Origin of the sequence: Mogibacterium timidum ATCC 33093 (assembly GCF_000525775.1) — a bacterium.
GTDB classification, from domain to species: domain Bacteria; phylum Bacillota; class Clostridia; order Peptostreptococcales; family Anaerovoracaceae; genus Mogibacterium; species Mogibacterium timidum.
Genome location: NZ_JALU01000016.1, coordinates 57,672 through 173,014, shown reverse-complemented (window position 1 = coordinate 173,014; position 115,343 = coordinate 57,672). Strand labels below are relative to the sequence as shown.

General features: G+C 46.4%; 97 protein-coding genes and 2 tRNA genes (2 of these 99 cut by a window edge). 23 read left to right on the top strand and 76 right to left on the bottom strand.

All coding sequences use genetic code 11. The features are described from left to right. The 11 genes from ftsH to HMPREF0581_RS04410 form a co-directional block, all read right to left on the bottom strand. A protein-coding gene (gene ftsH / locus HMPREF0581_RS04460) for an ATP-dependent zinc metalloprotease FtsH (protein ID WP_036380686.1) crosses the window boundary here: on the bottom strand, positions 1-553 show its beginning. It extends 1,574 nt beyond the left edge of the window; the window shows 553 of its 2,127 coding nt (coding positions 1-553); its start codon is at positions 551-553; the stop codon falls past the left edge of the window. A gap of 87 nt (positions 554-640) precedes the next feature. Next, the gene (tilS, locus tag HMPREF0581_RS04455; RefSeq protein WP_036380684.1) at positions 641-2,215 is read right to left on the bottom strand and encodes a tRNA lysidine(34) synthetase TilS; all 1,575 of its coding nucleotides are present in this window, start codon (positions 2,213-2,215) and stop codon (positions 641-643) included. A gap of 37 nt (positions 2,216-2,252) precedes the next feature. After that, positions 2,253-3,092 carry a TatD family hydrolase gene (locus HMPREF0581_RS04450; protein ID WP_009644227.1) on the bottom strand — a complete coding sequence of 280 codons (840 nt, stop codon included), beginning with the start codon at positions 3,090-3,092 and terminating at the stop codon, positions 2,253-2,255. Between the two features lie 63 nt (positions 3,093-3,155). Further along, positions 3,156-4,757 carry a methionine--tRNA ligase gene (gene metG / locus HMPREF0581_RS04445; RefSeq protein WP_009644248.1) on the bottom strand — a complete coding sequence of 534 codons (1,602 nt, stop codon included), beginning with the start codon at positions 4,755-4,757 and terminating at the stop codon, positions 3,156-3,158. A 43-nt stretch (positions 4,758-4,800) separates the two neighbouring features. Next, positions 4,801-5,034: a hypothetical protein gene (locus HMPREF0581_RS04440; RefSeq protein ID WP_009644339.1), complete on the bottom strand. Its 234-nt coding sequence runs from the start codon at positions 5,032-5,034 to the stop codon at positions 4,801-4,803. Between the two features lie 287 nt (positions 5,035-5,321). Then, positions 5,322-5,870 (bottom strand): 2-oxoacid:acceptor oxidoreductase family protein, encoded by a 549-nt coding sequence (locus HMPREF0581_RS04435; protein WP_009644374.1) that lies wholly within the window; start codon positions 5,868-5,870, stop codon positions 5,322-5,324. A gap of 11 nt (positions 5,871-5,881) precedes the next feature. Then, positions 5,882-6,634 carry a thiamine pyrophosphate-dependent enzyme gene (locus tag HMPREF0581_RS04430; RefSeq protein ID WP_009644222.1) on the bottom strand — a complete coding sequence of 251 codons (753 nt, stop codon included), beginning with the start codon at positions 6,632-6,634 and terminating at the stop codon, positions 5,882-5,884. Further along, a complete protein-coding gene (gene vorB, locus HMPREF0581_RS04425; protein WP_009644354.1) occupies positions 6,635-7,714 on the bottom strand; it encodes a 3-methyl-2-oxobutanoate dehydrogenase subunit VorB in 1,080 nt (359 codons plus the stop codon). Positions 7,715-7,729: 15 nt separating this feature from the next. Continuing rightward, positions 7,730-7,942, bottom strand: a complete 213-nt coding sequence (locus HMPREF0581_RS04420; RefSeq protein ID WP_009644294.1) for a 4Fe-4S dicluster domain-containing protein — start codon at positions 7,940-7,942, stop codon at positions 7,730-7,732. Positions 7,943-7,969: 27 nt separating this feature from the next. Continuing rightward, complete coding sequence (locus HMPREF0581_RS04415) at positions 7,970-8,677, bottom strand: nucleotide-binding protein (RefSeq protein WP_009644312.1); 708 nt, start codon at positions 8,675-8,677, stop codon at positions 7,970-7,972. A gap of 85 nt (positions 8,678-8,762) precedes the next feature. Continuing rightward, positions 8,763-9,503 carry an IclR family transcriptional regulator gene (locus HMPREF0581_RS04410; protein WP_009644376.1) on the bottom strand — a complete coding sequence of 247 codons (741 nt, stop codon included), beginning with the start codon at positions 9,501-9,503 and terminating at the stop codon, positions 8,763-8,765. 192 nt (positions 9,504-9,695) lie between these two features. Between HMPREF0581_RS04410 and HMPREF0581_RS04405 the strand changes: the two genes are divergently transcribed. Continuing rightward, on the top strand, positions 9,696-11,195 hold the full coding sequence (locus tag HMPREF0581_RS04405) for a glycosyltransferase family 4 protein (RefSeq protein ID WP_169731144.1): 1,500 nt from the start codon (positions 9,696-9,698) through the stop codon (positions 11,193-11,195). Between the two features lie 216 nt (positions 11,196-11,411). Next, positions 11,412-12,626: a class II aldolase/adducin family protein gene (locus HMPREF0581_RS04400; RefSeq protein WP_009644346.1), complete on the top strand. Its 1,215-nt coding sequence runs from the start codon at positions 11,412-11,414 to the stop codon at positions 12,624-12,626. Between the two features lie 223 nt (positions 12,627-12,849). Here the strand turns inward: HMPREF0581_RS04400 and HMPREF0581_RS04395 are convergent, their stop codons facing one another. After that, positions 12,850-14,523, bottom strand: coding sequence for an SHIRT domain-containing protein (locus HMPREF0581_RS04395; protein WP_169731143.1), 1,674 nt, complete (start codon positions 14,521-14,523; stop codon positions 12,850-12,852). A gap of 523 nt (positions 14,524-15,046) precedes the next feature. Here HMPREF0581_RS04395 and HMPREF0581_RS04390 point away from each other — a divergent pair. Next, on the top strand, positions 15,047-15,988 hold the full coding sequence (locus HMPREF0581_RS04390; protein WP_009644232.1) for an alpha/beta hydrolase: 942 nt from the start codon (positions 15,047-15,049) through the stop codon (positions 15,986-15,988). Here HMPREF0581_RS04390 and HMPREF0581_RS08530 read toward each other — a convergent pair. Then, positions 15,985-16,158, bottom strand: a complete 174-nt coding sequence (locus tag HMPREF0581_RS08530) for a malic enzyme-like NAD(P)-binding protein (RefSeq protein ID WP_330368115.1) — start codon at positions 16,156-16,158, stop codon at positions 15,985-15,987. The two genes, HMPREF0581_RS04390 and HMPREF0581_RS08530, sit on opposite strands and share 4 nt — an antisense overlap. Positions 16,159-16,324: 166 nt before the next feature. Between HMPREF0581_RS08530 and HMPREF0581_RS04385 the strand changes: the two genes are divergently transcribed. After that, the gene (locus tag HMPREF0581_RS04385; protein ID WP_009644379.1) at positions 16,325-18,019 is read left to right on the top strand and encodes an InlB B-repeat-containing protein; all 1,695 of its coding nucleotides are present in this window, start codon (positions 16,325-16,327) and stop codon (positions 18,017-18,019) included. Positions 18,020-18,463: 444 nt separating this feature from the next. Here the strand turns inward: HMPREF0581_RS04385 and HMPREF0581_RS04380 are convergent, their stop codons facing one another. The 13 genes from HMPREF0581_RS04380 to HMPREF0581_RS04320 form a co-directional block, all read right to left on the bottom strand. Continuing rightward, entirely contained in the window at positions 18,464-19,930 is a 1,467-nt protein-coding gene (locus HMPREF0581_RS04380) for a glutamate decarboxylase (RefSeq protein ID WP_009644308.1), read from the bottom strand. Between the two features lie 99 nt (positions 19,931-20,029). After that, a complete protein-coding gene (locus HMPREF0581_RS04375; RefSeq protein WP_009644359.1) occupies positions 20,030-21,529 on the bottom strand; it encodes an amino acid permease in 1,500 nt (499 codons plus the stop codon). A 110-nt stretch (positions 21,530-21,639) separates the two neighbouring features. Then, positions 21,640-22,518 carry a LysR family transcriptional regulator gene (locus HMPREF0581_RS04370; RefSeq protein WP_009644334.1) on the bottom strand — a complete coding sequence of 293 codons (879 nt, stop codon included), beginning with the start codon at positions 22,516-22,518 and terminating at the stop codon, positions 21,640-21,642. Between the two features lie 339 nt (positions 22,519-22,857). Beyond that, positions 22,858-27,204: an InlB B-repeat-containing protein gene (locus tag HMPREF0581_RS04365; RefSeq protein WP_051426931.1), complete on the bottom strand. Its 4,347-nt coding sequence runs from the start codon at positions 27,202-27,204 to the stop codon at positions 22,858-22,860. A gap of 569 nt (positions 27,205-27,773) precedes the next feature. Beyond that, a complete protein-coding gene (locus HMPREF0581_RS04360; protein ID WP_009644342.1) occupies positions 27,774-28,637 on the bottom strand; it encodes an aldo/keto reductase in 864 nt (287 codons plus the stop codon). An 8-nt stretch (positions 28,638-28,645) separates the two neighbouring features. Further along, complete coding sequence (locus HMPREF0581_RS04355; RefSeq protein WP_009644268.1) at positions 28,646-28,978, bottom strand: putative quinol monooxygenase; 333 nt, start codon at positions 28,976-28,978, stop codon at positions 28,646-28,648. A gap of 17 nt (positions 28,979-28,995) precedes the next feature. After that, the gene (locus HMPREF0581_RS08525) at positions 28,996-29,952 is read right to left on the bottom strand and encodes an amidohydrolase family protein (protein ID WP_009644229.1); all 957 of its coding nucleotides are present in this window, start codon (positions 29,950-29,952) and stop codon (positions 28,996-28,998) included. Further along, positions 29,939-30,889 carry a low temperature requirement protein A gene (locus HMPREF0581_RS04345; RefSeq protein WP_083844339.1) on the bottom strand — a complete coding sequence of 317 codons (951 nt, stop codon included), beginning with the start codon at positions 30,887-30,889 and terminating at the stop codon, positions 29,939-29,941. The genes HMPREF0581_RS08525 and HMPREF0581_RS04345 overlap by 14 nt, the downstream gene beginning before the upstream one ends. 12 nt (positions 30,890-30,901) lie before the next feature. Next, positions 30,902-31,066 (bottom strand): membrane protein, encoded by a 165-nt coding sequence (locus tag HMPREF0581_RS04340; protein ID WP_009644280.1) that lies wholly within the window; start codon positions 31,064-31,066, stop codon positions 30,902-30,904. Between the two features lie 86 nt (positions 31,067-31,152). Beyond that, positions 31,153-31,551 (bottom strand): flavodoxin, encoded by a 399-nt coding sequence (locus tag HMPREF0581_RS04335; RefSeq protein ID WP_009644317.1) that lies wholly within the window; start codon positions 31,549-31,551, stop codon positions 31,153-31,155. Positions 31,552-31,652: 101 nt separating this feature from the next. Continuing rightward, entirely contained in the window at positions 31,653-32,279 is a 627-nt protein-coding gene (locus HMPREF0581_RS04330) for a TetR family transcriptional regulator (protein WP_009644369.1), read from the bottom strand. A 333-nt stretch (positions 32,280-32,612) separates the two neighbouring features. After that, positions 32,613-34,310: an Ig-like domain-containing protein gene (locus tag HMPREF0581_RS04325; protein ID WP_009644288.1), complete on the bottom strand. Its 1,698-nt coding sequence runs from the start codon at positions 34,308-34,310 to the stop codon at positions 32,613-32,615. 394 nt (positions 34,311-34,704) lie between these two features. Next, the gene (locus HMPREF0581_RS04320; protein ID WP_009644349.1) at positions 34,705-35,304 is read right to left on the bottom strand and encodes a recombinase family protein; all 600 of its coding nucleotides are present in this window, start codon (positions 35,302-35,304) and stop codon (positions 34,705-34,707) included. A gap of 282 nt (positions 35,305-35,586) precedes the next feature. On the opposite strand from HMPREF0581_RS04320, the gene HMPREF0581_RS04315 reads away from it, so the two are divergent. Next, the gene (locus tag HMPREF0581_RS04315; RefSeq protein WP_009644364.1) at positions 35,587-36,363 is read left to right on the top strand and encodes an ECF transporter S component; all 777 of its coding nucleotides are present in this window, start codon (positions 35,587-35,589) and stop codon (positions 36,361-36,363) included. A gap of 179 nt (positions 36,364-36,542) precedes the next feature. Here the strand turns inward: HMPREF0581_RS04315 and HMPREF0581_RS04310 are convergent, their stop codons facing one another. The 8 genes from HMPREF0581_RS04310 to HMPREF0581_RS04275 all read right to left on the bottom strand — a co-directional run bounded on the left by HMPREF0581_RS04310 (position 36,543) and on the right by HMPREF0581_RS04275 (position 43,593). Beyond that, positions 36,543-37,538: an LPXTG cell wall anchor domain-containing protein gene (locus HMPREF0581_RS04310; protein WP_009644270.1), complete on the bottom strand. Its 996-nt coding sequence runs from the start codon at positions 37,536-37,538 to the stop codon at positions 36,543-36,545. 49 nt (positions 37,539-37,587) lie between these two features. Continuing rightward, positions 37,588-38,295: a queuosine precursor transporter gene (locus HMPREF0581_RS04305; protein WP_009644350.1), complete on the bottom strand. Its 708-nt coding sequence runs from the start codon at positions 38,293-38,295 to the stop codon at positions 37,588-37,590. Positions 38,296-38,596: 301 nt separating this feature from the next. After that, positions 38,597-38,845, bottom strand: coding sequence for a hypothetical protein (locus tag HMPREF0581_RS04300; protein ID WP_036380668.1), 249 nt, complete (start codon positions 38,843-38,845; stop codon positions 38,597-38,599). A gap of 41 nt (positions 38,846-38,886) precedes the next feature. Further along, a complete protein-coding gene (locus HMPREF0581_RS04295; RefSeq protein ID WP_009644292.1) occupies positions 38,887-40,245 on the bottom strand; it encodes an MATE family efflux transporter in 1,359 nt (452 codons plus the stop codon). A gap of 27 nt (positions 40,246-40,272) precedes the next feature. After that, positions 40,273-40,704, bottom strand: a complete 432-nt coding sequence (locus HMPREF0581_RS04290) for a Fur family transcriptional regulator (RefSeq protein WP_009644357.1) — start codon at positions 40,702-40,704, stop codon at positions 40,273-40,275. A gap of 113 nt (positions 40,705-40,817) precedes the next feature. Further along, positions 40,818-42,719: a heavy metal translocating P-type ATPase gene (locus HMPREF0581_RS04285; RefSeq protein ID WP_009644305.1), complete on the bottom strand. Its 1,902-nt coding sequence runs from the start codon at positions 42,717-42,719 to the stop codon at positions 40,818-40,820. 147 nt (positions 42,720-42,866) lie between these two features. Further along, positions 42,867-43,082: a cation transporter gene (locus tag HMPREF0581_RS04280; protein ID WP_009644258.1), complete on the bottom strand. Its 216-nt coding sequence runs from the start codon at positions 43,080-43,082 to the stop codon at positions 42,867-42,869. 148 nt (positions 43,083-43,230) lie between these two features. Further along, positions 43,231-43,593, bottom strand: a complete 363-nt coding sequence (locus HMPREF0581_RS04275) for an ArsR/SmtB family transcription factor (protein WP_009644259.1) — start codon at positions 43,591-43,593, stop codon at positions 43,231-43,233. Positions 43,594-43,795: 202 nt separating this feature from the next. Between HMPREF0581_RS04275 and mnmA the strand changes: the two genes are divergently transcribed. Then, complete coding sequence (mnmA, locus tag HMPREF0581_RS04270; protein ID WP_009644247.1) at positions 43,796-44,866, top strand: tRNA 2-thiouridine(34) synthase MnmA; 1,071 nt, start codon at positions 43,796-43,798, stop codon at positions 44,864-44,866. 123 nt (positions 44,867-44,989) lie between these two features. Here the strand turns inward: mnmA and HMPREF0581_RS04265 are convergent, their stop codons facing one another. Then, the gene (locus HMPREF0581_RS04265; protein WP_009644361.1) at positions 44,990-45,508 is read right to left on the bottom strand and encodes an HD domain-containing protein; all 519 of its coding nucleotides are present in this window, start codon (positions 45,506-45,508) and stop codon (positions 44,990-44,992) included. 258 nt (positions 45,509-45,766) lie between these two features. Here HMPREF0581_RS04265 and HMPREF0581_RS04260 point away from each other — a divergent pair, with 258 nt between their 5' ends. Further along, positions 45,767-47,077: a DUF1015 domain-containing protein gene (locus tag HMPREF0581_RS04260; RefSeq protein WP_009644251.1), complete on the top strand. Its 1,311-nt coding sequence runs from the start codon at positions 45,767-45,769 to the stop codon at positions 47,075-47,077. Positions 47,078-47,296: 219 nt separating this feature from the next. Further along, the gene (locus HMPREF0581_RS04255) at positions 47,297-48,070 is read left to right on the top strand and encodes a DUF975 family protein (RefSeq protein ID WP_051426930.1); all 774 of its coding nucleotides are present in this window, start codon (positions 47,297-47,299) and stop codon (positions 48,068-48,070) included. A 222-nt stretch (positions 48,071-48,292) separates the two neighbouring features. Here the strand turns inward: HMPREF0581_RS04255 and HMPREF0581_RS04250 are convergent, their stop codons facing one another. The 12 genes from HMPREF0581_RS04250 to galE all read right to left on the bottom strand — a co-directional run bounded on the left by HMPREF0581_RS04250 (position 48,293) and on the right by galE (position 64,732). Further along, positions 48,293-49,594 (bottom strand): hypothetical protein, encoded by a 1,302-nt coding sequence (locus HMPREF0581_RS04250; protein ID WP_036380663.1) that lies wholly within the window; start codon positions 49,592-49,594, stop codon positions 48,293-48,295. Positions 49,595-49,602: 8 nt separating this feature from the next. Then, complete coding sequence (locus HMPREF0581_RS04245; RefSeq protein WP_036380662.1) at positions 49,603-51,468, bottom strand: Na/Pi cotransporter family protein; 1,866 nt, start codon at positions 51,466-51,468, stop codon at positions 49,603-49,605. A 63-nt stretch (positions 51,469-51,531) separates the two neighbouring features. Further along, positions 51,532-52,155 (bottom strand): manganese efflux pump MntP, encoded by a 624-nt coding sequence (locus HMPREF0581_RS04240; RefSeq protein ID WP_036380661.1) that lies wholly within the window; start codon positions 52,153-52,155, stop codon positions 51,532-51,534. Positions 52,156-52,204: 49 nt separating this feature from the next. After that, complete coding sequence (locus tag HMPREF0581_RS04235; protein WP_009644287.1) at positions 52,205-53,089, bottom strand: phosphoribosylaminoimidazolesuccinocarboxamide synthase; 885 nt, start codon at positions 53,087-53,089, stop codon at positions 52,205-52,207. Positions 53,090-53,167: 78 nt separating this feature from the next. Further along, positions 53,168-53,932, bottom strand: coding sequence for an alpha/beta hydrolase (locus HMPREF0581_RS04230; protein ID WP_051426929.1), 765 nt, complete (start codon positions 53,930-53,932; stop codon positions 53,168-53,170). 952 nt (positions 53,933-54,884) lie between these two features. Then, positions 54,885-57,173: an ABC transporter permease gene (locus HMPREF0581_RS04225; protein WP_036380659.1), complete on the bottom strand. Its 2,289-nt coding sequence runs from the start codon at positions 57,171-57,173 to the stop codon at positions 54,885-54,887. An 8-nt stretch (positions 57,174-57,181) separates the two neighbouring features. Next, positions 57,182-57,880, bottom strand: coding sequence for an ABC transporter ATP-binding protein (locus HMPREF0581_RS04220; RefSeq protein ID WP_036380658.1), 699 nt, complete (start codon positions 57,878-57,880; stop codon positions 57,182-57,184). Between the two features lie 222 nt (positions 57,881-58,102). After that, positions 58,103-59,551 carry an aminoacyl-histidine dipeptidase gene (locus tag HMPREF0581_RS04215; RefSeq protein ID WP_009644289.1) on the bottom strand — a complete coding sequence of 483 codons (1,449 nt, stop codon included), beginning with the start codon at positions 59,549-59,551 and terminating at the stop codon, positions 58,103-58,105. A gap of 411 nt (positions 59,552-59,962) precedes the next feature. Next, positions 59,963-60,874 carry a translation elongation factor Ts gene (tsf, locus tag HMPREF0581_RS04210; protein ID WP_009644283.1) on the bottom strand — a complete coding sequence of 304 codons (912 nt, stop codon included), beginning with the start codon at positions 60,872-60,874 and terminating at the stop codon, positions 59,963-59,965. Between the two features lie 108 nt (positions 60,875-60,982). Next, positions 60,983-61,747, bottom strand: a complete 765-nt coding sequence (gene rpsB, locus HMPREF0581_RS04205) for a 30S ribosomal protein S2 (RefSeq protein ID WP_009644370.1) — start codon at positions 61,745-61,747, stop codon at positions 60,983-60,985. A gap of 267 nt (positions 61,748-62,014) precedes the next feature. Then, positions 62,015-63,559 carry a hypothetical protein gene (locus tag HMPREF0581_RS04200; protein ID WP_036380657.1) on the bottom strand — a complete coding sequence of 515 codons (1,545 nt, stop codon included), beginning with the start codon at positions 63,557-63,559 and terminating at the stop codon, positions 62,015-62,017. Between the two features lie 111 nt (positions 63,560-63,670). Next, positions 63,671-64,732: a UDP-glucose 4-epimerase GalE gene (gene galE, locus HMPREF0581_RS04195; protein ID WP_009644237.1), complete on the bottom strand. Its 1,062-nt coding sequence runs from the start codon at positions 64,730-64,732 to the stop codon at positions 63,671-63,673. A gap of 624 nt (positions 64,733-65,356) precedes the next feature. Here galE and HMPREF0581_RS04190 point away from each other — a divergent pair. The 7 genes from HMPREF0581_RS04190 to HMPREF0581_RS04160 all read left to right on the top strand — a co-directional run bounded on the left by HMPREF0581_RS04190 (position 65,357) and on the right by HMPREF0581_RS04160 (position 73,411). After that, on the top strand, positions 65,357-66,724 hold the full coding sequence (locus HMPREF0581_RS04190) for an NCS2 family permease (protein WP_009644299.1): 1,368 nt from the start codon (positions 65,357-65,359) through the stop codon (positions 66,722-66,724). Positions 66,725-66,880: 156 nt separating this feature from the next. Next, positions 66,881-68,191 carry a DNA polymerase IV gene (gene dinB / locus HMPREF0581_RS04185; protein ID WP_009644223.1) on the top strand — a complete coding sequence of 437 codons (1,311 nt, stop codon included), beginning with the start codon at positions 66,881-66,883 and terminating at the stop codon, positions 68,189-68,191. Then, on the top strand, positions 68,184-69,371 hold the full coding sequence (locus tag HMPREF0581_RS04180; RefSeq protein WP_036380655.1) for a GH25 family lysozyme: 1,188 nt from the start codon (positions 68,184-68,186) through the stop codon (positions 69,369-69,371). The genes dinB and HMPREF0581_RS04180 overlap by 8 nt, the downstream gene beginning before the upstream one ends. A 10-nt stretch (positions 69,372-69,381) precedes the next feature. Continuing rightward, on the top strand, positions 69,382-70,131 hold the full coding sequence (locus HMPREF0581_RS04175; RefSeq protein WP_009644325.1) for an exodeoxyribonuclease III: 750 nt from the start codon (positions 69,382-69,384) through the stop codon (positions 70,129-70,131). A gap of 11 nt (positions 70,132-70,142) precedes the next feature. Beyond that, a complete protein-coding gene (locus HMPREF0581_RS04170; RefSeq protein WP_009644375.1) occupies positions 70,143-70,424 on the top strand; it encodes a thioredoxin domain-containing protein in 282 nt (93 codons plus the stop codon). 352 nt (positions 70,425-70,776) lie between these two features. Next, the gene (locus HMPREF0581_RS04165; protein WP_036380653.1) at positions 70,777-71,997 is read left to right on the top strand and encodes an AsnC family transcriptional regulator; all 1,221 of its coding nucleotides are present in this window, start codon (positions 70,777-70,779) and stop codon (positions 71,995-71,997) included. Position 71,998: 1 nt separating this feature from the next. Then, positions 71,999-73,411 carry an acetate--CoA ligase family protein gene (locus HMPREF0581_RS04160; RefSeq protein ID WP_009644377.1) on the top strand — a complete coding sequence of 471 codons (1,413 nt, stop codon included), beginning with the start codon at positions 71,999-72,001 and terminating at the stop codon, positions 73,409-73,411. Positions 73,412-73,652: 241 nt separating this feature from the next. On the opposite strand, the gene dnaJ is transcribed toward HMPREF0581_RS04160, so the two are convergent. The 15 genes from dnaJ to HMPREF0581_RS04085 all read right to left on the bottom strand — a co-directional run bounded on the left by dnaJ (position 73,653) and on the right by HMPREF0581_RS04085 (position 91,146). After that, positions 73,653-74,786 (bottom strand): molecular chaperone DnaJ, encoded by a 1,134-nt coding sequence (gene dnaJ / locus HMPREF0581_RS04155; RefSeq protein ID WP_009644218.1) that lies wholly within the window; start codon positions 74,784-74,786, stop codon positions 73,653-73,655. Positions 74,787-74,871: 85 nt separating this feature from the next. After that, positions 74,872-76,734, bottom strand: coding sequence for a molecular chaperone DnaK (gene dnaK / locus HMPREF0581_RS04150; protein WP_009644226.1), 1,863 nt, complete (start codon positions 76,732-76,734; stop codon positions 74,872-74,874). Between the two features lie 83 nt (positions 76,735-76,817). Beyond that, complete coding sequence (gene grpE / locus HMPREF0581_RS04145) at positions 76,818-77,528, bottom strand: nucleotide exchange factor GrpE (protein ID WP_051426928.1); 711 nt, start codon at positions 77,526-77,528, stop codon at positions 76,818-76,820. Next, positions 77,521-78,570, bottom strand: coding sequence for a heat-inducible transcriptional repressor HrcA (hrcA, locus tag HMPREF0581_RS04140; protein WP_009644241.1), 1,050 nt, complete (start codon positions 78,568-78,570; stop codon positions 77,521-77,523). The genes grpE and hrcA overlap by 8 nt, the downstream gene beginning before the upstream one ends. 287 nt (positions 78,571-78,857) lie before the next feature. Then, positions 78,858-80,207 carry an LVIVD repeat-containing protein gene (locus HMPREF0581_RS04135; RefSeq protein WP_009644253.1) on the bottom strand — a complete coding sequence of 450 codons (1,350 nt, stop codon included), beginning with the start codon at positions 80,205-80,207 and terminating at the stop codon, positions 78,858-78,860. 153 nt (positions 80,208-80,360) lie between these two features. Beyond that, complete coding sequence (locus HMPREF0581_RS04130; protein WP_036380647.1) at positions 80,361-81,251, bottom strand: LysR family transcriptional regulator; 891 nt, start codon at positions 81,249-81,251, stop codon at positions 80,361-80,363. A 17-nt stretch (positions 81,252-81,268) separates the two neighbouring features. Beyond that, positions 81,269-82,324, bottom strand: a complete 1,056-nt coding sequence (locus tag HMPREF0581_RS08745) for an ABC transporter substrate-binding protein (protein WP_036380645.1) — start codon at positions 82,322-82,324, stop codon at positions 81,269-81,271. Further along, positions 82,321-83,097, bottom strand: a complete 777-nt coding sequence (locus HMPREF0581_RS08740) for an ABC transporter permease (protein ID WP_036380643.1) — start codon at positions 83,095-83,097, stop codon at positions 82,321-82,323. Before HMPREF0581_RS08740 ends, HMPREF0581_RS08745 begins: the two co-directional genes overlap by 4 nt. Further along, the gene (locus HMPREF0581_RS04115) at positions 83,094-83,909 is read right to left on the bottom strand and encodes an ABC transporter permease (protein WP_009644366.1); all 816 of its coding nucleotides are present in this window, start codon (positions 83,907-83,909) and stop codon (positions 83,094-83,096) included. Before HMPREF0581_RS04115 ends, HMPREF0581_RS08740 begins: the two co-directional genes overlap by 4 nt. After that, positions 83,899-84,984, bottom strand: coding sequence for an ABC transporter ATP-binding protein (locus HMPREF0581_RS04110; protein ID WP_009644224.1), 1,086 nt, complete (start codon positions 84,982-84,984; stop codon positions 83,899-83,901). The genes HMPREF0581_RS04115 and HMPREF0581_RS04110 overlap by 11 nt, the downstream gene beginning before the upstream one ends. Before the next feature lie 71 nt (positions 84,985-85,055). Next, positions 85,056-85,589 (bottom strand): cupin domain-containing protein, encoded by a 534-nt coding sequence (locus tag HMPREF0581_RS04105; RefSeq protein WP_009644310.1) that lies wholly within the window; start codon positions 85,587-85,589, stop codon positions 85,056-85,058. A gap of 549 nt (positions 85,590-86,138) precedes the next feature. Further along, positions 86,139-88,643 carry an FAD-dependent oxidoreductase gene (locus HMPREF0581_RS04100; RefSeq protein ID WP_036380641.1) on the bottom strand — a complete coding sequence of 835 codons (2,505 nt, stop codon included), beginning with the start codon at positions 88,641-88,643 and terminating at the stop codon, positions 86,139-86,141. Positions 88,644-88,701: 58 nt separating this feature from the next. Then, a complete protein-coding gene (locus HMPREF0581_RS04095; RefSeq protein ID WP_009644320.1) occupies positions 88,702-88,995 on the bottom strand; it encodes an ArsR/SmtB family transcription factor in 294 nt (97 codons plus the stop codon). A 278-nt stretch (positions 88,996-89,273) separates the two neighbouring features. Beyond that, complete coding sequence (locus HMPREF0581_RS04090; protein WP_084645338.1) at positions 89,274-90,128, bottom strand: Mrp/NBP35 family ATP-binding protein; 855 nt, start codon at positions 90,126-90,128, stop codon at positions 89,274-89,276. A gap of 73 nt (positions 90,129-90,201) precedes the next feature. Further along, positions 90,202-91,146: an NAD(P)/FAD-dependent oxidoreductase gene (locus HMPREF0581_RS04085; RefSeq protein WP_036380638.1), complete on the bottom strand. Its 945-nt coding sequence runs from the start codon at positions 91,144-91,146 to the stop codon at positions 90,202-90,204. 560 nt (positions 91,147-91,706) lie between these two features. On the opposite strand from HMPREF0581_RS04085, the gene htpG reads away from it, so the two are divergent. Beyond that, complete coding sequence (gene htpG / locus HMPREF0581_RS04080) at positions 91,707-93,641, top strand: molecular chaperone HtpG (protein ID WP_036380636.1); 1,935 nt, start codon at positions 91,707-91,709, stop codon at positions 93,639-93,641. Between the two features lie 100 nt (positions 93,642-93,741). Here the strand turns inward: htpG and HMPREF0581_RS04075 are convergent, their stop codons facing one another. The 4 genes from HMPREF0581_RS04075 to HMPREF0581_RS08735 form a co-directional block, all read right to left on the bottom strand. After that, the gene (locus HMPREF0581_RS04075; RefSeq protein WP_009644221.1) at positions 93,742-94,320 is read right to left on the bottom strand and encodes a hypothetical protein; all 579 of its coding nucleotides are present in this window, start codon (positions 94,318-94,320) and stop codon (positions 93,742-93,744) included. Positions 94,321-94,338: 18 nt separating this feature from the next. Then, positions 94,339-96,246: a selenocysteine-specific translation elongation factor gene (gene selB / locus HMPREF0581_RS04070; protein WP_036380634.1), complete on the bottom strand. Its 1,908-nt coding sequence runs from the start codon at positions 96,244-96,246 to the stop codon at positions 94,339-94,341. Next, positions 96,247-97,653 (bottom strand): L-seryl-tRNA(Sec) selenium transferase, encoded by a 1,407-nt coding sequence (gene selA / locus HMPREF0581_RS04065; RefSeq protein WP_036380632.1) that lies wholly within the window; start codon positions 97,651-97,653, stop codon positions 96,247-96,249. A 27-nt stretch (positions 97,654-97,680) separates the two neighbouring features. Further along, positions 97,681-97,777 (bottom strand) — tRNA-Sec (locus HMPREF0581_RS08735). Between the two features lie 237 nt (positions 97,778-98,014). Here HMPREF0581_RS08735 and HMPREF0581_RS04060 point away from each other — a divergent pair. Together HMPREF0581_RS04060 and selD are read left to right on the top strand one after the other, a co-directional pair. Next, the gene (locus HMPREF0581_RS04060) at positions 98,015-99,163 is read left to right on the top strand and encodes an aminotransferase class V-fold PLP-dependent enzyme (protein ID WP_036380630.1); all 1,149 of its coding nucleotides are present in this window, start codon (positions 98,015-98,017) and stop codon (positions 99,161-99,163) included. A gap of 194 nt (positions 99,164-99,357) precedes the next feature. Further along, the gene (gene selD, locus HMPREF0581_RS04055) at positions 99,358-100,374 is read left to right on the top strand and encodes a selenide, water dikinase SelD (protein ID WP_242835194.1); all 1,017 of its coding nucleotides are present in this window, start codon (positions 99,358-99,360) and stop codon (positions 100,372-100,374) included. Positions 100,375-100,511: 137 nt separating this feature from the next. On the opposite strand, the gene HMPREF0581_RS04050 is transcribed toward selD, so the two are convergent. From HMPREF0581_RS04050 to thrC, 4 genes are all read right to left on the bottom strand, one after another. After that, positions 100,512-101,264, bottom strand: coding sequence for an aldo/keto reductase (locus HMPREF0581_RS04050; RefSeq protein ID WP_051426927.1), 753 nt, complete (start codon positions 101,262-101,264; stop codon positions 100,512-100,514). Positions 101,265-101,749: 485 nt separating this feature from the next. Then, positions 101,750-102,646, bottom strand: coding sequence for a selenium metabolism-associated LysR family transcriptional regulator (locus HMPREF0581_RS04045; protein WP_009643171.1), 897 nt, complete (start codon positions 102,644-102,646; stop codon positions 101,750-101,752). 136 nt (positions 102,647-102,782) lie between these two features. After that, positions 102,783-103,220 (bottom strand): ACT domain-containing protein, encoded by a 438-nt coding sequence (locus HMPREF0581_RS04040; RefSeq protein WP_009643178.1) that lies wholly within the window; start codon positions 103,218-103,220, stop codon positions 102,783-102,785. 2 nt (positions 103,221-103,222) lie between these two features. Further along, positions 103,223-104,701, bottom strand: coding sequence for a threonine synthase (thrC, locus tag HMPREF0581_RS04035; RefSeq protein ID WP_036380626.1), 1,479 nt, complete (start codon positions 104,699-104,701; stop codon positions 103,223-103,225). Between the two features lie 158 nt (positions 104,702-104,859). On the opposite strand from thrC, the gene HMPREF0581_RS04030 reads away from it, so the two are divergent. Genes HMPREF0581_RS04030 through HMPREF0581_RS04020 form a run of 3 tightly spaced genes read left to right on the top strand, consistent with a single transcriptional unit; the run spans position 104,860 to position 108,353 of the window. Continuing rightward, positions 104,860-105,957, top strand: coding sequence for a homoserine dehydrogenase (locus tag HMPREF0581_RS04030; protein WP_051426926.1), 1,098 nt, complete (start codon positions 104,860-104,862; stop codon positions 105,955-105,957). A 5-nt stretch (positions 105,958-105,962) separates the two neighbouring features. Further along, positions 105,963-107,282, top strand: a complete 1,320-nt coding sequence (locus HMPREF0581_RS04025) for an aspartate kinase (protein WP_036380624.1) — start codon at positions 105,963-105,965, stop codon at positions 107,280-107,282. A 60-nt stretch (positions 107,283-107,342) separates the two neighbouring features. Beyond that, positions 107,343-108,353 (top strand): aspartate-semialdehyde dehydrogenase, encoded by a 1,011-nt coding sequence (locus tag HMPREF0581_RS04020; protein ID WP_036380622.1) that lies wholly within the window; start codon positions 107,343-107,345, stop codon positions 108,351-108,353. Between the two features lie 49 nt (positions 108,354-108,402). On the opposite strand, the gene HMPREF0581_RS04015 is transcribed toward HMPREF0581_RS04020, so the two are convergent. Continuing rightward, on the bottom strand, positions 108,403-110,103 hold the full coding sequence (locus HMPREF0581_RS04015) for an AMP-dependent synthetase/ligase (protein WP_051426925.1): 1,701 nt from the start codon (positions 110,101-110,103) through the stop codon (positions 108,403-108,405). Between the two features lie 260 nt (positions 110,104-110,363). On the opposite strand from HMPREF0581_RS04015, the gene HMPREF0581_RS04010 reads away from it, so the two are divergent. Further along, positions 110,364-110,954, top strand: coding sequence for a DUF1836 domain-containing protein (locus HMPREF0581_RS04010; protein ID WP_083844287.1), 591 nt, complete (start codon positions 110,364-110,366; stop codon positions 110,952-110,954). Then, positions 110,951-111,199 (top strand): TIGR03905 family TSCPD domain-containing protein, encoded by a 249-nt coding sequence (locus HMPREF0581_RS04005; RefSeq protein WP_009643182.1) that lies wholly within the window; start codon positions 110,951-110,953, stop codon positions 111,197-111,199. Before HMPREF0581_RS04010 ends, HMPREF0581_RS04005 begins: the two co-directional genes overlap by 4 nt. A gap of 207 nt (positions 111,200-111,406) precedes the next feature. On the opposite strand, the gene HMPREF0581_RS04000 is transcribed toward HMPREF0581_RS04005, so the two are convergent. The 5 genes from HMPREF0581_RS04000 to HMPREF0581_RS03980 all read right to left on the bottom strand — a co-directional run. Further along, positions 111,407-112,411, bottom strand: coding sequence for an alpha/beta hydrolase (locus HMPREF0581_RS04000; RefSeq protein ID WP_036380620.1), 1,005 nt, complete (start codon positions 112,409-112,411; stop codon positions 111,407-111,409). 75 nt (positions 112,412-112,486) lie between these two features. Continuing rightward, a tRNA-Ser gene (locus HMPREF0581_RS03995) sits at positions 112,487-112,578 on the bottom strand. 114 nt (positions 112,579-112,692) lie between these two features. Beyond that, positions 112,693-114,012, bottom strand: a complete 1,320-nt coding sequence (locus HMPREF0581_RS03990) for a D-alanyl-D-alanine carboxypeptidase family protein (protein ID WP_009643798.1) — start codon at positions 114,010-114,012, stop codon at positions 112,693-112,695. A 141-nt stretch (positions 114,013-114,153) separates the two neighbouring features. Further along, complete coding sequence (locus HMPREF0581_RS03985) at positions 114,154-115,110, bottom strand: diacylglycerol/lipid kinase family protein (protein ID WP_009643845.1); 957 nt, start codon at positions 115,108-115,110, stop codon at positions 114,154-114,156. Positions 115,111-115,217: 107 nt separating this feature from the next. Next, positions 115,218-115,343: the end of a metallophosphoesterase gene (locus tag HMPREF0581_RS03980; protein WP_009643842.1), read on the bottom strand. The gene runs 609 nt beyond the window's last position; the window shows 126 of its 735 coding nt (coding positions 610-735); its start codon lies beyond the right edge, outside the window; its stop codon occupies positions 115,218-115,220.

Genomic DNA, 115,343 nt, shown 5'->3' with positions numbered 1-115,343 from the left:
TGGAAGGGTTCTTGAGGAAGTCTACTATCTCCTCCAGTTCTTCCTTCTCTTCCTTGAGTCCGGCAACGTCTTCAAATTTTATATTTTTGCCGTTTTCCTTGTACAGCTTCGCCCTGTTCTTGCCAAACTGGAACGCCTTGTTGTTACCTCCCTGACTCATCATAAAGTAGAACAGGAATCCAAGTGCGACTACCATTATTATGGTTGGCAGAAGCGAGAAGAAGTTGACACTGCTCTCCGGAGGATCGCTGGCCAGCTTGAGCTTCCCCTCCTTAATCTGCGGGAATATGTAATTTGTCTCCAGCCAGTTAATCTCAATGGCGGAAGGAGCGTAAGCGTATTCCTTATCACCGTTCTTCAGCGTCGCAGTCATCTTGCGGTCTGTTATATTTAATTTCTCGTATTTACCCTTCTCTAGGTGGGTTGCAAAGGTTGAGAACTTTACTTCGGTGTTCTTGTGTGCCCCGTCATAGCCTTTATAAAAAGTGGCAACTCCGAGAACTACCACGAATATAATCAAATATATTCCGAAATTCTTAGTAAATCTCTTCAATTATCGTACCCCTCATCTTTTAAAATTATGTTTTTGAGCTAAAATTTGTTATTTTGCACAAACTGCGGTGTTATTTTATCATACGTATTAGAACAGTTCAAGAAACAAAACCCTCTTTGAGTTGTCGTCAATCTGATATTTCTGTGAATATTTTCCCCTCATCCGATAACGTTCGGATTTAAAATCATCACGCGGCAAAATCCACAGTATCTCGTCTCCGCATGCGATGAAATCGACCGTATCTCGAGCAGACTTTGGCACCTTCTCGTCGACCAGAAAATCCTGCAGTTTTTTGTTTCCCTTACCGACCGAGATGTAATCTGCAGGTCTTCGGGTTCTGAGTCTGATTGACAGCTTGGATAGAAGCTCCATTCCATCGCAGGGTTCATCAATTATGACTCCCCTAGACTCAGCGAGCTTGTCGAGATCAAACGATGCAAATCGCATCGGAATCACGGCTTCCTGTCCTATGTCCTCGCGCTTTACATTTGAAACCTTTTTCCTGTACTCCTCCGCGCTTAAAATGAAAGGCGTCGGGATCGGCACGTCTTTCCCTTTTGTAAGAACCTTTACGTCAGCCTGCGGCTGCCTATCCGTCAGTACGAGCTCACCATATCTTCGTTCTGCAATTACTCCACCCGGTAGACTGCAGCTCGCCGACGGGCTGTCAGATTCTACGATAGAAACAATTGCATTTACGAGATCGTAGGTAGGATGTATATCATTCTCTTCCAGAATAATGGCTGCGACGCGCCGTTTTACCGCAGCATGCATCCCAATCAAAGGTCCGATGCGGTAATGAACCTCGCACTTATCATCAGCTTCAAGCTCATGTTCATTATCATTGCACGTTCTACCTTTCCCTTCACATACATCATCGGCAATCGCAGTGTTAACCTTGACACGCGCAAAGGCGTCCTCGGCAGCTTGCATCATGTAGTCATCATCGCAAGCTGCAGTCTCACTCAGTCTGATTATCGACTTCCTTAACGACGGATTAAATTTCTTCTCCAGATCCGGTATTAGCTCAAGTCTAATTTTATTTCTGCTGTATATAGGCTTCTCATTGCTCTCGTCAATGTTGGGTTCGAGAGCTTTTTCCAATATATACTCCTCAATATCGCTTCGAGGAGTAGCAAGCAGCGGTCTCACCACCTTGTAACCATGCTCATCTAACCGCACCTTGGCAATACCGGCAAGTCCATGCACTGTTGTACCGCGAAGAATATGAAATAATACTGTCTCAACCTGATCGTCGGCGTTCTGTGCCACCGCAATCTTGATCCTATCTCTGTCCACTCCACCCGCCTCTACCGCCTTAGCAGCCTCAGCAAAAGACTCATAACGAACGTGACGGCCTGCCTCCTCCTCCGAAATTCTCTCCCTTAACGCTATTGCTCTACAATCATACACACGAAGTTCAAAGGGGACTCTCAGTTTATCGCAAATATCCTTAGCATGCTTTGCCTCTGCCTCGCAGTCTCCCGGTCTAATCCGGTGATTAACGTGTACCGCATAAAGGCTAAGGCTGTATGCGGACTTCATGGAATTCAACGCATAAAGAAGCGTCAGCGAATCGGGTCCACCCGAAAAACCGATAATTACCGAATCTCCTTTCGCTATAGTATTGCTAGCTATGATATTTCTTAGAATCTTATCCATCGTCTATGTTATCCGTACAAATTTATTATAATTTCACCTATCTGTCGCTGTCTATGTTGAAGAAACGCCTTGCGTTTGTAGACGTAATGCGCGCCGCTTCCTCATAGTCCAGGCTCTTGAGCAGCGCCATTCTCCTGACCGTGTATTCAATATATGGCGATCTATTAGCTCTTCCGCGCTTAGGCTCCGGTGCCAGAAACGGTGCATCCGTCTCACTCATTATATACTCTAGCGGTATTCCCTTCAGCACCTCTACCGTTTTTCTCGCATTTTTGAAAGTCAGCGGTCCTCCAATTGAAAATGTCGCACCGAGCTTTACATACTCACGCGCAAGCTCGAGCGATCCCGAGTAACAGTGAAGCTGCACTCTTGCATCGGAAATCATTTCACCGTTTTCATCCGGGCGCAATGGGAACCAGCTCTTGCGCTCCTCGCTGAACGCGCCTTCTTCGAGAAGAATATCCTTTGTCAGTCCATCTGCATCCCGCGTATGAATCATCATAGGCATTCTGAGCTCATTGGCAAGCCGTATCTGTTTTCTGAACAGCTCCACCTGTTCATCCCTTGAATCCTTCCCGTAGTAAAAATCAAGTCCTATTTCACCGACAGCCTGAACCTTGGGTGCACCTGCAAGCTCTCTGATCGCTTCTACGTCGGCATCCGTGACAATCATTGCCTGATCCGGATGCAGTCCTACAGTCGCATAACACCATGGATAATCAGCCGCATCCTTTATAGCCTGCTTGGAGGATGCAACGGAATCTCCGACATCTATGATAAAGTCGACGTCGGATTCTGCGATTTCCTGCGCTCGTTCAGCCCTCTCAGCCTCGCTGAACTCTGCATAATTCAAATGAGTATGTGCATCAAACAGCATATAACTAATCCTTTTCTCTATTATCAAAAAGCCTCAAGTATGAACTTGAGACTTCATTCGTTTTTATTTCTTGCGGTTATTTGATTTTATTGCAACCTTTTCCTGCTGTGTGTTTGAAAGGATTTCGATTTCTTGCGCCACATCCAGTCTAGGGAAGAGAGGATTACCTTTGTGGACTCTTGCTCCAACCATCATGCGGAATACCTCAAGGTTAGACCACTCAGGCTCTACGTCGGAGAGTCCAAGCTGATCTCTCATCCTCTCGGAGGCAGTATGCATGTAAGGGATAATCAGAATTGAAATCATTCTAAGTGTCTCCGCGAGGTTGCTCATAACTGTATCGAGCTCTGCCTTCTTGCTCTCATCCTTGGCGAGCACCCAAGGCATCTTCTCGTCGATGTACTTGTTGGCTCTGGCGATTACAGCCCAGATTTCTTCCAGTGCGTTGTTGAAGTGAAAATCATCCATATGAGCTTCAACCTTTGCCGCACATCCCATAGCTGTATCAATTAATGCCTGATCAATCTCATCCTCTGTAGTGGCCTCCGGAACAATTCCATCGCAGTATTTCTCAATCATGGAGACTGTTCTGGATAAAAGGTTACCCAGGTCATTGGCGAGGTCGAAATTGATGCGGTTAAGCATGATCTCGTTGGTATACACACCGTCCTGTCCGAAAGTATACTCTCTGAGAAGGAAGTACTTGAGCGCATCAATTCCATATCTGTCGATGAGAATCTCAGGATCAACGATGTTGCCCTTTGACTTGGACATCTTGCCTCCGTCGATCAGAATCCAGCCGTGCCCCAGAACCTTCTGCGGAACCGGCTCATTCATGGACATAAGCATTGCCGGCCAGATAATGGAGTGGAATCTAACGATTTCCTTTCCTACGAGGTTAATACCCGGCCAGTACTTCTTGTACATCTCTTCGTCTTCGCCAGGGAACCCGAGAGCGGTAATATAGTTTGACAGCGCATCCAGCCACACGTAGATAACGTGCTTCTCATCAATTGGCACCTTAATGCCCCAGTCCAATGACTCTCTGGAAATGCATAAATCCTCAAGCCCATGCTCGACGAACGCAATCATCTCCTTCGCACGAGACTCCGGCTGCAGGAACTCTCCATTGCCGAGCAGCTCGGTAAGCTTGTCAGAATACTTGGATAGCTTGAAGAAATAAGCATCCTCACTCATCTTCTTGACCGGTCTGCCGCAGTCCGGACATTTACCGTCAACCAGCTGGCTCTCAGTCCAAAAGGATTCGCAAGGTGTACAATACCATCCCTCATATTTTCCCTTATAGATATCTCCGCTGTTGTACATCTTCATAAAGATATCCTGCACGCGCTTCTTGTGACGTTCCTCAGTAGTCCTGATGAAGTCATCGTAGCTGATTTCCATCGTCGCCCACAGCCTCTTGATGGTATCGACTATCGGATCGATATATTCGATAGGTGTAACACCTGCCTCCTGTGCGCACTTAGCAATCTTCTGTCCGTGCTCATCAGTACCAGTCAGAAATCTGACGTCATAGCCGGTCAGTCTCTTGAATCTGGCCATCGCATCAGCCATAACCGTGCAGTAGGTATGCCCTATGTGCAGCTTAGCGCTTGGGTAATATATAGGTGTAGTAATAAAAAATGTTTCCTTTTTTTCAGCCATCATTATCCCTTTCAAGCTATATATCTATGCCAAATATCAGAGCTTAGTATACGCCGTAATCCTCGTCGTCCTCGCCCCAGTCTACATCTGACCAGTCATCCTCAACGAAAATCTCGTCAAAAATCTTTTTTGTTGCAACAACAAGTGTAGCTCCGACAATAAGTCCAAATCCCGCAATCTTCATGCTTGTCTTGAGCATCTTATGTCTTCTCGCTACCTTCCCCTCTTCAATCAGTAAAGTCTTCTCTGCATCTGTCATATGTTTTCTTCTAGCCATTATATCCTCCTTGCCTTCAAGGCAACAAAACACGAATATATTACTCTCGATTATATCCAAATAGCGTGATATTATCAACCTCTAGCCATTATCTTTCCCTCCACCTCCACATTGTACTCATTGTGAACAAGCAGGGGGCATGAGATTACCGGAGCAACTCCAGGTATGAGAAAAGCCTCGCCCATTGCTTGGCGAGACTTTGTCTACAGTCTGAGGCGGCTGATTTCAGCTGCCTTTTCTCATACATGTTGGATTATTAATAGTTGCTGCTGACAAGCGATCGCCGATTACTTCCTGTGATCGGCACCTATATCCAGACCCGTCTGGAATGCCTTGTCGTTTAGAGGGATCACCTTAGGCTTGTGCTCAAACTTGTGGTGAATTCCGTCGTAAATAACCTGCTCCGGTACTGCGTTTGAATAGCCAATGTAAGCTCCAAGCATTATGATATTGAGAACTCTTGGGTTACCCATCTCGAGAGCCATCTCTGTAACAGGAACCGATACAACTGTGATGTCATCTCTTTCGATTGGATCCTTAACGATCGAGCTGTTGATAAACAGCGTGCCGCCCTTCTTAAGAGTTGGAAGGAACTTGTGTAGTGAAGGTCCGTTCATTACCACAAGGTCATCAACACTGTTAGATACCGGTGCACCAATATCTTCATCAGAAATTACAACGTAGCAGTTAGCTGTACCACCTCTCATAGCTGCGCCATAAGAAGGGAAGAAGGTTACGTTGAGATCTGTTGACTGGCAAGTAGCTTCTGATAAAAGCTTGCCCATGGTCATTACACCCTGTCCGCCGAATCCGGCAATCATCAAATTTCTTTCCATTCTAAACCTCCCTACTTAGCTTCTGCGCCCTTGTCTCTTACGAGACCTAGAGGGTACTCATTGAACATGTCATTCTCGAGGAACTTGAGCGAATCAAGTGTGCTCATTCCCCAGTTAGTTGGGCAAGATGTTACGATCTCTACGAGAGAGAAGCCTTTACCTTCTATCTGATACTGGAACGCCTTCTTGATCGCCTTGCGAGCCTTGACTACATTCTGAGGAGTGTTGCAAGATACTCTCTCAAGATAGTAAGGAGCTGTCAGCTGGTTGAGGATCTCAACGATGTGCATTGGATACCCGTGAAGCTCAGGCTTTCTACCCTCCGGAGCTGTTGTAGCATTCATTCCGATAAGTGTAGTAGGTGCCATCTGACCACCTGTCATACCGTAAATTCCGTTGTTGACGAAGATTACGGTGAAGTTCTCACCCCTGTTAGCAGCGGACATTGTCTCTGCCAGACCGATAGAAGCGAGGTCTCCATCTCCCTGGTATGTGTAAACGAGTGAATCAGGGGATGATCTCTTGATTCCCGTTGCAACTGCGCAAGCTCTGCCGTGAGCGGAAATTGTAGCATCGTGAGCAACGTAGAACTGGCCGAGTCCACAGCAGCCTACACCCTCAACTCTTACCAGCTTGTCCAGCTTACCGAGCTCCTCCGCAGCCTCACCGATTAGCTTGTGCACTGTACCGTGCATACATCCCGGACAAAATCCGGATACTGTATCAGGAAGAATTCCTTTAGTTCTTGAATAAACCTTTGCCATCTATAGTACCTCCTTAATCAGTTCACGAGCAGCTTCCATTACCTGATCATTAGTCAGAAGCTGACCACCGGATCTTAGGCACTCCTTGATAACTGTTCTGCCCTTAACTGCGTGATCCACATCCCATCTCATCTGAGCAGGAATGGACATCTCAACATCGAGAATTCCCTTAACTCTGTTGAAGTCCAGGTTCTCGAACACCTCATATGGGAATGGAGAAATCTTAATTGGTCTAATCATCCCAATCTTAACTCCTTCTTTTCTGAGTTCTCTTACGATAACCTTGCCGATACGAGCGGAGATTCCGTATGCTGCGATAATAATCTCAGCATCCTCTGTCTCAAGCTCTTCATATTCAACGTCCTTATCCCAAGTTCTGTAGAGCTTATCAGCCTCGATGTTAACAGCCTCTTGTCCTGTTCCTACTGAGCCGGGTCTGCAGAATGCGTTCTCACCAACGGGGTGACCTACGATAGCTCTGTAGTCGAATGCGTCTCTGAGCTCAGCGATTTCCTCTTCAGACTTCATTGGAGGAAGAACTACCGGCTCCATGATTGTTCCCATAACTCCGTCTGTGAGTACGAGAACCGGGTTCTGATCTCTTTCAGCATAGTCAAATGCCTTATATACCATATCTACGCACTCCTGAACTGTGGAAGGCGCAAGAACAATCATCCTAAATCCACCGTTTCCGGAAGCCTTGGTTGCCTGTAGATAATCCTGCTGTGCCGGCTGGATAGCTCCGATTCCGGGGCCGCCTCTCTGTACGTTTACATAAACTGCCGGCAATCTGGCAGATGCGCAAAAGGAAATTCCCTCCGAATACAAGCTGATACCGCAGCTGGATGAAGAGCTCATAGCTCTGATACCTGTCGAAACAGCACCGTAAAGCATGTTTACGGAAGCTACTTCGGACTCACCCTGTACAAATGTTCCGCCTACCTCAGGCAATCTTCTTGCCATATACTCAGGAATTTCGTTCTGTGGTGTAATCGGATAACCAGCAAAGAAACGACATCCTGCCCTAACAGCTGCTTCCGCAATAGCTTCACAGCCCTTCATAAATACACGTTCTGCCATATCGTTCCTCCTTTACTAATCTCTCCAAACCTCAATACAAGCCTCCGGGCATATCTGCGCGCACATAGCGCAGCCGATGCAATTTTCCGGTGTAGCTGCAACTGAATAAGGATATCCCTTAGAGTTAACATTTTCACCGATAACGAGGACTTTCTTCGGACATGAAATCACACAGTACTGGCACGACTTGCACGCCTCGGCATTGATTTCGACTCTACCTTTAGCCATCAACATTACCTCCTTAAATAAAATGTTTTAGCGATCAACCCATGAATAAGTCAGGAACAACTCGATCGGGAACAAATATCTGTCGGTCCTGGCACTAGCCTCCTCAAAGATATCCTCCCTAACTACGAGACTGCCAACGGTTACAAACTCTCCCAGCATCTCATCGAGCTTCTCAAGCCCTTCCATGAAGTCTTCAACACTCGTCCGGTAACCCAGATTAGGATTACCTAAAATGTAGATGCGATTCAACCTGGCCGCAGTGACAATTTCGCTCATGGTCTCATTAATCGACTGCAGACTCTTGGTCCACGGTCTAAACGGATTAATGATGTACACAGGAACCGTATTGTCATCCTTTAACAGATGTGAGTACACGCCGACAACTCTCGACGCATTGTGTCCGCCGCCGATATCAAGAATCGTATACACGTCCTTGTCCATAAGCGATTCGGCAACACCTCCAACAACCGTTGGCGCATCAAGAAATTGCAGCTGATAATTTATCTCTACACCCTTATGGGCGAATGCATCCTTCATATCTCTGGAGCGGTATAGGGGCTTGCTCTGATCCATGTCGAACACCTGAACCCTGCTGCCGGTCTTCTCTGCCAGCTTGGCAGCTACGTTCAAGACTATCTCGCTCTTGCCACTTCCGGCTTCCCCTATAAATAAGAAATTTTTCTTCTCATCGAGAAGATCCCCGAAATTCTTGTCCATCTCGTAGAAAATACTCATCCAACTACCTCATCTACAAAATATTTCATATAATTGGCCCCATGTCCGCATTTTCCGGCAGATCGGAGGGCATACAATACGCTACCTATCTCAACAGATTTTCACATTCAGAAGCTGTGTCCTGCAGTCTTGGGATTACAGAGTAAAGACTTCTGACCATCCTCTCCTTGTATCCGCTGACGCTGATCGCACATATAGCAGTTCCGTCTGTCGATAAAACCGGTGCGGCTACACATACGAGACCTTCTGTAACCTCTTCCATATCGTAAGCCAGCTTCTCCTCCTTGACCTCTTCAAGAAGCATCTTGTACTCTTCCTTATCAACAATGCTCTTGTCTGTCAGACGAACATAATCTATCTCGTCTACCAGCTTGTCAGACTCCCCTGAAAAAGCTGTGAGCACCTTGCCAGCTGCGGTCAGGTTGAGGCTCATCATCTCCTCCGAGCTGACCACTACGGCAATCCCCTGATATGGATTCTTACGAATAGCTATGTATGACTTTAGCCCTTGACGCACGGAAACAGTTACCGCCAGACCGCACTTTCTACACAGCCTCGCTACCGGCTCGTCAAGCATGTTCACGATCTGCTTCTGTATATTAGTATTGCGGCTCAAGGTGAACACTCTATCGGTCAGATAATAACCACCATCAATTTTATCCTTATAGATGTACTTCATCTCCTCAAGCGAATTGAGAATTCTGCTTATTGCAGCGTTGGAAAGTCCCGTCTGCTGCGCTATAGAAGTTAACGTCAGGCGACTCTGAGATTGATATAAATCCAGCACTTTCAACGCCTTCTCAAGTGAACTGTTGCGCTCTGCCATAGGATCTTCCTTTCACTACCTTTTCACAATTCAAAATATACTATCTGGGTTCGAGTTAGTCAACATAAATCGGCAAAATTTTTCCGTATTTCGAGCATTTAATTCGTTATGCGGAAAATATCGGTTGATAGAATTTTTAGTTCCGAGATTGATATTGACAGTGCAAATTTCTTATTAGACAATAGAACCACTATGAAAATCTTGAGTATAAGCACACAGAAGCCGCACTCGACCGGTAGCGGCGTATATCTGACCGAGCTCGTCAAATCTTTTGATCACTCCGGACACGAACAGGCCGTAGTTGCCGGGGTGTATCACGAGGATGTTTTGGAATTTCCCGAATCCGTCCGCGCATATCCCGTATATTACTCGCACGACGAATCGCATGGCGATATTCCATATAAGATACTTGGTATGTCCGATGTCATGCCATACCCTTCCACCCTGTACAGCTCGGTCTCGGAGGATATGGCAGAAGAGCTCTACGCAGCTTTTGGAAATGCGATCGGAAAGGCTATCCGCGATCTCGATCCGGATATCATCCTCTGCCATCATCTATTTCTGCTCACCGCTATGATGCCGGATATAATAACAGATTTTGCCGACGAAAGCTTTCATGGAAAAATCTATGGAATCTCGCACGGTTCCGACATAAGGCAGTTTCAGAGCTGCGATTTTCTACAGGACTGCGTTAAGTTCGGAATCAAGCGGATTGACGGAATTTTTGCTCTGCATGACGAGCAAAAGGCGCAGATTACAAACCTGTATGGAATTGATACTAACAAGATCAAGGTCATCGGCAGCGGATACAATGATGAAATATTCAACAGAAGTTCGGACAGCCTTGCTGCTGATGGGATTAAGGCTGACACTCTTAATTCGCACAATGATGCTGCAGATAAGCCTGCAACGGATAAATCCGAAATCGATAAGCTGTGTTCGGATATTCCTGAATCATACGGCTTTGAATCAGATAAGCCGTATAGAATTATCTATGCCGGCAAGCTCAGTACGGCTAAGGGAATTCTTCCTCTTATAGATGCCTTGTCTGAGCTGTATTACGATCAGGAAATTCCCGCTTTTGAGCTTCTGCTTGCCGGCGGTTGTCAAGAGGAAGGAATCTCCCGGAGGCTATCGGGGAAGCCGGTTCTGAAAGCGGGCAAGCTCGGGCCGCGCCCGTGGAATGCTGAAACCGCACCGAATCCGGGCGTGACCGCCGGTGCCGGTCAGGTCTTCAACCCCGGCACCGAAGCGCTGCCGTTTCCGGCGCGCTATCTCGGAATGCTGTCCCAGCAAGAGCTCGCCACAGCATTCCGAGATAGCGACATATTTGTCCTGCCTTCATATTACGAAGGACTTCCTCTTGTTCTCATAGAAGCTATGGCGTCCGGGGCGATCCCTGTCTGCACAAGCCTTCCCGGCATCAAAAGCTGGCTGTCCGACAAGGTTCTATATGATAATACCATCCTCATAGAGCCGCCTATGATGAAAAAACCCGGAATACCTTATGATACTGAAATTCCGAATTTTAAGCGAAGACTCAAGTTCGGGATCAAGGAAGCGTTAAAGCTTGCAGCAAACAGAAGAAGCAATCCTCATTACGTATACCCCGATACACACATGGCATCTTGGGATGGTGTGACTGATGCTATAATCAGCTACTGCTCATTAAACACCGATCGGGACAGATGAGCAGCGCTCACATATATCACATATACATTAAGTTAATATGTGTAAGTTTCCTTTTGCTCTCCACATAAGATATATGGGCGATGGTATAATTTAGCTGTCTTTAATCAGCCGGATGATCGAATACAAACATTTAGAAAGGCACGTATCCTCGTGACCTGATTTTTTGAAACGAACTGGCATCCTTACAGGTGCTTTTAGAATAAAAGAGGTATAGAAATGAACGAAATACAGGCAAGGGAGCTTATAGTAAAATACTCCTCCGACTTTACAGATAGATACACTAAGGGCTATGGATCAATTATTATACGTGTTGATAACGACACCTATTTAATGTCAAAGCCGGGACTGGTTCTTGATACAATCAAAAATTCCGATATTCGGCTATATGATATAAAGACCGGTGATGCAGGCAAGCTCTTGAGTTCAAGAAGGGATATAAACGTCATGATATTTGCCTGCACGGAGCCTTCTGCGCTCTACTCCTCAACTGCAAAGCTCATGAAGCCTGCGCTATATGATTTGGCAGGGCTTGTCGGTCAGGATGTCAGAGTCGCCGAGGATACAACATCAAAGCAACTGCTGGCTGCACTCAAAAACAGATCCGGTTGCTTAGTTCGAGGAAAAGGTATTTTCAGTGTCAGTGACAACATGAAGGATGCTGTTTCAATAGTGAAGATCATAGAGAAGAGCATAGAAGCCGAAATGTATGGAAGCAAAATCGGAGGCATCAAGCATTTGACTGATGAAGAGGCTATCAGGACGAACAGATTACATAACAGTATGTATTCAAACGTCAACTCAGGCGGTCAGGTTGATTTTGTAAATATTTCCCAAGACGAATTCAAGATAAGAAATGACATGATTGATTGCAGTCACAAGCTCAAGTATCTTGGTCTATTCCACGGTTCATGGGGCAATATGTCCGTTCGACTCAATAGTCAGGAGATGCTTGTAACTCCATCTGCCATGGAATACGCCAACATTCGTACCGAGGACATAGTCAAGGTGGATATAAATACGCTTGAATACGAACATATTCAAAGAGTTCCTTCCAGTGAATTTGATTTGCATGCTGCCATTTACAGAGCCCATCCTGAATGGAACGCGATTATCCGGACTCACTCGCACGGTTTAAGCGTGTTCGCCGCAGCACAAGCCGGTTTCAGAATTTCCGATCCCGGTCTTCATGCGATTCTGGGTGATGTAAGCGCAAGCAAGCACGTTGAGCCGCATACACCTGAATTTATTAACAGCGTTCTCACAGCACTTGAAAACAACAGCATCTGCGTCATCGCAAACAGGGGTCCTATTTTCTGTGCTGAAAATCTCGATGACGCTTCCGTAATGGCTGACGCAATTGAGGAGACAGCATGTAATATGCTCGGCTATGGCGAATCGTTGATCAAATCGGATCTCCCTGAAGACAATTAATGATTTGTGAATAAATTTTGGCTATTCGTAATAAAATATAGGTGCTGCTCTTACACATAAAATCGAGGAAACCGACATTCGATCGGTTTCCTCAATTTTTTAAGCTCAGTTCATTTTACGTCTTTTGACCAGCCCGAGAATTACAGAAGCACTGCATAGGAGGAACAAATATCCTCCGCCGACATTACCGTCTCCTGTTTTTGGTGATGTTTTGTTCGTTGATTTATTGTGCGGTAACCCCCCCATTTTGATTGACGATTTCTCTATTTGTAATCTCGAACTCCCCGCCCTTATAGAGCTTATAGCTTACAGCATATTTAGTACCATTAAGGGTAATCTCTTTATCCTTGACTTTAACGCCCTTATTGTCAGTTTCGATAATCCTATAGCTTGCACCGTTTTCATTCTCAACCTCGACTACCTTAGGACTGCCGGTAACTATCTTGTAAGGTATGTAGCTGCCGGTAACTATCTTGTAAGGTATGTAGCTGCCGTTGCCATCCTTCTGATTAATTACTTCAGTCTTACCGTTCAGTATTTTTTCAACAAGGAAATAAGCCTCCCGTTGTTTCTTTCCTTCCCACTTCTTAGTTACGTGAAGCTTTTTCATAGGAGTAAATTTCCACTTACCATACACAATCTCATCTTTTGTCACTTTGACAGATTCGACTATGCTTGTGTCGAGATTATCCTTGTCTGTAGACCAGCCGGTAAACTCCCATACGCCGTTCTCCCCGTTTTTGGGTGCAACGATTCTTTTTGGTGCCTTGTTCAGGTTAACGACCTCTTCATGTCCCAACCCTGTTACTTTATTCGGAACAGTGAATCCTGCAGGCGAATCACCTATCACTCTGTACTCCAAGCTATATGTGTTGACATTTATAAGCATCGGTACAGTTATATCCAACTTTGAAAGGTCTTCCTGGAAACGAACACTGAACCTTTGATCAGTTCCTTCCTTTGAAGGTGTCCCTTTTATATCTACGACCGTCCGCTTCGCAGTTTCATCATGCTTTGCAGCTTCCGCAGAAAGCCCATCGGGAAGTGTTCCTATAACACCAATCCTGTCGTAATGCAGCTGCACTGTGGTTTTTTGCCCGAAAGAACCTGGATAGTATGTGTATGGAAAATCCGGAAAAATCAGCGATTCACTATAGGGCTTGCCCTTTACAGCGTCCGAAAGACGGTTGCTCTTCAGCTTGACTCCTACCACAGAGGATGTGCTCCCATACATATTTGAGGAGCTTGCAACATGTCCGAAGGATGTATCGGATATGTATGTCACACCGTTACCTTTGTTCACAGCAGTACAATCTGTAAATTCGCTGTTCGAAACGTTTGACGTACCAAATGTAGTCAATCCCGAATTGCTCGAATCAAACTTGCAGTTCACAAAATTGATATTTGCACCTGCTTCAACCTCTACCGGTCCGTCAAAGGTCTTGCCGTTGACTGTTTCTTTTCCGCTATAGATAGTTTTAGTCAGTTTGGCATCATACAGCTTGGCAATCATAGCTGCGTCCATCTTACCGTTTTGACCTTCGTACAGAACCTCTCCGTTAGCCTTAAACGTGTAGACATATCCGATGCCGGATTTATATTCTTTACTCGTTTCAACCAAGTAATAATGAACACCGTCGGCAGAATACCATATCGATATCTTCTTCGTTCCGGCTTCTCCCGTAATCTTCTCATATACCGCACCCCACTTATCGCCGTCGGTAAATCCGTACGCTGCGCTTCCGGACTGTACGGAAACATCGTAAGGCTTATATACATCCTGCGTCCTGCTTTCGGCAGAGACAGGATGTATTCCGCAAAATACAATGCTGAAAACCAGCAATAATACAAATACGGCTCCTTTTCTCCTTATATAGCTCATTATTTTCCCTTTCATATAGAGAGCCTGCTGTGCTTTCAGATAATCTATCACTGATTTATCTGAAATCGGCACATACTATCTCAATAGAATACGACTTACATATTCACCAGATCAGTTAGTTCGTATTAACTAACTCATCTGGTAGTCTAACATATGAATTTTAAGAATTCAATATTGTAATAACACAAATAGCACAATTTTTTACTATTACTCGCTAACTATCGGTAGTCACTATTAAAGCTTACTAATCTCCGCTACGGTAGTCAGAAAGATGCCGTCAGGTTTTCTATCACTATTCGGTATGTGGTGTTTGAACTCGTTGACCCGTACATTTACGTGTTGATGCAATATAAGACGCATTGAACATTAAAAACTCCTGACACTCCTTCAAATTCAGTCTGCTATGCTTATTAGAAGTTGTCCGTCCACATGTACAGAGCGGATATCAAATAAAATCCTCATAATTGCAATAGATAAAAAGACGAGGTTAAGGTATACTAACTATATAAATATAATTTTTTGGTGGAGATAAGGAACTATGATTAGTATAAGATACAGGTTAACTGAATTTATGTTCAGACATTTTGTAAAGCCGATGATGAAAAACGCTGCAACGGAACCGGAAAAGTTTTTTGAAAAGCAGTTGAAAAGACAGCAGTCTGTGCTACCGCTTAAAAAGCTTCATAGGAAATATAATTTTGAAGAGAGAGAAGCAAACGGTACTGTATACTACGCAATCAGTCCGGAGGGTAGTCTCGCAAACGGCGTTGTTCTGTACTTTTTTGGCGGCGGATATTTTATGCCGGGAAATGCAGGTGATTTTGAGTTCGCTCAGGAGATGGCAAATGAAACGAATGCTGATGTATGGCTGGTGTGGTATCCTTTATTTCCAAAAGCTTCGGCCTTGGAAATTGTAGAAGCGGGAGTTAACGTATACATAGAGGCTTTAAGAGCCTTTAAGCCGACAGATATCACCTTTTTCGGTCTCTCGAGCGGAGCTTCCCTGGCTCAGAATATATGTATTCATATCGTCGATAAAAACCTCAATCTCCCTATGCCGGATAAGCTTATACTGCATTCTCCCGCCTTTCGAATTCCCCCCACAGAGAAGCAGAAGGAAAGGATGGCACAGCTCGACAAACTGGATTGTGTAGTACCTGTCGATTACATCTCTGAAAATAAGGCTATGGATATTGTAAATTTTACAGGAGCGGAATATATGAAATCCAATGTAGATTTCTCTTGGAAAGGGCTCCCTGATATATATGTAATCTTCGGCTCACATGAGGTGCTGCTGGCAGAGCTTGACGAAGCAAAGCAAAAGGCTGCGTCTGAAAATGTTGTGATGAGAGCTTATATCGGCGAGGGAATGATGCACACATGGGCAGCAGCAGGCTTTCTGCCTGAATCAAGGCATGTCAGAAGCAAAATTTACAGCATTATAAGACAGGATTCAGAGCTGAAATGGGAAAACGCCTAACACGGTGCAAAAGCTTCAACGAGAGGCCGGTATGCCGATATCATTTCATCCGTTACAAGCTTGGAATTGACAGCAATACTGCCTAATCCAAGTCCCGGGTAAATCAACGCATTGTTAGCCTGTCCTATCTCATATGTCACTCCTCCATAATGAACAGGATCTGCGGGAATTCCTCTAATTCAAGTTTTCTTTGAATACGTTGATCTGTTTGAAATGTACTTATTTGTAACGTTATTGACATACTGCTGAATGATGGATATAATTCAAACAAACAGTTAGATAAGACTAACTAACTGTTATCCTCTTTTTACTATATCAGCAAGGAGTATTTGTCAAATGAAAATAAATGTGCGTGATCACTTGTTGTTTCACAGGAAAGCAAAAAAACTCTCTCTTTTTTCTATACTAATTCTTTGTGCCGTCATCATACTGCCACTGACAGGAGTTTCAGCGGTGACAGGCAGTGAAATTGCCGCCGACGGAACCTATAGCAGCAACGCGGCAAAGGTAAAGCGTTTTAATTACAATCCTTTAATCACCATCACCGTTAAGGACGGAAAAATTGCAGCTTTCAATGTCAATGCCGACATGACAAATAAACGAAATCAGAGATATATGAAGCGAGCCGGAGATCACTTCGAAAAAGCCCTGCTCGGCAAACCTGCTTCTCAGGATTCGGTTGCGGCTGTCGATTCAGTCAGTCACGCTACTCTGTCCTCCAATGCAGCCCGGGATTCCGGCAAGGCTGCGCTCGCTGCCGCTCCGAAAGCACAAGGCGGAGGCAGTGATCCTAATCCTCCGGCACAAAATGATAACTTTGTCATCACTTCCGGAAATCATCTGCAAAGTATATATATGAACAATAAAGCGGCGATGGAATCGGCTTCAAGCTGGGAATTTAAAATCGAAACCATCTTCATCGGTTCTTCAAACGCCGGTGACCCGAATTTCTCCATACCTAAGGCTTTGCAAAGAATGAGCGGGGACGCATCTCGTCCGGGCGGCACCGAAATTACACCATATCGGTATAAATCCGGCAATCATGGCCTCATTTTCCGGAGCGGGACGAAAACCACCGTTGAAAACTTCACTTTCGGCAAGGACAATACATTCGGTTCTGTGGATCTTCATGTGAAGAACGGAGCAAAGGTTCACTTTAAAAACTGCATTTTAAAAAATCAACTGAGTGTGGAGGACGGAGCAGAGGTTGTTCTCGAAAATTGCACTGTAATGGGCTCAATTGACTATAAAACCGCTAACATTGTATTCAAAAACGTTACCTTAACCGATCCATCCGGCGGAATTGGCCTGAACATACCATCAAATATTCTGCGGCAGGCGACAGCCGGCAGGTACTATAATCACAACTTCAGTCTTCCTGTTACGCTGAATAAGGGCAGTCAGACTGCAGCACTGGATACCTTCAGAGTTGAAACAAGCATTGAAGGCTTGAATATCGGTAAAAATAAAACCGAAAACAATCATGCCACCATCACGGTGACCGGAACTCCGTCAAAGGCGGAATATAATGCACGTATACTCGTAACATTTAAGTACAATAATGCACAGGATACAGGGTTTGGATTTGCAATCCCTTACTATCTGTCTGTCAGGCAGGCTCCGATCCGTACAATCACTTATGATCTGAACGGCGGAAAGCTTGAGGGCAATATGGGGATTATAAGGCTCAGAGCGGCCGAGGGTTCGATAATCAGATTGCCTAAGGCACCTGTTCGTGATGGCTACACATTCGATTATTGGAAGGGATCAAGGTATAATCCAGGGGATTCTTATCGAGTCACGGGAGATCATACCTTCACTGCACAATGGAAGGAGAAACATACGACGAGGAATCAGGAGAACGATCAAACAAAAACAAAACCCGATAATTCTCAGAAAACGGCAAAGAAAATCCATGCACCGGGAACCGGCGATACAACACTCACCATGTTCTGGAGCGCTCTTCTATCAGTAGCGATTGCGACTGCTCTCTCGGTGATCCGGAGAAAAATAAAGAATGCTATAAAATAAAATCGCTGATTGTAAAACCAAACATCGGATCAATATAGGACAATATTTATCCGGTGAGAATGAGGAGGTCGTCACAATCAGACAGCTGCTATACATCAATATAGGACAATATTTATCCGATGAGAGCCTCTTCAAGCTCCGCCTATCGAGTCTCAGTCAGACGGATATCCGCGGCTCGGTTAAGTAATGATTGTCTAATATGTGCGCTTGAAATCGGTGAGTGAATAAATGCTTCACTCACCGATTTCTTTCTAAAGTCGCACGTATATTCTATTTCTATAGCCGGTTTATCATCGGCATTAACAGCAGCTCATTACAGGGTATTTCAAAGTTCATGTACACATTGATGGCGTATCGTATACTTTAACATATCAGTAGTCAAACAGTGTGCAGCAACGACTGCGTCGACCTCATCCCGGCCGAAAAATTCTTATTATATTACAATCACCTTCCGCTGTGATCAAACCCTTTCCCCGGCTTATCACTCTCTTCCCTGTCTTGAAGGACAACACGTGCACCATTTAATATTTCAATCTGTTTTTTCATCTCGTTGATGCAAAGAATCGCCAGCGGCATTCCGAAATCCTGGCGAAGGACAAGACGCTGTACATCGATATCCTGCATATTTTCGGGCATCGGATACGCGGGAATCATCCATCCATGCATACGCATACGATCCTCCAGATCATATAGCGTCCACTGAACATTTGCATTATCTTTCAGCCTCCAGCAGACAATTGGTATTTGCTTTGCCTCCTCAAGCATATCAAACATTCCAAGCTTTCTGATCTCTGCAGCCATATATCGAGCCACATCAATCGTACGCTGATGAATCTCCTTATATCCATAAAACCCGTTACGCATAAGCATGTAATACTGTCCGACAATCTGGGATGCACTGCGCGAAAAATTAATAGCCATCGTCGCCTCTTCTCCGCCAAGATAGCTCACCCAGAAGATCAGTTCTTCGGGCAATGCTTTTTTACCACGCCATATCACCCATCCTACCCCCGGGTAAACCAAGCCGTATTTATGTCCGGATGTGCTTATGGACCATACATTTTTTAATCTGAAGTCCCATTCCAATTCCGGTTCGACGAATGGTGCAACCATACCTCCGGACGCTCCGTCTACATGAATTCGAATAGGTAGAGCAGCATGATCAGCATTGTACAATTCCACCAGTCTATCCAATGTATGAACGTCATCGTACTTTCCGGTATATGTTATGCCCAGTATTGCCACTATTCCTATCGTATAATCATCGACATACTCCATAACAGTATCCATGTTAAGTGATAAATGCTCCATATCAAGCGGTACCGTTCTCATTTCGATATCCCAGTATCGGCAAAATTTCTCCCAGCATACCTGGTATCCCGACGAGATCACGAGATTCGGTCTCCTCCCATATCGGTCAAGTCCTGACTGATCAGCCAGCTTTTTCCACCTGAACAGCATTGCCAGTCCGCCGAGCATGCAGGCCTCAGATGAACCTACGGTAGATGTGCCCATAGGTTCTTCTTTCGAATCAGCATGCCATAAATCTCCGATTATATCCACACAGCGATTTTCAAGGTCTGCTGTCATCGGGTATTCATCTTTATCAATTGCATTTTTCTCAAAATTCTCTGCCATTAACTGTGCTGCGGCCGGCTCCATATATGTCTGACAGAAGGTTGCGAGGTTTTGCGTGGCATTCCCCTCGACCTTTAAGTATTCCCGTATCATTTCCAGTGCCACTTGAGGTTCAACCGGATCTTTGTTTATCCTTTTATTCGGCATTGAAGCACCGCTGGCTGCGGTTCCGAAAATCGGTGTAAGATACTGTGTTTCGGCATTAAGTGCGGCTAATGCGTCGTTTACTCTGACCGCGCTCTTCCTGTTTGTTGTTGATGATTTCCTGTCCATACTCAGCTCCTTTACGTAATAAAATTTTAACTATTACAGCCGGGAGCAAGCTTTGCTCCCAGTTCATTAAGTCCGTCTGGCACTTAAAACTATCACTATTTAACTTTTCTTCGTATTTGCTTTCACATCTTTGTCGGATTTTGAATCCCATCTGTGCCGGTTCGCATAAACAACCAGAGGAATCGTTACGGAAACAGCAAAGCATATCACAAGGATGATCTGATAGATTCTGTTATCTGCAGACGTCAGTTTGGATGACGGAAAAAACGAAATTATAAGAGTGGCGATTGTCATCAACATACCGACTGCCGCAACGGTAAGCTTGAACGCCTGTCCTCCCGGCACATGAAATTCACGCTTCAAGTTTTGCTTCTTTAATACCAGAACAAAATAACCTAAGAAAAACAGTATATATCCTACTAAATAAATCACCACAGTAAGGCCGATTGCCGTCAGATATCCGACCGAAGAATCCGATCCGCCGGCAAGCGCTATGGATCCGCATAGAACAGCATCCCATATCGTTACGATGATTGCCTGGATAACAACGATTTTTACAGAAACCCCTCGTCTATTCGTTTTTGCAAGTGACGGCGGTATAATTCCATCATCAGCCGCTTCCAGAAGTGCTCTTGACGGCCCGACGATCCATGAAGAAATTTCAGCTAATACCCCCAGTGCCAACAATACTGCCACTACCCAAACAAGCCAGCTGAACCGGGAACCGAGATGTGTAATAAAGATGGCTTTAAAAGCCTCTATAACACCGTAAGACAAGTTCCCCTCCAAGATCCTTGAAGGAAGTGTTGTTGCTATAGCCAGCCCACCCAGCGCGTCAAGTACGATGGTCATTACCGTCAGTGCAATCATGACACTCGGATATGTTTTTGTCGGATTTTTCAATTCATTAACATGAGATGCGGAAGCCTCCACCCCCATATAAGCGAGAATGAACGATGCGAAGATCACAAGCGTATCAACATTCGAAAAATCCGGTATCAATGTTTTTGAGTTCATTGTAATCTCGGGAACTCCACCGGTTCTGAAATATACGATCAACCCGATAAGCAGGATGATCACCGGAATTACGATTCCTCCGATAAAACCGATCTTTGAAATGCGCTCAGTATATTTTGTTCCTCCAAGCTGTGTAAACGTAAGTCCCCAAACTATGATTGCCACACCGAAGAACATTACAAGCGGATTATTATACAAAGCGTCAACCTTAAATACATATGCAAGCGCCGCCAGTATAAAAAATGCCATGGTTACGAATCCGACTGTTACCTGAAACCACTGAAAGAACAAGGCCGAAAATCCCCAGCGTGAGCCAAGTGTATTTCCCACCCATGAATAAATACCGCCGGATTCCCAGCCTTCCACCGTTGCCATTTCTGCGGAGCATAGAGCTACCGGTAAAAACCAGAGAACGCCTCCAACAATTAGAAAAAACACCAGTTGAAACCCTGATGTTGCAAATGACGGGTATTCGTATACCGTCATTACCATCGATGCCGTGATCGCAAAGAAGCCAAAAAAGCCAATCTTATGCGTGGATTTATTTTCTCCCTTTGGAGAATTTGTCGCTTTAGTCGTCATAAATGCAGCTCCCTTCGTTATTTGTATAGTAATCAATAAGTATATCAATTCGTACCCTTCAGATATAGAAACTCCGGTTCAACGGTTAATTATTGTATCCTCCCGATCTTCTAAAATTCTCTGAAAGACATTTTCTCCATCATCAGGATAAAATCCTGCATTGTCTGAAACATAAAATCATCATCCCGCCAGATCATGCAAATATCCAAACTCATCGCCGGTTCCAGAGGAACGGTCTTTACAGGCATCCAGTTTTCTACGATTTCACGAACCACGAAGCCTGTACCTTCTCCGGCCTGAACCAGACGAAGAATTGTCGACAGCTGTGATGTCTGCATTAGAATATCAGGCTTTCTTCGCGCCTTTTCAAACCGTTCAAGTAACAGCTCTTTATGCAAAAAATCATCCTTAAACAATACCAGCTTCTGTTTCGACAGATGTTCAACATCAAAGGCTTTTATCTCAGAAATAGAATCCTCGGCTACTATTGCACATATCTCTACGGAACCGATTCTTTTCCGGTGATACACAGATTCCAGCTCTCCATTTACAGGCAGAATCGCAACATCCAGATCCCCATCAGAAAGCTTCCTGAAGACCTCTTCTCTTCCGTTCGTATCCACCTGCAAATGAACGTCCGGATGTTCTTTACCAAACTGCGACAAGATGTTCGGGAGGATAATAATACTGACCATAGGGGGGATCCCTATCCTCAGGCATCTGCTTCCACCACTTTCATCTTTCATTATCATGTCGATGCGGTCAATGCTCTTCATCAGTCCCTTTGACAGCTCGCACAGTCTTCGTCCTGCATTCGTTTGCTCCATACCGCCTCTGGTCCTCCGAAACAGTATCAACCCATACTCTTCCTCCAACAGCTTGATTGTCGCCGATATGGTTGAAGGCGAAATATGGATCCTTTTTGAGGCTTCTGCAATAGTTCCATATTCACAGACTGCCTGAAAATATTTTATCTGTGTCAAATTCATTTTTTACACCTTTTTTATCTGTACGATACGCATTTGTCAAGCTTCTGACGTTGGTTCTGCAAGCTAATATACTGATTTATACTAATGCGCTGCTTCTAATCTTAAATATAAATATATGTAAGATTAGTCTACTTGATAGCGTAAATTTTGTCGATTAGCTTTTTCCTTATCTGCATTCGCAAAATGCGAATACATCGGCATTGCGTAATTCCGAAATAGTCACTATTTGTAATATGTCTAAAAAATTTCACATTTTATGACAGCTATCCAACCATAAAACTCACCACAGAAAAAAAGCCGACAGCATATGCCGCCGACTTCATACTTTAATTCTATTCGTTATTTGTGTTTGCGTCTGTACACCACAATCACAGCAATTGCAACCACTGCTGCCAAGAGTAATGCGACCATCACTTTAACATTACTCTCATCACCTGTCTTAGGCCTTTTAACCTTAGTTATAGGCTTCGGCTTATTGCCGCCGGGATTATCGCCCGGCTCAACAGTCGGTTTCTTCTCCACCTCTACGGTATAGCGAATCGCATCCGGCTCCGAAGCAGGCTGCGTGAAATCCCTGCCGGCATCGGTCTGCACAGCCGTCCACTTAAAATCGTAAATCTGTGAATTTCCGGCTTCGGTAGTTGCTTTTCCAGAGAAGACTCCTTTAACAACACCTTCAACAGTATACCTCGCACCCGCAACAGCATCCTTCTTTACAGAGACGCCTGTGAGATCAAGATCCAGCCTGTCAGGAACCGCTGTCACATCATTATACAGATCGATGAATCGATTATAATCCTTCTTCAAGGTCATAGTAACTATAACCTTATTCCCCACCTTCTCGACTTTCTTTACTGTAAACAGTCCGTTATCGGAAAGTGTTGCCGCCGGATTGTCTGCAAGATTAAGATCGTTAGGTACGGTCAATTCTGCAGTAAACGTGCTCTTGATATCTTTAGTAATGATGGTGTTTGCATTACCGCCATAGCTATCCTTGAGATCACTAATCTGCTTCTTGATCGGACTGATATTTAGTCTTCCTGTGTATGTCAAAGCTTCGCCGGCCTTAACACCATGTATTGCCGTATGCTCTGTATCCTCACCTATGAGAAGATCTCCGTCAAGCTTATCATCCTTCTGAATAAGTATAGGATTCATCAGCTGAGAGGTGTGCTGAATAGTCTTATTTGCAGGCTCGTTCTTGAGAAGGAAGTCTCTGCCCGCTTCACTCTGCTCAGCATTCCAAGCAAAATTATAAGGCTTCACTGTCCCGCTTGCACTGACAGCTGTTCCTGTAAATGAACCTTCAGCCGTTCCCTTGACTGTCATAAGGGTACCGTTTGGCATGCCGTCCTTAACCACAATTCCCGGTATATCCACATCCAGCTCAGCCGGCACAGATTTGACATCGTTATAAAGATCGATAAATTTATCATAGCTCTTCTTGAGCTTCATAGTTACAACGATCTTGCGTCCATTCTTCTTAACCTCAGTGATTTTGAATAGATCATTATCCGTAAGTTTAGCCACAGGATTGTTCGGTATATCAAGTCCCTCCGGCATAGTCAGAGTGGCAGTAAAGGTACTCTTCACATCTTCGGTTGCAATCGTATTTGCATCTCCCTGATATCCGTTTTTCAATTCTTCTATGTGATGCTTGATAGGCTCCACATTAAGTCTGCCGGTATACGTTACGGAATCTCCCGACTCTACTCTATACAGCTTGTCATTCTCAGTATCCTTGGCGCTTCCGTTTTTACTGGTCAGTATATCCCCTGTCAGTGTCATCAGCTTAGGCTTGGATGCAATAAATGTATATTGAATTGTCTTGTCTGCAGCGGTAAGCTGATCATCCTTACCGAAAGGCGCCTGTACACCCTTCCATGTGAAGTTGAACAGCTTGCTTGTGCCTGCCGCGGATGTCGCAACTGCGGAGAAATCCCCGTTTACTACACCCTTGACAGCGAGCTTTTGTCCGTCTGCCGCCTTGTTCCCATCCAGGCTCAGTCCCTTGACTGTCAGCGATATGGTATTACCGTTCGCCAATGGTGAGTCAACTCCGACGGAATCGATTGCCGCCTGAAGCCTCTTATAATCGGTTATACCTGCTTTGAGACGGAATTGCACTTTGATCGTGTTACCGTTTACCGAAGTATCACCCAGTTCAAATGCATCTCCGAGCCCCTTAGCCTCAATCTCAGGATTGTCGGGAAGCTTTATACCCTCAGGCACTGTCAAGGTAGCCGTGAATGTCGACTGCGGATCAGTCAGCTTGAGAGATTCAGGATGAGCGGCTGCATCAGGGAACATGCCCTCTATAGCCTTCATCTTGCCGCGAATCGAAGAAATATCCACCGCACCTGTAAGATTAAGCTTGTCACCCTCGTGAACGACTTCGGGCTTTGCACTTCTATCGGCAGAATTTCCCCAAATATCCGCAGGAAGCTCCTCATCTGCTTTAATCTCCTGCACGGACGGATCCTTCTTCCACTTGAGGTAATACGTGGTATCATCCGTAATCTCCGGATTATCGCCGCTCACAGGGAAAATCCATACTGAATGATCATCAAAACGCAGATCCTTTCCCTTGCCGCTGCGCTCCGCATTCCAGTTTGTATTATCCGCAATCAGATATCCCGGTTTCTTAGCGTTGGTATCCGGCTTGAGCTTATTATAGTCAAATCCGTTGAGCAGCTCACGAAGCTTCTGACCATACTCCGCCTTCTTCTTCAGCACCGCGACCTCTCCGCCATTGGCATCCTTCACAATATCAAAGACATCCGGATTAGTCTTATATACGGAATTATCTGCAAAGCTGCCGCCGTTTGCTGAAAACGATACTTTGTACTGATCATTGTCATATTGCGCATACAAATCGATATTTTTGGTATTGGCATCAAAGCTTAATTTGTCGCCTTTCTGATACTTTTGACCCTGACCGTTTGCACTCTTCGTCCAGTACTTAAATGACTTGCCGTTAACCTTAAAGTTCGGCTCCGCCTTAACAACATCTTCATATCCCAATGCTGCAGCTTCGTTGACCGCGTTATCAACACTCACAAGATACTTAACGGACTTTCCGTTGTGATATACGATGCTCTTTGCATCCCACTTGGCATATACGTCACGGTTCTCAGAAACCTTGTCGTTCCAATCAAATGAATGCTCCTTACCGGCAGCATCCTTGTAGAACCAACCGAGGAATTTAATACCCTTAGAGTCCTTAGGTGTTCCTGGATCGGTGTTTCCTGTAACATCGTCCGGCTTGTATCCGCGAATTGTCTCTACGGTCTTTGGAGCCGTAGTGTTATCATCAAATTTTGCATTACTGTTATTAAGCGAGAATGTAACCTTGGCAGCCGGTGTCCACACGTGCTTCTTGCCGTCGCGCGAAGCCTTCGCCACCTTATACTCATATGTCTTACCATCCTTATTGATAGGATTCAGTACATTTACCGAGGTATCGGCAAGAGTAAAGAGCGAGAGCCACTCATTCCCGTTAGCAGTACCGTTAGTAGGTGTTGTAACATCATAGTTATAGGTCTTGTCATAAGCCACCAGGAACGATCCGCCGGTAACCACATATGTACTGCCGGTGCCGCGATTGGCACCGCCGTTATCTGCAGTCTTATCTTTAGCGTCAGTATTTACTACAGAGCTGCCTGTAAATGTCAGATAGCACGGACCGTTAGACTGACCTGTTCCATATGAAGGTGTATATCTCATATTTGTCGTCTCAAGAGTCGAATCGTTAAACACAACCTCACCCGGCTTGTAATTGATATTCAATCCGCCATCAGAGCTGTTCTTGATTACAACCTTTGAGTCATTAACGGTAAGCTTTGCCGATACGGTAATTCGCGAACCGTCACCGGTCATCGTCGATCCGTTCTTCAGCTCGGATTCACCTCCGAGTAATGAAAAGCACTGCCTATAGTTGCTGGATCCCTTTGCCTTATATACGTAGAAATCCGAATGATCCAGATGAACTCCGCCATTACCTCCGGCCGGGTCAAAATAGTACCACACACCTCTGGTCGTCAAAGAAGAGTCCGTCATATAAAGACCTGCGTACTGCTCGCTCAATTCATTCTTAGCCTGAACAGTAACATTGCACCTGATAAACCTTGAGTCTGTCGTATAAGAAAAACCCTTGCCGGTGCTTTCCATAGCGGATACTTTGAGCTTGTCTCTTGCAGTCCCCTCGAGCTTTGCGTATTTATCAAGCGAAAACCCTATTTCGTTTCCATCAAGATTATATATGCCGTCATTTACAGATGAACCGGCCTGAACTGTCAGTGCAGTCTTAAACTTGCTCATCCTAAGGATGTTGCCGCCCGCCTGAAGCTTTGCTTTGTTTGAAAGTGTTATTCCGTTAGCACTGCCGTCTCCCGTTATCGTAGTATTCCCTGCAATATCAAGTGTAACAGGCTTATTGACTGTGGAATTCTTAACAGCGGCGGCACCGTTGTCAAAGGTTCCGCTTATGTGAATAACGTCACCTTCAGAAGCGGCATTCACAGCGGCGTTAATTGTCGGATATGTTGTAGTCTCGTTTGTTCCTATCCAAATCTTTCCGACGGAATCTGCATTTACAGTCGACAACGACTGAGGCAGCAACGTGCCTGTGACGATAATCATCGCTAAGAAGATTGTCAGCAGCTGCCTCCCGTACTTCTTTGTCATATGTTCATTCCTCCTTATAAAGTTATACTGCTATAAGTCGTTGAGCTGACACGAAATTTCTCGCACCACGTCAAGTCCCGATGCTATAATCGATAAAAAATCAGTAACCGGAGCTCGGAGAATGACAACACTCATTAAACAACTCATAATGCACAATTATACTTTTATAGAATAACATAAATGAAAGCTTTTTCAAGTCAATTCATATCGACACACGATAATTCATCACAAAAGTACGAAATATTCGTCATTCTGCATATAAATCTTAATACATACAATTGATGATATTATACCTATCGGCGGAATTACAGGTCAGGATGTAGAAATGACAATCATCATGTCAATGTATTATAGGACTATTTTATAGTGTGAATTACCGGTTATAAAAAATAAAAGCCTATCAAGTGTATCGGGTGCACAAAATAGGCTCTTTTTGTTTGCAAACAACAGCTCCACCTTGGCATAACAGATATCAGAGCTGTTTCAGGATAGTATATTGTTATGTGATTGTTATGTGCCGGAATTCATTTAATGCAGCTTTGCAGAACTGCCGTTGTTTTACGTATCTATTATAGTCTTCCTCCGAATACAGGGGAAAATCCGTGTTCGCCATAACTTTCAATCTTCTCTACATTCTTGAGGAGTTCCATATCCTCATCGGAAATAACAAAATCCACATCCGCATTTGTTTTCATATGCTCAGGATTTGCAGTTTTAGGAAGCACAACCATGCCCAGCTGAATATCGTAACGAATGCACAGCTGTGGAATGCTTACACCGTATTTATCAGCCATCTCTGCAATCTTTTCATTCTTCATAGCTTCTCCATGGGCTACCGGAGAATAGGCCTCCATTATGATACCCTTCGACTGGCAATATTCAATAAGGTCCAGGGGAGTGTTGGAGATATGGCAAAGCACCTGATTTACCATGGGTTTGATCTCACAGCCTTCCCAAAGATTGTCAATGTCTTCTCTTATGAAGTTTGAGACTCCGATAGCTCTAATCCTGCCGGCCTTATAGGCATCCTCCAGGGCTCTCCATGCTTCTCTGTTTCCTTCGATATAGCGATTATCAGACTGGTTGACCTCAGTCCACGGCTGAGGAGAATGGATAATCATCATATCGATATAGTCAAGCCCCATCGTTGCGAGAGTTTTGTTTATTCCGGCGGCAGCCTCTTCATATGTCTTGTGTTCAGCAGCTACCTTGGAGTTGATAAAAATTTCTTTTCTATCTACCCCACTCGCACGCACTCCTTCGCCAACACCTTTTTCATTTCCATATGCCTGCGCTGTATCAATGTGGCGGTAACCAAGCTTTATAGCTGCCCTGACAGCATCTGCCGCCTTGTCATCATCAATCAACCATGTTCCGAGCGCCAATCTTGGCACCTCAACTTCATTCACTAATTTTACTGTTTCGTTATACATATTCCCTCCTATTTTCTAATAAAGCTGTTATCCTTATCGGGCATACCGCTTTCGTCATTTACATATCGTTCCGCGCGCATATGAAGGTCATATTTTTCGCGCAGAGCTGATATCTGTTCCATCATCTCAGATCCGTGATGAGCATCCAAGGTCGTCTGATCTCTCCAGCTATCGATGAGCAGGACGGTTTCAGGATCGTCCAACGATAGAAAATACTCATATCTCAGGTTCCCGTCCTCATTTCTGATTGCATCTGCAACCCCGGAGCTTTCCATTTCTTCCACGAACATTCGTGCCCTTCCACCCACTCCACTATAGTACAAATTCATAGTGATTTCCATCTTTACACCTCCGTTTACTATAATAACGTTGCCGCATTTGTCTTATATATCTGCTCTCGGATTCTGTCATAATCGTGATTTTTATCCAAGTGAGCTTTCTTTGTAATTATTACACCTGCGGGAGAATGAGGATAGTCAGTACCGTACACGATATGACTGTCATCTGCTGCCATTCTGAGCATCGCCAGCTGCTCCGGTTCCGGATCACCGGCAATATCAAAATACAATTTTTCAAATTCCGACTTAACATCAACTGTTTCCATCATCCCCATTGAAGAAAGGATACCGGAAACACCGATAAACCGTGATAGCATATAAGGCAAGAATGCACCACAGTGCGGTACAAGCCACCTGATGTTCGGAAACCGCGTCATGGTACGGTTTGCAATCATATTTAACACAGCTCTTGTGGTGTCTGCCGGATATTCATAGATTGCCGCTACTTTTCCCGTAATAACGTTTTCCGGTCTCAATCTCGCTCTGCACGGATGTATGATTACAAGCGAGCCTCGCCGGTTCCATTCATCCATCAGCGGATCAAACAGCTTGTCTCCGAGATAAACACCGCCCATATTCGTAGCCGTCTTCATACCGACAGCACCAAGCTCATCCATCGCGTAGGAGGTTTCCTCTATTGCCCCGCTTACATCAGGCAGCGGTGCAATGCCGACAAAGCAAAATTTATCTGCATTGTTTCTGACTAAATCAGCAATATCTTCATTGATCTTTCTTGCCGCCATCCTGGCCTTATCATTATCACCGTTATAAATATGCGGCACAGGCGCAGAGAGAACGGCATAATCGATACCCGCTTTCTCCATAAAATCAATATGTTCTTCCACACTCCACGCCGGAAGCGGGAAACCGTCCTCCTCGACAGGGTCAATACCCAGCTCCGAAATTGCCGTCCGAAAAACATCTGTCACTGGATGCGTGTGAAAATCAGTGCATCGGATATCATCAAAATTCTTCATTATGTACCGCACCATCCTTATACTTATAAATCAACATTCCGAAATTACCGGACACTGCAACCAGTATTCCGATCAAAAATCCGTAGATGCTGTTCCTGAACATATACGCAGCTGCCGCACCTGTCACCAGAGATCCGACAGACAGGGCGACATCCACAACGGTAAGCGAAAAACGGTCGTGGTAATAGACACTATTCGCAAAGACTGAAGCAAAAAACAGTATCAATGCCGCTGTCATGAGCACCATCGTAAACATTCTACCCGCCTCTCGGTTATCCAAAAATTTGAACCCGACCGTAATAAGATTGACAGAGATTACAATAAAGTAATGACTAAACATCAGCCGTAATGCTCTGTCCGTCCTATGATGATTGCAAAGATAATGGATCTGCGTCACATAACAGCCAAACAGCACAAGAATCACGGCAAAAACGAGAATCGGGCGCAGAGAAAAAATTTTTGCATCAAAGAAATCCGTCATCCCTACTACTCCCTCGCCAAAGGTGATTATGGTAATAAGTTCAAAGCGTTCCACCAGGTGAGGAAAGCTGATGATACTGATATTGAATTTACCACGGATGAAAAAAGGCAGGAAAGCACCAACAAGTACTGCAATCGTGTCCAACCAAATGACCGCCCGATCCGCACTAAAGCAAGATGCCAGGAACGCAGCAAAATATAGCAGACAATCTAAAGCGAGAATGATCAGCGAGTTTTTCGCCGCTCCAATATCCTGTCGCTTCAACCTTGTTTGGATATAATACAGCGCCGCCACACACAGCAGCATCACCAGCATAGCTAAGTTAAAGGTAAGTGACATTTCGTTCCACTGTGCCGAAATTGTATTGGTCATATAGACTGTGGCAGTCATATTGACCGCTGTCAAGGCATATTCATACCACTTCCATCTACCGTAACGGTTTACATAGTTCGTCAGGTAAAGCCACGCCTACAGAATTACAAAGCAGATAATAATATACCGAAGGAATCCGGCCATCGGAATGATACCTCTCACCGGCTCTTCGATTAAAAGTGTCAATCTTGAAATAGCATAGACATAGATTAGATCGTAAAACAGTTCAATCAGTTCAACTCTCTTTTCCTTTACATTCATACAGGCGTTCTCCTCATAATCACTTACAGTATATCCTCAAGCCAGCCTTTGATTTCTGTTTCGTTCGGATGATTCAACAGCTTTCCTTACAACCACTTCACCTCGCCACCGACATTTTTATGAAGCTCCGTGTCGCTTCTTCCCACACCGCTGCCGCCTGATGTGCAGAACGGAGCGATGACCTTTCCGCCAAAGTCATAGCTTTCAAGAAAAGTCTCAATAATACGTGGAGCCACACCCCACCATATCGGAAAGCCTATGATTACAGCATCGTAGGAAGTCATATCCGCAACTTTAGCTGCAATTCTCGGCCTTGAGTTCGGATCCTTTATTTCCAGTGAACTGCGGCTCTGTCTGTTGGTCCAATTCAGATCGTCCGCTGTGTATATCTCCTCGGGTACAATCTCAAAGAAATCCGCTCCTGTAATGCCGGCAAGCTCCTCACCGATACGCTTTGTCACACCGCTCGCTGAAAAGCATGCCACTAAAATTTTCTTTTCTATTTATTGACCTCCTTCTACATAAATATCAAATTCGTTAAATCTGTCATGGATTTGAGGATTTAACGAACAATCACTTGTTACAATTAATCCTCTCCCAGAAGTCTGATCAGGCAAGCATAAGTAATCTCATAAATTGTATTATCTACATAATCGACACCCGCTTTCCTCATCGCCACTTTCTGCTTCTCCGTAGCCGATGTATACGGGTAGATGCCGAACATGAACGGGAAAAACACATAGATAAAATCCTGTATGTCATCAGAACTCATATCGGGGCAGAACTTGTGCAGGATACATCTCACAGTCCGCAGCGATTCTCCATATGCCTTTTTAAAAGATGTGAGCAATTCGGGGCGGCTGTTCGCTTCCATGTCATAGTTATTCATAGACAATAATTTCAACAGCTGAACTCTATCACTTAACGAATCCGCTATCTTTGCGGAAAGCTCGTTTCCGGTCAGACTGTCATTCTCGTTCAAAATTCGGATAAGCACTTCATTCCAACGAAGGTACTCCCGTGCAAACAGAGCGAGAAAAATCTCTTCCTTAGTCTCGAAATAATTGTAAATAGTAGGTCTCGAGAAGGATGTTACATTCCCGATCTCCTTCAACGTGATTTCCCGAAAACTTATCGTCTGATATAAGCGCTCACAGGCATTAATGATTTCTTCTCTTCGTGCCGCTATCAGCGTCTGCGTTTCTCTTGCCATATCCTCTCCTTGTACTCAGCTGCGCATATATTTACTGACGTCATGTCAGTTGTCATTATACGCAATGATTGACATCATGTCAACACATTGATCACCATACCGGTAAAGGGATAAACGCCAATAGCAAACCTCAGCAATGTGTATCTGCCGTGCTGTAAATGAATCCGCCCCAATCATTCACAGCATGCAGAGACAGAGGATAAGCGTCGCATTTTATGATACGGCACATAAAAAACAACCGGTAGCACAGCTGCCGGTTGTCGATCTTTTTAAATTTCTATCGTCCGCAAGGAGTACATTTGTTCAACAACAACCTTCATCGGCGGCTCAAACTCAAGACTGTTTTCTTCTCCACAGACTGAATGCAATGACTGCGATTGAACCCAGTAATGCCGCTCCGTAAAGCAAAATATTACTGCTGTCTCCTGTCTTCGGCACATGCGTTGCCGTTATTTTTACAGTATTTGAATTATTCGGTTTCGGTGTCTTTGGCGTCTCCCATGCATCTTCAGTATTGGTAACAATAAATCCGGCCTCTGCATCACCTGTTATAGATGTTGTATATCCCGGAAGCCTTTCCTCCTTAACGGTATACACGATCTCTCTGCCATCATTATATTTTTTAAGATTGACAAAGGTATGCTGCCAGCTGTTGCTCTTATTAAGGGTAACTGCACCTGCTTTTTCACCATCCGCATATAAATAAATCTTCGCGGAATCACCTTCCTTACCGATCCATTTCTTTGTGACTGCAACACTCGTATTTTCCGGTGTATTAGGAATGGTCTTTAAAGCCGTCTTGGTAGCTGAATCGAAATCCTCTGCATCAACGACAATATCAGCAGACTTGATGAAACCGTGCGGAGCTTTTACCTCGCGAATAATATATTTGTCTTTGAGCATATCTTTCAAGCTGCACTGCCCTTTTTCATCACTTGTAATCCTACCGACTACCTGTCCCGAGCGCACACGTATAACATCAAAGATCGCCCCTTTCAAAGGGTTTCCCTGTGTATCTGTTTTCTTGATTACCAACGAAAAAACATAACCTTCCCCTGAGCCGCCCGCTTCATAAATCTGATAGCTTGAGCTGTGATTATATGTCTTTCCGTCATTAGTAAATGTAGCCCTGTTAACGAATTTTTCACCGGCAATCGGCTGATATGCCAATTTTACACGATAACGGAACCACAACCCCGTCCCCGCAGGTAAATTACCGATATTTATAGTGAAACCGGAACCGTTATACGTGATTTTATCAGCATACTGGCTTGTCACCGTTACAGGGTCGGTCATCTTCACATCATCACCGGAAGGCGTCATCTCCCACTTTCCTTGAAACACCTCCACGGTACCCGGGATATAGGTTACACCGGGATTTAAAAGCGTATCTGTTATCTTAGCATTGATCAGCTCTTTATTTTCCTGATTAATCTTTATCTGATAGATGCCGACTGTGCTGTCCTGACTCCACATCCAGCCCGATTTGATAACAGGCTGTAACGATGCTTCACCCAGCTTGTAGTTAACAGCTCCGGCAGGAACCGTTTCACCGTTTACGGTCAGATTAACGGGGATTTGTTGTGCAGACGTGTAAACAGAGTTGTCAATCTGAACATTGAAAAAGAACTTGCCTCTGATATCGGATTTCCCTTCCACGTAGCTTGTGTAGGTTAAAATGACTTTGCCCGGCTTACCGTCTACCACTCTGCCGGTTGCAATAACGTTGCTTCCATCCTTGATCTCAAATGCGTTCGGCGATGCCGGTACTACGCCTACAGGAAGTGTAATCGTAGTTGTATCGCCTTCATGCACTGAATTATTCGGTAAGATATAATCAGCATTTATCCGAAATGCATGCCAAGCAGCTATGGTGCCGGTTATCGGATTCCCACTCGTATCAGTAATAGAAGCACCGGTAATCACATTGCTTAATTCATCTGCATAAATCAATGAAGCTCCACATTGAAACAGGCTCCCGAAGCCTATTAACAATGACATCAGTATCCCAAACCATCTCTTTTTCTTCATAACTTGAGTTTCCTTTCCGGATTATTATCGGTTTAAGATAGGAATTGTCACAAAAATCAGACTATTTGTGACAGTAATGTTAGACTACACAAGTGTAAGTGTAGGAGTATTCATGAAAGAAATATCGCGTTTTCTAAGAATTTTTAAGAAAATGGCACGTATCAGAATACGGAACAGTAAGTCTACCTTTTTTAACAAATTACCGTGCTGTTCTGCAATTTTTTCTTAATGATAACAGAAAACAACGTACTGCTAACTCGTCGACTTGAAACAATGTAGATTTTTCACAGCTTTCCTTCTTCTGCTGCTTGACAAAGCTACCGACATTAATGTCCACAAGCACTGACTGAATGCTGTAGGATGCTAAATGTAATATACATGAAAGCCACGGCAGTTACTCCTTATAACCGGTCTGTTTCAACCATCGCCCAAAGGATGTATGGTTTGTTCTTAAAAGTCTCGCACCTTCTCGCAGGCTGATTTTTCCCTCTCTCCATTCTTCTGCCACAAAAGTAAAATCTTCCGGGATTTCTTTTTTCGGTCTGCCAAAGGTAACACCCCGTTTTTTCGCTTCTCGAATACCTTCCTTCTGTCTTTGATGAATATTTTCCCGTTCCACTTCAGCCACATATGAAAGTATCTGCAGTACCAAATCCGATATAAACCGCCCGGTAAGTCCATTTGACTTGCGTCTGGTATCCAGCAAAGGGAAATCTATCACAATAATATGTGCTTCCTTCACCTTCGTAATAATCTGCCACTGCCTAATGATTTCATCATAATTCCGACCCAACCGATCTATGGATTTGACATATACCTCATCCTCCGCCTTAAGTTTCTTCAGCATTCTGCGATAATTTTTTCGTTCAAAGTCCTTTCCTGACTCCCTGTCGATGAAAATGTATTTCTTTTCTATACCGTAATCAGAGATAGCAGACATCTGACGTGCAATGTTCTGATCTCTGCTGGAAACTCGCACATATCCATAGCGCATCGCATAAAAACCTCCTCACAATATTCTTTCACAATTATTACCATAATCATCTTTTACATACATGTCTGATGCTTTCTAAAATTAATACTTGATTTGATTATTATGCAAAGGGTTCACTCGCGCCCGTAGCTTTCTTCTCTCGCAATAAATGTTCTCTCGGCAGTTGCTCTTAATATCTACCTCCGTTTTACATTTCAGGGAATATATCTTATCTGCATAATCGTAAGCATGATTATATATTGTCAACGTGCATGTAAATTGCTATAATCCCATGTGGCGACAATGAACTACAGCAATAATCTCGTCGCAGCCTTGATGCGCGATAGAGTATTTGTAAGACCTGAAGTTTCATCTGGCGCCGGTTGTCATTTCTTCGGGATAAACCCGAGCTCATCGCTGTATCCGCTCGTGGAACGGCAGAAGGAGGTTATTATGAGAGAGAAGTTATCTAACTCTAAGTTTCTTGCGCAGCTTGCGCTTCTGGTGGCTATTGAAATAGTCATGAAGCTGACAGGATTAGGGAGCGTACCTGTAGGACCGCTGTACATGTCATTCCTGACGCTTCCCGTTGCAATTGGTGCCGTTCTTATGGGTCCGATTGCAGGAGCCGTCCTTGGCGGAGTATTTGGAATAGTCAGCTTTATGGATGCAATCTCGGGAGCGTCCGTTATGACCGGAGCATTCTTTCAGTTTGCACCTGTCAAGACGTTTATACTCTGTGTTGTGATGAGGATATTGATGGGTCTGTGCGTTGGTCTTATTTTCATGGCAGTTAATAAGGCTGTTAAAGGCAAAACAATAGCATATTCAATCGGATCGATCAGCGCACCTCTACTCAACACACTATTCTTCATGGGATTTATTGTTCTTGCGTTCTACAACACAAGCTACATTCAGAATCTGGTTCATACTCTGGGGGTAAGTAATCCCTTGAACTTTGTAGTTGCACTTGTAGGATTCCAAGGGCTGGTCGAGGCTGTCGTGTGTTGTGCACTAGGCACAATAATCACCAAGGCATTGACACGATATATGGGAGTAAATCCATCAAATAAAGCATAGATTTCGTCGCGATACTTATAGAATAGTATATTTAGAACGCTATATATTCAACCAAATACAGTAGAATCGACCACTTATAGCTTGTACACGTGGTTTATCTTATACACGCAAAACCGACCTCCAAGGTTAGCTTTAATCCTTGAGAGGTCGGTTTTCGCATTTACTACAGATTAATAATATTAGTTCTCTTTTCTTCTTCTCCGATATCCTATGCCGCCAAGTACTGCTCCTGATACGCCAAGAAACACAGCATATAATAACCAGTCTGCATTATCTCCTGTCCTCGGCAATCTGTTTTGCTTTGTCGGCTTTACAGGTTTTGCCGGTTTATTCGGAACTGGATTATCAGCAGCCTTATTTACCTTAAATGTGTATGAGATTAAATTAGGCTTATCCTTTGGTGCCGCTGCATCTCTTCCTGCATTAGACTGTTTAGCAGCAAAGAAATAAGCTGCTCTTACATCATCTGAACCTGCACCAGCCTTATTCTTTGCAACTTCCATAGAATCTGTTACAAGTTCATCCTGTACTCCCACAACACTTCCAGTGATAGTTACATTTTCATTTACAGCAGCCTTGCTATTGACCGAAAGCCCTTCAACACTCACTTTTACAGTACTAATTGTTTTTAGGTAAGCATAATAGTCTCTAGCAGATAAATATCCGTTCTCATTTAACGAAGGATGTATCCGAATTATGAGTTTATCGCCCACTCTTTCTGCTTTCTTAAATTTCAGAGAATTTAAACCTTCAACTCTAAACTTCAAATCATTAACATTAGGAACTGTAATACCTCTAGGTATATTGAGGACAAATACTAATTCTGAATCAGTAGCTATATAGCCTTCTGTTCCATGAGTTTTCCATGCCATTCCCTTTGAGTGTCCATTAATATCCCACCACAACCTGCTATTTTGCCATTTGCTAAGATTGTCTAATTTCACGGAAAAATCAAGATTAAGTTTATCGCCAATAGCATGTGATCCTACAGATGCATTCTCAGTATTATTGTTAACAGAAATGTCACCATATACGTTCAATTGATCCCTGTCTCTAATAAAATCAGATTTAAAACTGAAATTAAATGGATTGTGGTATTTATCATCTTGATAGTTCGGATCACCATTAGCACCCTCATTATCCTGTAATTCCGGTTTTGATATATAATCAAACATATCCATTCCTGCAACATATGTTAAGGAAGGAATACTCTGAGCTATAGTTTTAAGCAGCTACATCACCCTTCTTACGCGCTATCAATCTACATATATATACAAACGGGGTATCACAGAGACTGGTCACGATATAGATGACGTAAGTCGAGAAGATAAGTGCTATTACTGTCCCGGTGTCATATACTCCCGCAAATGCAAATACTGTATATAATGCAGAATTCACTAGCTGAGACAATAACGTTGAACCGTTATTTCTGAGCCACAGGAATTTCTCCTTATCTCCGAATCTCTTGTTCGTGAAATCCCACCACTTATGATACAGCCATACGTCGAAATACTGCACAATTACATATACTGCCAGACTTGCAAACATCAGCCTTGGTGTATGTGAGAATATTTCTCTGATTGCAGGTGATGCAAAGTCACTTGCACCGGGTGAATACAGAAGCCACGACGAACTTATAACCACAAAGGCAACGGATGTCGCAACACCGAGGTGCACAGCTTTATGTGCGTCTTTTTTGCCATATATCTCACTCGCAATATCAGTGACCAGGAAGGTTGTCGCAAATAAGACGTTCCCCAGCGTCATCTCCATACCGAACGCCTTTACGAGGATAAGAACTTCAATGTTTGCAGTTATAGTCGCAAGCACTGTCCACAGGTAGAGTCCGTCCCTGCCCAGATATTTGTACATCAGCACGACAGCGCTGTATTCTACAATCAAAGTGATGACCAACAGTAATTCATTACTCATAGTGTGTTTTGTCCGGATTCAGAGTGTATGAGTCCGAACGCTCCTTTCTTAATCTACAATTTCCGGAAATCATCTTACTCGGTTTCAGTTCTAATCGCATTCCGCGTATCACGCTCAGCTCTGAAGCTACGTCGCTCTAAATGTTATATCAAATACCGATTCCACTGTATTTTGCATTAACAGACAAATAAAATACCGGCGTAAAACAAAACGCCGGCTTACTTTCGTATTCCCAGTACCCGTAGTTTTGATAAAGCAGGATGGTTTCGAACTGCTGTATGAAATTGTTTCCGTGCACAGCCTATACGCGAAGGAATAAAAACGACCCCTCCTCACTTGCGAAGGTGATAACAGTGAGCAGCACGAGGACTATCGCCCATATGATTACAGCCGCAGGCAGTATTCCCTTGAGCGGCTTATTTGCACGAGCCCTATAGCATATATAGCCAAACAGCACGAAAATCACAAGCATCGCTGCCCAGGATATCGCGCCGGCATGCGGCACCAGATATGTATCTGCAAATGTATCAATAGCTGCAGGAAGTCTCATCACAATCCCCTTTCGCAAATTTTGTTATATCCGTATATATTCTAGACTAATGCCTCCGTATTAGGCAATACCTTCTTGAGTGTTCTTAAATATACAAAGGTCATCATCACCGCAGTCAAGCCCCAGCTAACCGGATAGACCAGCATCAGATTGAACCATGTAGAATCAATTTCAAAGAACGTGTATACCCACACTATTCTGAAGCCGCACACCCCGATTAGAGTCACTATCGCAGGGCCCAGTGAGTGTCCATAGCCTCTCATACCACCTGACAACGTCTCAATCGTGGCGTTGAGAACCTCCGCAAGCATCAGTATCGTAAGTCTTACATATCCGTATTGAATAACAGATGCATCGTTGTTGAATATGGCTAGTACGCCTTTTCCGGATATTATCATGAATGCGCCAAATATTATCATCGACAGCCAGTTCAATATTAAAGTCTGTTTTATGATGTCCTTGCAGCGCTTGTAGTTTCCCGCTCCATGGTTCTGACCGATAAATGTAACAGCTGCCTGTCCGAATGCGTTTGAAATATAATACGCCATAATTTCGATATTGAACGAAGCCGTAGCACCGGCCATTGCATCAGAACCTAACCCATTGATAGCCGACTGGATGAGCAGATTGGATATAGAAAATACCATACCTTGTACACCGGAAGGAATACCTATTTTAAGGATTGTAGAGGTGATGCGACGATCCAGCTTGAGCTTGCTGAGATGAATGCGCACTGCACCGTCATGGTTTCTGAGGAAGCACAGGAGCAGCCCTGAGCTAATTACGTTAGCGATTACCGTTGCAATTGCAACTCCCTCGACATCCATGCCCACTACCAGCACGAAGAAAAGGTTGAGAGCCACGTTAACTACTCCCGAGGTAGCCAGACATATGAGTGGCGTCTTGGTGTCACCTTGACTTCTAAAAATCGCCGATTCAAAATTGTACAGCATGATAAACGGCATACCGCCGAAATAGATCCTCAAATATCTGATCGAAAGCGGCGCAATGTTGCTTGGCACCTCCAGCATCTTGACTATTGGCCCCGCGATAAGATTACCGACTACAGCAATAATCAGCCCGCTTATAACAGCAAGTATAATTGCCGTATGCGCAGCCCTGCTGACACCGGCCTTATCGTTTGAGCCGGTAAATCTGGACAGCATTACGTTGGCTCCGACCGAAATTCCTACAAACAAATTGATAATCAGTCCGACGACCGGTGCATTGCTGCCGACAGCCGCCATGGAGTTTTTGCCGACAAACGTACCGAGTACCGCTACGTCAGCCGCACTGAATAGCTGCTGTAGCACGCTGGTCAATGCCAGAGGCAAAGCAAAAATTAAAACCTTCTTCCATATACTACCATGGAGAAGGTCGCTCATATCATTAGATTTCATTCCCTTAACACCCTGCATTACACACTGTTACTTGTCAGACGCTTCGGACATGCAGTCTCCGCACAGCCCGTAGAAAACCGTGCGGAACGGATCCACCTTAAAACCATGCTCCTCCTCGAGGTGCTTCTCTATATCCATTATCTTGTCGCAGTATACGTGAATAAGCTTGCCGCAGCCCTCGCACTTGCAATGATATGCGTTAGCTGTCTCACCGGACTCGTTACCTCCTACATATTCGAAACAGGCCGCCCCGGTTGTACCGACTGCGTATTTGCTGACGATACCCTCGCCAATCATGCGCTGCAGATGTCTGTAAAGCGTAGTGACACCAATCGCCTGATCCTTTCCGGCAAAATGCATATACAGATCGTTAACCGTAAAATGCTGTCCCGGAATCGAAGAGATGTACTCCACCAGTTCATCGTACTGCTTAGTTCTATATCTTTTCTTAGCTTCCACAATCTCACCCCTATAGATTCCCAGAAAAATCGGTTTTCAACTCCCATGAATTGAAAACCGATTTAATTTTATTCCTTTTCATTTGCTAAGTCAAACGGTGCATGAAAATATCGTTATTGCTTGTACCGAAGTACCCGCATCGAGTTGAGGATACAGATTATGCTGACACCTACATCTCCAAATACCGCCATCCACATCGAGGCAAGTCCAATCGCTGATAAAATCAGTATGATGATCTTGACACCGATTGCAAATGCGATGTTGGATTTTACGATTTTCATAGTCCTGCGTGCAATTCTCAGAATTAATGAAAGCTTGCGGAGATCATCATCCATAAGCACGATATCCGCTGCTTCGATTGCTGCATCAGATCCGAGCGAGCCCATGGCAATCCCCACATCGGCTCTCATGAGAACCGGTGCGTCGTTGATACCGTCACCCACATATCCGAGCTTGCCGTCGCCCTCACACCTATTGCCGATCAGTTTCTCTAACTCAGAGATTTTATCTGCAGGGAGCAGCTCGTACTTAACCTCATCCAACCCGAGCTCCTTCGCCACAGTCTCTGCAGCAGCTTGCCTGTCTCCGCTCAGCATAACAGTCTTGCGGATGCCCTCGCGCTTGACAGCAGCTATACTTTCTTTCGCGTTCTCCTTGACAGTATCCGAAATTACTATGTATCCCTTATATACTCCGTCATATGATACGAATGTCAGCGTCCCGGCTTCAGCAGTATATCCATCGCTGATATTCGAAATGCTATTTTCCGCCATAAGCTTGTGACTTCCGACCAACAGACGCTTCCCATCCAGATCAGCTGTCGTTCCTTTGCCTGAGATATTCTGCAAATCGTTCAATCTGCTCGTATCCAGACTATCGCTTTCCACGGCTTCAAGTATGGACTTGCCAATTGGATGAGTTGCATACAGCTCACCATATGCCGCCAGCTCCAGCAGCTCTGCTTTGCTGACGCCCTCTGCAGGCACGACCTTTGATACCTTGAATTCTCCCTCGGTGAGCGTTCCCGTCTTATCAAACACCATAGTATCAAGGCTTGCGGCTGCCTCGAGGAAATTACTTCCCTTGACGAGCACTCCCAGCTTAGATGCAGCTCCTATGCCTCCAAAGAAACCCAACGGAACAGATATGACAAGTGCACATGGGCAAGATACTATCAGGAAGTTGCAGGCTCTTTCGATACCGTCTGCCCAGGATAAGTTGAATGCCGGCGGCAGTATGAGGGCCAGCAGTGCGGCGCCGATGGTTACAATCGGTGTGTATACTCTCGCAAACCTCGTAACGAAGTTCTCGAGCACCGCCTTCCTCGTGCTTGCATTTTCAACAAGCTCAAGAATCTTGGCAACTGTGGAATCATCATACTCCCTGGTAACCTTAACCTTGAGCGTTCCTTCACCGTTCACACAGCCGGATATGATATCATCGCCTTCTGACACCCTTCTGGGAACTGACTCTCCTGTGAGTGCAGACGTATCAAGGAAGGAGCTTCCATCTATAACCACTCCATCAAGCGGCACCTTATCTCCGGGTCTGATAACGATTATGCTGCCAATCTCAACATCATCGGGAGAAACCTCTTCAGCACTGTCTCCATTCAATATAAACGCGGATTCCGGCGCTATCTCCATCATCTCTGTTATAGACGCCCTGGATTGTCCGACTGCGTAATCCTGAAAAGCTTCACCTATCTGATAGAACAACATCACGGCGAGAGCTTCGGAATACTGAGCGTCGCCGAAAGCACCCAGTCCAAATGCGGCGAAGGTCGCAATCATCATCAGAAAATTTTCATCAAAGACCTGACCATTGCTAATGTTCTTTGCGGCTCTGACTATTACATCGCAGCCGACAATCAGATATGGAATGAAATAGATTATGAACAGCACGTAACCGTTCAGTCCCCTGAGCTTGCCGGTAATGTTCAGCGCCATAAGCACAGCAAAGCATATTAGAGCGACCACTATTCGTTTGTTTCTATTACGCTGTTTTTTGTTCATCTCCGGTCTACCTCGTTACAAGTGTTCCGCTCCAGTATATTTCGTTACAAGCGTCCCAATATAAGTTCGCGCATAATATTCTAAGCAAATCGCTGCACATATATCCAAGAAAATAGATTATTCCCAAGAGCTTGATCAGTTTATTGCTTACAGCTCAACCTCAAACTCCGACTCAATTTTCTTGCCTGTCTTGATAGCTGTAGTCAGAATTTCGTCAAATTTATCATCAGCTGCAACAAGAGTGAACTTCTGAGCCAGAAAGTTAACCTTGGCATCCTCAACCCCATCCAGCTTCTTGATTGCATCTTCAACCTTTGCTGCACAGTTCGCACAATCAATCTCGCACTTGAATTTTTTCTTCATGATTTACTCCTTTTTATACTGATACCTTGCATTGGTTTATAAATTTCGTCGGTGTAATCTACACCGCTGCCTGACAGATCCACATCAAAGTACGCTATTCGCCATGATATAAGACCCATGCCGTTATATATAAGCCGTCTATTTAGAGCTATAGCTCTTCGATATGCTCTCTGCCGACAGCGATTATAGTCCTGACATGCTCATCGGCCAGCTCATAGATCACCATCTTGCCGGCTCTCGAGAACTTGACCAGCTTGGCCTGCTTCAGAAGCTTGAGCTGATGGGATATAGCAGACTGTGTCATGCCCAAAGCCTCGGCAAGGTCACACACGCACAGCTTTTCTTCGAAAAGTGCGAACAGAATCTTCATTCTGGTGGAATCGCCAAATACCTTGAATAATTCAGATAAATCAAAGATTTCGTCTTCGTCGGGCATTGCTCCCACTACCCGCTCTACTGTGCTGCCGTGTACTTCGCTAATCTCGCAGTGAGGTGTATCATTAATAGCCATGCGCTCTCCTTTTCAACACGAAAATGAATTTCACATTCGTTCATATGAGCAATTATTCATATGTCTATTTAGAATATACTCCTAATATGTATTCGCGTCAATATGCTTTTATTAAAATATAATGTGATTTTTCTCGTGCTCAGACCGGCACATGTTTTATATGATATAATTTGTAAGTTAAATACAGATCAGGAGACTAGACATGTGCAAGAAAGTTCTCGTCGCTATGAGCGGCGGTGTAGACAGCAGTGTAGCTGCCCTTCTCGTACGAAATGCCGGTTACGAAACGACCGGCGTAACAATGCGGCTATATGATAACCATACGATTGGTATCAGTTCCGGAACGTGCTGCAGCCTTGACAGCATAAACGATGCATGCAGCGTGGCAAATAAATTAGATATTCTCTTTACGGTATATGACTTCAGGGCTGAGTTTGAAAGAGAGGTCATCGATAAATTTATCGATGCCTATGAGCACGGTCTGACACCTAACCCATGCATCGAATGCAACAGAACATTAAAATTCGACGAGCTGTACAGAGCCGGTCAAGAATTGAATCAAGATTATATCGCCACCGGCCACTACGCGATAATTGAACATGGGGATGACGGCAGATACAAGCTCAAGAAAGCTGCGGATCTGTCCAAGGATCAAAGCTACGTGCTGTACACGCTAACACAGGAACAGCTTGCACACACGATGTTCCCTCTCGGGCTTCTACACAAGGCGGAAACCCGCAAAATCGCTGAAGATCATGGCTTCATAAACGCAAAACGCAGGGAGAGTCAGGACATCTGCTTCATTCCTGACGGAAACTATGCCGCGTTTATCGAAAGGTATACCGGCAAAAGACACGAGCCTGGCAACTTCGTAGATATGGATGGCAATGTGCTCGGCGTACACAAGGGCATCATCCACTATACGGTTGGGCAGAGAAAAGGTCTCGGTCTCGCCCTCAAGCAACCAATGTATGTGCAGTATATTGATGTAGAAAACAATGAGGTAGTGCTCGGATCAAACGAGGATCTATTTACAAGAGAGCTGGTCGCCAGGGATTTCAACTGGGTATCAATCGCATGCCCGGACGCGAAGTTTAGAGCCAAGGCCAGAATTCGCTACAAGCACAAGGAGGCTCCTGCAACAATCATCCCTATTAACGAAACCGAAGTCAGAATCATATTCGATGAACCGCAGCGTGCTATCACCGGAGGTCAATCAGTCGTCATCTACGACGGAGATTACGTGCTCGGCGGCGGAATAATCTGTCTATAGTCTATAATCGTAAGGCACATTATCCGACATCCGCAAACAGCTTCTGCATCAATCTATGCAGAAATTTAACCGAAAAACACCCCGGGTCACAGCACCCCCGGGTCATAGGATGGGCAAGCAGAATTACTTTTCACACAGAGCATCCAGGCTTATGCCCATAACAGCTTCAAGTTCATCGATAATGCCCTGAGTATGCATCTTGGCTTTGAGTATCCTCGCTGTCCGCTCAGGATTCTTGCCCGGCTTATCTATCAGGTACTGCATGCGTTCATCTAACCCCACATAGCGGTCTTCCTTTACCACCCTGTCTGCCAGACACAGGATGTCTATTTCCTCAAAGTCTCCGGCATGATTGAACGGCTCGTACGTCATGTGACGTCTGACCAGCTCCGCCTCACGGGGCAGATTAAGTCCGAGCAGGATTTCCGCACCGCGCTTGTCATGCTCCTTCTCAGCTCTCAGCACATCGTGCACCAGCGCCGCTCCATAGAGTTCATCAATATTAATGTCATAGCCCTTGGAGTTGAGTCTCTCCGCGATTATGCGAGCAACCCTCGCAACCTCGTTGCAATGACGTCTCACGCGCTCCGGCGTATTGTATTTATCAAATAATTCTAACTGTTTCTCTCTGTCTATGTACATGTTTATCCTACTTATATATAAACTCTTTATTCTTACGGATATATTCTAATTTATAATAAACGATCTTTTTCTTTTTTGTAAAACAAGTCTCACGTCATTGACTAATATACAGCAACCTGTATTAACTTTACCAGACTTGAAAACATTTTTTGTTTTAATCTATAAACAGAATTGAATTATTGCATTTTGCGCTTCGATAATAAATAATAGAAATGTCGGGAATATATAAATTGAATGACCACAGGAGGTATTAAAGCAATGGCAATGTATAATTGGAACAAGTTTGGTTTCCATATCCCTGAAATAATGGTACCTAAGGACGGTACAGACTACGAAAAGTGGGCTGTGGTAGCCTGTGACCAGTATACTTCTGAACCTGAGTATTGGAAGCAGGTAGAAGAAATTGTTGGAGATGCACCATCGGCACTTCGCCTCATGCTGCCTGAAATCTATCTGGATAAGGAAGGTGAAGCAGATAGAATCAAAGCTATCCGCGAGAATATGGACAAATACATGTCCGACGGCACGCTCGAGACCCTCGCATCCGGCTGCATGCTAGTCAAGAGAACCGCCGAAGGACGTACTCGTCTCGGTCTCGTAATAGCTACAGACCTCGAAGCTTATGACTTTAACAAGGGTTCCACATCGCTCACCAGAGCCACCGAGGGAACTGTTGTTGAAAGAATTCCACCTAGACTTAGAATCAGAGAAGGTGCTCCTATTGAGCTCCCACACATTCTGATTCTTATCGACGACCCGGACAAGAGTGTAATAGAGCCACTTGTCAACGCACCTATGAAGCAGATCTACGATACAGACCTAATGCTCGATGGCGGACATATCACCGGTTGCTTCATCGAGGAAAAAGAGCTTGCCGGTGCACAGGCAGCGCTTTCCGCTCTATACGACAAGGCAGAGGCGAAGTATGGTGCCGGTAATGTAATCTTCCAGGCTATGGGGGACGGCAACCACTCGCTCGCTACAGCTAAGACTAACTGGGAAAATATCAAGAAAACTCTATCCCCGGAGGAAATTGAAACTCACCCTGCGAGATATGCACTATGCGAAATTGAGAACATCCACGACGAGGGTATCGTATTTGAGCCAATTCACCGTGTCATCTTTGCCAAGAACGGACAGTCCGGTGAGGAGCTTGTACAGGAGGCAGTTGAGCTGCTCAACGAGCAGAACGAGAAGGCCTACCTCGCCCCGGAGGGAACAGCTGCTCCGGCTGGCGGATTTGCAATTCCATGCCTGGCGGGTGGAGTAAGAGGAACCATCATCGTAGAAGGACCTTCCGCTCAGCTGGAGGTAGGTGTTCTTCAGAATGCTCTGGACGTGTTGGTTAAAGAGAGAAAATCCGTGGACATCGACTACATCCACGGCACCAAGGCGCTTGAGTCGCTTTCTGCCGAGACCGGCAATGCCGGCTTCGCACTTCCGGCTATGGACAAGTTCATGCTCTTCCCTGCAGTCGCAGCAGATGGCGCACTGCCTAGAAAGACGTTCTCGATGGGCGAAGCTAACGAGAAGCGCTACTACATCGAGAGCAGATATATCGGCAAGTAGCAAGGGAGACCGCATACCAAGCCGGCCACAGGTTACTGCAGCGCAGGCTTCAAGTTCAAATAATCATACGGGTAACGATACCGGTCCGGTAAGTCGGGACAGTTCGCTGCCCGTATTTAATTTTTTCTTAAAGTGCACGGTATCAAATTGACATGACATAATCGGTAATTTATCCTATTGTAGACGTACATTAAATTTAAGGAGATAAAGGAGATAAATATGTTGATAAACAGACCGGAGCTTAGAGCTAAGGGCAGAAAACGATTCATGGCAAACTACTGGAATTCGGTGCTCGTGAGCCTGATATATGTATTATTTGTAGCCGGTGGCTTAACCGTAATACGCAAATTCGGACATACCTCTGATTCACATAACACCATTCATTCCTCATCGTCATATAGCATGGCAGACAGCTATACGCTGTATCAATTAAGCATCATTATTCTGGGCGTATTTCTGATAACTTTCACGATCGGACTTGCTGTCAGAATATTTGTCTTAAACCCGCTCAATGTGAGCATATACTCGTTTTTCCTTCACAACTCTACGGGTGAAGCTAAGGGAACGCATCTCGGTGACGGATTCAAAAGCAATTACCTCAATGTTACTAAAACCATGTTCTTCAGTAACCTTTGGATATTCCTATGGACACTCGTTCTGATTGTTCCGGGAATAATCAAATCCTATGCGTACCGAATGGTTCCATACATCTTGGCAGAGAATCCGGATATCAATACCAACGAAGCGCTTGCACGTTCCGAAGAAATGATGATGGGCAATAAATGGAAGTCTTTTGTATTTGATCTCTCGTTTATAGGTTGGCATCTGCTCAGCGTAATCACCGGAGGAATCGTAGGAATATTTTGGACCTTCCCGTACGTGCTGGCCAGCAACGCGGAACTATACAGGCTGCTCGCAGGCAAGTCCGGAGATGACTATAGGGTTGGAGCTGATAGCGTTGGAGGATATGACAGTACCGAAAGTGCTCGCTGATGTTCCGAGTATGCCTGCCCGAACTGTTTCACACTAAAAGCTGATTTTAATATAACAACGGTACTGAAAACGCTGCACTCTTTGCGGGGAGTGCAGCGTTTTGTATTCGCTATATATTATACTTATCAACAGCGTGTCCGGGCACGAACTCCATCGTGATGTTTGTTCCCGGCTCATCAGCAAGCCTGCCAGACAATTTGCCGGAAGGCTTCCTCGTGCCGTTCACACTAATCTGAACAGTCCGCAGCTACTGAAGCAACACACATCCGAAATCTCATCCTCAGATCCGCTGCCAAATATCAGCTGCATGGATTTGACATAATCATCGACTCTCCCGGATCCGGCAATTGCAATGGATATCCCCTTCGTTCCGTCTCCCATAATTGCCGAAGCGCCGCCATCATATAGGAGCTCGTCGCTTACTGCAAGCGCGATTGCAAGGTCCTCAAAGGTCGGAGCATTTGCTACACCATACGACTGCAGATACTTAAAACGCGAGTTTCCTGCCAGCTTGAAAGTATTCAAGAATTTATCGACATCATCGGTGATAATGTAGCTGCCGGCCTCAAGGGTTCGCACAACTTCCCCCATATAGCAAAATGATCTCAACAGGGCTCTGTCACCCAGCTTGTCACGTATGGCTGCCGAATGCTCTATAACCACATCATTTGGCACATCTCTCAGGACCCCGGTTCCAATCACGCCGGCTGCCTGTCTCAGCTCCCTAGCTACATCTCCCAACGCATCTATATCTGTACGTTCGTTAAGAATAGCCTTCGGATAAAGCTGTGTAAGCACAATCCTGTAATCGCGCGGCAACGCTTCGCCCGCAACCTTGCTCGAAATCGGGATACCCGGCCTCTTGAAATCCGCAAAGCTTATTCCTCCCATCTCTGCAGCCAGCTGACGAGCGATCCCGCTCGGAATATCATAATGAGAGTTTGATGCACCCTGCCCTATCTCTGCGAGCTCATACTTGCTCAGCTCCCCTGAGTTGAAGAGTTCATATATCGCTCTCGTCAGGAGCACCTCGAGGGTAGGTACATATATCTCGTCTATATCAAATGGCGCTCTACCGAGTATGTACGCATTGAATCCCCCAATCTCATATCCGCGCTGTTTCAGTTCTGACAGGATTCCGCGAACCAGACCTTTCTCGCTGCGCACTTCGTTCTCATTGCGTTTAAGACCCCAAGGATCCAGCTCTATAAGACCCTTTGCTTCTGAATAAAGGTGAACCATCTTGTCTTCCGACTCGCATATCACCAAGATGAGTTCGCTATCTATCGCTGCGCTGAGAACAGCACCATTCTGAGGTTCGGTAAATTCTCCCAGCAGCGGCACTGCAAACGGAGCGCCGTATACAGATACTTCCATCTGCCCGAAGTCTCCCTCGAAGCCGTGCAGTGCAGCCTCAAGACTCTCCCTCATGCGAGAGTCGCTGCCAGGGCCGGTCACAGCCTCGATGCACGAATCATATACTCCGTCCTGTAATTCAAAAAGCAATTTGTTGGTTGTCTTCATAATGCCTGTTAAATCTCAATATCCAGCTTAAGCTGCTTCTCGACTTCTTCCTCATTCCCGTTTACCGAATCGACTGCAATAGAATCGAGAACACCCATGTATTTAGCCTTATATTTTGCAAACAGCCTGTTGTACAGCGGATCATCCGAATGATGAATATCCCTCAGATACTGGTGCTCGTTGCCGTTAATCGACTCGTCCTCGAGACCAAGTATGTTGACTCCAAGGTCAGAGCACTGGTCCGATATACGCTCGAGATTCTGAATAATATTCTGGAAGCTGATACCGCGGACAACTTCACACAGATTATGCTTCATCCTCCACATGTGTCTGCGTCTAACCTTATCTACCAGCTCGTCGATAACCTCTTCAAGAGGTTCTATTCTCTGAGCCATGCTGTGGCTCTTTTCCTTATATGCGTCTGCTGTCATCTCCAGGATATCATTGACAGCAGTCATGAGCACTCTGAGCTCAGCCATAGCGACGTTGGAAAACTGCACGTCCTCACTCTTCATGTTGATGATTGACTGCATGATATTGATTGCCAGGTCGCCGATCCTTTCGATGCTTACCAGCCCCTTCATCAGGAAGCTCTGGTACCTGTCATCATAGTCGAGCGTAATATGCGGCGAAATTTCTACCACGTACTTGTCCGCCACGTCAGTCATCATGTCAATCATGTCCTCGCGCTGATTCATACGCTCGTTACGCTTAGGATCATACTCGTACATCTGCTGAATACAAGCCGTATAGTTGTGCAGAGATACCTCAAACATATTGCTCGTCATCGAGTGAGTCTCACCGAGGGCAATTCTGGGGTTGGTGATAAGCCTGAGGTCAAGCTGCTTGATACTCTCCTTGATCATCGTATCCTCAGGATCCTCCGGCTGATCCGGTACCAGACGCTCTGCGACTTTTGCAAACAGGCCTGCGCATGGGAGCAGTATCAGCGCCGGGATCAGTTTGAATAATCCGTGCACATTAGCAACTCCTCCGGCTCTAAGCGTCATGAACCACAGATTGTCATCGATGATACCGGTTCCTCTGAAAACGCCAACCGCGATGAACAGCAGAATTGACGCTGTCACGTTGTACAGGATATGCACGAGTGCGGTTCTAATCTGCTCCGGCTTTGCGCCGATGCGACACACCAGATATGTTGTGAGGCAGTCACCTATATCGACACCGATTATTACTGCAAATACTCCACAGAATTTGATGCCGATGGTACTCGCGATGGACTGCAGTATTCCGACTACCGCCGATGAACTCTGGATTATGCCTGTAACAAATACTCCTGATAGGAACCCTAGCAGCGGGTTGCCTTCAAACGATACAAGCAGCCTGCTCAGCATATCCCCCATATGCGAAACAGCTGCACTCATGTTCATAAGCCCTACAAACAGCGTACCGAAGCCCATGAGTATGGTTCCGGCCGTGGTCGCTGATCTGGATCCGATAAACATAATCAGGATAATGCCTGCGATCAGTGCCATCGGAGCGAGGTTGTCGGACTTGAAGAAGTACAGGATGCTTGATGACCCTGCCTTGACGTCCATCAGTCTGATAATCTGTGCCGTAATAGTTGTTCCTACGTTGGCTCCCAGCACGATTCCGATCGACTGTCTGAATGTCAGAAAGCCCGCACCTACCAGGCCTACTGTAAGCACAATTGCGGCGGTAGAGCTCTGGATCATACATGTCACGACCAATCCGAGAAGAAAGCCCTTAAACGGCTTATCGGTAACTCTCGCAAGTGCCGCCTTCATAGCACCACCGGAAGTCGACTTTAGACCGTCTCCCATGATGCGCATTCCATAAAGGAACATTGCAAGTCCGCCGAGCAGACTCACGATTTTAAAAAAAATCTCCAATCAAATGTCTCCTTACAATTAAAAATTTCGTATCATTAGAATATCAATATCAGTGTAATTCTATTATAGCAGTGCGCCTTTTGCAAACACTTCTATGCCAATCAGTACAAGAATTATGCCTCCCACAATAGTAGCGTGCGCTGAAAACAGTTTTCCAACCCTTTTACCGATAAATATGCCCGTCACACACATTCCCCATGTCACCGCGGCGATGATAGTCGAACAGACAAACGCCATTTTGACGTCATATGCGGTTATTGCAAATCCGATTGACAATGCATCGATAGATGTCGCAATGCCCTGCAATAGAAACGCCCAAAGCGCGAGTCCGGTTGGAGATGTCAGGGTCGCCTCCAAGCCGTCCGGCTCACCTTCAACTCTGTTCGCTTCACTCCTGCCGTGCAAGCCCTCGAATATCATACGTCCGCCCAGATGCACCAGTAGAATGAGTGCGATCCATGGGACGAACCTGTTGAATAAACTTAATGCATTTACCGCTTCATGCACCAGGAACCAGCCCAGCATCGGCATTGTGAATTGAAAGAATGCGTATACCGCTGTGATGCGCAAGGCTGTACCGAACCCGGTATTCTGATTGCTCATACCGTTTGCAATTGAAACCGTAAAAGCGTCCATAGCCAGCCCGACACCGAGCAATACGCTGCTCAGATAAAACATAAAATTCATAAAACAACCTACATAGTTTGAGAGCCGCGTTAGCAGCTCTCAATTTTAATCATATTCCGGTATCCCGGAAAGCCTCTCCGGTAAGCAGCTTATATGCATCCTTGTACTTCTCGATAGTCCCGGCTATGACATCGTCCGGAAGCTTATAATCACTGTCAGGATTAGCCTTGAGCCAATCTCTTACAAACTGCTTGTCATATGAAGGTTGTGACCTTCCAACCTCATAGCCGGCAACCGGCCAGAATCGCGAGCTGTCAGGTGTCAGCACTTCATCCGCAAGCACCACGTTGCCATCCTCGTCCAGACCGAACTCAAGCTTGGTATCAGCGATGATAATACCTCTCTCCAGTGCGTAATCTGCACACTTCTTATATACAGAAAGTGTGAGCTCCTTAGCCTTCTTGGCCAGCTCCTCACCTCTACCCGGATAAGCCTTTTCCAGCACCTCAACGCTCTTCTCATAGGAGATATTCTCATCGTGTTCTCCCAGCTCAGCCTTGGTACTCGGTGTGTAAATTGGCTCGGGCAGCTTCTCAGACTCTTTAAGTCCTTCGGGCAGCTTGATGCCGCATATCTCGCCTGTATTCTTATAACTTGCCCAGCCGCTGCCGGTAATATATCCTCTGACAATGCACTCCAGAGGAAGCATATCCAGCTTACGGCACATGGTACTGCGGCGAGCAAACTTCTCATTTCTAAAGAATTCCGGCATATCGTTCGTGTCTACCGAAATCAAGTGATTAGGAACAATATCCTCTGTCAGGTCGAACCAGAATTTCGACAGCTGAGTCAGAATCGCTCCCTTGTCAACAATGTCGTTCTTCAAAATATGGTCAAACGCTGAAATCCTATCGGTGGCAACCATAATCAAACTGTCTCCGTTGTCGTAGATCTCACGCACCTTGCCTTCTTTAAAAGGTTTAAACTCCTGCATTTCGCTCCTCCTAGTATCCCAAGCGCAGCTCTTAATAAAATATACCTTCTAGATTGTATCACCAATCCACGCCGACTGCTACTCCCAAAGAAATCTAATCGCCGCCTCTACAGCAATTTTTCTCTCTTTAAGTGTCGGGAACAGGTGCTTGCCACCCTCAATTTCGACGAGCGTAGCATTAGGAAAAATCTTTGCCGCCTTACGCGCGTAGTCGATATCCACAAGTTCATCCTCTGTCCCATGCACGATTAACACCGGGTTCTTGTACCTCATCATCTCACGCCATTCACTGAGCTTTATCGCGTCGGCGACGTAGCGCTTTCCCACTCTGAATTTGTCGTTAAGCACCTTGAAGCTCTCGGGTATCTCATCTCCGTTAAATACAGCTCCGAGCATTGAGCCCTTACGAGCATCGTCCGGTATAGACAGAGCCGGGTAGTAGAGGACGAGTTTCCTGACCTCGTCCTTGCGTTTCTCAGCCGCCAAAGATGCAACCAGTCCGCCCTGCGAACAGCCCATGAGGAAAACAGCATCGGTATTGACAAACGGTCTCGACTCGACATAGTCGAGCACCACCAGCAAATCTACCACTTCCGTCGTAACGCTCATCTCTGTCGACTTGCGCCCCTGACTTGTACCGCTTTCTGAACCGCAGAAATCAAAGCAGAACACCGCATACCCCTGCCTGCACAGCATCTGTGCATATCTGCCGGTGAACCGCATGTTGGTTCCGAATTCGTGACATATAATAACAGTCGGGAGTTTCTCATCGCGGCCGTCCATGTACCACTTGCCGTGTATCGCCAGCTCTCCCTCTCTAATCGTAACGCCTCGTATAATCACTCTATATACTCCATATATTAATCGTCACGTATATTCTACCAAATTCCGGCTTTACGTTAAAACACGTTAAAACTTGTATCTATATTAGTGCGTAATTAGTGTAGGTTGATGTACAATTGCAATGCAGAATCCATCCGCCCTCTCGTACCAAGCGAATGACACAAAATATCTTTATAAATCTATGATTGCTTCATTAAGCAAAAAATCCTCCACTCCAATATATAAAATGCCACCATTTACAAGAGAAATATTCATTGGTACATATTTTGTGAATTGAAAAATAAAAACTATAAAGGATGTCAATTACACATTTTGAAGGCGAACTACCCGAATATCGAAGCATTCTGTACAATGCAGGGTGCTTTTTGATACAATGTTGGAAGATACGGTACTTATCATCGATCTTAATTTTGAAGAAATGGAATATCACTATTGAAAGCTTGAAGAAATGGTACTATGATTTATATATTCTCACACAATGCATACAAAATAAAGGATTATCAATAATGAAAATTTATAAGGATAAATACAAATTAATAGTTAAACTTGTGATAACAGTAGTCGGTATAGTTTTCTGCGCGCAAACACATCTTATATTCTCTGAACCTTGGTTTGGAGCGAATTCCGGAGTAATTGGATGGTTTAGCTGCTGCTGAGGTTATATCAAAAACTGCAATATTATTATTCGTATTTCACACTATCATTACCCTTTTTGATAATGATTGATTGGCTGCTGCATCTGTTAGTTGTAAAGAGTAAGACGTGTAGTACCCGTTTGGCACAGACCGCAGATAAAGCCTCGCCCTTATTTGGGCGAGGCTTTATCTATAGCCTGTGAAGGAGAGGACATCTCCTCCACTTTTGCGGAATTGTGTTTCAACTCTTCAACTCACATGTTCAAATATAATTTTCTCGCCTCGGATTGATATATCCCGGTGATATACGCTTTCAACTACTCGGCCTGCTTCAAGGCTATAGCCATTGGAATTCTCTTGATATGCCTGAGGAGAATCCTGGATATTACGAGATACCCCACTATTCCTGTAGCCAGCAGCTTAACGTACACTGCCGGAACTATATAATACGTCAGATACCCGCTGTAATTGAGCATCATGTAATAGAACACCTCGTTGATAACGAGCTTTGCTACCACCGCTGAGATGGCAAGCGAAGTAATCGCAACTATTCCTGTCGCTCTGCTGTACAGCATCGCAATCTCACGATCTGAATAACCGAGTATCTTGACCAGCGAGATGGAACCTGCACTTTTTTCAATTGCCGATTTGGCGAGCAGGTACAGGAACAGCAGGTACAGTGCGGTCGCAAATATCTCAAACATGACGAAAATTTTGCCCATTGACGATTCCAGTTGATTAGCCGTGAGTTCCAAATCCCTCTTGGTAATTGTTGTTGCAACTAAATTCTTGTCTATCTCGGTCAGCTTCTTGTCTGAGAAATATCCTATATAGTTATCCTCAGGCTTATCGAACACCCTGTTGTATGTCTTCAGCGGCATAAAAACGGTTAACGCTGCAGGATATTTGCATGATCTCTTGAGCACAAACGTATACTTTTTATTCCCAAACTTCTCGTGTAGCTTGACCTTCGCGCCATCCTTGAGCCTATACTTTTCCATATAGGCGCTCGACGCAAGGACTTCAATTTCATTATCGTCAATTTCATCTGACGACTTCACCAGCTTACCATTGAAATATGCCGAGTCTTCCGTGATACCGTACACGCCGATTTCTTCATCTCTCTCATTTTGGAGTGTCGAATAAGCGTACTTTTCCGCACCTCCGTATTTCACCTCATATGGGGCTTTCAGCACGTATTGATATTTTGCGATCTGGCTGTCTTGGATATCTCCCCTGAAATGCTCCAGCATAGGATGGAGCATGAGCCCGAACATCATAAGCACCGCCGCCAGAAGAATTCCTACCGCAAGTGTTATGTAGGCACCGATATTATGAAAAATAATACGGGTTCTGAATCTGGCGACAAAGCTGTAATTGGGAAGTCTAACAGGGGTCCCGGAAGACTTCTTGTTCCTGATATCACCTCGCAGAAACTGTATTGTATCAGTCCTGAGTGCAATGGAAACAACCAGGACATTTACAACCGAGATAATGATAAGCGGTATGACGGTCGTCTTTATAAAAGCCTCTCCGTTCCAGTGCGTCGTGTATGGCGGCAAGGAGTAGCTATGATAGTAGGCCTTGGCAATTAGCTCTTTCAGACGAGTATATCCTAAAATATTGCCTACTACAGCAGCGGCCAAAGCCAGAAGTATAGGCAGCCTTAAATAGTACCCCAGCAATTCACGTCTCGTATATCCTGTTGCACGCAGTGTTCCTATAGTGCGAGCTTCCTTTTCTATACCGTTTCGTGCAGTGATGGCGAATATAAACGCGATTACGACCATGATTATGTACAGCATCCACTGCATCATGACCATGTCATGTCCAAAATCGTCTCCGGTGAACTTTATCGCGCTGTTGTCCGGCCTTGCCACGATGTCGCTCAGCATCACCCTCTGTAGCAGCTCATCCTTGATATCCTCGGCCTTATCCTTTTGTTTCTTATCAGACAGGCTCTGGTTGTTGTTGCGCCAAGCATAAGAATATACAATGCCGTCATCCCCGATTTCATTCCAAGCCTCGTCACTCACAATCACCACCGAGAAATTCTGAGCATCAAACACTGTATCAGAGTTGTTACGAAACATCGCACTGTAGTCGGAAAATGAACTAAGTCCCGACACCTTGAACTCTTTGCCGTTTACCTCAAGCTTATCACCAATGCTAATTTTATTGTTCTCAGCGTAAAGTCTGTCGATTGCAATCTCGTCATCGCTTTCAGGCAGCCGCCCTTCGTGCAGCGATATCTTGTTTAACTTATCTCTGTTCTTGAAAATACGGAAGGTATCACCTTTGTACTTTCCCGCTGTCACACGCTGATCCTTGTAGTATTGCTTCTGTATCTCAATACTTTGATTTTTCTCGAGGTTGCTTATTACATCAACAAAGTGCGCGTCCGGCTTGGAAGCGAGTGCAAAATGACCATTCTCGATCCTATACCTGTCAAAGCTCTCGTTATATGTGCGCAGCATGCTTCCATCAGCAACAAAGTACCCGCTCGCAAAGCCGATTGAAATTACGAGGAAAAGAAACAAGACAAGGTATTTGCCTCTGTCTATCCACAGTTCTCGAAGCACTCGCTTGTGTATTGGATTTCTCATAATTCCACCTACCAATCGATTTCATCGGCGGATAGTCTGTCCGTGTTGCGCTCGCAGCTCCTAATTTTTCCATCGTGGAGCTTAATTATCTGATGTGCCATCTGACTGATAGCCACGTTATGCGTGACAATTACAATTGTGCTTTCGTACCTATTATTAATATCTTCAATCAAACGCAGTATCTCTTTGGATGTACCGTAATCCAGCGCACCTGTCGGTTCATCACATAGAAGTAAATCCGGGTTTTTGACAATCGCCCTTCCTATGGATGTTCTTTGCTGCTGACCTCCGGACAGCTGATTAGGACGCTTGTCCTTGTGTTCCTCCAATCCAAGCAGGTCAATCAGTTCATCGACAGGCAAGGGTTTATCGCTGAGATAAGCTCCGACCTCAATGTTTTCTTTGACCGTCAGGTTAGGAATGAGGTTGTATGACTGAAATACGAAGCCTAGGTGCTTTCGCCTGTATTGAGTCAGCTGGTTGGCGTTAAATTCCTCAAGACAGTCTCTCCCGATAGTTACCGAGCCGCTGTCAGGCGTATCTATACCGCCCACAATATTTAAAAGTGTTGATTTGCCGGATCCCGACGGTCCAAGCAGCACACAAATATCGCCCTTCTCTATTCCGCAGGAAATCCCCTTTAGAACGACAACTCGGCTGTCGCCGGTTCCGTAGCTCTTGGATATATTATCTATTTCTAAATACATATGACACCACCTACCCATATAAATATTGCTGTATCTCTGCTAAATGCATGGAATAACAGGATGATTGTGATAATTATCTACCTAGTTAGATAAATCTAACTATAAGCCCTGAAAAAGCAGGAATAATATGTCCACCATCCCTGCTAATATCAGTATAGCACTTTCTACGTATTATCTCTATACATTTGTATTATTGTGTTATATCCGACTTTTATTTAACTTTTATTTACAGTGAGCGAGCACAAGCTTTACATACTCCCATGTTCTCTCAGTGGAGGATATTGAGAGCTTCTCAAGCACCGAGTGAACACCCGACATGTCCGGGCCGATAGATACAGCATCTATCTTGCCTACCTTCTCCGCCCACTTTCCGCACTCAACGCCTGCGTGGATGGCACTTACAACAGGCTTCTCACCATACTGCTCTTCATACGCCTTGATGCACACGTCCAGGAGATCCGACTTGTTGTCGAATTCCCATGCGCCATAAGCGCCGCTAAACTCAACTGTAGCGCCCAGAGCCTCTGCAATAATGGTAATCTTTCTAGTCAGCAAATCTTTGCGTGAGTTGACACTCGATCTGGCCATCGACCTAGTGATAAGCTCATCGCCTTCCAGCTGAACTACTCCGATTGAATGTGAAGTTTCAACAAGATTCTCGAGCTCCACGCTGTAGTGCTGGGCACCGGCAGGACACGCGAGCACGAATTTGAGGAAGTTGTCCTGGCAAGCTGTATCAATCGCTTCTTCCTCTGTCTCGCCAACCGCCTCTACTGCCACTCTGATGCCGGGATCAGATGTGCGGTACTCTTCCTTAACTGCTGCCGTAGTAGCTGCAATGCTCTCTTCAAAAGCCTTTGCGTCCGAAGCTGCAACGATTACCTCACCGGCAACCTTTCCGAGTATTACGTTAGTCGCACGTCCGCCTGCAATAGACAGGATATTGAGCTGCACTGCCTCTCTAGCTTCGAGTAACATTCTAGCTGCGATGCTTCCTGCATTTGCGCGCTCCAGATGAATGTCGCTGCCGGAGTGACCACCGAGAAGGCCCTCTACTACGTACTTGTATTTGATGCCCTTGGCTAACTGCCTGCGTGCGGGAAAATGCGTGGTTACGTCTACTGCCCCTGCGCAGCCAACTGTGATGATCCCCTCTTCCTCCGAATCGAGATTGATAATCTTGCGGGATCTGATCTTGGAACCGTCGAGAGCATTTGCCCCCAGCATGCCGATTTCCTCATCTACTGTCACTATAAGCTCAATTGGCGGATGCGGAATATCTGTCGAATCGAGAATCGCAAGACCCATAGCGATTGCAATACCGTCGTCCGCACCGAGCGTGGTGTCCTTTGCAGTGATATAATCGCCATCAATCATAAGCTCCAACGGATCATTCTCAAAATCGTGAGCGCTGTCCTCAGTCTTCTCAGCAACGATATCCATGTGTCCCTGTATCATGACCATATCGGAGTCCTCATATCCGTGAGTGCCGTCCTTCCAGATAATGACATTTAACGCTTCATCCTGATAGTATTCAAGACCGTGCTCCCGGGCAAACTTAACGAGATATGCGCTTATCTTCTCGTTGTGGCGGGAAGCACGCGGCACGTCGCTTATCTCTTTGAAATATCTAAACACCTCCTGTGGTGCTAGCATACTTACGTCGCTCATTGACAAACCTCCATAGTGTTTATAAGCATTTGGGTTGAAAATTCAGCATCAGTAATTTGTACTGACACATGAGTAATTATAATTGCATATGTGATACAGTTCAATATTATTTACTTGCAAATAAATATTTTTTGAGATTATTGTATTCATACATAAATTCCGATACTCTGCGTCCGCGCATCGCAGAGCTTGCGACTACGACGCATGAAGCTCAGTACCTTCGGCCTAAACGCCATGTACACCTATTTGCATGTTTAATCAAAGTACATAAAAGGCGCAGCCTCACGGCTACGCCTAAATTCCATAAATGCGTGAACATGCGCAGGAATAATATTCAAGCTGTCACACCTATGCCCCTTGAGCGACATAGTGCCACAGCACATCAAAGTACTACGGGAAAACGATAGAAGCCTATCCCTGAACTGCTGCAGCAACCTCTGCTGCAAAGTCATCTTCCTTCTTCTCGATACCCTCGCCAACTTCAAATCTAACCATAGATACAACCTGCATATCCTTGCCGATTTCCTTAGCGCACTTATCTACGTACTGAGCGATATTGAGCTCGCTATCCTTTACAAACGGCTGATCAACCAAGCAAACCTCCTTGAGCTCCTTCTTGATCTTCCCGGCAACGATCCTTTCAACCATCTCCGGCTTCTTACCCTCGTTGAGAACCTGTTCCGTGAGGATTTTCTTCTCGCTCTCGAGGTATGCCGGATCAACTCCTGCCTCGTCAACAAATTTAGGATTCATGGAAGCAACCTGCATAGCTACATCCTTACCACAGGTCTCAATTTCAGCAGCAGTTGCAGCTGTCTTGATACCAACGATAACGCCGATTCTGCCGCCACCGTGGATGTATCCTGTATATACAACTCCCTCTTCCGCAACTCTAGCGTATCTTCTGATGTTAAGGTTCTCTCCGATCTTGGCAACCTTTGCTGTCAGAACATCCTTAACAGTCGATCCCTGGAATGGCTCTGCCATGAAAGCATCCATATCCAGGTCACCCTTGACTAGAGCCTGAGCGGCAACTGCTTCAACAAACTCTACGAACTCCTCGTTCTTGGATACGAAGTCTGTCTCGGAGTTAACCTCAGCGATTGCAGCAACCTTATTGCCTTCTCCGAAAGCCAGTCTTACGAGTCCCTCAGCAGCAATTCTGCCCGACTTCTTCTGAGCCTTCATAATTCCCTTCTCGCGCAGCCAGTCTACCGCCTTATCGATGTCTCCATCTGCCTCGACTAACGCCTTCTTGCAATCCATCATTCCGGAACCTGTAAGTTCACGAAGTTCCTTGACTAGTGCAGCTGTTACAGCCATTGTGTCCTCCTTACCAAATAACCGTCCGAGCCGGGTTCTAAGCTCGGTCCGGACGGCATTTACTTGTTATATTATTCGTTTAATAAAGTCTCTGTGAAATGCTGACGATTAAGCCTCTGCCTCAGTTTCAGTTTCAGCTTCAGTTTCAGCTTCTGCAGCCTCAGCCGCAGCTTCGTTGTCGTCAAAGCTCTCGCCCTGCTTAGCCTCGATTACAGCATCAGCCATTGCCGATGTGATAAGCTTAACAGCTCTGATAGCATCATCGTTAGCAGGGATAATGTAATCAACATCGTCAGGATCGCAGTTTGTATCTACAATACCTACTACAGGGATTCCAAGAGTTCTTGCTTCCTTAACAGCGATTTTTTCCTTTTTAGGATCCACTACGAACATTGCTCCGGGCATACCCTTCATATCCTTGATTCCACCGAGGAACTTTTCCAGCTTGTCTGCTTCCTGTCTGATCTTGAGAGCTTCCTTCTTGGCATACTTCTCGATTGTGCCGTCAGCTTCCATCTCACGAATCTCAGCTAATCTATCAATTCTCTTGCTGATAGTCTTGTAGTTAGTGAGCATACCGCCGAGCCATCTCTCGTTTACGAAGAACATTCCTGAACGAAGAGCCTCGTCCTTGATAGCAACCTGAGCCTGCTTCTTGGTACCTACAAATAGGATTGGCTCTCCATCTGCTGCTACCTTTCTGATGAAATCGTATGCATCATCAATTCTCTGAATCGTCTGCTGAAGATCGATGATATAGATTCCGTTTCTCTCTGTGAAGATATATGGAGCCATCTTAGGGTTCCATCTTCTAGTCTGGTGTCCGAAATGAACACCTGCTTCTAAAAGCTGTTTCATTGATACTACTGACATAATTAACCTCCGGTTGTTACTTCCACCGTGAACACTAGCCTTCAACCCTAAGGGCACCGCGGCAACTTCACGATGTGACTATTACTTATTGCAGCTATGTGTTTGCACACAAAGATACCCACATATTATAAAGTACGCAATATGCCATTGCAAGTGCATATAACTAAAAACACCGAAAAAACGCCGAAAATATCGGCGTTTTTAGCGGTGTGAGAGGGTCTACATGTTAGCCCCTACTCGATTATTACAGTCTGATTAAAGGTATAACTATCTACTTTCTCTTCTCCTATAGCTAGCTGCCCCTGCAATACCGGCGATTGAACCGCCTGCCATCAACAGATAGAAAAGGAGGTTAGTCGTATCACCTGTCTTTACCGTCTTAACAACCTTAGTTGTCTTGCCCGGTGTTGTCGGATTAGTCGGATTTGTTGGGTTCACAGGTGTATTTGGCTTATTGTACTTAAGTGTAAAGGTGATCTTGCTCAAATCGTTTGGTGCGATCGCATCCGCTCCGTCAGCTGTCTGCTTACCGTTCCACTTGAAATTGAAGTTGATCTCCTTGCCGCTGTCTACCTGTGTAGCCTTAGCCTTGAAGCTGCCGCCCACTGTTCCGTTTACGGTATAGTTGGTGTCAGGCGTTGCCGCTGCAGTAAACTTAGCTCCAGGCACCGTTACCTTGAGTGTATCGTCTACCGAGTTTATTGCATCTGCAAGCTCCTTGTAGGTCTTGAAATTTGCTGCATCCTTGAGCTTCAGGGTCACTGTTACCTTGCGGCCTTCAAGCTTTGTCTCGGTAATCTCAAACTTTCCATTTGCTCCTTCGAGCTTTGCTTTAGGTGCAGTCGTACCGAAGGTCATGCCATCCGGCAGCTCCAGACTTGCAGTGAAGCTCGTATCCATTCCCGACAGCTTGATCTTCTCACCGTTAGGATCGTTGTACATCTGCTCGATCTTTTTCATCTGCTCCTTGATCGGCTTTACCTTCAGTGCGCCGGTAAAGTCATGAACAGCGTCCTTCTTGCTCTCGAACACCTTGTCGTGCTCCGTCTCGTTTCCGATCAGAATATCGCCCTCAAGATCGCCGATAACCGTCATATCCTGTGAGAAACATCCCTGAAGGTTCTCTGCAAATTTAAGCTGAGCGACATCTGAGTTGTACGTTCGAAGCCCAAACCCAAAAGTTGCAGCGGTTCCACTCGGATAGAACGCAAAATCACCTTTGCCTGTGATGTTCTCACCTTCAAACTTTGCGGCATCAGCCTTGCTGCTCGCTGTGAAGGAATACGGAATCTCAATGTTCACGGTGTAAGCGTCAGGATTAGCCTTGTCACTGTTGTACGCATTGTAAATTCCCTGCCAGTTAACATCATTCAGATATAATTTAAAATTAACCGTTTTGCCATTAACCGTCTTTAAAATCTTATTGCCGTTTATAAAGGAAGATGTATTGGCCACCTTTATGCTGCCGATATTTACAGCCTCAGGAAAGGTAACGTTATACTCAATATACGCAATCTTGTTCTTCCCCTCATGCCCATGTGGATACCAACCATTTGCTGCGGCGTTAGCCATATCGGCTTCATGTGACTTCATTACCTCAGTCATCGGCACGTTCATCTTGACACTGCCGGTGTAGATAGCGCTGTTCCCGTCCGCTCCGCACTTGACGCTGCCGGTCTTAGTAACGTACTGAGCTATCGGCAATAACGCATCTGCAGCCATAGACGGAACTACCGCCACAAGCTGGCTTATTACCATAGCAAGGGTGATTACTAGCGCATGAAATTTTCGGGTAAATCTCCTCGTTTTCATTATCTCTTCATCTACTCATCTAATTCTATACTTTAAATCGTCATCTTGCGTTATATCAACTGTCACTTCGATTGTCGATGATGTAGCAACAAAAAAATGATTATAACAGGATTATCTCGATAAATTCTGTTGATTAGTCATTATGAGCTGCCAATTCCAAGCTGACTCACATATGGCCTGCAGATTATACTCGGTTTGCCACCCCAGCTCCTTTGCAGCCTTATCGCAGCAGGCATACATCTTCGCTACATCACCCGCTCTGGCTTTCTCTATCTTATAGGGTATAGAACGTCCACAAACAGACTCAAAGGCTCTTATCACCTCTAGCACGCTATATCCGGTACCGGTACCGAGATTATATATTGAGATGTCAGGCGATCCGCTTGTACGCTTGAGCGAAGCCACATGGCCTTTTGCCAAATCCGTTATATGGATATAGTCCCTGATGCAGGTGCCGTCCGGCGTATCGTAGCAGTCTCCCAGCACCTTAAAATAACGGATCTTGCCGTCCGCTGCCAGTGCAAGTGAGGGCATCAGATTGCTTGGATTAACTCCATATATCTCTCCGATCAAACCGCTCGGATGTGCTCCCGCCGGGTTGAAATAGCGCAGGATCACGACATGCCAGCGAGGATCGGAAGTGTATACATCCTTTAGCAGCTCCTCCTGGATCCATTTGGTGCGCCCGTAAGGATTGGTACATTTACCCGTATCACAGCCTTCATTTACAGGAACTGTGTCTGAATCACCGTAGACATTTGCCGATGAGCTCAAAATAATCTTGTGAACTTCGAATTTATCCATAGTCTCTATAAGTGAAACAGTAGCTGTGATATTGTTTCTGTAATATTTTAACGGGGACCTAATAGCTTCATTGACAGCCTTGTATCCCGCAAGATGTATGACGATATCGATATTCTCTCTCTCAAACACCGTGTCCAGCAGCTCTCTTCTCGATATATCTATATTGTAAAAAGGGAAATCCTTTCCGGTTATTTCCCGAATTCCCTGCAGAACGGTTTCACTTGAATTGCTGAGATCATCAGCAATCACTATTTCATGCCCGACGTTAAGCAGTTCAACAGCGACGTGACTTCCTATGTATCCGGCTCCGCCGGTAAGCAGGACCTTCATCTCATTACAAATTGCGTTATTTGCGTTATTATTGTTCATAGCCGGAATCTCCACCTGTTAAATTAGTTCGCAGCAATGTCTATAAACAGGAATAAGTTAATCACAGTTTATAGTTATACCTGTATGTGATTATATATGTGTATATATGTGTTCATACAGCCCCACCATATGGCTGACAGCTTCAATATGCGGCTGAAGCTGTCAACTTGTTATCGTCCGACGTACAGACACCATGCGAACGACATGCGCCGATATGCCGATATGCCGATATGCCGATATGCCGATATGCCGATACCATTGTATGTCACGCTGTATTATACTGTACTTTATTATTATATTCTCTTTTTGTCCGTTTATAAATCATAGTATCATGACAACAATCTTGAGGGCATCACTCCGGCGAAATTAGGGTATTTAGGTTTGCAAATAATGGTATTATGGCACAATCCGCAAGTTGACTTGAACATTTGGATGGCAACTACGGTATATAGTTCGGGAATTTTGCACTTTAATAACCTTGAACTTATTTTGAACACTATTTTACGTGAAGATTTGTTGAAGTCAGTCTTTATGGCTCTTATAATTATTTCATCACGAACTGAAAATACGTAACTCCGTTCGGGCAACTACAAGAATTAACAATTTTTGAGAAGGAGCTATCTTATGGAAAAGTTTTTTAAACTTAAAGAACACGGTACCACCACAAGTACCGAGGTCATTGCCGGAATTACCACGTTCCTATCGATGGTATACATACTGGCGGTAAACCCTAACATTCTGTCAGCTGCAGGAATGGATGGCGGCGCAGTATTCACCGCTACCGCAATTTCAGCTACTGTAGCTACACTGTTCATGGCTTTCTTTGCTAACTACCCTGTTGCTCTGGCTTCCGGAATGGGACTCAACGCATATTTCGCATATTCCGTATGTATACCTATGGCTAAGGCAGGCATCAACGACCCTTGGAAGATTGCTCTTGTTGCAGTTCTGGTAGAAGGTATCGTATTCGTACTTCTCTCACTCACAAGCTTCCGCGAGAAGCTCGTCAATGAGGTTCCTTCCAATCTGAAATACGGTATCACTGCCGGTATCGGTCTGTTCATCGTTCTCGTTGGACTAAAGGGTGCCGGTATCGTAATTGCAAGTGAATCGACTCTTGTCGACCTGGGAATGGTTGGTTCCCCGCAGTTTGTACTCGCCATTGTAGGCTTTCTCTGCATCTGCGCAATGGTTCGCAAGAACGTTCCCGGTGCGGTGCTCTGGGGAATCATCATAACATGGATCCTCGGAATCATCGCTGAGAAGACAGGATGGTATCATGTGGATCCGGCTGCCGGCGCATTCTCGCTGATTCCCGGCAAGATTTTCAGCCTTCCGTCAGCACCGCATTTCGCACAGTTTGATTTCGGTTGGATTTCCAAAAATCTGATTAACTTCCTTGTTATCACATTCTCGTTCCTCTTCGTCGACCTGTTCGATACTGTAGGAACTCTTATCGGAGTAGCTTCTAAGGGTAATCTCCTCGATGAGCACGGAAACCTTCCTCGCGCCAGGGGTGCGCTGCTCGCTGACGCATTCGGAACAATATTCGGTGCATTCGTGGGAACTTCGACTGTAACCTCTTACGTTGAGTCGAGTGCCGGTGTAGCTGCCGGTGGCAGAACAGGTCTCACAGCTGTAACATCCGCCGTAATGTTTATAGTCGCACTGTTCTTCTCTCCGGTATTCCTGGCAATCCCCGGCTTTGCGACAACTCCGGCACTCATGTACGTGGGACTGCTGATGGTATCTTCAATCAAGAATATCAACTTCGACGCAGATATCGCGGATATCGCTTCTGCGTTCTGTGCTATCACGTTCATGCCTTTCACATATTCCATTGCGAACGGAATCATGTTCGGAATGATTTCATGGGTAATTCTCAAGGTCATAGGCGGCAAGATCAGGGAGATCTCACCTGTTATGTGGATTTCATTTGCCCTGTTTGCACTCAGAATCGGAACACTTATCGCCGGAATCGGATTCCACTAAGCTCTCACCTTGAATACATAGAAGCCATAAATTTACAAATCTTTGCGAGCTCCCATGAGCTCGTATTTTTCTTGCATGAATGTTATATTTGAAACATCCGTTCGCATCGGCGGTGCTAATCGTCTATAATAGATGTATCTATACAAGGAGGTCAGCATGAGCCGGGATAGAAGAATACTACATTGTGACATGAACAGCTTCTATGCGTCTGTCGAGCTGCTCTCCAGACCGGCTCTAAAGGACAAGCCGGTCGCTGTTGCAGGAGATCCCGGCAGCAGGCACGGAATCATCCTCGCCAAGAACGAAGCTGCCAAGAGGTTCGGTATTGTCACAGCCGAGACTGTACAATCCGCAAGGCGCAAATGCCCTGACCTTATCACTCTCCCGCCTCATCATGAGAAATATCGTGAATACAGCCGCATACTCAACTCAATTTATCTGGAGTATACGGATCTGGTCGAGCCATTTAGCGTTGATGAGTCGTGGCTCGACGTCACTGCGAGCGAAATGATTATGGGAGACGCCAAGCTGATTGCGGACAGCATCAGGGAGCGCGTCAAGCGCGAGCTGGGGCTGACGCTATCAGCCGGTGTCTCCTTCAACAAGATATTTGCCAAGATGGGCAGCGACTATAAGAAGCCGGATGCCACTACGGTTATTTCGCGTCAGAATTTCAAGAGGCTGCTGTGGCCGATGTCGGTCTCGGAGATGTTCATGGTTGGGCGGGCCACTGCAGCCAAGCTGGATGGTCTGGGCATACGCACCGTTGGAGATCTGGCTCATGCGGACAGGCTGCTGCTGGCTAATATCTTTGGCGTTCATGGCGACAACCTGTACAGATATGCCAACGGCCTGGACGATGAGCCTGTTCGCGCCTACGACAGACGAGAGGATATCAAATCCGTAGGTCACGGTATGACTTTTCGCCGCAATCTGCAGGGGCCGGATGATATAGGCATCGCACTCACCGAGCTTACCGACATGGTCAGCGCAAGGCTCAGACGCCATTCCAAGTGGGCTCGCGGGGTCAGGGTAGAAGTCACAACCCCCGAATTTAAGCGATTATCGAGACAGAAACGACTACCTAAACCCGTCAGCAGTCCGGCTGCATTTAGAAGAGCCGCACTGGATCTAATCAAGGAGCTCAGGTACATCGACAGACCTATCAGGCTGTTAACCGTAACTGCTATCGATCTAACAGATTCGCCGGATGCCGGACAGCTGACAATATTTACAATTGGCGCATCAACCGAGGAAAACCATCAGAATGAAAAGGACGAGAGCATCGCCAAGGCGCTGGATCAGATCCGCGACAAATTCGGTCAATCATCAATCAAATTTGCTCACGTACTGGGTAACGACATCGGGGTAGATGGCGAAATCAGCATCAAGGAACGTGTTAAAACGGAGACGTCCGAGAGCTCCGATAATCTTGAGGAATCAAATGAGGAATCATATAATGAATAGAAACGGAACTCGAAGCAGAACAAACAGAACGCATCGAAAATCAAACAATCGCTCGAAGTCTTCATCTGCAAATATAAAAAACAGACTCAAGAAACGGTGGAATCGCAAGCTCCGAAAGTTCAAACGCAAGGCCGCACAAAAGCTCAAACAAAACAAACTCAAGGCAGTCTTATCTGTAATTGGACTATTAACCATATTGACGCTCGTCCGGCTGCATGCGCTGCACACTGCACCAATTGAATACGGCAATTTTAAGCACGATGCCAGATTTAACGGATACGTTATATCCACAGGAATAGATGTTTCGTATGCTCAGGGCGACAACATCGATTGGCGCAAGGTCAAGAAATCCGGTGTCGACTATGTGTACATACGAGCCGGATTCAGGGATGCATCCAAGGGCAATCTGCACAAGGATGCCAAGTTTGAAAAGAATATCAAAGGTGCCGATGATGCAGGTCTGATGATTGGCTTATACATCTATTCGCAAGCCCTTAACAGCGATGAAGCTGCTGCAGAGGCAGACTATCTGGCAAATTTAGCAGACAAATATCGTGTGGATTTACCTCTCGTCATGGACTACGAGCTGTATAACGGAGGAAGGCTTGAAAACACAATTAGGTCAGGCGGTCTCAGAACCGCGGATCTCAACCGAAATGCGATGGCATTTTGCCGTAGAGGCTGGGCTCGCGGACACGAGACGATGATATATGGTAACTATGATTTCCTGATGCACTACGCCGGCGGTTACGAATTATCGCAAAACACAAATATATGGCTGGCACAATACAATACTCACACGACCTACCGCGGCGCATACATGATGTGGCAGAGCACCGACAAAGCCAGGGTTCCCGGCATCGACAAGAACGTTGATCTGAACTTCATGTACATCAATCCTGATCGTCCATATCACTCCCTCGCGGCAGTCGGTACCGACAGGAAATCAATCAGCGAATGCAATGTGCAACTAAAGCATCATAGTTCCAGATACCTCGGCTTCGCAGCCCGCCCGGGTATTAATGTATACGATAGCGGAACGCAGCTTCGCCAGGGCAGAGATTATAGGGTTTCTTACATCAAAAATACATCACCGGGTACCGGATATGCTATAGTTAGCGGTATAGGCAAATACAAGGATGCTGTCATGACGAGCTTTAAGATTAAAGGAATCCTATAGGAGGGCAAATATGAAATTTATATCATGGAACGTAAACGGCTTCCGCGCCGTGCTCAAGAAGGGCTTTGAGGATGTGTTCAAGGATCTGGATGCAGACTTTTTCTGTTTGCAGGAAACCAAGATGCAGGAAGGTCAGGCGGATTTTCACCCTGAGGGATACCACGAATATTACAGCTATGCGGATAAAAAGGGGTACTCAGGAACTGCTATTTTTGCAAAGGAAGCGCCTCTCAGGGTCGCATACGGAATTGAGGGCAAGCACAACGACGAAGGACGTGTTATAACGCTGGAGTATGACGACTTCTATCTCATCTGCGCGTACGTACCTAATTCACAGGATGAGTTAAAGCGAATCGATTACAGGATGGAATACGAGGATGACCTCAGAGCATATATGTCTAAGCTTGACAAGGTCAAGCCCGTCGTTTACTGCGGCGATCTCAATGTTGCACATGAGGAAATCGACCTCAAGAATCCAAAGTCGAACCGCGGTAATGCAGGCTTCTCCGACGAAGAGCGCAGCAAGATGACAGAGCTGCTGGGAGCAGGATTTACCGATACATATAGACATCTTCACCCTGATACCCCCGGCGTGTATTCCTGGTGGTCATACAGATTCAACGCCAGAGCCAATAACGCAGGCTGGCGCATCGACTACTTCATAGTTTCTAACAGACTGGAAACCAAGATCAAGGAAGCTGCGATCTTGACCGACGTATACGGAAGCGATCACTGCCCTGTATCGCTGGTACTGGAGTAAAGGAGAATACCATGAAGAAGATAACAGCATTTGAACTCGCAGGATGCCCATACTGTGTTCAGGGCAAAAAAGCTCTCGCAGATCTAATCGCAGAGAATCCTGACTACGGCAAGGTTGAAATTGAATGGATTGAAGAAGGCGCACACCCGGAAATTATTGCCAACTATGATTACTACGCAACTCCTTCAATGTTCATCGGAAACGAGAAGCTGTATGAAGCTTACCTATTCGAGAGCTATGATGAATGCAAGGAACATATAAAAGATGTCCTTGATACCGCACTTAAAAGGTAGTATAAATGCATCTTTTCATTTTATAACCTGCGTATATAAACCGCGTAAATAACGTAACATAGCAAGAGACATCAGTATTAGTGCTTGATGTCTTTTCTAATTGACAATAATTCGATCACCTTACTGTCAAAGGATTAAAGCACATCGAAACTATGCGAATTTCAATTCATTAATAAAATTAAATATTGGCAGTCAAAATTACTGACGACAATCATATTTTAAATATAAATAACTAGACCATTTAAGTTTTATTTCTTATATGATAAAATAGTAACACAGGGAAGAGATTATATATTTCTCCTTGTTGTATGTTGTAACTGATTAGTTGTAAAGGATTAGGAGGTTGGTATTCATGAGTGAAAAAAAGTACATACTTGGCACTGACCAACAGCAAGCGTGGATGCACAGGAATTGTTTTCCTCCGCGCGGGTACGGCTTCCTCGAGCCGGGAACCTTTGGCCTGGATGCAACAGAGGTTGCTGCCTACAACGTAGTCAAATCGTTCTATCAGATTTATCCTGATGTTTGGAATCTTGACTACATTGCTGAGAAGACAGGTGCAAAAAAAGAAGATATTAAAAAGCGCCTGAAAAGAATGTATGATGAGCACCTGATTATGTTCGTCATGAACCCGAATGTAAGTGTTTACGGTTGGGGTCTCTATTACTGGGTTGTCAAGCTGAAAGACGGAACCGATCCGGCCATCAAGAGCGAGTTTGCGAAGTGGTATCAGAACAAGGACGACATATGCACCGGATATATGACGGAAGGCGATTTCGATTTCTTTAATGGCAATCACATGCGCGTGATCGACAACCTGCTGGCAGATGTCATAGCTCCATGGAAGGACCGTCCTGAGGTCGAGTACGTCCATCTCTGCCCGATTCGTGCTGATGTACGCGAATCGATGGTTAATCAGTGGGATGTACCGTCTGACCAATTCAGGAAATTCGTATTCGGAGAAGAACAGCGAAAGAAGTTCCTTAAGGTTCAGCATAAGATTGACAAGACGGATCTTGCAATTGTTGACGCCCTTAACTCCACTCCATCCATTGCAGACATGTTTAATTTCAAGAAACTGGAAGAGCTTTCCGGACTTGACGGAGACCAGATGAAGAAGGATATCATAACCTGTGTAGATGAACGTAAGTTTATGCTTCCTATGATATATTTCAACTACCGCAGGCTCGGACTGTCGATGCAGATGTACCTCGTTCGCATGTTTCAGAACGTTCCAAGCTACAGAAAGGCAGAGCTGATTGAAGAATTCACTGCACAGTCGGAATTTGTCGATATCTTCCAATTTGGAGATTCATTTTATGACTGCCTGCTAAGCGCCTTCACTGAGCTCAATGACGTCGATGCAATTCGCGAAAAGCTCGAAAAATACGCAGAGATTGAAGAAGTAAAGGTTGCTAATTCCAAACGCCAGTTCAGGCGCTGGGTTGCACGGTTGGATGATGAAAACGGGTACTGGGAGGAGTGCGTAATGACGGACGACTTTCTTCAAAATCGTTTGGAGACCGGCTCTCCGAAATGCCGCTTCTCCACAGATCCTGAGGAGGTGAAATAAGATGATTGTAAAACATCCTCGCGATTATGTAATAGATAATCTTCAGTATGCATTAAATCCAAAATCTATCGCGGTAGTCGGTGCCAGCCGCTATTCAACAAAGGTAGGCTACAAGGTTGTAGACGGTCTGAAGCTATGGGGGTACAAAGGTGAGATCTATCCCGTTAACCCGCGCGCCGATCAAGTGAACGGTCTCAAAGCTTATCCGACCGTAAAAGACATTCCCGAAGATGTTGATTTGGCGTTCCTTGCCGTTCCGGCGCACATCGTAAAGTCCGTGTTGGAGGACTGTGTCGCCAAAAAGGTCAAAATTGTCGTTATCGCTACAAGCGCATTCAAGGAGATTGGCCGCGGTGCTTTACAGGATGAATTGACACAGTACTGCCGTGACAACAAATTGCCGCTGATCGGTCCGAACCTGGTGGGAATGGGAAGCCCGTATCTTGATTTTAACTGTGGTTTCATTCCGTACCTGCCTATCAAGGGACCTGTAGCTATGATATCGCAGTCAGGTGCCAATCTGCTGGCTGCCCTCGGGTCATCTCAAAAAGATCACTATGGCATGAGCTTCTTTGTTGGCCTTGGTAATAAGGCGGATGTGGATTTCTGTGAATTCATCGCGTATGCCGGACGAGATAAAGATACAAGGTGCCTCGCTGTATACATTGAAGGCCTGGACAGTCCGGACGCCTTTATAGAAGCGTGCCGCAGTGTTAATAAACCGATAGTCACCATAAAGGTCGGCGGTTCAAAAATTGGTGAAAAAGCGGCGTTTGCACATACTGCATCCGAAAATGCCGGGACTTCGGACGAATTCTATGACGAAGTATTTAAAGAGGCAGGCGCAATTCGTGCCACAACATGGGAAGAATTTCTCGACATATCTATGGCTCTCGGCATGCAGCCACCTGCAAAGGGGGACAATATCGTAATGATTACCAATGGCGGAGGCTCGGGACTGCTCAGCTGTGACCATTTCGAGCGCAGGGGGATGCCAATGCATGAGTTGCACGAAATTTCTCCTAGTCTCTCTGACCGAATTCGTGCATACATGCCTATGTTCGGTTCTCCACTCAACCCTGTTGATATCTCCGGAACCGCTTCACCGATTCAGTACAAAGGAGCTTTCATACAGGCAATACGCGATCCTAACGTACACGGCATTATAGGGTCTATCTGCCCTACCGCAGTTACCGATGTGGATGCAGTTACCGATGTGGTTATACGCATACACGATACCTACCGTCACCTGGGCAAACCGTTTATCATGGAGTGCCAAGGCGGTAACGAGTGCCAGGAGGCCATACTTAAGCTCAGAGATCATGGTATCCCTGCTTATGCAACTGCCGAACAAGCTGTCAACGCCATGGTAGCCTTATATCGTTACGGCCAAATCAGTTTGAATCGCAAGTAATGACGGTCTATTAATCAAACACATTTGATGAATAACTTAATGAGCCGGGAGCATATCGGCATGCTTCCGGCTCACATTTTATCCACCCTATATCTTCCTTCAAAAAAGATACAGCCGCTGTACCCATTGAAAATTTCAACGTTCACAGCGACTTTTACCAGCTGTTGTTGTCCTGTGACTTATTTTTAGCAACACATCTCGGCCTATAACTTAAACGTTACCTCTACCCAAGCTCAACTCACTAGCTGCCCAGCTTCAGGTTGTCAAATTCCTTTTTACGAGGATATGCATCCGGCGTGAACTCCTCAGCCATATTCTTGATTGCCTTCTTCTCCTTAGCGCTCAGCTTAGTTGGAACCTCAATATTCACCTTGACATACAGGTCTCCATATCTGCCGGTTCTAGGATTTTTGACACCCTTGCCTTTGAGCCTAAAATTCGATCCGGTCTGTGTTCCGGGTGCAAGCGTATACGAATACGTCTCGTTGAAACCCGGCACCTTGACCTTGTCGCCGAGCACCGCCTGGTCGTAGGTAATAGGCATTGTCAGGTACAGGTCGTCGCCACGTCTCTTGTATACCTTGTGTGGCTTTACATTTATTACTATGTACAGGTCGCCAAATGGGCCACCGTTAACTCCCGGCTCACCCTCGCCCCGAATCGGGATGATGCTGTCGCTGTCGACACCCGCCGGAATGTCAATCTTGAGCGTAACGGTCTTTCTCACCGAACCCTTGCCGTGGCAGTCCGGGCACGGTGTATCGATAACCTGACCGGTTCCACCGCACGCATCACAAGTCGTCACATTCTGGAATGTTCCAAACGGAGTCTGCGATACATGTGACACCTGGCCGGTTCCACCGCACTTCTCACATGTGTGCTTGCCCGTACCCGGAGCCGTTCCCTCTCCGTTACACTTCTTGCACTTAACGTCCTTAGTGAGTCTAATTTCCTTACGACAGCCAAATATCGCCTCAGTAAATTCGATCGTAATCGATTTCTGCAGGTCACTGCCCTTGCGAGGACCGTTTCGCCTTGCACTGCGTCCTCCGAAGCCACCAAAGCCGCCGCCAAACATATCGAAGATATCTTCAAAGCCGCCGAAACCGCCAAAACCGGCTCCGCCACCTTCAAAGCCGGCATTAGGATCTACTCCGGCATGACCGAATCTATCATATTTGCTCTTCTTATCAGGATCCGACAATACAGCATAGGCCTCATTGGCTTCCTTGAATTTTTCTTCGGCTTCCTTGTCGCCGGGATTCTTATCCGGATGGTATTTCATAGCCATCTTGCGATAAGCCTTCTTTATCTCGGCTTCGGAAGCTCCTTTCCGGATGCCCAGCACCTCGTAATAATCTCTCTTATCAGCCATATTATTTCCTTCCAACGATAATTTATATAATCAGTGAACTGCCGGCACGCTGTGCCGGCAGTAACCATCTGTTAGTATTCAGACACTACTTATCTTCGTCTACAACCTCATAATCAGCGTCTACAGTGTTTCCGCCAGGACCTGCACTCTGTGCTCCTGACTGAGCCTGTGCACCTGCATCTGCGCCATCACCGGCAGCACCTGTCTGAGCTTGTGCTTCCTGATAAATTCTGCTTGAAATCGGATAGAACGCCTGTGTCAGCGCTTCGCTCTTAGCCTTAATGTCTTCAACGTCGTTAGCCTCTACAGCCTTCTTGAGATCCTCTCTAGCTGCGTCAACCTTAGACTTCTCGTCAGCAGTTACCTTGTCACCGAGCTCGTTCATCTGCTTTTCAGTCTCGAAGAGAATTCCTTCAGCTTGGTTCTTAACCTCGACCTCTTCCTTTCTCTTCTTATCCTCCTCGGCATATTGCTCAGCTTCCTTGATCTTAGCGTTAATCTCGTCCTCAGAAAGCTTTGTTGAGGATGTAATTGTAATCTGCTGCTCCTTACCCGTACCAAGATCCTTAGCGCTTACATTGACGATACCGTTAGCATCGATGTCAAATGTAACCTCGATCTGTGGGATTCCGCGAGGAGCAGGAGCAATGCCCGTGAGCTGGAATCTACCAAGTGTGATATTGTCGGCTGCCATCTCTCTCTCTCCCTGCATTACGTGCACATCCACCGCTGTCTGATTGTCTGCTGCTGTTGAGAATATCTGACTCTTCTTGGTTGGAATAGTTGTATTTCTCTCGATTAGCTTAGTTGCAACACCACCGAGCGTCTCGATAGACAGCGACAGTGGAGTAACATCAAGCAGCAGAACGTCATTGACTTCACCTGTGAGTACGCCTGCCTGGATAGAAGCTCCGATTGCTACGCACTCATCCGGGTTGATACCCTTGAACGGCTCCTTACCTGTTACCTTCTGAACAGCTGCCTGAACTGCAGGAATACGTGTCGAACCACCGACTAGGATGACCTTAGCGATGTCTGAATTTGTAACACCCGCATCTGCCATAGCCTTTTTCATAGGCTCGATACTTCTCTCAACCAGTCCGCTTGTGAGCTGATCAAATCTGGCTCTTGTAAGATCCATGTCCATATGGAGCGGACCCTCATCAGTTACAGTGATAAATGGCAGATTGATCTTAGTGCTCTGTGCACTTGACAGCTCCTTCTTGGCCTTCTCCGCAGCTTCCTTAAGTCTCTGCAGAGCCATGTTGTCCTTTCTGAGGTCAACTCCGTGCTCAGACTTGAACGAATCTGCCAGGAAGTCCAGAACGGCATTATCAAAATCATCACCGCCAAGGTGTGTATCACCGTTTGTAGCAAGCACCTCAAATACTCCATCCCCAAGCTCTAGCACAGACACATCGAATGTACCGCCGCCAAGGTCGTAGACAAGAATCTTCTGTGCTCCATCCGCCTTATCCAGTCCATAAGCAAGCGATGCAGCAGTTGGCTCGTTGATAATTCTCTTAACGTCCAGACCGGCAATCTTACCGGCATCCTTAGTAGCCTGCTTCTGAGCATCTGAGAAATATGCCGGAACCGTGATGACAGCCTCTGAAACCTTTTCCCCCAGATATGCCTCAGCGTCAGACTTGAGCTTACCGAGAATCATAGCAGAGATGTCCTGTGGAGTATAGCTCTTTCCATCAATCTCTACAGTATAGCTCTCTCCCATGTGTCTCTTGATAGAAGCAATCGTTCTATCCGGGTTTGTGATTGCCTGTCTCTTAGCCGTCTCTCCGACAAGTCTCTCACCATTCTTAGTGAATGCTACGACGGACGGTGTAGTTCTTGCACCCTCTGCATTAGCGATTACAACAGGTTCTCCGCCTTCCAGAACAGACACGCAGCTGTTCGTAGTTCCCAAATCAATTCCAATAACCTTACTCATTGTTTATTTCCTTCCTTTCGTATCCGAAATCCATTATTTACTAAATTATTTATATACAAACGCGGTTCCCCGCGATTTTGTCACTATTTCGCAACAGTTACCATTGTCGGTCTGATGACCTTGCCGTTAAGACTATAGCCCTTCTGCAGCACATTGCACACCTTGTTGCTGTCGTATTCCTCATCGTCGGCCGTCATAACCGCATTGTGAATCTTAGGGTCAAATTCCTCACCGAGCGCTCGCAGCTCCTCGAGCCCCGCTTCGCTCAGAGCGCTTAGCAACTGATCGAAAATAAGCCTCATGCCTTGAGCGTATCCCTCTGCATCCGCCGCAGGATCACTCGCCAACGCTCTCTCGAAGTTGTCGAGCACGCCCAGCAGTTCAACGACGAGCTTTTCATTTGCATACGCGTGGATATCCGCCTTTTCCTTGGCGACACGCTTCTTGTAGTTCCGGAACTCTGCCATAAGCCTCAGATACCTGGAATCGCCATCCTCTTCAGGCTTATCGGTTTCATTCTCCGACCTCTGAGTCTGATCAGACGTACCATCGCCCTCGGCTTCGCTGTCAGGCACATCCTTCGCTTCGTTATCAGCTTTGTCAGCATCCTGAGGCTCTGTCTTGCCATCTACCTCGGCTTCGGTCTTGACTTCTGCATCTGCCGGCTTCGCATCTGAGCCTGTTCGCTGAGCATTCGAAGAATTCTCTTTCCGGCTCTCCGCAGCTTCTACCTGCTTATCAGCTGTCCTATCACCAGCCTCATTAATATTATCCTTCTTGTTCTCTTCAGTCATTCTTGTGTTCCTTTCCATCGTTTAGCAAGAACGATTTGCTGAGGTTCTCCGTAAGGTATTCCATTATTGAAGTAACCTCGCTATAGTTCATCCTGGTTGGTCCGATTACTCCAATCTTGCCTATCAGCTTGCCATCCACGTGATATGTCGCGGTGACCAGCGAGCAATCCTTCATCGATGAATCGATATTTTCATCACCGATGGTTACGATTACACCATCCTCACGCTCGAGCATATCTCTTGCAAATTCATCCTTCCTGCTGACAAGCTCGATGAATGCCTTGGCCTTATCGATGCTGCTGTACTCGGGAATGTTAAATATGTTGGTCAATCCCTCCATGTACAGATTGACGTTGAGCATATCTTCGAGCGTCTTCATGAAGTTTGGCATAACCGTGTTTGCCAAAGGGCTCATAGCCTCGAGATCAGAATTGAAATCTGCAATGATTGATTTCTTGAGAGCCTCATCTATGGTGTTGCCCTTATAGTTATATGTCATCGATTTGCTGAGTATCTCCAGCGACTCCGGCGTATATGACACATCCACCTTGAGTGTGGTGTTCGTGACATTGCCGGCATCAGATACAATCATCAACACGATTGTGTATTCATCAACCGGCACGAGTCTGATGAACTTGAGCGTGTCGTAATTAGCCGAAGGCGTCATCGCAAATGATGCAAGCTTCGTTATATCTGAAAGCAGCTCTGCTGCGTGCTGTAACGTCTGGTTGAACTCTGCGACGCTAACTTGCATGCGCTCGTTGATTATCTGCTTTTCCTCCGGCGAGAGATCGTGCTTGCTCATAAGGCTATTTACATATAGTCTATATGCCTTATCAGAAGGCACACGCCCTGCCGAGGTATGCGGGTGTGTCAGATATCCGAGCTCTTCAAGGTCAGCCATTTCATTTCTGATAGTCGCCGGGCTGACACCTAATCCATATCTCTTAGCAAGCGAACGAGAACCGACCGGCTCTGCGTTCTTAACGTAGTCTGTGATAATTGCCTGGAGGATCTGAAGCTTTCTCTCACCTATTTCCATCGTATTTCCTCCTTACCTGAATTTTGTTAGCACTCATCAATCCGGAGTGCTAATCACTACACATAGTGTACTATCGACCTCCCCCGGTGTCAACATCAAAACATGAGTGTAATATGTTTTTTTCGTGAAGCGATTCAAGGGCCTTCCTCTAAACTAGAAATTGTACGTAGTCGAAGAGTCCGCGGTTAATACGCAAAATGGCACCATCCGGTAATTGTACGGGTGATGCCATTTTTTAGCAAGCTAATTATTTATGTGCTATGTGTGCGTTTCCAAGCTGTTCATAATTAAACTGTGCAACGAACGATGTAAAGTCCGTCCTGATAAGTATCGACATAGATATAGCCTCTGTCATCTACTACACAGTCCTCAGCATGACCAACGTGTGGTCCCGGGAACAGGGTCCCGTCCTCGATATCGAACCATGTGCCTTCCGGATCCGGTGGCATGAAGTAAGCGATTTCCTTAGGTATGAACGGATCCGACACATCGTAGATGCGAAGTCCGGCCTGGAAGTGACAGTTGTAGACTCTGTCGTCTCTCTGCTCCAGGCAGTCCTGCCCGAATAGGTCGAACATGTTGTGTGGACCGAATACCACTCTCTGGCCATCGATGATGTTGAAGTTCTCACCGTGGCACTTCCTGTACTCCGCCGGTACCTCCGGATAAGGGAATACCGAGATAAGTGCCGGATTCTCCTTATCGGAAGTCTCAACCATACCGATGATGTTCATTGGCTGGCTGGTGATCTTGTGGAACATGCCTTCTTCTCTGTTGTTGTCAAAGTACCATGTTCTCTCACCCTCCGTAGTTACTACAGCAAAGGGCTTATCACCTAAAGGCATTGCTGTGTGAACAGCTGCGCCTGCCTGACCGTTACCAAATGGCGGGTTGAGAGGCACATTGCCCAGAAGTCTGGGTCTGGTCTTGTCGTGTACGTCAATCATGCAGAATCCAACGTTAGGGAATGCTGCATATACTACGTCGTCCTTAACTGTGATTGCGTGGCCGTTAGGCAGCTTCATGAACGGCTCTGTACCAACCTCCGGAATATCGGAAGCCTTCTTGTTGCCCAAATACTGGCCATCAGCCCACCAGCTGCCAACCTCAGTTGGGTTAGTCGGATCTGAAATATCAACGATTCTCAGAATGTATCCCGTGTAGTTGCGCTTGCTGCCCATGATATAAGCGTAGTCGCCGCCGTTATAGAAGCTTCTGTGCACTCCCGGACCATCCTCACACTCGAACTGTCCGAGGAACTTAGGGTTAAGTGGATCGCTCTCGATATCATAGAGCTTAAATCCGCCCCAGAACGGTTGATCGTGAGTACCGTGCAGCACCCTCATCGTGCCGCCATAGCAAGCGAGAAGCTTGCCGTCTGCCACCTGCAGCTTGGCAAGGCTCTGCCCATCGTGAACCTCACCAATCCAGTCGCCCTCTACCCACTTAGCTGTCGGATTTGCCGGATCTGTCACATCGACGATATTAAATCCGTTATCACGGAAGCATGCAGTATACAAATAATATCTGCCATCCTTAGTACGGTGCATTCCCATCTGGAAGCCCGGTTTTTTGTTCAAATCAGAGTATCCTATGAACTCCGTGTTCTTGAACAGCATCTGTTCTCTTCTAGACATTTTACCCCCCTGTTAATGTTATATATAAGCCTCATATGCTTTCAATTGATGTATCTATACGATATCATCAATTGGACTATATTAGAACCTGCCAAAAACGAATGGACATTCATGCAGTTTCTGCATGGATGTCCATTTTTGTTTCTAATTTTGTTATTTCTCGACTGCCGGCAACGTATCGTCTGCGAAATACTTTCTAAGCTCATCCGCAAACAGCTTCACCTCTCTAGGCGGTTCTCCCTCGTGCCACGCAATGGCGATATTTGAACGGGCATCGATGCTCACAGAGTGTATGTCCGGGCCACCGGATATATCCACCCAATCGTCAGCCAATATAACGCCTCTGCCGTTCTGGACATTGGCAAACATAGTCTCGATGTTGGGAACCACCTCTATGTCGGGGATAAAGTTGAACGGTCGCAGATTGAATCCGATTGATGATATAATCTCGCGCAGCCTCGAATCCTCTGCGACGAACATGGTCACACCCTTCATCTCCTCGGGGCTGTCTACCAAGACGCCGAAAAGTCTCTCGGAATAAACGATAGTGCGATTTACATCAGTCACCACCTCGTACTCTACGTCGGAAGTTGCCTTCATATAATCCTCCAGCGAGATAACAGCATCCAGCTGTCCTGACTGCAATTTCTGCATCAGGTTATCGAAGCTGAGGCACTCTATCCTGACCGAAAAATCATCGTAGATCTGCCTGCAGCGCGTAACAACCTCCGGCAGGAAGCCTGAAATATTCCAGCCTATATTGTATCCCAGTCTCAGCTCATGAGTTTCTTCGCGCAGCGACTCCCTTGTCCTGCCGAGTTCCGTCTCAAATCTGCTGAACAGGCTGAAGTATTTCTCCCCGGCAGGCGACAGTGTTATGCTTCTGGAGTTCTCCCTTTCAAACAACACCGTCCCCAGCTCCTTCTCAAGCGCTGCAATCGCTCTGGATACCTGAGATTGAGGAACATATAGCTTTTCCGCCGCCTTGGTAAAATTGAGAAGCCTGGCTGCTTCAAGAAAAGCCTTAATCTGTCTATCGTTCATAACCACCTCCGTGGCACCTAGTTCTTGCTCGATTTAACTTCCTTCCAGCTGTCACTATATAGCTTGGTCGTTTCCGGGTCAAGCTTGGTCAGAAGCGTACATCTGTCAATAATGTCCCGGGTTGGGAACATGGCAGGATTCGACACGTATTTTGAAGGAATCTTCCTGATTGCTGCCGCGTTAGGCATGGTGTAATACAGATAGTCGAAGTTCCTCTTCGCTACGCTGGCTCTGCACATGTAGTTGATGAATTTCTCGGCATTCTTCTTGTTCTTGGAAGTCTTAGGAATGATCCACGAATCGATAAAGAACTCTGCCCCTTCCTTGGGGACTACGAACTCCACGTCCTTGTTGAGGTCGTGCGTATACTGATACTCGCCGTTCCACACTACTCCAATTGTCGCCGAGCCGTCAGCCAGCAGGTCACGAGCCGAGTCATTTGCGTATTTGTATACGAGCGGCTTCTGCTCCTTAAGCGCATTCTTGGCCGCTTCTATCTCCTTAGGATTGGTTGAATTAGGTGAATATCCAAGTCGCATCAGCGAGATTGCAAACGCATCGCGAACGCTGTCCTGCATGACTATATTATTGGCGTATGCAGAATCCCAGAGAGCATTCCAGGAGTCGATCTTTTTTCCGCCGGTCTTTTTTTTGTTATACAGTATTCCCTGCACACCCACAACGTGCGGCACCGAATACCGGTTGCCCGGATCAAATGCCTCCGCCATTTTCATGTATTTAGAATCCATATTCTTGAGATTCCTGATGTTCCTCTTGTCCAGCTTGAGCAGCAGTCCTTCGTCCATCATCCTGCCAACCATATAATCGGATGTACATACAACGTCGTAGTCTGCCGACCCGTTCTTGATGACAGGATACATCTCCTCCGCCGTATCATAGGTGTCCTGAATGACCCTTATGCCGGTGTCCGCTTCAAAATCAGCGATAATCTCAGGGTCATAATAATCTCCGTAGCTATATACATACACTTCTCCATTCTCGCCGCTGCGGCATCCCGTCAGAATAGCCATCAGCAGCACGAGCACCGAACCCAGTATTAATTTCTTCTTCATGCCCTCTTTGGCTCCTTATCTCTGTTGAAGTTGACTATCAGCAGCGCAACCAAGGCGATAACGAAAATAATCGTAGACAGCGCATACAGTGATGGTCTGATCCCAATCTTGACCTCACTGTAGATGAGTGTCGAGATGGTGTTAATACCCGCACCTCTGGTGAAATGCGTAACCACAAAATCATCGACCGACATTGTAAATGACAACAGCGAGCCTGACAATATTCCCGGCATCAGTTCGGGAAGTACAACCTTTCTAAACGCATACCCTCTGGAAGCCCCCAGGTCGAGCGCCGCTTCAAAAAGTGTGTCCGTCTTCTTGTTCATCCTCGGTCTCACGGACAGGATTACATAAGGAATGCAGAATGTTACATGAGAGAACAGTATCGTCATATACCCCAGCGATATTCCAAAGAGAAGGAAGGACAGCATCAGCGATATGCCGGTTACAATATCTGCGTTGAGCATCGGAATGTTGTTAACTGCCAGCAGTATATTCTCCGTCCTACGCCTTAGGGACTCTATGCCGATTACAGCCAAGGTGCCGATCACAGTAGCTATCATCGCTGCAAGTATGGCTATTGAAAAGGTATTTACAATAGCTCCCAGAATTAGGCGGCTGTGAAACATCTCCTTGTACCACTTGAGCGAGAACCTCGTGAATACCGCCATCGATTTGCTCTCATTGAACGAGAGCAGAATCAGCGTCAGGATGGGGAGATACAGGAACAGCATTATGATTACCAAATACATGTTGCCACAAAACTTCTTCATATCATGTTGCCCCCCTCTTCGTCGCTAAACTTCTGAACTGCAAGCATGCTTACGATGATAAATACCATCATTATGAGCGACAGCCCAGATCCGAGATACCAGTTGGAATTAACTGTGAATTCCTGCTCGATGATGTTGCCTATCAGGTTGACCTTACCTCCACCCAGCATGTTAGAGATAACAAATGTAGTGAGGGCCGGGATAAACACCATCGTCACACCGCTTGCGATTCCCGGAATACTGAGAGGGAAGATAATCTTTCTGAATACATAGAATTTACCGGCCCCGAGGTCGTATGCCGCTTCGATAAGACGGTTATCTATCTTGGACACGACATTGTATATAGGAAGCACCATGAACGGCAGGAAGTCATATACCATGCCGAGCACTACCGCCCCCGGAGTGCCCATCATCTCCTGCCTGGGAAGGCCGATCGATGCGAGCAGTGAGTTGATTACACCCTGTCTCTCGAGCAACACCTGCCAGGCCATCGTTCTGAGCAGGAAGTTCATCCACATCGGCAGGATGAACACGAAAATCATAAAGCCCTGCTTACCGAACCTGCTCCCGCGCAGGATGAGCGCCATAGGAAAAGCCAGTATGAGGCACACAATCGTGCTCACTAGCGATAAGAGCAGTGATAATCCGAGAGCCTCCAGATGCTGCGGATTGAACATCGCCGTTATATTTTCTAATGTAAATGCACCATTTCTGTTGGTGATGCCATAGTATGCTATGGTCAAAATCGGAATTACCGTGCCTGCGATAACCCAGATGGCAAAAGGTGCTGTATAGCTCTTCTTAGATATCAAGTTCCTGTGCCTCCTCAGCTTCAGATGTCGGCTTATGCATAATCTGGATATTTTCGGGTCTTACATACATGCCTATCATCTCCCCAACCTCATGTGAATCATAGTTCTGAAGCAGCCACTCAACCTTGCCGTTCTCACTCTGCACCAGCATCTCATAGTGCACTCCGATGAACAGTTTGCTGACAATCGTGCCGTTCATGATTCCCTCATCGTATTCGCGAATCTCGATGTCCTCCGGTCTGATTACAGCATCAACAGGCTGCCCCACGTAGAAGCCGTTCCAATTGCCATCTATGCATTCAAACATATGACCGTCAATCATAACCAGCTTGTCATCGACCATTCTCGCATCGATGATATTGCTATCCCCGATAAAGTCCGCTACAAACGCATTCTCCGGCTCGTTATAGATCTCCTCGGGAGTTCCCATCTGTTGAATAAGACCGTTGTTCATGACTATGACATTATCCGACATCGTGAGGGCTTCCTCCTGATCGTGGGTCACGTATATAAATGTAATGCCAAGCTCCTTCTTGAGCCGCACCAGCTCGTACTGCATCTCCTGCCTTAGCTTGAGATCTAGAGCTCCGAGCGGTTCATCCAGCAGCAGCACCCTAGGCTCATTCACGATAGCTCGAGCCATCGCTACTCGTTGCTGCTGTCCGCCTGACATCTTGTCTATGGTTCTTTTGCCATACCCATCCAGGTTAACCAGCTTAAGTCCATAAGCAATCTTGTCCTTGATGTATTGCTCGGACTTGCCGCTTACGCGAAGTCCGAAAGCTATATTCTCCTGTACCGTCATATGAGGGAACAGAGCATAGTTTTGAAACACAGTGTTGACATGACGCTGGTTGGGGGGAACATTGGTGATGTCCCTGCCTTCAAAAATCACCCTTCCCGTGTCCGGCGTTTCAAATCCACCGATGATACGAAGAGTTGTAGTCTTGCCACATCCCGATGGTCCGAGCAGAGTCACAAACTCGTTTTCCTTGATCGAAAGCGTAATGTCTGATAAGACCTCGTGCCCTTCAAAGCTCTTGCTGATGTTGTCCAGTCTGATTAACTCGTTCAAATCTTTCCTCCAAAATAGTCATTGGCGCAAACTTCCCGGTACGTTCCCATATATAACTCGATATAACTCGCTTAAAAGCTGGGCGGCGAGCTAACCCATATTATCTCTGCTCCTTTGCACGAGCTGATATGATGCTCCTGCTCCGGATAGATATAGAAGGTCTCACCCTTCTTGACGTGATAACTGTCACTGCCGATGTGAATATCGATAGCCCCTTTGATTACATACCCGAATTCCTCACCTTCATGAGGATTGTCGGGAATTGTCGTACCCCCGGCGCCAATGGTAACCCTGATGGGTTCCATGTTATTTTTCTGGGCATTCGGGACTATCCACTCTATCGTGCTTTTGTGGCGTTCATCCTCCTTGACGAAGTAATCATCACTGTTAAAAACAATCTGCGGTTTCTCCTTTTCAGAGAAGAAGGTTGTGAGATCGCTTCCGAGAGATATTATGATGTCCTCGAGCGTCGCAATCGAGGGAGATGTCAGATCTCTCTCAACCTGCGATATGAACCCTTTGGAAAGCTCGGCTCTGTCAGCCAGCTCCTCCTGTGTGAGTCCACGCTCTATTCTCAGCTGTTTAATCTTGTCACCGATTTCCATTAAAACTCCTCACCTGAAATCCCTATAATATCACGCCTCAGCAGCATATCGCTCAACACAGGACTGTTTGCTGCCACGCATTATAATAAGTAAAAAATTTAGTATTAGTAAACTAACAGTATAATTATAATCGCGCGCAGTCTAATGTCAATATATTAATCAAAATTCTCGATATATTAAACAAAGTGCGGTAATGATTTCTTTGAAAAATAAAAAAGGCCGCTAAATTAACGACCTTTCGGAATTAAAATTATCCTTTTGAATTATTATGATTTTAATTACTTTATCAGTTTTTATTTGCAGCACGTTTTGCAGTTTGTGCTTGTAACTTGTAAATTGTACACATTTTTCTCAAGGAGCTGCTAGAGAGGCGCCTTTAAGCTCGTCTGCAGCTCCGTTCACTCATTTTCCGCTATAGGCATCACTCCTTACTTTCCACCAAGTTATTACCTACCTCTCCTCAATCACCTGCACTATAATTTTGTTCGCAATATTGCTATATAAATTCTCAGGGAGTTCCACTTAACCCCCTAACTGCAGCAAATATTGCTATATAAAGAGGTTCATATTGGACTTATCTGAATTGTTGAGCATCGTAGCAACGCCGCCAATCTTGACACCATCCAGCAGCTCGTCCTTGGTAAGCCCCATCACATCCATAGACATCTGACACGCCGTCATCTCGACCCCCATATCTATAGCAGTCCGGATCAACTCTTCAAGCGACGCTATATCCTTGGATTTCATGACGTTGCGTATCATCTTGGCTCCCATACCGCCCATATTCATATGCGATAGCTTGAGCTTTCTCGAGCCCTTTGGCAGCATATTGGCAAACATCCCGGATATGAAATTCTTCTTGACTGTCGGAGGTTGATGCTTTCTTATGACGCTTAACCCCCAGAAGGTAAAGAACATGTGCACCTTGTTGCCCATCGCGGCCGCTCCGGTGGCGATTATAAACGAAGCGATTGCTTTATCCAAATCTCCGTCAAAAACTATCATCGTCTTCTCCTTGGGAGTACACGATGTATCTACTGATTCCTCGCAGCTGCTACCGGGGGCCTCGCACACTCCGGAGGCATCGCAGCTCACACCTCGCTGCAGCACCGCATGATAACTGCCGCCGTCAGACGAGGTTTCCAGTAGCGTATTGCCTGTATTCTGACACCAGCTTCCAATATCGCTGATAAACCCGGGATCACTGGCGGAAACGTCCAGTTTATCTCCGGTCTCAAGCGCCTTCATCGCGTCAGATACCTTGAGTATAGGTCCCGGACAGCTAAGTCCACAAGCATCGATCGCTACAGTTTTGTTCTCGGCCCGTACGGAATTTACAGCGAGCTTCTCCTGTGAAGTGTCAACCTTTGCAGCATCCGCCCCCTGATGTGCCTTGATTTTACTTATATCAGCCGTCAGCGTCTTCATGGTTCTGTGTCCACCGAGAAGGTAGTATGCATCATACCCCTTCTGACGGAGAATTCTCTCGGCTATATATCCTCTAAGACCGACTGCGCAGAAAGCTACATAGCACTTATCCCTGTCCAGTTCCTCGAACCTGTCGCGAAGCTTTGTCAGCGGGATATGAATCGCCCCATCGACAGGACTCGCCAACACTTCTATTTCCTCTCGCACATCGAGCAGCACGTATTTGTCCTTATCGGCCTCCCACTCGCTGAATTTTATCGGGTGTGCAAATCCCACAAGTATGTTCTCTGCCGCATAACCTGCAAAATTCACAGGGTCCTTGGCCGACGAGTACGGCGGTGCGTAGGCAAGCTCAAGATTGGTGAGGTCATCCACCTTCCCGTGGAAATGCAACAGGGTCGAAATAGTATCAATTCTCTTATCCACACCATCATATCCGACTATCTGCGCGCCGAGCACATCTCCGCAGTCAGCGAAGATAAGCTTGATAGTCATCGGCGTTGCACCCGGATAATAGCCTGCGTGGCTCATAGGATGGACCAGTGAAACGTGGTAATCCTTGCCATAGACCTTGCCCGCTCTACTTAATGACTTCTCGCTAGCTCCGGTTGAGGCAACAGTCATGTCAAATATCTTGGCAACGGAAGTCCCCAGTGTTCCATCGCAAGTTTTCTGCCCGAGACCAAGTATGTTCTCCGCAACATTCCTGCCCTGCTTATTGGCCGGGCCTGCAAGTGGAATCATCACCTCGCCACCAAGTATATAGTCCTGCACACCGATAACGTCTCCAACAGCGTATATGTTCGGATCGGAGGTGTGCATGAACTCGTCCACCTTGATTCCGCGCCTGGCATTTAACTCAAGTCCGGCAGCCTCGGCAAGCTGGCTGTTCGGCTTTACTCCTATCGAAAGAATAACTAAATCAGTCTCAATAGCAGTTCCGTCAGCAAGCACGACTCTTGTGCCATCGTTCTCGATGTCCTTTAGACCATTGCCCAGATGAAGATGAACACCATGTTCAGCCAGTCTGACCTCTACTATCTTGGCCATATCCTTGTCGATTGGCGGCATTACCTGATCGGCCATATCACAGAGTGAAACTTCAACGCCCCGATCGCTAAGATTTTCCGCCATCTCCAATCCGATAAATCCGCCCCCGACTATGACTGCACGCTTAGGTGCATAGCTTACGACAAATTCATAGATACTGTCAGTATCCGGAATAGTCCAGAGCTTAAATACTCTCGTCTGGTCCAGCCAGGCCGGATTTGGCACAAATGGTGAGGATCCGGTCGACAGCAACAGCTTATCGTATGTTTCTTCATACACCTCCCCTGTTTCCGGATTCTTGACCTCTATCATTCTACGTTCTCTGTCTATCGACTCGACATTACTGTTCAGCCGAATCTCAACTCCATACTTTGCCTCTATCGTGTCCTTGTCGGATACGAAAAGCGATTCTCTATTCTTAATCTGCTCGCCGATATAATACGGCAAACCGCAGTTAGCATAAGAGATGTATCCACCTCTCTCAAACACTATAATCTCTGCGTCTTCATCCAGCCTTCTGAGTCTCGCCAGCGCTGTCGCGCCACCTGCAACAGCTCCGACAACTAAAACCTTCATGTTTACCTCCATATATGAATATCCATTTAAAGTAAAATCCAAGTTGAAATGATTCTGTTTACAATAAGCTCTCCAATTCGAACAGAGTCTCTACAAACACCCTGACATCATCTCGCACGCAGCTGTAGAAGGCCATATTGCCCTCTCTTCTTACCTCAACCAGTCCTAAGCTCTTGAGCTTAGCCAGCTGCTGTGAAATTGCCGATTGAGACAGATCCATACAGTCGGTAATATCGCCAACAGTCTTCTCGCCCTGATCTATCAGCGTCTTGACTATGCACAGTCTGGCGGGAGACGAAAGAGCCTTAACTATCTCTGCCTTTTCCTCTATTAGTTCTCTCTGTGATTTCATGTTCAACCTCTCATTTTATTAATCCTGTGTCGTGCAATCATATGCGCTTGCGGCTTGCGCTATATTAGTATATTAATATATTTGAATATTACAATATACTAATATAGTTGTCAATAGTTATTCTTCTTTTCTCTTTGCATTTTTGCTTTGCATATAGCGAAATTATCCATGAAGTGCTTTGACATATCCGTTCCAAGATATCGCAGACATACAAATAGCCTCGGCATACCGAAATAGTACAACCGAGGCTATTTTTTAAGATAAATGCGGATGGCGATCTACCTGCCAATTCCGTCCATAATCTGCATGATCGATTCGTCGAGAAGCGATGTGTCTGCGAACTCGATCCTTCCCTGATCGCTGAGCGCAGCGAGGTCAGGATCAATTGGCAGCTTGGCCAGCACTTTTAGCCCGTGCTCCGCTGCGATCTCGTCGACGTGACTCTTGCCGAAGATTTCGTATTTCCTGCCATTGTCCGGGCACTCGAAGTAGCTCATATTTTCAACTATTCCAAGGATCGGCACGTTCATCATCTCGGCCATCTTGACCGCCTTCTCAACAATCATGGACACGAGCTCCTGAGGAGATGTAACGACGATAATTCCGTCAACCGGAAGCGACTGGAATACTGTCAGCGGTACATCACCTGTACCCGGAGGCATATCGATGAACATTACATCCAGGTCTCCCCATGCTACATCTGTCCAAAACTGAGTGACTGCACCCGCGATAACCGGACCTCTCCATACAACAGGATCGCTCTCATTTTCGGTGAGCAGATTCAGCGACATAAGCTTAACCTCGGACGGAGTCGCACAAGGTATGATGCCGATCTCGCTTCCGTAAGCCTTGTCGTGAATGCCGAACATCTTAGGAATCGACGGTCCTGTGATATCGGCGTCCATAACGCCAACCTTGCATCCGTTGCGGTTAGCCGCAACAGCCGAAAGCGCTGTAACCATTGATTTGCCAACGCCACCCTTGCCGCTCACTACCGCGATAACCTTCTCAACCCTGCTGTTTTCATTGAGCTGCTCATGCTGAGGCGCCCCGGCTTCTCTGGATGAGCAGCTGGACCCGCAGCTTGAACAGTCATGGCTGCAGGATTCCGGTGTCTGCATATTGTCTGCCATTTCATTCCTCCTATATAAGCGTTTCTTATTTGTTAATCATGCCCTATCATTGTACTACAAATTTCTGTAAATCCTAGATATATTCTCGACCATTCAGTCTATCCACATACTGGCAAGCCTTAGTTGCCGCGACAGAACCGTCAGCTACTGCTGTTGTCAGCTGCTTGAGTTGCTTGCTTCTGCCGTCTCCTGCTACAAACAGTCCCGGAGTCTGTGTTATACACGTCTCGTCGATATCATAGTAGCCCGCATCGTCAGTTGCTACAAGGTCGGCAAAAGGCTTGCCGTTAGGAATCTTGCCGATTGCTACGAACAGAGCGCTTACGGGAATATCTCCGGTCTCTCCCGTCTCGTTATTCTTAACCGTGATAGTCTCAAGAGCGTTATCTCCGTTTACCCCAACTACGTTGCTGCTCATAACAAACTCAACATTATCGTGCGCTTTTAGCTCGTTGACAACAGCCTGCTCTGCTCTAAATCTATCTCTTCTGTGGATTATCGTAACCTTGCTGCAAATGTTAGCTAGGAAGGTTGCATCTTCAACTGCCGTGTTACCGCCACCGTACACAGCAACCTCTTTATTTCTAAAGAATGCTCCGTCGCATACTGCGCAGAATGAGATTCCACGACTGATGAAACCATCTTCACCGGAAATTCCCATTTTCCTGTTGTCAAGACCTGTTGCGAGGACAACGGAAACGGCCTCGTAATCATCGTTGTTGCCCTTGAGCTTAAAGACTTTGCCCTCAGACTCAGGTGCAGATACTTCTACTATTTCATCCATGATGATTTCTGCGCCAAATGACTCAGCCTGCGCCTGAATCTTCATCGCATACTCAGCGCCGTTCATGCCGGGCGCTGCCGGGAAATTATCAATCGAATCCGTAAAGGTAATCTGTCCACCTATCATTCCGCGCTCAATGATAGCAGTCGACTTGCCTGCTCTGGCAGCATAGATGCCCGCGGTTAGACCGGCAGGACCTCCACCAACAATTACAACATCATACCTATCAGCCATCTCAATACCTCCGTATTTATCTTATATATATACCTTATACATACGCGAGCTGCTCAAGCTCATCATGTCTCTTTGATAATCTAATTATACTCGCAGCAATGACTCAAATATGAATGTTATGTGATTTTTAATTTTGCACAATCTAATTTTATATTTGCAGTGTGCAGCTTGATTGTGTTCTGCGGCAAATAATCCTTCGGCGAAACTTTGGCAGTTTCAGCATTCTCGGCGGTATGCTGTCTAATTATATTTGATTCAGTTCCTCTGCATTCAGAGGGTAAGGCAGATCACCGAAAGAGAGTATTGTATCAGCACTGCAAGTCACGCAGCTTTTATGCAATCTGCGGAGCGAGAGTATTTATTAAACATACGCACATATTAAGCAAGTCACGTCACTTTTGTGCAATCTGCGGACGTACACACAATCTGCTGCCTCCTGCTCGCCGGGAGGCTATTTGCCGTAAGCCTTGAAATGAACCCCAACTAGTAGTATATTATTAGCAGACAGCACGACAGAGTGCTAAAATTCAATAAACAATTCGCGAAAGAAGGTTATAAATATGGAGAAAATACAATTTAAAGCAGAATCTCAGAGATTATTAGACCTGATGATAAACTCTATCTACACTAACCGCGAGATATTCATAAGAGAAATCATCAGCAATGCCAGCGACGCAATAGACAAGCGCTATTACAAGGAAACAGTCGAGGGACGCACGGGACTCTCGAGAGACGACTTTGAGATCAGGATCACACCGGACAAGGAGGCCGGAACTATAACGGTTTCCGATAACGGAATCGGTATGACCCGGGAAGAATTAGAAAACAACCTCGGAATCATTGCAAGCAGCGGCTCCCTCAAGTTCAAATCGGAAAATGCCGAGGCAATGGAGGATACCGATATCATCGGTCAATTCGGAGTGGGATTTTACAGCGCATTTATGGTTGCAAAGCGCATCAAGGTAGTCTCCAGAGCATTTGGTGCAGATCAGGCATACGTCTGGGAGAGCGAAGGTGCCGACGGCTTCACTATCGAAGAGACTGAAAGAGCCGAAGCCGGGACGGACATCATCCTCTACCTCAGAGATGACACCGACGACGACAAATACAGCGAGTTCCTCGAGGAGTACAGGCTCAGGAGCATCGTCAAGCAGTATTCCGACTATATTCGCTACCCTATCATGATGAGTGTGACTAAGCAGCGTCAAAAGCCTGCAACAGATGAAGAAAAGGCGGCCGAGGATTACAAGCCCGAATACGAGACATTTACAGAGGATGACAAGCTCAACAGCATGGTTCCGCTCTGGAAGACCAAGAAGAGCGACATCACTGACGAGCAGTACAACGATTTCTACAAAAAAACTTACATGGCCTGGAGTGATCCGCTAAAGGTCATCCACACTAACGTCGAGGGTGTTATTTCATACGACGCACTGCTGTTCATACCAAGCGATGTGCCGTTCAACTTCTACAGCAAGGATTTCAAGCGTGGACTGCAGCTGTATTCCAGCGGTGTACTGATAATGGATAAGTGCGAGGATTTATTGCCAAGCTATTTCGGCTTTGTCAGCGGACTGGTTGACTCCCCGGATTTATCACTCAACATCTCCAGAGAGATGTTGCAGCAGGATAGGCAGCTCAGGGCTATCGCACAAAGACTTGAGAAGAAGCTGCTCCAGGCCTTTGGCGAGATGCGTGACAGAGAGCCGGAAAAGTACGAGCAGTTCTTTGATAAATTTGGCATTCAGCTCAAGTACGGAGTTTACGACAACTACGGCGCTGACAAGGATAAGATCAAGGATCTGCTGCTCTACTACAGCGGCACGACCGAAGCCATGAGTACTCTCAAGGACTACGTATCCAGAATGCCGGAGGATCAAAAGTACATCTACTACGCAGCCGGCGAATCAAGAAGCAAAATCAAGATGATGCCACAGATGGATCTCTTCACTGAAAAGGGCTATGAAGTTCTGTATTGCACCGATGAGATCGACGAGTTTGCATTGATGATGATGCGCGCATACGATAGCAAAGAGTTCAAGAACATCTCCGACAAGGATCTCGGCTTCGAACAGAGCGATGACGAGAAGAAAGCGCAGGAAGAGAAAAATGAAGCTGCGAAGGATGTGCTTGCCGCAATCAAGGATGCGCTCGGAAACAAGGTATCTTCGGTCATCCTGTCCGCAAGGCTCAAGAACCACCCTGTTTGCTTCGCAACTGCTGACGGTGTGTCAATCGAGATGGAAAAAATTCTCAAAGCTCAGGCTGCGATGTCCGGCAACAAGGAAATGTCCGAGGTTGAAGCGGATAAGGTGCTGGAGCTCAACGGAGATATGCCTTTCTTCGAAGCTATCAAGCAGGCAGTATCCGACGGAGACAACGACAAGGTCAGCGATTACGCTCACCTGCTATATGACCAGGCGTTGATTTTAGAAGGAATGCCTATCGAGGATCCAATCGCATTTGGAGATAGAATCTGCAAGCTGATGAAATAACATTAAAGCAGCATAAGACATGACGAAAGCGCGGGGCACATGCTCCGCGCTTTATTGTCTTTGCTATTCAGGTTGAATCTTAATCACGTCAACCGACAGACTACTGAGCAGGCTGAGATGTTACGCTCTTAATAGCTGTGAACATTCCACCCATCATTGCATCCAGGAAGTCAACATTGCTGTTGATATCAGTCTTCCAGTTACCCTTGTCATCCTTTGTGCAGTTGATTTTAACTGTCTTAGTGTAGGCTTTGTCCTTAACACCGTTCAGCTTCTGGAACATCAGGTTATATACATAATCCTTGATGTTAGTCGAAGAGTTGATCTTACCGCCCTTAGCATCTGAAACTACCTGATTGTAAGTCTCCTTATAAGCATTTCCGAAGTCGTAAGTCTTAATTTCAACATCAACAGTTGCCTTCTTGCCATCGACCTTTTCGCCCTTAATCTTGAAGTCAAAGTCCTGAACCTTCTTGATGAACTTTTCGTAATCCTTACCGTACTTCTGCTCTAAAGAGCTATCGTTGAACAGCTTAGTTACGCTTGAAGAAGCATTCTCAGTCTTAACCTGCTTGAGATTATCCTCTACAACATCAGACGGCTTCTTCCCGCCACAGGCAGTAAGCGCAAACATCACGAGCACAAGCATACTTATAATAAGTAGTGTCTTTTTCTTCATGGTAATTGTCCTTTCGTTCTATTTTATAATCTTGCGACTGCTTCCATTAAACATCGTAATACCGAGCTTGTCAAGTCCGGATAGCAATACAGTTGCGAATTTCCTTGAGATTCCAAGCTTATCGCGATATTCGGCCAGCGTAAAGCCATCGGGCTTCTCATCGTACAATTCCCGAGCGGCAGCCACTATATCATCCCATGCGGCTCTGTTTATGAAATGGCCGGCATCGAGCTTAATAATCATTCCCCGCTCTACAAGTTCTCCCTGAATCGCAGCCGCGATACTCTTATCACCGACAAGCTCGTATATATCTTCGTTCTTGATGACTTCACATCCCGCATCCGCATACATCTGATCGATTCTATCCATCAATGCCAGCTGACCGGCGGAGAACTCAACCTGGAAGCCCGCAAGCGAGATAGCCTTGCCCTTATCCTCAAGCATACCTGATTCAAGAAGCTTAACGATAATAGCTTGACCGAGCTTATCATCCTCGATATGCCTGTATTCTTTGATTCTGCTGAGAAGCTCTCTTTTAGGAATCCCATCTACCATAGGATTCTGGCTGTGATACTCTTCGATTATCTGAGCGGCCGTTCCCTCAAGCACCTTGAATTTTTCGTCGCTAACAATCGAGCCATCCGCAAGCACTATAATCCGACTCTGTTCCTCAAGGCTTCCGATAATATTTCGCATTTCCTGCACGGTGAGCCCAAGCTCGCGGCCGAGCTCCTGCTGCTTATAGTATTTCCATTTTCCCGCTTTGAGGTGAACAATCTTATAAATATCTCCGGATGCTAAAACTCTGAAATCCGACAACACATCTTCTCTGTTTCGCTTATGCTTCTCAGGCCTTGCATCCAGGATTATGCCGCCTCCGATAGTAATTACCGGCGAATAAAACCTAACGATGAACCTGTCACCCCTTCTAACAGCAATCTCTTCTTCTAATCTCAGCTGAACAAACGCTGTGTCACCGCTAGCTATTGCATCGCGATCCATGATTATAACCTTGGCCAGAACCTCCTTGCTGCCGGTATAGAGGTGGACTCTGCTGTTATTGAAGATCTGCCTGTCGCTGCTCTTAAATACGCTGAGCCGGGTATCAAGCATGTTGGTGACGCTCACCGCCCCGGGTGCCGCCAGCACTGATCCCCTGTCAATATCAGCCTTCTTGATATTGCTGAGATTGACAGCAGTCCTCTGCCCTGCTACTGCCACATCGGTATCCTTACCGTAGGTCTGAATTCCTCTAACCTTGGCGGCAAGCACCTCCGGGTAGATGGTCATCTCATCGCCTTCTCTGAGCACTCCATCCACAAGCGTGCCTGTCACGACAGTTCCAAATCCCTGCATCGAGAATACTCTATCTATAGGTAGCCTGAACAACTCAGGCTCTTCGCGTCTCTTCGACTCTCTGTCGCACTTCTTGATTATCTCCGCCTTGAGTACATCCAGATTATCACCGGTCTTGGAAGATACCGGAATCATTGGCTTGCCATCGAGAAAGGATCCCTTGAAATACTCCTTTACATCATCGAGCAGCATCTCCATCCACTCGTCGTCTACCATATCCTTCTTGGTGATAGCAATAATTCCGTCGTCGATACCTAGAGCTTGAAGAATCTCAAAGTGTTCCTTGGTCTGAGGCATGATACCCTCATCTGCCGCAACTACAAACAGTACGAAATCGATGCCGCCAATACCTGCTAACATATTCTTGATGAACTTCTCATGCCCGGGTACATCAATTACCCCTATGTTGTAGCCATCGTCATTCGGAATATGAGCGAACCCAAGCTCAATAGTTATTCCACGCTTCTGCTCTTCCGACAGCCTATCCGTGTCAATCCCCGATAAAGCCTTGATCAGCTGAGTCTTGCCGTGATCTACATGACCTGCCGTCCCAATAATTACATTCTTCATCTATTCTACTTCCTTCAGTGCAGCTGCTATATCATCCATCTCCCGGTCTACGACAGTTCTTACCGAAAACAGCAGTTCATCCTCATGAATTCTGGCAATAACAGGAATCTCATATTTGCGCAATGCCCTCTCGATTCCCTTAGTCGTCGTAGCATCGGAAGTCACTGCCACTGCCACTCCCGGCAAAAATACCATCGGTGCAGAGCCGCCACCGATCTGGTCTTCGGCATCTACAATCCTGACATTTAGCCTGTCATTAGCTTCGCGAATCTTGGCAGACAGCTTATCGGCTCTGCCGAGCAGGATGTCGCGAGGAGTGCTGATCATACGAAGCACCGGAATATCTCTCATCGCAACTGATGTGTCTCTGTACTTTTTGAGTGTTTCCTCCATCGCTGCAAAAGTCATCTTATCTACTCTCAATGCACGAGCCAGCGGATGCTTCTTCATCTTCTCGATATACCTGCGCTTGCCTGCGATAATTCCGGCCTGAGGGCCTCCCAGCAGCTTATCACCGCTAAACAATATCACATCGATACCGGTCGCGAGAGATGCAGGAACATTTGGTTCATCCAGCCCATACTCGGACAGGTTAACCATCAGACCGTTACCCATATCGAAGATGACAGGCAGGTCGTGATCCTTACCGATGTCCACCAGCTCATCGAGTTCAACCTCTTCAGTGAACCCCATAATCTTGTAATTGCTGGTGTGCACCTTCATAAGCGCGCCGGTGTTCTCATTAATCGCCTTCTCATAGTCGCTCGGCTTGGTCTTATTGGTAGTTCCAACCTCGTGCAGAGTCGCGCCGCTCTGCACCATAATGTCCGGAATTCTAAAGGCTCCTCCTATTTCAACCAACTCACCACGCGATACCACTACCTCATGTCCCTCAGCCATCGCTGACAGCACCAGCATGGTCGCTGAAGCGTTGTTATTGACAATCATGACGTCTTCAGCACCGGTCAGCTCGACCATCAGCTCCTGCAAAATATCATGACGCGAGCCGCGCTTGCCGAGCTTCACATCATACTCAAGATTCGAGTAGCCACGAGATACCATCTCAACATTTCGCACCGCATCATCACAAAGCGGAGCTCTGCCCAGATTGGTATGCAGTATGGTTCCGGTCGCGTTGATAACTCCGTGCAGATGGTTGATCTCATCCTCTTCAAGTCTATCCATAATCTCCCCTGCAATTTGGGAGACGCTGAGCCTAGTTGTATCGTACGCCTCCAACGCAGCTTCACTGAGCGACAAAATTTCCGAGCGAACCTCATCGATTACCCGCCTTGCCATAGCAGTAACTACATCTCTTCCGCTGATTTCAAAGGCATTAGAAAAGAGGTGCTCCTTAAGCACCTCATCTATCTTCGGAATCTGCCGTAAAACTTCATTTCTCTTCATACTTATTCACTCCCATGCAAACTCAAATGGCGGGAGTGCGTGGGAATTGAACCCACCCGAGAAGGTATCAGCTCCTCATATCGGTTTTGAAGACCGTAAGGCACACCAGCACCTATCCACCCCCAAGTTACATACCTCGTCATTATAGCATCAAAGTCTACAGCCTTCAACACTTGAGTTTACGTAAAATACAATAAATGAAGCTTATCGTAGCAAACGAATTACACTGTGTGTGCCCTGTAAATATCACCCCCGGCTTATTCAAATTTGAATATTTATGATATAATCAAATAAAAATGTAGCGATTGATTTTTAGTAGTGTATCAGATTATTTTGGACCGTATTACCAAGGAGGTTTTCGATGATTTATCTTGATAACGGAGCGACCTCGTACCCTAAGCCTAAGGAGGTTGCGGAGGCAGTTTATGAATATATGACCAAGGTCGGCAGCAATATCAACCGCGGCGGATACGAAAAGGCATATTCGGCTGCCGAGGTTGTGCTCGAGACCAGAGAGCTCATTGACAAGCTGATGAACGGTTATGGCGCGCGCAACGCAATATTTACACCGGGCAATACCTACAGCCTCAACTTCTTGATTAAGGGGCTCGCCGGAAAGGGAGACAAATTCCTCACCACACACGTGGAGCACAACGCTGTATACAGGCCGCTCCATCAGCTGCAGCAGGACGGTGTGATTGAATACGACTGCATGCCGTGCAACGAACTGGGGGAGCTGGAGCTTGAAGACGCGTTAGCCATGATAACTCCGGACGTACGCGCTGTCGTAATGCTGCACGCATCCAATGTCAGCGGTACACTGCTTCCTATAGAGGAGGTCGGCAAACGATGTCATGAACAGGGCGTCATCTTCATCGTCGATGCAGCACAGACTGCCGGCAATACTCCAATCGATATGCAGAAGTGTCATATCGACGGACTCACTGTTCCCGGTCACAAGTCACTGCTCGGACCTCAGGGAGTTGGAGTTATGCTGATTAATCCTGAGATCAAGGATGAAATCAATCCGCTGGTTTCCGGCGGTACAGGCAGCCATTCAGACATGGCAGATATGCCATCTGAGCTGCCGGACAGGTTCGAGAGCGGAACTCTCAATTTGCCGGGAATATTCGGACTGCACGCAGCGCTCCGATGGCTGGAGGAGAATTTCGAAAAGGTACACGAACACGAGAAAGCGTTATCAGCCAGGATGCTCGATGGGCTAAAGGATGTCGAAGAAATTCATCTCGCCGGTCTGCCCACAGTCGAAGGCAGGGTGAGCGTAATCTCGGTGGACTTTCTTAATAAAGACAACGGTATTTGCGCATTCAACCTGGAGCATGAGTACGGAATCAGCACGAGAGTCGGTCTGCACTGCGCACCGCTTGCGCACAAGTCTCTCGGAACCTTCCCGGAGGGTACAGTCAGATTCTCGATTGGCCCTTTCAACACTGAAGAGGAGATCGATACCGCTGTTGCAGCCGTCAAGATTCTCGCTCAGACAAAATAAACAACAGCATAATATCCCTTCGCAGGAGATTGTCTTACCTGACAATCCGCGAGTCATGATAAAAGCACCTCCGTCCGAGGTGATACGAAGGGTTCGAAATACCAATAGAAAGAGGTATCAGGATAATGGGCGAAAACGAAAAGAAAACCTGCTGTGCCATACCGATGGCACTCGAGGATGTCAAGCTTACAGAGATGACCACAGCAGGCGGTTGAGGAGCCAAGATAGGGCCGGGAGTCCTAAGCGATATACTGTCTAAGCTGCCAAAGATTCGTGACGAGCGCGTGTTGGTCGGTTTTGACAGCAGTGACGATGCCTGTGTATACAAGGTTAGCGATGACGTTGCGATCATCAACAGCATCGACTTCTTCCCACCAATCGTGGATGACCCATATATGTTCGGTCAGATTGCTGCAGCCAACTCGCTCAGCGACATCTACGCTATGGGTGGTACCCCTAAGCTGGCTATGAATTTGCTCACCTTCCCCGAGAAGCTTCCTCTCGCTGCAGTTGAAGCTATCCTCGAAGGTGGCAACGACAAGGTAAACGAAGCCGGTGCGATGACTACCGGTGGACACAGCATCAATGACAAGGAGCCTAAGTACGGACTCAGCGTAACAGGTTTTGCTCATCCGGACGACATACTCAGCAACAGTGCATCTGAGGGGGATTATCTCGTGATCACCAAGAAGATCGGCTCGGGTGTGCTTACGAGTGCCGATAAGGTTGATTTTCTCAATAAATCAGAGAGCGATGAGCTAAGCAGGACGATGGCTGAGCTCAACAAATACGCATTTGAGGCAACGGCAGGTGTCAAGGTTGACGGCTGCACGGATATCACCGGATTTGGTCTGTTAGGTCACGGCGCAGAAATGGCTAAGGCAGGTGATGTAACTTTGGAAGTTTTCACCGAGAGAATCCCGCTCATGAGTCGCGCACTTGAATTCGCGGCACAGGGAATCCTGCCGGCCGGAGCTCACAACAACATGGCCTTCCTGTCAGGGGACGTAATGGATTACAGCGTCGGTCTCAAACAGGAGCAGATCGACATGCTCTACGACCCGCAGACCTCCGGTGGGCTGCTGCTGGCTGTCAAGGAGCCGGAGCTGGAGAGACTGCAATACCAGCTGGGAGAAAAAGGTTGTGAAAATGCAGTCATCGGCAGGTTCAAGAAGCGCACCTCGCATTACATCGAGATTCTTAACAAATAGCTGTATATTTGCCTTTCTCGTTTCAATTGTCTTGCTACAGCGGAAGGATAACGGAAAGATATTAATCCTTATAGACGGCAGACAAAACCATAAGCGCTGTAGTTGTTGAAATATCAACAGCTGCAGCGCTTTTTTCATCAATTCTCCTGTCTTTTCTGTCCAAACTCTTCGGCGATCACAGCCAGTTCCTCTCTGATCTTGATATGCTGCGGACATACCTGTTCGCATTTTCCGCATTTGATACACTCCGCCGCCTGTTTTCTTCCTTGTCCTTTTACAAGCCAGTTCTCCTGTAACTTTGCTCGCTCAAGATTGTTGAAAAGCGTATAGATATTTTTGGCAGTAAACGAACCCGAAATCCCGATTTCCGTTGGGCATACCTTCGCACAATAATTACATGTCGTGCATGGGATCAACGGAATGCGGGCAAGCTCATCTCTTGCCTTCATAAGACATGCCTCCTCATCAGCAGCTAAGCCCTTAAAGTCCTTCATATAGGAGATGTTGTCATCCATCTGAGAGGCGTCACTCATGCCAGAAAGAACTACGAGAATCCCTTCAAGATTTGCAGCAAAGCGAATTCCCCAAGAGGCGGTTGACATTTCCGGCGCATAGTCCTTAAGGATGTTTGTAACCTGCTCCGGTGGATTAGCAAGAAGTCCGCCCTTCAACGGCTCCATGACAACAATGGGCTTTCCGTACTTTCTTGCAACCTCATATACGCCGCGCGACTGGATCGCAGGATTATCCCAATCCGCATAATTGATCTGAAGCTGCACAAACTCCGCATCCGGGTGGGCAATCAGGATCTCTTGAAGCTCCTCCTTTGTCTCATTTCCGCGTCCATGCCGCTCTCCGGCTGACACTATGTCAATAACTGTGTTATACACGTTCTTTGCACGATGTCAACACTATTTTAGAAATTTTTATACCCCCATTACATTTAGGCTTCTTAAAACAAAAAGCCTATCGACCATCCCGTGGGACAGCCGACAGGCGGATAAAAAATTAAACATATTTTACATAGTCAAGCGAAACCCGGCCTATACCGCTCTTCACCCGTTCCCATCCTGCAGTCGAGACTTTACCGAACTTGGCCTCTACGATGGGATAAACACCAACGGTAATATACTGAATCCTTACTTAGTCTGTTTCTGATCCCTTGCGGATATTGAAGATGTGCCGTTCCGTTTATGTATTCCGAGATTACGGAGAGAGGAACAGGAACCGCATTTATCTATTCCAATGCTCCCGACAGAGAGGAATGGAACAGAAAAAATGAAACAAAAAAAGCCGCCTAAACGAACTTCCGCTGTTTCATATATCTATCACCCTTTTTTAATGTATTTCAATACCTAAGTCAAGCAATCGACTGCTAATGCTTATCCGCATGCTCGAGCACGAACTTTCTGAAAGCCTCTGCTACAGGCGATAAGAACACGTTTTTGAGCGTAATCATGTAGAAGCTGCGCAGCTTGTCAAAGCCCTCTATCTTGAGCACCTTGAACTCATCACCTTTGACAATCCTGCCGACAGTGCGCTCGGACAATATTGATACTCCGACATCGTTTGCAACAAGGCGCATGATCAGGTTGAGGTCGTTGGTTCTTGACACTACTCTAAAGTTGTTTTTGTCATAGCCCCTTGAAGCAGCCGTATCTTCGAATGACTTTCGAGTTGCCGAACCGTTTTCCCTCCAGATAAACGGCAGCTTGGACAGCTCGTCCATCATAATTGTATCCTTATCCGTATCATAGCTTCCCGGAACAAGCAGCACCGGACGATCAGTAAATATCTCATTGACTTCGATACCCGGCTCCGCTACGTATTCGCCGACAAATCCGATCTCGCCTCTCCTCTCAATGAGACTCTCGACAGTGGCCTTACTGTCGTTCATCTCGATGTAGAATTGAGTGAAAGGGTGTACTTCGCTGAATTTGCGAACAATCTCAGGGAGAAATGCTATACCCGGAACCGTTGATGTCTGCAGCTCGAGAACTCCGTCTAAATTGTCATCTCCGCTATCCAGAGCTTCGATGGCTTGCGCTCGTGCATTCACCATCTCTACGGCGTACTGGTAGAATTTCTGTCCCTGTGGGGTCATCTCTACAGTCCGTCCCTTTCGATCAAGGAGCTTAGTGTTGAGCTCCTTCTCGAGTGAACTGATGTGGGTGCTTATGGTAGGCTGTGTAAAGAACGTTGCATCTGCGGCACGACTAAAGCTCTTGAATCTTACTACATTAACAAAAGCTTCAATTTGTTTAAAATCCATCTTACCTCCACTAACACTATAAAAATCAGGAGCGCCTCACCAGTGAAACACTCCTTCTCGCCATGACAAATTCTATCTCATTTATAATATTGTGTCAAACAATCAACATTGTCTATTTCACGACTATAGAAATTATCTATTCCACACCAATAAGATTGGCTTTCTTTATACCTTCAGCAGCCCTCATGTCCGCAACCAGCCGTTCCAGCCCGCACGTTGCATCGTCCATGTTGAGTGCCAGCATAACATTCGCAATATTATTGACCGGAGGGCTCTGGTTAATCGTCCAAATACTGTACGAATGGCTCGCAATTACTCGTATAAGCTTCTCCAGCACTCCGGCCTCGTGGCGCAGCTGCAACGACATAATCGCCCTCTTGCTGGTCTTACGAGCGCTGAGCTCCATCACGTAATCCTTGTATTTGTAATAGGTACTCCTCGATATACCGACAGTTCTCACTGCCTCGCTTATGTCCGACACCTCACATTCTGCAAGCAGCCGACTGGCCTCGACGACTTTTTCAAAATATTCGGGAAGGATCTTCTTATCTACTATAAGATATCTGCTATCCACTGTTACACCCTGCCTTTGCCGGCATACTGCACGACTACGGACTTCATCTCTTCCACATCAATGATGTCCTTGTGCTTTATCTCCTTGTCAAATATCGAGCTGAGCGAGCCGGGAATCTCTGTTCCCGACACCTTGGAGAGCAGTTCCATGTCCTCCATATCATCACCCGAGGCCTTCTCACCAAGTGCCGCGAGAACTGCACCTGTGAACTTGTATGGAGAAGCTGTCGAGAGAACAACATTCTTGCAACCCGCATTACCTGCAGCCTTCAGGTATTTGTCCGAAGCCGCCCAAGCAATAGCCGTATGTGTATCCATCAGGTAGCCGGCATCCTTAAACAGCTTGCCAATCGCAGCTGCCCCCTCTCCATCAGAGCAGGAAAAGCCTGTAAAATCATTCTTTATCCGAGCCAGCTCTTCCTCGCCTATCTGGTACTCTCCACGCTCAGCCAGTTCCTTCATATATGCCTTAGTTTTATCAGCACCGCAGACGAAGAACAACAGTCTCTCCAGATTGCTGGATACCAGAATATCCATCGAAGGTGAGGACGTCTTGTAAAAATGTCTCTTCTTATTGTAATGTCCCGTTTCCAGGAACTCAGCCAGCACGTCATTTCTGTTAGATGCGCAGATCAGCTTTCCTACAGGCAGCCCCATCTGCTTGGCCAGATATCCGGCCATGATATCTCCGAAATTGCCTGTCGGAACCGTATAATCGACCGCATCGCCGAGCTGTATATCCCCGGCCTCGATGAGAGATTTGTATGCTGAAAAATAATATACAACCTGCGGAACCAGCCTTCCAATATTGATAGAGTTTGCGCTGGATAACGAGACTCCTGAGCACGGCTTTGGGATCTCACGAAACAGGCTTTTGACGCCTGACTGCGCATCATCAAAGTTGCCTCTCACACCAAAGGCCTCGGTATTTGCCCCGGACTGCGTTACCATCTGCAGCCTCTGCGTCTCGGAAATACCTTTATCCGGATAGAACACGGCAATCCTGATACCGGGCACATCCGAAAATCCATGGAGTGCAGCGCTGCCGGTGTCTCCACTGGTAGCTGTCAGTATCAATATCTCGTCGCTGAAATTGTTGAGCTTGGCCGCCTCAGACATGAGGTTGGGAAGTGCGGAAAGTGCTACGTCCTTAAACGCACAGGTTGGTCCGCGGAACAGCTCGAGCACATACCTGCCATCTACGCTTACCAGAGGTGTAATCTCTTCAGCGCTGAACTTATCTCTGTAGCTTCTCTCGACTATCGAATCTATCAGCTTTTCACCGTAATCAGGAAAGAATTTGCCAAATATTTTTTTTGCCATTCCCCTGTAATCTTCGGATATCACATCCCTATAATCCAGTACTAATTCGGACAAATCCTCGGGAACATACAGTCCGCCGTCCCGAGCCAAGCCCTCAAGCACTGCCTGCGACGACGAAGCATTGTGGTTTACATCTCTTGTACTTATATAATTCAACATTTTATCTCTCTTTTCTGTTGCGTATTTTGTGCGTTTATGATACATTATTCTTCATAGAAACACAAGTGTTTTTCACACAAGGACACTTGCGATTTTGAGAAGAAATGTCCATAATCATAATACATATGGATATTAGAGAGGATACATAACATACAATTATGAAGATTGCAATTCTGGGATACGGAGTAGCCGGCAGCGGCGCATACGAAGTCGCTAAGACTGCAGATAACATAGAGGTCAAGCGCGTGCTGCACAGGCGTGCAGTAGCTGAACTGGGAGATATCGTCACGACAGATTATGACGACATCATAAATGACAGAGAGATTGAACTGGTGGCTGAGTGCATCGGCGGTCTTCATCCTGCATACGAGTACGTAGCTGCTGCTATCAAGAGCGGCAAGCACGTTGTGACACCTAACAAGAACCTCGTAGCGGCATATTGGAACGAGCTCCATGCGCTAGCAGACCAATACGGTGCGGAATTACGATTCACAGCCTCTGCAGGCGGCGGCATACCATGGCTCTTCAATCTGAGGCGCCAGTCGAGAAGCGATGAGATACTCGCGATCAGCGGAATAGTAAACGGCACGTGCAACTACATTCTTGACACGATGCATAACGAACCTGTCGACTTCACCGAAATATTAGCCAAGGCGCAAGCGCTCGGATATGCCGAAAAAGATCCGACTGCGGATATCTGCGGCTTTGACACGCAGCGCAAGTGCGTCATCTCCGCCAACCTCGCATTCGGGTTGAGTATTACCGAGGATGAGGTGCCGGTATTTGGTATACAGAACATCAACGCGGGAGATATCAAGTATTTCCGGCAGCACAGCTATACCTGCAAGCTCCTTATGAACGCAGGTCTCACGGAGTATAGAGCTTATGCATATGTCGAGCCTACTCTTGTCGGCAAGGGCGCACTCGAGGAAAGTGTTCCTGCCAACAACAACCTCATCAGCCTGACAGGCAACCATATCGGCACACTTTCCTTCTACGGACAGGGCGCCGGTAAATTCCCTACAGGCACATCCGTAATTCAGGACGTGCTCGACATCGAGAGCGGATGGGGCTTCAAAGCAGCAGACAGCAAGAAGATTAACGTAACCATCGACAACGCTATTGAATCGCACAGATACTACGTAAGAGAGAATGGAGAGCGCAGAATCACAGAGCCGATGAGCGTCGCAGCAGCTCATGAGATAGCTGCAAAGAGCAGCGACGACAGCTTCTTCATGGCCGGAATAAGGGAGTAATACGGATGATTAAGGTTGCAAAATTTGGTGGTTCTTCACTTAGCGACGGGGAGCAGTTCGCCAAGGTTAAGAATATTATCGATCGGGATCCTGACCGCCGCATGGTGGTAGTATCTGCTCCGGGACGAAGATCCGCGGAAGACAACAAGGTGACAGATCTGCTGTATCTGGTCAAGGCGCATATCAAATACGATGTATCGTATGACAGCATCTTTGAGATAATCGAACAGCGTTACATGGATATCAGATCCGAGTGTCACCTCACGCTCGATCTGGACCGCGAGTTCGAGATTATCAGAGACAAGCTGGATAAACAAATCTCCATGGACTATCTGGCTTCCCGGGGAGAGTTCCTCAACGCCAAGCTGATGGCTGAGTACCTCGGCTATCAATTTGTCGATGCGGCTGATCTCATCAGCTTCCAGTACAACGGCGAAGTGGATATGGACAAGACCGAGGAGAATTTCAAGGAGATATTCGAGGTATACAACAGAATTGTAATGCCCGGTTTCTACGGAAGTCTTCCAAACGGCGAGATTAAGGTGTTTTCACGTGGTGGCTCCGACGTATCCGGAGCGATTGCCGCAGCCTCGCTGGATGCCGATGTGTACGAGAACTGGACAGATGTGTCCGGCATCCTCATGGTCGACCCTCACATAGTTGATAATCCTAAGAGCATCGCGCGCGTGACGTACGCAGAGCTGCGAGAGCTCTCCTACATGGGTGCGGCCGTCCTTCACGAGGACACAGTGTTTCCTGTTCGCGCCAAGGATATCCCGCTCAACATCAGGAATACCAACGAGCCCGATAATCCGGGAACTATTATCCGTGAGAGTTTCGGCGCGGCGAGTCCGGAGGAAAGCCACAGATTCATCACCGGAATCACCGGCAAACGAGACTTCTCGCTTATCAAGATCGCTAAGGGTAATATAGGAGACAACCTCAATACGCTGCGCAAGGTAATCGACATCTGTGAGCAGTACGACATACCTATATCACAGATTCCGAGCGGTGTTGACAGCTTCTCCATAGTAACTCCAACCGCAAAATTAGAGCACCGCAAGTACGACGTGCTGTCTGCTATCAAGCGAGAGTGCGGTGTGGATGCTGAAATCGATCAGGGTATCAGCATAATAGCTATAGTCGGCAGACAGATGGCTTACAAGACCGGAATCTCAGGAAAAATCTTCGGAGCACTGGGGGTCAACAAGGTCAACATACGCATCATTGAGCAGTGCGCGGACGAGATCAACATCATGATCGGCGTGTTTAACGATGATTTTGAAAAGGCCATCAGGGTTCTATACGAGAGCTTCGCAAAATAGAAATATCACATCAGAAAGGGGTTCGAGAGTCGCGGCTTCTCGAAGCAGGAGAAACAAGATATGCAGAAATACGGATTAGGAATCCTCGGCGCCACCGGTGCCGTAGGTCAGGAAATGCTCAAGGTGTTGCAGGAGAAGGACTTTCCTCTCTCAGAGCTCCGTTTACTCGCCAGCAAGCGAAGCGCAGGCAAGGAGGTTCAGACGGAGAAGTACGGCAAGGTCGCGATACAGGAAGCAACAGACGATTCTTTTGAAGGCTTGGACTTCGTACTGGGCGCTGCCGAGAACGACATATCAGTCAGATTTACGCCGGCAATCAAGGCTTCGGGGGCTACCTACATCGACAACTCGAGTGCATACAGGCTTGAGCCTGATGTGCCGCTAGTCGTACCGGAGATCAACCCCTATGACGCCTTTAAGCATAGCGGCATCATCGCTAATCCAAATTGCTCGACAATCATCACACTTGTAGCTATCAATGCTATCAACAAGCTATCGCCTATCAAGGGTATCTACGCTTCGACATATCAGGCCGTGAGCGGAGCCGGCGCAGGCGGTCCTGTCGAGCTGTTTGAGCAGACCGGACAGGTGCTTGCAGGCGAAGCTATAACACCGCCTAAAGTGTTTCAGCATCAGATAGCATTCAACGTAATTCCTCACATCGGAGGCTTCAAGGATAATCTCTACACATCCGAAGAGATGAAGCTCCAAAACGAAGGACGCAAGATCATGCATTTGCCTGAGCTGAATGTATCCTGCACATGCGTCAGAGTTCCGGTCGAACGCTCGCACTCCATCTCCGCCAACGTAATTACCGAGAGCAGGCTGGATCTCGATGAAGTTAGAAAGGCTATTGCAAGCGCAGAAGGCTGCAAGCTGGTCGATGTGCCGAACGATATGAGCTATCCGATGCCTATCGATACTAGCGATCAGGACATCGTGTTTGTGGGTCGCATCAGACGTGACCTTGTGTGCGAAAACGGCATCAACCTCTGGTGCGCAGGAGATCAGGTGCGCAAGGGCGCTGCAACCAACGCGGTGCAGATAGCCGAGCTGCTGATCCAAGCATAAATTGAAGCCATATATCCAAGCTCCGTGTATCAGTGGGTGCGCGGAGCTTTCATTTCTTTTCTTTCTTCGCTTTTCCCGCCTTCTCTGCGTCGATTATCTTTTGTATCTCCACAAATCTCTTGATCTTCTGCGTGCTGGTCTTCTCCATAGGCTCGTCAGTGGTGTACACTCTCTTGATGCGCTTGTATGTCGGCAGCTTATCGTTGATTTTCTCAACATCAGCCTCTATCGATTTATGAATTTCTTCCGTTGTTTTGCCTTCAAAATCCTCAGGATTATACACTAGCTTGAGTGCTACTACGGGATCACGGTCATCACCGTCATTCGGAATACCTGCGACAATCGCCTCTTCTTTGTATGAGAGAGAATTTAGCTCCTGCTCTATCTCTTCAGGGAAAACGTTCTTGCCGTTCTTGAGCACGATCACGTTTTTTTTGCGACCCGTGATGTAGAAATAACCATCCTTGTCGCGATACCCGAGGTCACCTGTGTGGAACCAGCCGTCGTAAATGCAGGCCTTCGTCGCCTCCTCATTCTCGTAATAGCCGAGCATGACGTTCTCGCCGCGCGCGATTATCTCGCCGATGCCGTTCTCATCCGGATCGTAAATATCCATGCTGACCCCTTCTATTGGAACTCCAATGGAGCCCGGTCTTCTGTGATCCGGTCTCTCAGCAGCGAGCACAGGTGATGTCTCTGTCAGGCCATAGCCCTGCAGGCAGATAACACCGAAGTCGTGCCACCCCCTGATGCACTCAGGATCAGCGGCTGCAGCTCCGAGGATAACCATGCGGAGGTTTCCGCCAAAAGCCTCGAGCACACCCTTAAATACGTTACGTCTGATATCGATGTGAGCCTTACCCAGCACTCTGACAAATCTACCCATGGTTTTAAGTCTGCCGGTCATCCCCTCCTTCTCAGCCTTCTTAAGAATTCTGCTGTACATGGTTTCAATCAGGAGTGGTACTCCTACAAATATTGAAACCTTATATTCCTTGAAGTTCTGCTGAATATGCTTGAGGCCATCGCAATAAACCGTACAAGCCCCGGCAGCCAAAATTACCAACTGACACGTCAATCCAAAGGTGTGATGATACGGCAGCAGCGCGATATTAATATCTGTTGCATATATCGGTTCTGATGCAAGAGTGTTAACGACATTGGACACAACATTCCTCTGAGACAGCATAACTATCTTGGATTGCGAGGTTGTACCTGATGTGAATATAAGGAACGATGCGATATCCGGGTCTATTCTCACCCCTGAGAACTTGTCTGCTCCGCTGTCGATTAATTCCTTGCCTTCAACTGTAAGATCGAAAATATCAGTTCTATCCTCAGCCTTAAACAGCGGAAACGCATACTTAATACCGGTCTTACCGGATTCAAGCGCCTTGAGCACTCCCGTCTCCTCTTGCTTGTCATAAAATATAACCTCCGCCTCACTTCTTATGAGTGACGACTCGAACTCCTCATACTTGAGCTCCTTGTCGAGCGGAACAGTGATATTGCCCGTAGTGAGCGTAGCCATGTTGGCCAGATACCAGTTATAGCTGTTCTTTCCTATCACGACAATTCTCTTGCCGGAGAATTCCCTGCCCAGAAAGGCCTCGCCGAGACACCTGATTTCCTCGTAATATCTGATATATGTGATATCACGGTATTCGCCCTTGCCGGTCTTAAGCCTAAACGCCTTGTTGCCCCCGTATCTGCCGACCGCCAGCTCCAATATTTCTCTAATATTCTCCAAAATAACCTCCGTCTATCTACGTAGCCTAAATGCCTTCCTAATACGTAGAGCTCTAAAGCTTCATACGCATACACGCAGTATTCCGACGTGCCGGGAAAGCGCAATTTACGAAAATTTTTAAAATAGTTTTGAAAACTATATTATTTAGTATTATAATCTAACATATGCTGATGATACTCTAATCATCGGGGTTTAGCAATGGTTAATTTGATTTTTATACAAGATTACTGATAAATTCTGTTTTATTTAACGCTGAATTTATGTTTGAAGCTCACGCTCACCTATGGTACTATCCCTGTATGGAGCGCGGCCGGAAAGGAATTATGACGCACAATCGAGATATACGGAATATACGGCGCAGCACGCGGCTGCGTCTGCCGAGATGGCACGAGTTGCCTGAGATGGGGCTATATATGGATCAGATGCTGTCGCTGATCAACCCGCATTTTGAAGAGAACTACGGAGAGAGCTATCTGCTCACCAGCACAATGGTCAATAATTATGTCAAGCTATGCGTAGTTCCATCGCCGGTCAAAAGGCGCTACGACAGGAGCACAGTCGCCAGACTGTTCGTAATTATCACGCTAAAGTCGATCTTCAACGTGCAGGAAATCGCCGAGCTGATAGCAGCTCTTAACGATGACGATGCCGGTCACGAGTTGTCCGAATCGTACAACCTCTATTGCTCTACACTGGAGTCAGCAATAGATTCGACCTATGCCGACAGCATCTCGCACACCAAGCCGGACGATGATTATCTCCGTGTAATCGAAGATGTTGCAACCGCCGCCGCCTACCAGCTCATAGTTAAGCGCAGGCTCAAGCTGAGAAGAGAAAGGAACAGAATATGATATATAAGCCGGAGGGCGTGTGCGCCCAGCTGTTAAGTCTCGAGATCGAGGACGGAATAGTTAAATCAGTGGAGTTCATAGGTGGCTGCGCCGGCAACGCGCAGGGTATCTCCAGTCTCGTCAAGGGAATGCATGTCGACGACGTGATTGAGAGACTCGAGGGCATCAAATGCGGCTTCAAGGACACCTCATGTCCGGATCAGCTGTCCGCAGCACTCAAGCAGTACAAGGCAGAGCACCGATAAGTCATACAAAAGGTCTTGGCGCAATAGCGGCATATACATATACATATACAGATACATATACCGTTCAGCTCACCTGTGCGGCCGGGGCGTGAATCCCAGTTGCGAATTTTAAAGGGCAGCACCCGTATAAAAGCGGTGCTGCCCTTCTGCATGTTATCATCATGTACTCAATATGCGATGTGCATGAACGCTGCTACGCCCAAAGCACTAATCACGGAAGAATCTCCTAAGGCCGTTGTATATGTACGGGAACGAGTAATAATAGCGATGCTTGCCGGGGAACTCCGTGTACATGAGATTGCCTTTTTCAAAATTTGTATCCGTATAGGTGAACTGCTCGGGATACCCGCGCAGCGTCTCGACTACATGCTCGGTCGCACTGTGCATGAAATCCTTATCACCGGATGCCGCATATATCCTGTAGTCGCTCTGCTTGTATCCGGAAGCTCTTGCAGAGGCGGCAAGCGAAGGAGAGGTAGCATCGTCCTGCGACTTCACGTAGCCGGATTCATCATAGTAGAGAGGCATACTTATAGGCAGGTAGTACTTGAAAATATCTATGTGGTTGCGAAAAGCCCACCAAGCGGTACTTCCTCCAAGGGAGAAACCGCCAATACCTCTGTGATTGCGCGACTTTCTGAATTCTGCAGCTGTAGGCTCCGCCGCATAGGTGCTATATTTACCCTCCACTGCAGGCATCAGATCGTTTGTAATCTCCATCCCCATTGCCGTCTGTATATTTTCCACATTCCTGCCATATTCAAATGTATATGTCGGAGTCACAACGATAATCGGCTTGATATCACCGTTCTGTATCATGTTGTCGAGTATGTGCTTGAAGGCGTGCGGACTGTTCGGCGTACCGAGGAATGTGGTATTTGAAGCTCCGTAGCCATGATTGAGATAGAAAATATCGTATTTCCTGCTCTTGTCATATCCATATGGCAAATACACCATAGCGTTCTTATCAACTACCTTGCCACTTCCGTCGATAAGAGTTGTCTTATAGGAAATCTCCTCAACATGACCCGGCTCCCCTGCCGGCCTTTCATACGAAGACGGAAGCTCAACTGCTTTGGTCGGAACGGGTTTGAGCTTATGCTGTCCCGACTTGTCTCCTGCTGTATTTCTAATCGATAATACGTAAATCGCCGCCAACATAATTATAGCTATTATAAACAATGCTTTTTTGCTCTGTATTAATGATTTCAAATTCCTAATCCCCTTATTCGCTCAGAATATGCGTAAAATGAAAACCTCGCAACCCTTGAGATTGCGAGGCTCTTTTGGCGGAGAGAGGGGGATTTGAACCCCCGCACGGGAGTTACCCGCCTGCTGGTATTCGAAGCCAGTCCCTTCAGCCTCTTGGGTACCTCTCCACACTTTCCGCGGTTATCAAGATAAAGACGGCCAATATGTGGTAAAACCACCTATCAATCGACCCGCGAAGGCCATTATAGCATAGCCGCCATTCACGCGCAAGCGCACGGATCTTAACGATGATTAGAACGGTCATGCTTACCCATGTACCTTACTGCAGCTCTTGCCTGCCTGTGCTTTGTGACAATTCGCCTTATCAGCATCAATAATGCAATTGCTGCTACGATGATTATCGTAGCCATATTGGATATGTATAACTTGGATGGCAACCATCCGGACTCGACATCGTGCTTAACCACAAGCAGAGCATCGGAGGTGTATCTGCCATCTACATACACCTTCGCAACCCCGACTTTATCGCCGGCCTTGAGTGGAGCCTTTGCGAGCCAGTCGCGCTTTATCTTCACCTTGATTTTTGCACGGTCACCCTTCTCAGTGTACGCATAAGCTGTCTCGCTCGCGTAAGCATCGACCATGGTATGCTTTCCGCCTCGCACGAGCACCTTGCCCATCTTCTCGCCCTTATCGACAGGGATATGCGTCTTGAGGTGCTTGCGGGCATATCTAAACAATGCTTCCGCATCCTTCGGTCGATTTTCCTTATCGTCACCAAACATAACAAGCAGCATGCTCAGGTCTCTCTTGTTATATGACAATACAATTGACGCCTCACCATCCCAGAAGCCGGTCTTACCTGCAACCACACCGGAGCCCTTCTTGCCCAATAAATCCGTATGCGCCTTCATCACACGCCTGTCGCTAAGATTCGTTGCATCCATCTTGAATATCTTGGTGCCGGCAAGCTTATACACCTGTTTGTTACGCAGTGCCGCTCTTGCAACCTTTATGTAGTCGCCGGCAGTCGTATAATGTCCATCCGCCTTCATTCCATTTGGATTTATGAAATGAGTGTCCTTACAGCCCAGCTTATCGGCTTCTTCGTTCATCCATCTTACAAATTTCCTGATATCTCCGCCGGAAACCGCCTCGGCCAAGCTGTAAGCAGCGTCATTGCCCGAATTTATCATCAACCCGTATAGCAGCTGTCTGATTGTGACGACCTCCCCCTCCTTGAGGAACATGGTAGATCCGCCGAGTTCCGTTGCACTCTTGGAGATTCTGACCTTTCTGTCGAGGTCCTTCTCATGCTTTACAACCAACAGCGCAGTCATCAGCTTGGTTGTGCTAAACGGGGCAACCCGCTTAGCCGCATTCTTCGAGTACAGTACAGTCCCGGTGTTCTCGCTATAGAGAACCGCACTCTCGGCTTTTATATCAGGTGCATCTGCGATTTTGTCCGATTGAACGCTCCGGGATACATCCGCTGCATACAAATTCCTATGAAGCACGTCTGTGCTGAAAACCATAGTCATGCACAGTACCGCCGGTATCAATATTCTACATATCCTCTTGAGATTGCTACAGGCGCTCATATCTTCTCCCATCGTATCGAATTTATCATGTCACGTGCCGTCAGGCTGCATCCGCTGTACCGGCTGCATCAACCGCATTCGCCGTATCAGCTGACTCGGAGACATCCACTGCCCGTTGTTCAGCTGTCCTGCCATATCCGGCTATACCTGCAGATAAGGCACCAATACACGTATCGCTTTGCTCTTCATCTCCACATCAAGCTCGCCGGTCTCAATAATCTCCCCATCGACTACGAACTTCATGTGCCCATTTCTAGGCAGTATATGTATCTGTTGCCCCTGTCTATACTCGATAATATCCCTAGCCGCTTCAACCTCAAAGATCTTGCCCTTTGCGAACCTCGGCAGGATCTTGAGCACCGTTCTACGGGGAATTTTGTGAACTACCAGTACATCCGCCAGGCCATCATCCAGCTGAGCTCTCGGACTGCCCTCAATACCGCCTCCACAGAATCTGCCATTTGCAATCGTACAGAGCATAAGGGGGCCTTTGAAGATTCGCTCCCCGTCAACCGTCACCTGCAAATTCTGTCCGGACTTTTCTATAAGGTTGAGAAATATCGACAGTGCGTATGACATGGATCCGCCGATAACCGTCCTCTTGTTAAAATACGTCGCCAGAATCGCAACGTTTCCGTCAAAACCAATGTTAAAAGAGTTGAGACCTATCCTTCTGCAGTCAACTCCGTCTGCCTTGTAGGAATACGACATGACATCGATTGCCTCTTCCTCAGCAAGCAGCTGAGACATCAGATCTCTATAATCAGTCGGTCTGTCGCCGCCAAAGTTGCGGATGAAATCATTTCCGCTGCCAATCGGGATGATACCGAGTGCAGCATTTGCATGACCGTAGATACCGTTGGCTACCTCGTTGACTGTACCGTCTCCCCCGCACGCATAGATGCGAATTTCCTCTCCCGCATGTCCTGCAGCACTAGCGAGCCTGTCCGCAATCGAAGTCGCCGAACCCGGGCCGGTCGTTAAGCGTACCTCGATATCGTACTCCGTATCGAGTGATACAGCCTCAATTTCCTTGCACAGCTTTTCAGCTTTCTTGCCATTCCCGGCAATAGGATTGATTATAAATGCATATTTCATATATGGTGGTCCCTCTTAACCGTGTAATTATCACAATCTGCGCTACTTTCTCTGCTTAATATTGTAATTATCGCAGTCCGCGTCACCTTCTCGGCCATGCATCAGCTCTACCGCCGAGCAGCCTTGTCGTCAGCGCCGAATTCGCTATCGTATATGAGTTTTGGCCTAGCACCCAGATAGTCGAGCGACACAAGCCTGTAGTCAACACCGCCGTACTCCCCTTTGATGCCGTT

Excerpts from the sequence above, each read along its gene's own strand:
- tilS (WP_036380684.1), bottom strand. The coding sequence starts at position 2,215 with ATGGATAAGATTCTAAGAAATATCATAGCTAGCAATACTATAGCGAAA.
- HMPREF0581_RS04450 (WP_009644227.1), bottom strand. The coding sequence starts at position 3,092 with ATGCTGTTTGATGCACATACTCATTTGAATTATGCAGAGTTCAGCGAG.
- metG (WP_009644248.1), bottom strand. The coding sequence starts at position 4,757 with ATGGCTGAAAAAAAGGAAACATTTTTTATTACTACACCTATATATTAC.
- HMPREF0581_RS04440 (WP_009644339.1), bottom strand. The coding sequence starts at position 5,034 with ATGGCTAGAAGAAAACATATGACAGATGCAGAGAAGACTTTACTGATT.
- HMPREF0581_RS04435 (WP_009644374.1), bottom strand. The coding sequence starts at position 5,870 with ATGGAAAGAAATTTGATGATTGCCGGATTCGGCGGACAGGGTGTAATG.
- HMPREF0581_RS04430 (WP_009644222.1), bottom strand. The coding sequence starts at position 6,634 with ATGGCAAAGGTTTATTCAAGAACTAAAGGAATTCTTCCTGATACAGTA.
- vorB (WP_009644354.1), bottom strand. The coding sequence starts at position 7,714 with ATGGCAGAACGTGTATTTATGAAGGGCTGTGAAGCTATTGCGGAAGCA.
- HMPREF0581_RS04420 (WP_009644294.1), bottom strand. The coding sequence starts at position 7,942 with ATGGCTAAAGGTAGAGTCGAAATCAATGCCGAGGCGTGCAAGTCGTGC.
- HMPREF0581_RS04415 (WP_009644312.1), bottom strand. The coding sequence starts at position 8,677 with ATGAGTATTTTCTACGAGATGGACAAGAATTTCGGGGATCTTCTCGAT.
- HMPREF0581_RS04410 (WP_009644376.1), bottom strand. The coding sequence starts at position 9,503 with ATGGCAGAGCGCAACAGTTCACTTGAGAAGGCGTTGAAAGTGCTGGAT.
- HMPREF0581_RS04405 (WP_169731144.1), top strand. The coding sequence starts at position 9,696 with ATGAAAATCTTGAGTATAAGCACACAGAAGCCGCACTCGACCGGTAGC.
- HMPREF0581_RS04400 (WP_009644346.1), top strand. The coding sequence starts at position 11,412 with ATGAACGAAATACAGGCAAGGGAGCTTATAGTAAAATACTCCTCCGAC.
- HMPREF0581_RS04395 (WP_169731143.1), bottom strand. The coding sequence starts at position 14,523 with ATGAAAGGGAAAATAATGAGCTATATAAGGAGAAAAGGAGCCGTATTT.
- HMPREF0581_RS04390 (WP_009644232.1), top strand. The coding sequence starts at position 15,047 with ATGATTAGTATAAGATACAGGTTAACTGAATTTATGTTCAGACATTTT.
- HMPREF0581_RS04385 (WP_009644379.1), top strand. The coding sequence starts at position 16,325 with ATGAAAATAAATGTGCGTGATCACTTGTTGTTTCACAGGAAAGCAAAA.
- HMPREF0581_RS04380 (WP_009644308.1), bottom strand. The coding sequence starts at position 19,930 with ATGGACAGGAAATCATCAACAACAAACAGGAAGAGCGCGGTCAGAGTA.
- HMPREF0581_RS04375 (WP_009644359.1), bottom strand. The coding sequence starts at position 21,529 with ATGACGACTAAAGCGACAAATTCTCCAAAGGGAGAAAATAAATCCACG.
- HMPREF0581_RS04370 (WP_009644334.1), bottom strand. The coding sequence starts at position 22,518 with ATGAATTTGACACAGATAAAATATTTTCAGGCAGTCTGTGAATATGGA.
- HMPREF0581_RS04365 (WP_051426931.1), bottom strand. The coding sequence starts at position 27,204 with ATGACAAAGAAGTACGGGAGGCAGCTGCTGACAATCTTCTTAGCGATG.
- HMPREF0581_RS04360 (WP_009644342.1), bottom strand. The coding sequence starts at position 28,637 with ATGTATAACGAAACAGTAAAATTAGTGAATGAAGTTGAGGTGCCAAGA.
- HMPREF0581_RS04355 (WP_009644268.1), bottom strand. The coding sequence starts at position 28,978 with ATGGAAATCACTATGAATTTGTACTATAGTGGAGTGGGTGGAAGGGCA.
- HMPREF0581_RS08525 (WP_009644229.1), bottom strand. The coding sequence starts at position 29,952 with ATGAAGAATTTTGATGATATCCGATGCACTGATTTTCACACGCATCCA.
- HMPREF0581_RS04340 (WP_009644280.1), bottom strand. The coding sequence starts at position 31,066 with ATGAATGTAAAGGAAAAGAGAGTTGAACTGATTGAACTGTTTTACGAT.
- HMPREF0581_RS04330 (WP_009644369.1), bottom strand. The coding sequence starts at position 32,279 with ATGGCAAGAGAAACGCAGACGCTGATAGCGGCACGAAGAGAAGAAATC.
- HMPREF0581_RS04325 (WP_009644288.1), bottom strand. The coding sequence starts at position 34,310 with ATGAAGAAAAAGAGATGGTTTGGGATACTGATGTCATTGTTAATAGGC.
- HMPREF0581_RS04320 (WP_009644349.1), bottom strand. The coding sequence starts at position 35,304 with ATGCGCTATGGATATGTGCGAGTTTCCAGCAGAGATCAGAACATTGCA.
- HMPREF0581_RS04315 (WP_009644364.1), top strand. The coding sequence starts at position 35,587 with ATGAACTACAGCAATAATCTCGTCGCAGCCTTGATGCGCGATAGAGTA.
- HMPREF0581_RS04310 (WP_009644270.1), bottom strand. The coding sequence starts at position 37,538 with ATGTTTGATTATATATCAAAACCGGAATTACAGGATAATGAGGGTGCT.
- HMPREF0581_RS04305 (WP_009644350.1), bottom strand. The coding sequence starts at position 38,295 with ATGAGTAATGAATTACTGTTGGTCATCACTTTGATTGTAGAATACAGC.
- HMPREF0581_RS04300 (WP_036380668.1), bottom strand. The coding sequence starts at position 38,845 with ATGAGACTTCCTGCAGCTATTGATACATTTGCAGATACATATCTGGTG.
- HMPREF0581_RS04295 (WP_009644292.1), bottom strand. The coding sequence starts at position 40,245 with ATGAAATCTAATGATATGAGCGACCTTCTCCATGGTAGTATATGGAAG.
- HMPREF0581_RS04285 (WP_009644305.1), bottom strand. The coding sequence starts at position 42,719 with ATGAACAAAAAACAGCGTAATAGAAACAAACGAATAGTGGTCGCTCTA.
- HMPREF0581_RS04280 (WP_009644258.1), bottom strand. The coding sequence starts at position 43,082 with ATGAAGAAAAAATTCAAGTGCGAGATTGATTGTGCGAACTGTGCAGCA.
- HMPREF0581_RS04275 (WP_009644259.1), bottom strand. The coding sequence starts at position 43,593 with ATGGCTATTAATGATACACCTCACTGCGAGATTAGCGAAGTACACGGC.
- mnmA (WP_009644247.1), top strand. The coding sequence starts at position 43,796 with ATGTGCAAGAAAGTTCTCGTCGCTATGAGCGGCGGTGTAGACAGCAGT.
- HMPREF0581_RS04265 (WP_009644361.1), bottom strand. The coding sequence starts at position 45,508 with ATGTACATAGACAGAGAGAAACAGTTAGAATTATTTGATAAATACAAT.
- HMPREF0581_RS04260 (WP_009644251.1), top strand. The coding sequence starts at position 45,767 with ATGGCAATGTATAATTGGAACAAGTTTGGTTTCCATATCCCTGAAATA.
- HMPREF0581_RS04255 (WP_051426930.1), top strand. The coding sequence starts at position 47,297 with ATGTTGATAAACAGACCGGAGCTTAGAGCTAAGGGCAGAAAACGATTC.
- HMPREF0581_RS04250 (WP_036380663.1), bottom strand. The coding sequence starts at position 49,594 with ATGAAGACAACCAACAAATTGCTTTTTGAATTACAGGACGGAGTATAT.
- HMPREF0581_RS04240 (WP_036380661.1), bottom strand. The coding sequence starts at position 52,155 with ATGAATTTTATGTTTTATCTGAGCAGCGTATTGCTCGGTGTCGGGCTG.
- HMPREF0581_RS04235 (WP_009644287.1), bottom strand. The coding sequence starts at position 53,089 with ATGCAGGAGTTTAAACCTTTTAAAGAAGGCAAGGTGCGTGAGATCTAC.
- HMPREF0581_RS04225 (WP_036380659.1), bottom strand. The coding sequence starts at position 57,173 with ATGAGAAATCCAATACACAAGCGAGTGCTTCGAGAACTGTGGATAGAC.
- HMPREF0581_RS04220 (WP_036380658.1), bottom strand. The coding sequence starts at position 57,880 with ATGTATTTAGAAATAGATAATATATCCAAGAGCTACGGAACCGGCGAC.
- HMPREF0581_RS04215 (WP_009644289.1), bottom strand. The coding sequence starts at position 59,551 with ATGAGCGACGTAAGTATGCTAGCACCACAGGAGGTGTTTAGATATTTC.
- tsf (WP_009644283.1), bottom strand. The coding sequence starts at position 60,874 with ATGGCTGTAACAGCTGCACTAGTCAAGGAACTTCGTGAACTTACAGGT.
- rpsB (WP_009644370.1), bottom strand. The coding sequence starts at position 61,747 with ATGTCAGTAGTATCAATGAAACAGCTTTTAGAAGCAGGTGTTCATTTC.
- HMPREF0581_RS04200 (WP_036380657.1), bottom strand. The coding sequence starts at position 63,559 with ATGAAAACGAGGAGATTTACCCGAAAATTTCATGCGCTAGTAATCACC.
- galE (WP_009644237.1), bottom strand. The coding sequence starts at position 64,732 with ATGAACAATAATAACGCAAATAACGCAATTTGTAATGAGATGAAGGTC.
- HMPREF0581_RS04190 (WP_009644299.1), top strand. The coding sequence starts at position 65,357 with ATGGAAAAGTTTTTTAAACTTAAAGAACACGGTACCACCACAAGTACC.
- dinB (WP_009644223.1), top strand. The coding sequence starts at position 66,881 with ATGAGCCGGGATAGAAGAATACTACATTGTGACATGAACAGCTTCTAT.
- HMPREF0581_RS04180 (WP_036380655.1), top strand. The coding sequence starts at position 68,184 with ATGAATAGAAACGGAACTCGAAGCAGAACAAACAGAACGCATCGAAAA.
- HMPREF0581_RS04175 (WP_009644325.1), top strand. The coding sequence starts at position 69,382 with ATGAAATTTATATCATGGAACGTAAACGGCTTCCGCGCCGTGCTCAAG.
- HMPREF0581_RS04170 (WP_009644375.1), top strand. The coding sequence starts at position 70,143 with ATGAAGAAGATAACAGCATTTGAACTCGCAGGATGCCCATACTGTGTT.
- HMPREF0581_RS04165 (WP_036380653.1), top strand. The coding sequence starts at position 70,777 with ATGAGTGAAAAAAAGTACATACTTGGCACTGACCAACAGCAAGCGTGG.
- HMPREF0581_RS04160 (WP_009644377.1), top strand. The coding sequence starts at position 71,999 with ATGATTGTAAAACATCCTCGCGATTATGTAATAGATAATCTTCAGTAT.
- dnaJ (WP_009644218.1), bottom strand. The coding sequence starts at position 74,786 with ATGGCTGATAAGAGAGATTATTACGAGGTGCTGGGCATCCGGAAAGGA.
- dnaK (WP_009644226.1), bottom strand. The coding sequence starts at position 76,734 with ATGAGTAAGGTTATTGGAATTGATTTGGGAACTACGAACAGCTGCGTG.
- grpE (WP_051426928.1), bottom strand. The coding sequence starts at position 77,528 with ATGACTGAAGAGAACAAGAAGGATAATATTAATGAGGCTGGTGATAGG.
- hrcA (WP_009644241.1), bottom strand. The coding sequence starts at position 78,570 with ATGGAAATAGGTGAGAGAAAGCTTCAGATCCTCCAGGCAATTATCACA.
- HMPREF0581_RS04135 (WP_009644253.1), bottom strand. The coding sequence starts at position 80,207 with ATGTCTAGAAGAGAACAGATGCTGTTCAAGAACACGGAGTTCATAGGA.
- HMPREF0581_RS04130 (WP_036380647.1), bottom strand. The coding sequence starts at position 81,251 with ATGAACGATAGACAGATTAAGGCTTTTCTTGAAGCAGCCAGGCTTCTC.
- HMPREF0581_RS08745 (WP_036380645.1), bottom strand. The coding sequence starts at position 82,324 with ATGAAGAAGAAATTAATACTGGGTTCGGTGCTCGTGCTGCTGATGGCT.
- HMPREF0581_RS08740 (WP_036380643.1), bottom strand. The coding sequence starts at position 83,097 with ATGAAGAAGTTTTGTGGCAACATGTATTTGGTAATCATAATGCTGTTC.
- HMPREF0581_RS04105 (WP_009644310.1), bottom strand. The coding sequence starts at position 85,589 with ATGGAAATCGGTGACAAGATTAAACAGCTGAGAATAGAGCGTGGACTC.
- HMPREF0581_RS04100 (WP_036380641.1), bottom strand. The coding sequence starts at position 88,643 with ATGAAGGTTTTAGTTGTCGGAGCTGTTGCAGGTGGCGCGACAGCGCTG.
- HMPREF0581_RS04095 (WP_009644320.1), bottom strand. The coding sequence starts at position 88,995 with ATGAAATCACAGAGAGAACTAATAGAGGAAAAGGCAGAGATAGTTAAG.
- HMPREF0581_RS04090 (WP_084645338.1), bottom strand. The coding sequence starts at position 90,128 with ATGGCAGACAATATGCAGACACCGGAATCCTGCAGCCATGACTGTTCA.
- HMPREF0581_RS04085 (WP_036380638.1), bottom strand. The coding sequence starts at position 91,146 with ATGGCTGATAGGTATGATGTTGTAATTGTTGGTGGAGGTCCTGCCGGT.
- htpG (WP_036380636.1), top strand. The coding sequence starts at position 91,707 with ATGGAGAAAATACAATTTAAAGCAGAATCTCAGAGATTATTAGACCTG.
- HMPREF0581_RS04075 (WP_009644221.1), bottom strand. The coding sequence starts at position 94,320 with ATGAAGAAAAAGACACTACTTATTATAAGTATGCTTGTGCTCGTGATG.
- selB (WP_036380634.1), bottom strand. The coding sequence starts at position 96,246 with ATGAAGAATGTAATTATTGGGACGGCAGGTCATGTAGATCACGGCAAG.
- selA (WP_036380632.1), bottom strand. The coding sequence starts at position 97,653 with ATGAAGAGAAATGAAGTTTTACGGCAGATTCCGAAGATAGATGAGGTG.
- HMPREF0581_RS04060 (WP_036380630.1), top strand. The coding sequence starts at position 98,015 with ATGATTTATCTTGATAACGGAGCGACCTCGTACCCTAAGCCTAAGGAG.
- HMPREF0581_RS04045 (WP_009643171.1), bottom strand. The coding sequence starts at position 102,646 with ATGGATTTTAAACAAATTGAAGCTTTTGTTAATGTAGTAAGATTCAAG.
- thrC (WP_036380626.1), bottom strand. The coding sequence starts at position 104,701 with ATGTTGAATTATATAAGTACAAGAGATGTAAACCACAATGCTTCGTCG.
- HMPREF0581_RS04030 (WP_051426926.1), top strand. The coding sequence starts at position 104,860 with ATGAAGATTGCAATTCTGGGATACGGAGTAGCCGGCAGCGGCGCATAC.
- HMPREF0581_RS04025 (WP_036380624.1), top strand. The coding sequence starts at position 105,963 with ATGATTAAGGTTGCAAAATTTGGTGGTTCTTCACTTAGCGACGGGGAG.
- HMPREF0581_RS04020 (WP_036380622.1), top strand. The coding sequence starts at position 107,343 with ATGCAGAAATACGGATTAGGAATCCTCGGCGCCACCGGTGCCGTAGGT.
- HMPREF0581_RS04010 (WP_083844287.1), top strand. The coding sequence starts at position 110,364 with ATGTTTGAAGCTCACGCTCACCTATGGTACTATCCCTGTATGGAGCGC.
- HMPREF0581_RS04005 (WP_009643182.1), top strand. The coding sequence starts at position 110,951 with ATGATATATAAGCCGGAGGGCGTGTGCGCCCAGCTGTTAAGTCTCGAG.
- HMPREF0581_RS03990 (WP_009643798.1), bottom strand. The coding sequence starts at position 114,012 with ATGAGCGCCTGTAGCAATCTCAAGAGGATATGTAGAATATTGATACCG.
- HMPREF0581_RS03985 (WP_009643845.1), bottom strand. The coding sequence starts at position 115,110 with ATGAAATATGCATTTATAATCAATCCTATTGCCGGGAATGGCAAGAAA.